The following is a 93,598-nucleotide window of genomic DNA, read 5'->3' as shown; positions in this document are numbered from 1 at the left end:
GCCCCGGACGGTGTCGACGTCTACTTCGACAACGTCGGCGGCGATCACCTGGAGGCGGCGATCTCGGCCATGAACCTGCACGGCCGGGCCGCGATCTGCGGCATGATCTCGCAGTACAACGCCACCGAGCCGTCGCCCGCACCTCGCAACCTGGCGCTGGTCATCGGCAAGCGGCTCACCCTGCGCGGTTTCCTGGTCAACGACCACAACGACGTGCGGGGGGCGTTCGTCAGCGACGTCGCCGGCTGGCTGCGCGAGGGCACGCTGTCCTACGACGAGACGATCGTGGACGGCATCGAGAACGCCCCGGAGGCGTTCATCGGCGTGCTGCGCGGCGACAACCTCGGCAAGATGCTCGTCAAGGTGTGACCCAGGCCTCGTTCACGGCGGTCGACCCGATCGGGTCGACCGCCGTGCCGCGGGCGGAGGATAGGCTCGCGGCATGACGGTGGCGGTACGGGTGATCCCCTGTCTGGACGTGGACGCCGGGCGGGTGGTCAAGGGGGTCAACTTCCTCGACCTGCGCGACGCCGGCGACCCGGTGGAGTTGGCCGCCGCCTACGACCGGGCCGGCGCGGACGAGCTGACCTTCCTCGACGTCACGGCGTCCTCCAGCGACCGGGGCACCATGCTCGACGTGGTGCGCCGCACCGCCGAGTCGGTGTTCATCCCGCTGACCGTCGGCGGTGGGGTCCGGCAGGTCGCCGACGTGGACACGCTGCTGCGTGCCGGCGCGGACAAGGTCGGCGTGAACACCGCCGCCATCGCCCGTCCGGAACTGATCGCCGAGATCGCCGACCGGTTCGGCCGGCAGGTGCTCGTGCTCTCCCTCGACGTGCGGCGCTCGCCGAACGGCGGCACGCCCAGTGGCTTCGAGGTCACCACCCACGGGGGTCGACGTGGCACCGGCATCGACGCGGTGTGGTGGGCGCACCGGGGCGCCGAATTGGGCGCGGGGGAGATCCTGCTCAACTCGATGGACGCCGACGGCACCAAGGCGGGCTTCGACCTGGAGTTGATCGCCGCCGTGCGAGCGGTGGTGGACGTGCCGGTGGTGGCCAGCGGTGGTGCCGGCGAGGTGGCCCACTTCCCACCCGCGATCGGCGCCGGCGCGGACGCGGTGCTCGCCGCCAGCGTCTTCCACTTCGGCGAGCTGACCGTCGCCGAGGTCAAGGACGCGCTGCGCCTCGGCGGCCATCCGGTGCGCTGAACCCTCAGCGCTCGCCGGAGTGCCCCTCCGGTGACCGGCGCGGGCTGGGGATCGAACGGACCGCGTACTCCTGAACGGCGGCCGCGTGGTCGGCCTCGTCCAGGATCCAGTCGGCGCTGCCAGGCGCGTGCCGGCGGGTCAACACTCCCTGCACGGTGTCCACCATCGTCGCCACACCCGCGCGCGGGCGGGTCCGCCACAGTTGCTCGCCCTCGGCGGTGATCCGGAACCAGCCGTCGGCGACGCTGACCAGCCCGGCGCCGACCAACCGCTGGACCGCGGCCTCCACCTCGTGTCGCTGCGGAATCGCGTGGTTGAGGTGGTCGGCGGTGGAGAGCACGTCGGTCAGGCGGACGCCCTCCGGCCGCCGGCTCGTCGCCGACCGACGGTGCCGTCCGGCCCCACTCGCGATGACGAGCGACACGAAGATCCAGGCGTCGTTCCAGCGCCAACCGTTCTCCCCCATGCAGAGATGATGACGGCGCGCGTCGCGGAAGGGAACACCCACCCGCCAACCGGTGCGCGGCACCACCGCCACGTACCGGTTCGCAAACGGTCGGTGAGGGTTCAGCCGGCCGGGGTGGCCGGCGCGGGGTTACCCGGCGGGGTCGCGGCGCCGTCGGGTGCGGTGCCCTCCGGCACGGCGCTGTCGGGTGCGGTGCCCTCCGGCACGGCGAACAGCGGGATGAAGAACTGGGCCAACGGACCGATGGCCAGCGCGTACGCGACGGTGCCCACGCCGACCGTGCCGCCGAGCAGCCAGCCCAGCGCCAGCACGGTGACCTCGATGACGGTGCGCACCAGCCGGACCGACCGGCCGGGTCGGCGGGCCACGTACCCGGTCATCAGACCGTCACGGGGGCCGGGCCCCAACCGGGCGCCGAGGTAGAGAGCGGTGGCGGCACCGTTGGCGACGATCCCGGTGACCAGCATCGCGATCCGGACGCTGAGTGGGCCACCCGCGGGCAGCAGGGCCACCGTGGCGTCCACGACCAGGCCGATCACCACGACGTTGCTGACCGTGCCGAGGCCGGGCCGCTGCCGCAGCGGGATCCAGAGCAGCAGGACCAGCGCGCCGACGCCGATGGTGACAGTGCCGAAGGAGAGGTCGGTCAGCTCGGAGAGCCCCTGGTGGAACACGTCCCACGGGTCGAGGCCCAGGTGGGAGCGGATCATCAGGGCCATGCTGACGCCGTAGAGCGCGAGCCCGAGGTAGAGCTGGACCAGCCGTCGAACCGGCCGGTGCCGCAGATTGCCAAGCAGTGCCATGCATGCCACCCTAGGTGCCAATCCTCGTTGAGGAAGAAGCCAATATCCGAGGAGTGGCTATGACTGGGCAGGTGCGCGGCGTCCAATTGGCCCGTCTGCTCGGGCAGTGGCACGCCCTGCCGGGCCGCCGACGCAGCCCCGACTACGCCGCGCTGGCCGGCTCGGTGCGTGGGCTGCTCGCCGACGGCCGGCTGCCATTGGGCGTCCGCCTCCCGGCGGAACGGGAGCTGGCCGAGGCGCTGCGGATCAGCCGGACCACTGTCACCGCCGCCTACCGGGAGCTACGCGAGACCGGGCACCTGGCCAGCCGTCGGGGCGCCGGCAGCTGGACCATGCTGCCCGGCAACCACCGGGTGGCCAGCACCGGCCTGTGGACCCCGCTGGACGACCGGGAGATGCTCGACCTCGGCGTCGCCGCGCTGGCCGCCCCGCCGCAACTGCTGTCGGCCGCACGGGCGGCCACCGAGGACCTGCCCCGCTACCTGAGCGGGGCCGGTTACCACCCGACCGGCATCATCGAGCTGCGCGAGGCGGTGGCCGAGGCGTACACCGCCCGGGGTCTGCCCACCTCGGCCGACCAGATCATGGTCACCAGCGGCACCCAGCACGCACTGGATCTGGTGCTGCGGCTCGCCCTGGCACCGGGTGGCACCGTGCTGGTCGAGTCCCCGACCTACCCCAACGCCCTCGCCGCGCTGGCCGGCCGGCGGGCCCGGATCAGCACCCACGGTCTGGCCGCCGACGCCGGCTGGGAGCCCGACCTGCTGCTGGGCAGTCTCCGACAGACCCGGCCCAACCTGGCCTACCTGATTCCGGAGTTTCAGAACCCGACGGGGCACCTGATGCCCGCCTCGCTGCGCGAGCGCGTGGTGGCCGCCGCGCACGCGGTCGGCACCGATCTGATCATCGACGAGTCCTTCGTGGACCTGTCGATGGACGGCACCGAGGTGCCACCCCCGGTCGCCACGTACGACCGGCACAGCCGGGTGGTCAGCATCGGCGGAATGAGCAAGCCCTACTGGGGTGGCCTGCGGATCGGTTGGGTGCGGGCGTCCGCGCCGCAGGTGCAGCGGCTGGCCGCCGTGCGGGTCGGGGTCGACATGGCCAGCCCGGTGCTGGACCAACTGGTCGCGGTGCACCTGCTCGCCGACGCCGAGGCCATCGTCGCCGACCGCCGCGTGCAGTTGTCCGTCCAGCGGGACGCCCTGCTCGGCGCGCTGGCGCACCAACTGCCGGAGTGGCGGGTCACAGTGCCACGCGGCGGCGTGACGCTCTGGGCCGAGTTGGACGGCCCGGTCTCGAGCGCGCTGGCCCGGGCCGCGGAGGAGGTCGGCGTACGCCTGGCCCCCGGCCCCCGGTTCGGCCTGGACGGCACCCTGGAGCGCTTCCTGCGGCTGCCGTTCACCCTGCCCGCGGCGGACCTCGTGGAGGCCGTCGGGCGGATCGCGGCGATCCGCTACGACCTGGACCGGGCCGGCCGCCAACGGTGGCGGGAGCCCGCCGTCATCGCCTGAGCCAGCGCCGAACCAACCACCGGCATCCGCCGGCACCATTATGCCGGGAATATGTCATTCGCCCCAGCTCGGCTGCCAGACTCTCCTGGTGGACCAGGGTGGCGGGACACGCGGGGTCCGCCGCAGTGCGCCGGGCTCGCGGGCGACCCCGCTCGAACTCTTCTACGACCTGGTCTTCGTGTTCGCCTTCCTGCACGTCACCACGGCCACCGCGGGCAATTTGACTGTCCGGGGCCTGGCCCAGTGCCTGGTGCTGCTGGCCCTGCTCTGGTGGTGCTGGTCGGGGTTCGCCGTGCTGGGCAACCTGATCCGTACCGACCAGGGGATCGTCCCGGCGGTCGGCTTCGTCACCATCGCCGCCGCCTTCGTGCTGGCGCTGAGTCTGCCGAAGGCGTTCGTCGACCGTCCCGGTGGGCTGTTCGGTCCGCTGGTCTTCGCGACCTGCTACTTCCTGGTCCGGGTGAGCGAGAGTGTGATCTTCCTGTGGATCGGCCGACGGAACCGCGACGTGCGTCGACGCTGGCAACTGCTCGCCCTGCCGGCGTTCGTGGCCACGAGCCTCATCGTGGTTGCCGGGTTGCTGCCGCAGCGACTCTTCGACGGTACGGCCGAGTCGGTGGCCCGCCTGCTGTGCTGGCTCGCGGCCCTCGGCGTGGAGTACGGGGCCGGACTGGCGCTGCGGGGCACCGGGTGGACGGTGCTCTCCGCCGGGCACTGGGCGGAGCGGCACGGCCAGATCGTCCTGGTCGCCCTCGGCGAGGCGATCATCGCGCTCGGGTTCAGCCCCAGCGCCACCGCCAATCTGCCGCTGACCTGGCCGGTGCTCTTCGCCGCGGTTCTCGGCATCGCGGTGGCCGCCGCGATGTGGTGGGCGTACTTCGACACACTGGCGCTCGGCATGGAGCAGACCCTGCACCGCACCCGCGACCCGGACGCGCGCGCCACCCTGGCCCGGAACGCCTACAGCTACCTGCACCTGCCGGTCATCGCCGGCGTCATCCTGTTCGCGCTCGGACTCAAGGGGTTGATCCACGAAGGCGCCGATCCCAACACACCGAGCTGGGGCGTTCCGCTGCCGAGCTTCGACCTGCTGGCGCTCTACGGTGGGGTCGCGCTCTACCTGCTCGCGCTCATCGTGCTCGGCCGGCTGATGCTCGGCGCCCCCCGCTGGCCCACCATCGGCGGGATCCTGCTGCTGGCCGCGCTGGTGCCGGTTGCCGGGTCGCTGCCGGAGCTGATCGCGTTGGGCATGTTGGCAGTGGCCACGATGCTGGCCGTGGCCGCGCAGACGGTCGTCGACTCGCGGCGCCGGGCCGGGGTCCGGCAGATGGCGTTCGAGGAGCAACTCGCCGCGGAAGAGGAACACACGAGGTGGCGGGGTCACCACCTGTGAGGGCCCCGTGCCGGCCTCCTCGCCGGCACGGGACCCTCGGTCGGCTCAGAGTTCGGCGAGGGTGCCGGCGTACATCTTGTCGATCTCGGCGGCGAAGTTGCTCTCCACACCACGCCGCTTGATCTTCAACGACGGGGTGATCTCGCCGTCCTCGATCGTCAGGTCGCGCGGCAGGATGGCCACCTTCTTGATCGTCTCCCAGCGGTTGAGCTTGGCGTTGAGCTGGGCGACGTACTCCTCGACCATCGTCTGGGCCTCAGCCGACGCGACGATCTCGGTGTAGCTGCGCCCTTCGAGGGGGCCGCCGGCGACCCAGCCCCGGATCGCGTCCGGGTCGAGGGTGACCAGCATCGTGCAGAAGTTGCGCGCCTGGCCGACGACGACCGCCTGCGAGGTGTACGGGCAGATGGCCTTGAACATGCCCTCGATGTGCGACGGCGCGATGTACTTGCCGCCCGAGGTCTTGACCAGGTCCTTCTTGCGGTCGGTGATGCGCAGGTAGCCCTGCCCGTCGAGGGTGCCGATGTCACCGGTACGGAAGAAGCCGTCCTCGGTGAACGAGGCGGCGGTCTCCTCCGGCAGGTTGTGGTAGCCACGCATCACCGGCCGACCCCGCACCAGGATCTCCCCGTCGGTGTCGATCTTGCACTCCAGGTCGCCCATCGCCCGGCCCACGGTGCCGATCCGCAGACCGGCCGGGGGGTTGACGAAGTTGCCGGCGCTGGTCTCGGTCAGGCCGTAGCCCTCGGAGATCGGCAGGTTCGCGGCGGCGAAGAAGGTGGCGATCTCCGGGCTGAGCGGTGCCGCGCCGGACACCAGCACCCGCATCCGACCGCCCAGCCGGGCCTGGAGCTTGCTGAACACCAGCTTCTCGGCCAGCCCGTAGCGCAGCTTCAGCCCGGCCGGCACCGGCTTGCCGGCCTGCTCCAGGGTGACCTTCTCCTTGCCGACGCCGACGGCCCAGCCGAAGATCTTCGCCTTCGCGCCCCCAGCGCCCTGCGCGGTGGTCACGGCCTTGTTGTAGACCTTCTCGAAGACGCGGGGGGCGCCGCACATCAGGGTCGGACGGATGACCGAGAGGAGGTCGACCAGCTTGTCCACCCGCCCGTCGACGTAGGTGGGCAGGCCGACGTGGATGGCGCCGCACAGCAGGGTCTTGCCGAACGAGTGGGCCAGCGGCAGCCACAGGTACTGCAGGTCGTCGTCGCGCAGCAGCCCGACCTCCGCCTGCGCCACGGCCTCCCAGCACCAGCCGCCGTGCAGCAGCTCGACGCCCTTGGGTTGGCCGGTGGTGCCGGAGGTGTAGATAAGGGTGGCCAGGTGGTCCGGGCCGATGCCCGCCACCAGCATGTCGATCAGCTCCGGCTCGGCGGCCAGCGCCTGGACGCCGCGCTCCTCCAGGTCGGCGAGCGTCAACTGCGTGATCGCGGCGGTCGGGTCGACCGCGCCGTCGAGGAGCACCACATGGGTGAGCGCGGGCACTGTCGCCCCGGCGATCTTCGCCGCCTGGGCCGGGTTCTCCGCGAACAGCACCTTCGACCCGGAGTCGGCGATGATGTACGTCGCGTCCGCCGGCTCGGTGGTCGGGTAGACGGTGGTGGTCGCGCCGCCGGCGCACATGATGCCGAGGTCGGCGATCACCCACTCCAGCCGGGTGTTGGCGAGGATCGCGACCGGGTCCTCCTGGCCGACGCCCAGGCCGTGCAGGCCGGCGGCGACCGCCTTGGCGCGCTGGCCGACCTGCGCCCAGGTCAGCCAGACGGGCCCCGAGTCGTCAGGGTTCGGGGACGCGAACGCGTTCCGGTCGGGGGTGGCCGCCACGCGCTTGAGGAACATGTCCGGGATGGAGCGGTACGGTACATCGAGAGCCATCGCTGTAGCCGCCTTCGGGGGTGGTGGCGTGACGGTCGTCACGTCATGATGGTTACCGAAGAGTATTGCGTGGCACCGTGCATCGGCTAGTCCTGGTGATCGTCCGGCCGTCCCATCCCATCAACCGGTACGGCCGATCAGGCGTACCGGGCGGCCACCACCGACCAGTCGTAGGTGGCCCGGACCCAGTTGCGCCGAGTGGCCAACACGTCGCGCATCCCGTCGTCGCCGGCGGCGCGGAGCACCTCCTCCGCGTCCAGGTACGTCGCCAGCCCCTGGTTGAACCGGTGCGCCGCACTCCGGAGCGCGGTCGCCTCGTCGGCGTTGCTGGCCTGGGCGATCACAGTGACCAGGTTGTGCGCGTCCGGGTCGGCCTGGCTCTCCTTGCCGTAGGAGAAGAGGTCGTTGCACCAGCAGACCAGGTCCACCGCCAGCAGGTCCAGGGCGACCAGCCCGGGGTCGGCCCGCTGGACTGGCCCCGAGGGCCGCGTCGACGCCAGGTCGGTCAGGGTGAGGCAGGGGTGCACCCCGCCGATGTGCCGGCGCAGCTGCACGTACTCCGCCACCTCGGGCACGCGCCGACGCTCCCGGTTGGCCGCCTCCCAGAGCAGCGCCAACAGGTACTCCCGCATCTGGCTGACGAACCGCAGCAGCAGTCCGGCGTGAGCGTGCAGTCGGGTCCGGCGGCAGAGGTCGTGCAACGCGTCGCCCAGTGGCCCGACGGCGGGCGGTGCGGCGTCCGGGTCACCGCACCGGTCCAGCACGTCGAGCAGGGTGCTGATCGCCGGGCCCAGTCGGGTCGGGTCGGCGCCGAGGCCGTCCTCGTCGCAGGCGTCGTCCATCACGAAGAGCCAGCTGATCAGGTCGGTGAGCAGACGCAGGCCCTCCACCGAGCCGTCCGGGCAGGCGCGGCCGGCCAGCCCGGCGGCGTCAGCCCGTTCCAGCCGACGCACACGTTGGCTGGAATCGACCAGCCCGAACGTGCCGGCCCAGTCGATGCTCTCACTCGCCACCTGGTCCGTGGCCCCATGGCGCCCGGTGGGAAACGGGGGTTCCCGCAGCGCCGAAATCGCGAAGTCCCGCACAATGTGCCCCCACTCCGTGCCGCTCGGCGCGGAGCGGCGCGGTGAAGCGTACGGGAGGAAGTATCAATGTGTGTCGCTGGGTGTGGAATTTCTACAGTTATCCCGTGACCGTTTATGCACAAACAGTCACATGCCCAGGTTGGCGGCGCGCAGTCGCCGAGCCGCCTCCGCCGAACCGTTGAGTTGGACCCGGGCGACCCGTTGCCGGCCGGAGAAGAACAGCACCAACTCCGCCGGGGCGCCGACCAGGCGCAGCGGCTCACCACCGCGACCGACGGAGACCTCACCATGGCCGGGCGCCTGCACGTAGAGGTCCGCCGGAAAGCGGCGCAGTGCCAGCCGGGCCATCGGAGCGGCCCGCTTCCAGAGCGCGCTCTGCAGGCCGACGGGCAGATCGCGCGGCTGCCACCCGGAGCCGGCCCGCCGGACGTCCTCGTGGTGGATGAAGAACTCCATCGTGTTGGCCAACTCGTCGGTCACCGGGTTGCTGATCGGGCTCCACAGCGGCGGTCGCCGCACCTGCGCCACCAGGTCGGGATAGGGCCCTGCGGCGAGTCGCCGACGGACCCGCTCGGCGTAGCCGCGCAGCGGCGGCAGCACGATCCCGCCCGCCGCGTCCGGACGGCGCTCCCGCAGCACCAGATGCGCGGCCAGGTCACGGGTCGCCCAGCCTTCGTTGATCGTCGGGGCGGACGGCCCGAGGGCCAGGAGAAGATCGGCCAGCGCCTCGCGCTCGGCTCGGGCGTACCGCGGCATGGCCCGATCGTAGGCCCGGTGGCCCGTCGGCGCGCGACAGCGGACGCCGGTCGGCGCCGACGGTACGCCGACGTCCGGTACGTGACGGTCGACATATCCGGTCAGGGTCGGCGGTGCTGGCCCTGACCGGTAAGGATGAGGGAGATAATTGCGGCTTACGGCGGGGGAGAGCGTGGCGAGCAAGACAAGTCGGGACGTTCTCAGTCGAGGGCTGGGCGTCCTGCGACAGGCGATCCGTGAGCAGCCACGGATCTTCTCGGTGGCGGTCGTCGGCAGCGTGCTCTTCGGCGGGATGATCATTGTCAGCGCCCGGGTCGTCGGGTCGGTCATCGGTGAGGTGGCGCTTCCGGCCATCGAACGCGGCGAGGTGGGCGCCGGCACCCTGGCACTGGCCGCTACCGCGTTGTTCGGGATCAGCGTGCTGCGGGTGGCGGGCATCTTCGGCCGCCGGCTCGGCGCCGGCTACATGCAGTACCGACTCCAGGCCTCCTACCGCCGCAGGGTCACCCGCCGGTACCTGGAGCTGCCGCTGTCCTGGCACCACCGCAACTCCACCGGCACCCTGCTGTCCAACGCCAACTCCGACGTGGAGGCGGCCTGGTATCCGATCGCGCCGCTGCCGTTCGCCGTCGGCACGTTGGTGATGCTGGTCGGCGCGATCGTGTCGCTCTTCGCCACCGACTGGGCGCTCGCCCTGGTCGGCCTCGCGGTCTTCCCCGCGCTGTTCGCGCTCAACGTCGTCTACTCCCGCCGGATGGCCCCCCGGCAGGCCCGGGCGCAGCGCCTGCGCGCCGAGGTCAGCGGGATCGCCCACGAGAGCTTCGACGGCGCCCTAGTGGTCAAGACGATGGGCCGCGAGGCCCAGGAGACCGCCCGGTTCGCGGGCCGCGCCGGTGAGTTGCGCGACTCGCTGATCGCTGTCGGCCGGCTGCGCGGCATCTTCGACCCGCTGCTGGAGACGCTGCCCAGCCTCGGCACCCTCGCCGTACTGGTGGTCGGGGCGTTCCGGCTGCGCCAGGGCGCGATCAGCGTGACCGAACTGGTCAGCGTGGCCTTCCTCTTCACAGTGCTGGCCTTTCCGGTGCGGGCCATCGGCTGGGTGCTGGCCGAGCTGCCACGCAGCGTCGCCGGCTGGGACCGGGTGCGCCGGGTGCTCGACGCCACCGGCGAGATGCCGTACGGGCAGCGGGTGCTCGATAGGGCCGGCGCCGGTCCGGCCACCCTCACCTTCGACGACGTGCACTACTCCTACCCGCCGGCCGAAGCACACCCGCCCGGCGCGCAGGTCCTCGGCGAGGTCGGCTTCACGGTGCCCGCCGGTCGGACGGTGGCCCTGGTGGGGCCCACCGGCGCCGGCAAGTCCACCATCGCGTCGCTGGCGGTGCGCCTCGTCGACCCGGACTCCGGCACCGTGTGCCTGGACGGCGTGGACGTGCGCGAGCTGACCTCCGCGTCGCTGGCCGGCACTGTGGCCCTGGTCGCCCAGGTGCCCTTCATCTTCGACGACACGGTCCGCGCCAACATCGCCCTCGACCGGCCCGGTGTCGACGACGAGGTGGTCTGGGCGGCGCTGCGGCTGGCCGAGGCGGACGGTTTCGTCGCCGCGCTGCCCGACGGCTTGGACACCATGGTCGGCGAGCGGGGCACCTCGCTCTCCGGCGGTCAGCGCCAGCGGCTCACCCTGGCCCGCGCGCTGGCCGGTCGACCGCGCCTGCTGGTGCTCGACGACGCGACCAGCGCTGTCGATCCTCGAGTGGAGGCGGCCATCCTGGCGGGGCTGCGGTCGTCGACCGCGGCGGCGGGGGTTCCGGCCGCGTCGATCCTGGTGGTGGCGTACCGCCGGGCCACCATCGCGCTCGCCGACGAGGTCATCTACGTGGAGCAGGGCCGGGTGGTCGCCCGGGGCACCCACAGCGAGTTGTTGGCCACCGTGCCCGGCTACGTCGACCTGGTCACCGCCTACGAGCAGGCCGAGGTCGAGCGTGCGCAGGAGAGTTCGTACGGCGACGACGTGGCGCCGCTGCCGTCGGGCCTGGAAATCGAGGTGGATCGGTGAGCGCGAGGAGTGCAGCGCAGCGGAGCCCCGCAGTCGCGAACGAAAGGCGGGCCCGGTGAGCGCGGCTACGGAAACGAGTGACACGCAGGAGGCGCGGGAGGAGACCACCTGGCAGACCCTGCGTCGGGGCCTGGCGCTCTCGCCGGAGCTACGGATCGGCCTGGTCGGCACGCTGGGCCTGGCGTTGGTCTACATGGTCGGTCGGGTCGCCGTGCCGGTCGCCGTGCAGCAGGGCATCGACAGGGGCCTCGTCGGCGGTCTGAATCTGAACGTGGTCTGGACGGTGGTGGCGATCACCGCGGCGATCCTGACGATCACCACGCTCTGCGGCTACCTGATGATGCGCCGGCTGTTCACGGTCAGCGAGACGGCGCTGGCCAACGTCCGGACCCGGGCCTTCCGGCACGTGCACGACCTGTCGATGTTGCACCAGCAGTCGGAGCGGCGGGGTTCGCTGGTCTCGCGGGTGACCAGCGACGTGGACCAGATCACCCAGTTCCTCCAGTGGGGCGGGGTGATCCTGCTGGTCAACCTCGGTCAGCTGGTGGTCACCACCGCCGTCATGCTGGCGTACTCCTGGCAGTTGACAGTTGTGGTGTTGGCCGCGTTCCTGCCGGCGGTGTTCGTCATCCGGCAGTTGCAGCGCCGCCTCGGCAGCGCGTACGCGACGGTGCGCCAACGCACCGGCACGTTGCTGGGCGCGATCGGCGAGAGTGTGGTGGGCGCGCCGGTGATCAGGGCGTACGGCATCGCCGGGCGCACCGAGCGGCGGCTGGACGAGGCGATCGACAGGCAGCGGCTGGCGCAGCAGCGGGCGATCCGGATCAGCATCGTGGGCAGCTCGGTCGGGGAGCTGGCGGCGGGGGTGGCGCTGGCCGGCGTGGTGGTCCTCGGCGTGCTGTTGGGGGTGGACGGCACGCTGTCGATCGGCCAGTTGACCGCGTTCCTCTTCCTGGTGACGCTCTTCATCCAGCCGGTGCAGATCGCCACCGAGGTGCTCAACGAGGCGCAGAACGCGATCGCCGGCTGGCGTCGGGTGCTGGACGTGCTGGACGTCGCTCCGGACGTGGCCGACCCGGGGGAGCAGGGGCGGGAGTTGCCGGGTGGGCCGCTGGACATCCGGTTCGCCGGGGTGCGGTTCGCCTATCCGGGTGGTCCGCCGGTGCTGCACGACATCGACCTGGAGATCCCGGCGAAGAGCCGGGTGGCGGTGGTCGGCGAGACCGGCAGCGGCAAGACCACCTTCGCCAAGTTGCTGACCCGGCTGATGGACCCGTCGGACGGGGCGGTGCTGCTGTCCGGGGTGCCGCTGACGGATGTCCGGTTCGGCTCGCTGCGCTCCCGCGTGGTGATGGTGCCGCAGGACGGGTTCCTCTTCGACGCCACAGTGGGAGACAACGTCCGGTTCGCCCGGCCGGAGTTGACCGACGAGCAGCTGAGGGCCGCCTTCACCGAGCTGGGCCTGTCGGACTGGCTGGAGGGTCTGCCGGCGGGTCTGGACACCCCGGTCGGGGAGCGCGGCGAGGCGCTCAGCGTCGGGGAGCGACAGCTCGTCGCGTTGGCCCGCGCGTACGTGGCCGACCCGGACCTGCTTGTGCTCGACGAGGCGACCAGCGCGGTGGACCCGGCGACGGAGGTGCGGCTGCAACGCACGCTGGACGCGGTCACCCGGGGTCGGACCACCCTCGCGATCGCGCACCGGCTCTCCACGGCGCAGGCCGCCGACGAGGTGATCGTGGTGGACCGGGGTCGGGTGGTGCAGCGCGGCCCGCACGACGAGTTGGTCCGCGACGCCGACTCGGTGTACGGCCTGCTCTACGCCTCCTGGCTGGAGCAGACCCGGTGAGGTGCGGCGATGTGGTGGACGCCGACGGGTGGGTGCTCTAGGCTCCGGGTTAGGTAAGCCTAACCTTCTGAAGGAGGTCGCGCCCATGCGGCCCAACTCCGCCGAGATCGTCCGTACCCTCGTCGCCGGCCGCCTGCCCGGCCTCGTGCACCTGGCCCACCGGCCGGGCCCGCACCACGCCCGGCACGTCACCGACTCGGACGGGCGGGTGCTGCTGCTGGTGCCGGTGGCCAGCCACCTGGCCGCCGCCCTGCAACCGGCCGCCGGGGGCAGCGACGTCGCGGTGGTCCTCGACGTGCTCGACCTGCCGCCCGCCGCAGGCGCGCCCGGCCTGGGTCGCGCCTGGGTGTCCGGCTGGGCGGCCGAGCTGCGCGGCGACGAGGCCCGCCAGGCGGCTGTCGACTTCGCCGCGGTGGAGCCGACCGGCGACCTGCTCGACCTGGGCACCCGGTTCCGGTTGGTCCGCTTCGAGGTGGTCGAGGTCCGCTGGGAGCGGGCCGGCGTCGTGCACCGGATCGACCCGGTGGAGTACGCCGAGGCCGAGCCGGACCCGGTGCACCCGGTCGAGGCCCGCCTGCTCGCCGACCTCGCCGAGTGCCACGGCGCCCAGGTGGCCGATTACCTGCGCCGGCAACTCGGGCTGACCGAGCAGGCGCCGGACGGGCCGCCCCGGGTGGTGCGCATCGACCGCTACGGGCTGGTGGTGGCCCTCGGCCGACCCGGCGCCCGGCGTCGGGTCCGGCTGGCCTTCCCCGGCCCGGTAACGGACCCGGCCGACCTGCCCCGGCTGCTGCCGCCGCTGCGCCTCACGGCCGACGCCCGCCCGCCGCGCTGACCCCTCCCCGCCCCGTCGAGAGTGCACTCGGACATGAGACTGTCAGTCGAGTTGGGCCACGATCTGGCCAGTGGTGTCGCGGCCGACAACGGCGGTGATATCGGTGAGGTTCATCCCGTCGGGCTCGGCGTCGCCGCGGGGAAGCCAGACCGCATACGCGCCGACCTGGCGACCGCCGGTCGCGGGCAGCGGATGGACAGCGGCCGTGGCAGTCTGGTCGAACATGGTCACGGAGACGCTGGTGACAGCACCGCGCACGGCCCCAACCAGAATGATCTCCCGCGATTGTGGGTCCAACGGCGCGGGGTAGGGCAGCGGTTTGGCAGGCAGCAGCGGTGGACCGATGGTGTCCAGAGCCGAGGGCGCGGGGTCGCAGAAGACGCTCTCGTTCTCCTTGCCTTTTTCGTGCTTCCCTCCGGCGCGGGCCGCGCGTACACAGAACGCGCCCTCGGCCAACCAGGCGGAGGTCTCCCAGCCGGGTATACGCGCGTCCAACAATACGGGGCGGCCTGTGGTCGGCGGATGCCCGGCGGAGGCGGGATGCCCGGCAGCACAACCCTGCACGGCGAGCAGTCCGGCTACGACGATCGCGATGATGCGAGTGCGCATGTCTTGAGTATTCCGGCTAGATGTCCCCGCGGCGACCAATAGCCCGCCGCGGGGACGAAGTTGTCACGTCAGCAGAAGCAGGCGTATTGCCAGCCGATGCGGTAGTTCATGTACACGGTGGGAGTGCTCCACGGCAGCCTTACCGTGCTGGCACCCGACGCGCTGCGGCTGTCGTTGGAACCGCCTGCGCTACCGCCGTGCCATTCCACCTTGTGGACCGTCTGGTTCCAGGTCACGTTCCAGCCGTCGTTGCAGAGCGGCACCTGGTACGAGAGTTCGACGACCTGGCTCAGACCGACGGTGAACTGGCCGCAGTTGATCCCGTTCTGGTTGGCAGACGGTGATGCCTCGATAATCTCGGCGCCGGAACCGGACCAGGTGATCTCGGTGAATCCCTTCGATAGTTCCTTGCCGCCGCCGAGCACGCCGGTGCCCCAGCCGTGCGCTGTCCCGGAGCCCGCCCCGTACCAAGCTGAGGCGTCTGCATCATCCACGTTGTACAGCTTGTAGCAGCCGGACCACTCGAATTCGGGGTCCGGGTAGTTGGTCTCGCTGTAGACACAGCCGGAGGCCGCAATCGGTGGCTCATCCAGGAGTGCGACGCCCTGTGGTTGTGCCTCCCGCCACGCCTCGGCAGGGCTGAATCCCGCAGCGAGTGCGTCGGCGTAGACGCTGCGGCCCGCAGCCGAGTATGCGGCGGCCTCGGCCGAGGACTGGCCTACGCCCTGTGGGTCAACGATCTGCACCTCGCGGTCGTAAACGCGCCGACCGTCCTGCGTGGTGGTCGGAGACAGGGAACCCGTGAAGATCACCTTCGCGCCGGCGGACGCGACGACGGTGATCCCTTCGGTGTAGCGCAGGCGAACGGCCGAGCCGCTGTACAGAGGCTCGGCGGACAGCAGGGCCGGGCTCCAGGCCTTCTCTTCGCCTGCCGGCGCGGCTTGCGCCGCTACCGCCATCAGCATCGGACCGGCCACTAGTGCGGCGGTCACGGTGGCGAGTGTGCGATGCAACTTCATTGACTGGCTCCTCCGTTAACCATTGATGCACGCTGCTACTTACACGCGAGGTCGGGCGGCGCATGCTGCACGCGGCGGCGGTCGACTTCCTAGATCGCGACGCAGTGCCTCGAGCGCTCGCGCGGTCTGGCTGGTCACCGTTCCCGTCGTGCACCCGAGCGCCTGTGCTGTCTGCGTGACGCTGAGGTCGCAGAAGAAGCGCAAGGTGAGGACGGCCCGCTGACGCGGACCTAGCCGTTGCAGCATGGGCAACAGGGATAAACGATCATCGACGGCAGTATGCGACGCAGGAGCCAGCACGATATCCGTTGCGGTGATGGGCATTGTGGTGCTCTCGTGTCGCCAGCGCGGCCGACGACGTTCTGTCAGAAAGTTGCGGACCACGACACGGTGGGCGTAGGCGCCGAGTCCTGTCCGCCGATCCAACCGGTTCCAGCGCTGGTACACCTTGAGTAGCGCCGCCTGAACAAGATCCTCCGCCTCGTACCAGTCGCCGCAGATGTAATAAGCCTCACGCCGTAGCCAATGTTGAATTGAGCGGACAAATCTTTCGAACTCCACCTTGTCTACTTCGTTCGTCATTGGCAGCGTCGCCTCCCCCGCAACTCTGGCTATGCAGCAAGCGAGGGTCAGCGCTGCGTGTACGCCTGAGAACCCCGTGCTACTCAGGTAGGCCAACATATCGACATAAGTCGATTAAGTCCAGTATTGATCTGCTATGTAACGTTTAGTTCGTAATCGTTGTGGCCTGTGGCCTGTGGCCTGTGGCCTGTGGCCTGTGGCCTGTGGCCTGCGGCCTCGCGTCCCAGTCAAGATCAAACATGAATGCGGTCCGCCGCTACCAACTCGGCGTTGACCAGCCAATCCAGCGCCCGCTAGTGCTCGCGTCCCACGTACCGGGATCACGGGAAGCGAGGTGACTGTCCGGCGACCGTCAGCTGGAGGAAGTCACCAAGGTTAGCGCCTAGATCAACTGCTTACCGTTGTTGTGGTCTGGAAACCACGGGCGGGCCCTTGGGTCGGGACAGAAAGTGCAAGATCGCGAGGGGTGGGCGGGGTTGGGGTCAGCCCGGCAGCGGACCGGCGAGGTAACGCTGAATGGTCGGACCGACCGCGGCGGCCAGCACTTCCGGGTCCGCTGAGGCGACCGGCTCCAGGCGCACCACGTGCCGCATCATGGCCAGGCCGATCATCTGGGTGGCCACCAGGGAGCCCCGCAGCGGTAGTTCGGCCGGGTCGACGTCGAAGTTTTCGAGCACCCGGCGCAGCACCTGCGTGGTGATGAACTCGCGGAGCAGCCGCGCGGTCCACTCGTTGCTGACCGCCGAGCGCAGCAGGGCCACCCCGGCGCTGCCGGCCGGAGAGTCCCAGACGCCGAGGAAGATCCGCACCATGCGTTCACCGACGGCGTCCCGGTCACCGGCGAGCACCTGCGGCACCAGCTGACCGGGGTCGACCGGGAAGTTCATCGCGGCCAGGAAGAGCTGGTCCTTGCTGCCGAAGTAGTGGTGCACCAGCGCCGGGTCGACCTGCGCCGTGCCGGCGATGGCCCGGATCGACGCAGCGTCGAAGCCACGTTCGGCGAACGCCGTCCGCGCCGCGTCGAGAATCGCCTCCCGGGTGCCCGGATTGCCGGGTCGCCGGCCGGTTCGCCGCGTCATCGCCGCCCTTCGTTCGTCCGCCTGGCCCGTCGTGGCCCGGCCCGCCCCGCGCCGGGGTCGGCTGCCGCACTGGCGGCCGGCCCCGGCACGGACGTCAGCCGCTGCGTCGGCGCAGGGTGGCCGCCGCGAGCACCAGCGCCAGCACCACCGCACCGAACACCACAGCGACGTCGCGCCACATCCGGCCGGTCGGTTCGGCGTGGGCGCCGACCTCCTGCAACGCCTCGATGGCGTACGACAGGGGGAAGGCGTCACTGAGCGCCTGGAGCCAGCCGGCCATCTGGTCGCGGGCCACGAACAGCCCGCAGAGCAGCAGTTGGGGGATCACCACGACTGGCAGGAACTGTACTGCCTGGAACTCGGTGCGCGCGAAAGCACTGCACAGCAGCCCGAGGGCGACGCCGAGCACGGCGTCGAGCACGGCGATCCCGAGCACCAGCCCGATGCTGCCGGCGGTGTCCAGATCGAAGATCCAGTACGCCACGGCGGCGGCGACGGCGGCCTGCACGGCGGCGGCCAACCCGAACGCGATGCCGTACCCGAAGAGCAGATCGAGCTTGCCCAGCGGGGTGGTGAGCAGCCGCTCCAGCGTGCCCGAGGTGCGTTCCCGCAGCATGGCGATGCTGGTCACCAGAAACATGATCACGAAGGGGAAGATGCCGAGCATCACCAGCGCGATCCGGTCGAAGGTGCTCGGCTGCCCGGGTGGGGTCGGCTGGTCGGCGTACATGAAGTAGACCAGGGTGAGCAGGACGGCCGGCACCACCACGAGCAGCGCGATGGTCCGCCGGTCGTGCCGGAGCTGACGCAGGATGCGGCCGGTGGTGGCGGCGAGGATTCGCGGGTTCATGCTGTCTCCCGTGCGGCTGTCGCGTCGGTGCTGGTGGCGGCGGCCTCGCCGGCCCGGATGAGCCGCAGGAACGCCTCGTCGAGGTCGTCCACTCCGGCTGCGGCGCGGACCGCGGCCGGGCTGTCGTCGGCGATCAGCCGCCCCTGGCGGATCAGCAGCAGTTGGTCGCAGCGCGCCGCCTCGTCCATCACGTGGCTGGAGACCAGCAGGGTGGTGCCGGCCGCGGCCATCGCGTGGAACCGCGCCCACAGGTCGGCCCGCAGCACCGGGTCCTGGCCGACGGTCGGCTCGTCGAGGATGACCAGCTCGGGCTCCCCGACCAGGGCGCACGCCAGCGAGGCTCGGCTGCGTTGACCGCCGGACAGGGTGCCGACCAGCTGCCCGGCGGCCTCGGCCAGCCCGACGTCGCTGATCGCCCGGTCGGCCTCGACGCGCCCTCGCCCGTACAGGGCCGCGAAGTAGCGGGCGTTCTCCCGGACGGTCAGGTCGGCATAGACGCTCGGTGCCTGGGTCAGGTAGCCCACCCGGTGCCGCAGCGCGGGGGTGCCCGCCGGTTGACCGAGCACGGTGACCGTCCCGCCACCGACCAGCTGCACCCCCACCACCGCGCGCATGAACGTGGTCTTGCCGCTGCCGCTGGGGCCGAGCAGCCCGGTCACCGCGCCGCGCGGGACCCGGCAGCTGATGCCGTCCAGCACCCGCCGCCCACCCCGGTCGACGACCAGGTCTCGGACGGCTATCGCATCGTCCATCACGCACCTCCACGGAAACTCATCATCTGTTGAACTCAACGCTAGATGAAATACCGCGTACCGCGCAACGTCCGCGCCGGTGGCCGACTGTCGGCCGTTGCGCGCAGCGCGAGAACGGGCAGTAGGCTCCGGACCGGACACGAAGTCCGCCAACGGGCATTGCGCGCTGATCGGACGTGCGGCACGATGGCGCGGTGGGTCACGCTCCGTTACCGGATAGCGGTTTTCTTGAGGACTGGGCCGCGCGGTTGCGGCAGGCCGCCGAGCGGCCGGTCGTCGGCATCCTGTTGCGCGGCAGCCACGCCCGCCGTGCCGCCACCGCGCACAGCGACGTCGACCTCGACGTGTTGGTCGGCGGCGCCCCGTACGCGGCCCGGCGGGCCTACCTGGCGGAGTCCGCAGGCCAGGTCACCCACGTCTCGGTGGCCGCCCGCGACGTCCGGTCCTGGGTGCACCACCTCGGCGAACCGGCCGACTGGGCCTTCGGGCTGCCGGTGACCGCGCCGGCACGGCTGCTCTGGGCCGACCCGCACTGGCGGCCCCGGATCGACCTGCCGGTGCTCTGTCAGCCCGCCGAGCCACCCCGCCTGGAAGAGCTGATCGCCACGCTGGGTAAGGCCGCCGCCGCCCGCGCCGCCAGCGACCGCCTCGGTGTCCGGCTCGCCGTCGCCGACCTGGCGCGGCTCTGCCCCTCGGTGCTGCGCCCGGCCAACCCGTCCGTGCGGGTCCACTCCCGCCGGGAGGCCTTCGCCGCGGCCCTGGAACTGCCGGTGGCCCCACCCGGCTACCGGACGGACATGCTGCTGTGCCTCGGGCTGCGTCCGGGCGCCACCGGGCAGCTCTGGGCCGCCGCCGTACGGCTGGTCGCCGGCACGCTCCCGTTGATCCGGCCGTACGCCGAAGAGATCGCCGACACGGCCGGCGCGGACCTTGCCGCCGCCCTGGTCGACGGTCGGCTGGACCGCTACGTCGCCCAGCTGGCCCGGCCGGCCGGGCCCCCGCCGCAGCCCTGCCGGGAGCGGTCGGCGGTGCCCGCGCCGCGTGCGGGAGAATTGGTGACTGTGCCCGTACCTGACCCGCCGGTGACCGGCGTCCCCAGCGATCCGAACGAGCTGGCCGCGCCCGCGCCGGCGCGCCCGTCCCGGCTCGACCCGGCCATCGCGGCCCAGCTGCGCCGCACCGCCGACGGTCTGGTCGCCGCCGTGGTGCGTGCACACGACTCCGGTGAGGTGCTGATGGTCGCCTGGATGGACGACGAGGCGTTGCACCGCACCCTCACCACCGGCCGGGCCACCTACTGGTCGCGCAGCCGACGCGAATACTGGGTCAAGGGCGCCACCTCCGGGCACCACCAGTACGTGCGGTCGGTCGCCCTGGACTGCGACGGGGACGCGTTGCTGGTGAGCGTGGACCAGGTCGGCGCGGCCTGCCACACCGGCCACCGGACGTGCTTCTTCACCGAACTGCCCGTCACCGGGACGGAGGCACACCGATGACCGACGGCACGCTCAGCCCCGACCTGGGCACCTTCACCGAGCTGGCCGCCGAGTGGCGGGTCGTGCCGGTCACCCGGCGGCTGCTGGCCGACGCGGAGACCCCGGTCGGGGTCTACCGGAAGCTGGCCGGTGGGCCGGGCACGTTCCTGTTGGAATCGGCCGAGCAGGGCGTCGGCTCGGCCGGCATGGCCTGGTCGCGGTACTCGTTCATCGGCGTACGCAGCAGCGCCACCCTGATCGAACGCGACGGCGTGGCGACCTGGCTCGGTCAGCCGCCGGCCGGGCTGAGCACCGAGGGTGACCCGGTGCGGATGCTGCGGGAGACGGTGGCGGCGCTGGCCGGCCCGGTCGGCGACCCGTCCAACGGCCTGCCGCCGCTGACCGGGGGCATGGTCGGCTACCTCGGCTACGACCTGATCCGGCGCTTCGAGCGGTTGCCCGAGCTGACCGAGGACGACCTGGGCGTCCCGGAGCTGGGTATGATGCTCGCCACCGACCTGGTGGTGCTGGACCACTACGACGGCTCGGCGATCCTGGTCGCCAACGCGGTGCTGCCGCCGTTGGACGCCCCGGACCGCGCCCCGCAGGTCGCCGCCGCCTACCACCACGCGGTGGGCCGGTTGGACGCGATGACCACGGCGCTGTCCCGGCCCATCCCGCCGATGATCTCCACCGTCGAGCGTCCGCCGGCCGGCGAGGTGCTCTGCCGTACGCCCGACGGCGGTTACCCGAAGGCGGTGGAGGCGGCCAAGGAGGCGATCCGGGCCGGTGAGTGCTTCCAGATCGTGCTGTCCCAGCGTTTCGAGCGGACCACCCACGCCGACCCGCTGGACGTCTACCGGGTGCTGCGCACCAGCAATCCCAGCCCGTACATGTACCTGCTGCGCTTCGACGGGTTCGACATCGTCGGCTCGTCCCCGGAGGCGCACCTGAAGGTCACCGGGGCCGCGGACGGGCGGCGCCGGGCGTTGCTGCACCCGATCGCCGGCACCCGGCCGCGGGGCGGCACCCCCGCCGCCGACGCCGCGCTCGCCGCCGAGCTGCTCGCCGACCCGAAGGAACGGGCCGAGCACGTGATGCTTGTCGACCTCGGCCGCAACGACCTGGGTCGGGTCTGTCAGCCCGGCAGCGTGGAGGTGCCCGAGTTCGCCACCATCGAGCGGTACAGCCACGTCATGCACATCGTCTCCACAGTCACCGGCACGCTGCGTGACGACCAGAGCGCCTTCGACGCGCTGGCCGCGACCTTCCCGGCCGGCACGCTCTCCGGGGCACCAAAGGTGCGCGCCATGGAGATCATCGAGGAGTTGGAGCCGGTCCGTCGTGGCCTCTACGGCGGCACCGTCGGCTACTTCGGCTTCGGCGGCGACCTGGACATGGCGATCGCCATCCGGACCGCGCTCATCCGGGACGGCCGCGCCTACGTGCAGGCCGGGGCGGGGGTGGTCGCCGACTCGGACCCGGCCGCCGAGGACCAGGAGACGCGCAACAAGGCTGCGGCCGTGCTGGCCGCGATCGCGGCGGCCGAAACCCTCCGGCCGGCCCGATGAGTGGCGGGGAGCCCTCCGTCGTGGGCCGGCGCGCGTTGACGTACGCCGTGCTGCTCTGCCTGGCCGGCGCGGGCCTGGCGCTCTGGGCCGCGACGCGTAGCTGGTCGGTCGAGCTGACGGTACGTCCGGCGCCGCTGCCACCGGTGCGTGAGGCCCGCAGCGGTGCGAGCCTGCTGCCCTGGCTGCCGGCGTTGGCCCTGGTGACCTTGGCCGGGGGTGGTGCGGTGCTGGCCACCCGGGGCCGCCCGCGGCGGGTCCTCGGTGTGCTGCTCGGCGTGCTCGGTCTGGCCGTGGCGGCCGGAGGTGGGTACGGGCTGGTAGCCGACGTGGGCGGCGCGGTGAGCCGGCAGTGGCCGGCGCTCTGCCTGCTCGGCGGCCTGCTGGCCGCGGTGGGCGGCTGGTGGACGGCGTTACGTGGCGGTGACTGGCCGGCGATGGGCGCGCGGTACGAACGTCCGGCGCGGACCGCTCCGGAGGCCGCGTCGACGCAAAGTGACCCGGCTGGGCCGCCGACGCCGCTGGCGGGGCGGCGGACCACCGAGGCGTGGGACGCGCTGGACCGGGGCGAGGACCCCACGACCGACTGAGGTGGTGGCCGCGACGGCCGACCGACGTGGGTGGCCGTCGGTTGTCAGCCGACCGGCTGGCGCTCCCACTGGGTACGGCTACTGGCGGCGCGGGCGGCGGTCAGTTCGGCGACCAGGCGGTTCAGCTCGGCGCGTTGGTCGGCGCGGGCCCGGTCGGCGCAGACCGCCTCCCAGGCGTTGCCCCGTGCCGTCCGCATCCGTCCTTCGCCCACCACGGCCCGCTCCACGGTGTGCACCACTCCGACGGCGAGCGACGCCACCGTCCGCGAGATGGTGGTCAGTCCGATGGTCGGGTGCGGCTCGGAAATGCTCATGGTCACCTCGCACGAGGAGTTGCTGCGGTCGGGGCAGGCGCGCCATCGAGTCTGCCCGAGGACGATGCTGGCCCGTCGACGTTTCGCCGCGGTGACCGCCCGGTCAACTGTCCCGCCTCGGCCGTGACCAGGGACCGTCCGTTCGGCCTTGAGCTTGCTCACAGCATCGATCGGCGTCGTTGTCGTGGGGCGCGGAACAGAAACTGGTGGCATGATCGATGGATCGGCCCGGTCTGACTGCGGCCGCCAGGCTCCCTACCGCGTGACGGTGGTCGATACCGGAGGTGGCGCTGCGTGACAACCCGTTCACGGCAAGTCGGCCATTATGCCGCAGCCCTTTTCGTGAGCAGCGCCATACCCCCGGCGTCCGGCGTCGGTCGGCTGCCCCTAGCATCGGCCCATGACGCCCGGAGAGGGGAGTCCATTCGTGACTGCTGAGCATGCGCACGCGGAGGGGGACGAGGCCGGCCAGGCAGCGTCCGTAAGCGTGCTCGACGAGATCCTGGCTGGCGTACGTGAAGACGTCGCCCGCCGTCAGGAGCAGGTTCCGCTGGAGCGGATCCGTGAACTGGCAGCGGCTGCGCCGCCGCCCATGGACGCGTACGCGGCGCTGCGCAAGCCCGGCGTGGCCGTGATCGCCGAGGTGAAGCGCTCGTCGCCGTCCAAGGGCCGGCTGGCCGAGATCGCCGATCCGGCCGACCTCGCGGTCGACTACGCGGCCGGTGGGGCGCGGGCGATCAGCGTGCTGACCGAGGGGCGCTGGTTCGGCGGGTCGCTGGACGACCTGGCGGCCGTCCGTGCCGCGGTCACCGTGCCGGTGCTGCGCAAGGACTTCGTGGTCTCCAGCTACCAGATCCACGAGGCGCGCGCACACGGCGCCGACCTGGTCCTGCTGATCGTCGCCGCCCTCGAGCAGAACGTCCTGATGGGTCTGCTGGAGCGAATCGAGTCGTTGGGCATGACCGCCCTGGTCGAGGTGCACGACGAGGAAGAGGCCGACCGCGCGCTGGAGGCCGGCGCGCAGGTGATCGGGGTCAACGCCCGTGACCTGCGTACCCTTGAGGTCGACCGGTCGGTGTTCGAGCGGATCGCGCCCGGCCTGCCCAGCAGCGTCGTCAAGATCGCCGAGTCCGGCGTTCGTGGCCCGCACGACCTGATCCGATACGCCTCCGCGGGCGCCGACGCGGTCCTCGTGGGCGAGGGCCTGGTCACCCAGAAGAGCCCCCGCGAGGCGGTCGCCGAGTTGGTCAACGCCGGCAACCACCCGGCAACGCCCCGGCCGGTGCGCTGACCCCGCGCCGGTCTGACGTCCCAGCAGCGAGAGGATTCCCGATGAGCGCCGACGCGCTGGCCCCGGTGGCCGGCCCGCAGCCCGACTCCGCCGGCCACTTCGGCCGCTTCGGCGGTCGGTTCGTTCCCGAGGCCCTGGTGGCCGCGCTGGACGAGCTCGACGGGGCGTGGCGTACGGCGATGGCGGACGAGTCCTTCCGGGCGGAGTTCGGCGCGCTGCTGCGCGACTACGCCGGCACGCCGTCGCTGCTCTACGAGGCCCGGCGGTTCTCCGCGAAGGTCGGCGCGCGGGTGCTGCTCAAGCGGGAGGACCTCAACCACACCGGTGCGCACAAGGTGCGCAACGTGCTCGGCCAGGCGCTGCTCACCAAGCGGATGGGCAAGACCCGGGTGATCGCGGAGACCGGTGCCGGCCAGCACGGTGTCGCCACCGCGACCGCCGCCGCCCTGTTCGACCTGGAGTGCGTGGTCTACATGGGCCAGGTCGACACCGAGCGGCAGGCGCTCAACGTGGCCCGGATGCGGATGCTCGGCGCGACGGTCGTCCCGGTCACCAACGGCTCGCGCACCCTCAAGGACGCGATGAACGAGGCGATGCGCGACTGGGTGGCCAACGTCGACGAGACGCACTACCTGATCGGCACCGCCGCGGGCCCGCACCCGTTCCCGGCGATGGTGCGCGACTTCGTCCGGGGCATCGGTGACGAGGCCCGCCAGCAGTGCCTGGACCTCACCGGCGCGCTGCCGGACGCCGTCACCGCCTGCGTCGGCGGCGGTTCCAACGCGCTCGGCATCTTCCACGCGTTCGTGGGCGACGAGGCCGTGCGGCTGTACGGCTTCGAAGCCGGTGGCGACGGGGTGGCCACCGGCCGGCACGCGGCGAGCATCACCGGCGGGTCCGCCGGGGTGCTGCACGGCACCCGCACGTTCGTGCTCCAGGACGCTGACGGGCAGACCCTGGAGTCGCACTCGATCTCCGCCGGCCTGGACTACCCCGGCGTCGGCCCCGAGCACGCGTGGCTGCACGACACCGGCCGGGCGAACTACCTGCCGGTCACCGACGACGAGGCGATGGCCGCCTTCGAGCTGCTCTGCCGCACCGAGGGGATCATCCCGGCGATCGAGAGCGCGCACGCGCTCGCCGGCACCGTCGCGCTGGCCCCGAAGCTCGCCGCGGAGCTGGGCCGGGAGCCCACCATCGTGGTCAACCTCTCCGGGCGGGGCGACAAGGACGTGCACACCGCCGGTGACTACTTCGGCATCCTCGACAAGGAGCGGTGAGATGAGCCGGATCGGGGTGGCCTTCGACAAGGCCCGCGCCGACGGACGGGCACTGCTGGTCGGCTGCATGCCGGCTGGTTTCCCCACCGTCGAGGGCAGCATCGCCGCGATGACCGCCATGGTCGAGGCCGGCGTCGACGTCATCGAGGTGGAGATCCCCTACTCCGACCCGGTGATGGACGGGCCGGTGATCCAGCGGGCCAGTGACATCGCGCTGGCCGGGGGCGTACGCACCGCGGACACGATGCGCATCATCGAGGCGGTGGCGGCGACGGGCGCTCCGGTGGTCACCATGACCTACTGGAACCCGGTCGAGCGCTACGGCGTGGACGTCTTCGCCCGTGACCTCGCCTCCGCCGGCGGCACCGGCCTGATCACTCCGGACCTCATCCCGGACGAGGCCGACGAGTGGCTGGCCGCCTCGGACGCGCACGGGCTGGACCGCACGTTCCTGGTCTCGCCGTCGTCCACCGACGCCCGGCTGGCGATGACGGTGCGGCACTGCCGTGGCTTCGTCTACGCGACCGCCGTGATGGGGGTGACCGGCGCCCGGGCGCGTACCTCCGACGCCGCCCCGACGCTGGTCTCCCGGGCCCGCGCGGTCACCGACCTGCCGATCGGTGTCGGCCTGGGGGTGGGCACCGGCGCGCAGGCCGGCACCGTCGCCGGTTACGCCGACGGTGTGATCGTGGGTAGCGCGCTGGTCCGGTGTGTGCTGGACGCGCCCACCGAGGCCGACGGGCTGGCCGCACTGCGCACCCTCAGCGCCGAACTCGCCGAGGGCGTCCGCAACCCCACCCGCTGAGCCGGCCCTCACTGAGCCGGCCCTCACTGAGCCGGCCCTCACTGAGCCGGCCCTCACTGAGCCGGCCCTCACTGAGCCGGCCCTCACTGAGCCGGCCCTAGCTGAGTCCGGCCGGACCGCGCAGCGCGGGGGCATGTCTTGTCTGTTGAGCCTGATGCCTGTGAGTCATATTGATGACTCACAGGCATCACGCTCAATCGAATGTGGCCTGGCAGGCGAGGCTGTCCGCGACCACGCGGCGAACCTCGGAACGGTTGCGGCTTGTCAGGGGTGCAGGGACCGTGCCGGACGGCCGTCCTCGGCTGGGCGGGCCGCCGGCAGCGGCGCGGAGGCGACGGTTCCTGGCGCGCAGCCGACGTCGCGGAGCACGCCGGAGCGGCCGGCGGTCGCGTCGGTGACGGCGGCCCGGGTGAGTGGGGTGACCACCTCGGGCAGCGCCTCGGGGAAGTGCCAGGACAACCGGCAACCCGGCGGTGGGTCCGTGGCGGGTCGGATCCCCGCCGCGCGGGCCCGGAACACGTGCACGAGGACGTCGGGCAGTGGCCCGGCGCGTCCGGCCGCGGCCTCCCTGGGAGGGCCGGTCAGCTGGTAGACGCCGACCAGGTCGATCAGCTCGATGTCCCAGCCGGTCTCCGCCCGGATGTCCCGTAGGGCAGCCCGCACCGGGCCCTCGGCCGGGCGCAGCCGTCCGCCGGGCAACGCGTAGCGGCGCGCACCCCGGCCCTGCTGGCAGAGCAGCACCCGCCCGGTGTCGTCGGTGACGACCGCGGCGACCGCCCAGGTGAGCGCGCTCATGGACAAAGAGCCTACGGCGGTGCAAACCAGAAGTCACCGGGATGCGCGCTCCAGCGGCCCGGGGTGCCGCTGCGGGGGTGTGCAGCGGTAGCGTGTGCACCCGTGACCCTCGCCTCGCTCTCCCCCCAGGCGGCCCTGCCCAGCCCCAGCACCGCGGTCTGGCAGCTCGGGCCGGTGCCGATCCGGGCCTACGCGCTCTGCATCATCGCCGGCATCGTGCTGGCCTGCTGGGTGACGGAGCGCCGGCTGCGGCAGCGCGGTGTCGCGCCCGGCGCGGTGCTCGACATCGCCGTCTGGGCGGTGCCCGCGGGCATCATCGGCGCCCGGATCTACCACGTGGTCACCTCACCGGAGAAGTACTTCGGCGCCGGTGGGGACCCGATGAAGGCGTTCGCCATCTGGGAGGGCGGTCTCGGCATCTGGGGCGCGGTCGCCGGTGGCGCGCTCGGTGCCTGGATCGCGGCCCGACAGCTCGGCATTCCGTTCGGCGTGGTGGCCGACGCGCTGGCCCCCGGGCTGCCGCTGGCCCAGGCGGTCGGCCGGATCGGCAACTGGTTCAACAACGAACTCTTCGGTGGCCGGACGACGCTGCCGTGGGGCCTGGAGATCCATCGGATGGACCCGGACAACCCCGGGCACGCGCTCCGGGACGACGCCGGGCAGCCGATCCTCGAACCGGGCCTCTACCAGCCCACCTTCCTCTACGAGGCGCTGTGGAACCTCGGCGTCGTGGCCCTGGTCCTCATCCTCGACCGCCGGCTCAAGCTGGGCCGGGGCCGGGCGTTCGCGCTCTACGTGATGGGTTACACCGCCGGCCGGTTCTGGATCGAGCTGATGCGCACCGACGAGGCCAACCAGATCCTCGGCGTCCGGCTCAACGTCTGGACCGCCGCCCTGGTCTTCCTCGGCGCCCTGATCTACTTCGTCCGGGTGCGCGGCCCCCGGGACTACCTGATCCCGCTCGGTCCGGCGGCGACGACGACCCCGCCCCCCGCGTCCGACCTGTCCCAGGTCGACCTCTCCGAGCGGGAGACCCCGTCGCGGGCCGCCGCGCCGGAGGGCTACCGGGTGGTGAGCGAGGAGCAGTACGCCACCTGGCAGGACACCGGCGTCGTACCGCCGACGACCGACGACGACTCCCGGCCGGACGACGGCGAGCCGTCCGACGACGCCGCCGCGACTGACCTCGCGTCGAGCGACGACGAGCCGGCGGACGATCCGTCCGCCGCTCGCACCGACCGGGCCGACGCCACTGGCGCGCGTCCCGCCGACCGGGACAGCTGAGCGGGGGCGGCACCGATGCGAAGCGCGGTGGTGGTCGGCGCGGGGGTCGGTGGCCTCGCGGTGGCCGGCGCGCTGGCCCGTTCCGGCTGGCAGGTCACAGTGCTGGAACGCGCCGAACGGGTCCGACCCGAGCCGACCGCCGTCGTGCTCTGGCCCAACGGCGTCCGCGCGCTCCAGGCCCTCGGCCTCGGCGCCGGCCTGGCCGCCATCGCCACCCCGTTGCCCGACGGCGGGGTTCGTCGCCCGGACGGGCACTGGCTCGTGCAGCCCCGGCCCATCCCGGCCGACCGGATGCCGGTGGTGGTGCACCGGGAGGATCTGCACGACGCGCTGATCGCCGGCCTCGGCGAGCGGGTCGAACTGCGGACCGGGGTGACAGTGCGCCACGTCCGCGTCGAGCCGGGCGAGCGACCGGGAGTCAACGACGGTCGGCACACCATCGAAGCCGATCTGGTGGTTGCCGCCGACGGCACGGACAGCGGCATCCGCCGCCAACTCGCGCCCGAGTCCCGGGTGGTCAGCTCCGGGTGCGCCGCCTGGCGGGCCGTCATCCCCTGGTACCAGGCACCTCGACTCCCCGACGATCAGCCACTGGCCGGCGAGATTCTCGGCGCGGGTTACCGGTTCGTGGCCGCGTCGCTGGGCGAGCGCGGCTCCTCGGGCGGGTCCACCCGGGGCGGCATCTACTGGGTGGCCACCGCCGCCGGCGCGCCCCGCCCGGAGCCGCCGGAGACCCAACTCGCCCTCCTGCGCCGCTGGTACGCGGGCTGGCCCGCGCCGGTCGGCGCGCTGCTCGACGCCACCGACCCGGCAGACCTGGTCCAACAGGAGGTTCGCGAGCTGCGTCCGCTGCCCCGGGCGTACGGCTTTCCGGTCGGGCCCGGTGGGGTGGTGCTGCTCGGCGACGCGGCGCACGCCATGCCGCCGCACCTCGGGCAGGGCGCCTGCCTCGCGTTCGAGGACGCCGCCACGCTCGCGTCGCTGCTGCGGGAGGCTCGACTGCCCGACGCCGTCCAGGCGTACGACCGGGTGCGTCGCCCCCGGGCCGCGACGGTGGTCCGGCAGACCCGGCGGATGTCGGCGGTGCTCCAGACCCGGGGCCGGTTGGCGCTGCGCGCCCGGGACGCCGCGCTGGGCACGATCAACTCACGGCTGCTCTCCAGCGCCGTCGCCACCGCCGCCCAGTGGCGCCCCCCGACCTGAGCCGGGTCGCCGGGCAGGTCAGGGGATGAGGGCGGCGGGTTCGGCGATGCAGGCGGTGCCGATCCGGCGGAAGCCGACCCGCAGGTAGACCCGCGCGATCTCCTCGCTGCCCGCGGAGAGAAAGACCAGCTCGGCGCCGGCCGCCAGCAGTTCCCGGGCCAGGGTGGCAGTGAGCGCCGCGCCCAGCCCGCGTCGCCGGGCGGACGGCAGGGTGGCCACGCCGGCGATCTCCGCGACGTCGTCCACCCGCATCGCCATGCCGCTGGCCAGCGCCCCCTCGGTCGGCGTGACGGCCAGCGCGGAGATCCGTCGGCCGTCGGCGATCCGGGCGCGTTCCTCGTCGAGCGCGGCCAGTTCGAGTTCGGTGACGGCGGCGTCGCGTTCGGCCGGGCCGGCCTCACCGGGGGCGGTGCCGGCGGCGGCGAACGACACCGCTGCCACCGCACGCCGGGCGGCGACGTCGGCGGCGAAGCCGGGGGAGTCCGCTGCCAGCACCCGCACCGCCGCGTCGGACAGCGTCGCCGGGTCGGGCAGCGCGCTCGGGTCGAGCACCATCAGCGGCGCCTCCAGCACGCTGAGCCCCGCCGAGCGGGCCACCGCCAGCAGTTCGGGGGTCGTCTCGTGCACCCACTCGAAGGCTTCCGGCAGGCCAAGCTTCCGCTGGCGCTCGCGGACCGCTGTCACGTCGGCCAGCGACGGCGGCTCGGTGGCGTCGATCCGGGGGCGGGCGTAGAACGGCCACCCGGTGCCTTCGCGGACGAACAGCACCAGCCCGCCATGATCCTCCGCACCGGCGACGTCGCGGGGCACCGCGTCGTAGAACTGTTCCAACCGGTCGAAGACGTGCTTGTGTCGCGGATCCACCGCGCGAGACTACACGTCCCAGCCAGTGGACGGTGTGATCAATCTCGGGTGGCCGTGCGACCCCGGCCCTAACGTAGACTCAATAGACCCACGGGCCGACGTCGTCCCCACCATGATCCAACCTGAGTGACGACAGGAGGCCCGGTGGCTCAGCCGTACGCGGACACAGAACAGCCGCACCCGCACAGCCCGCAGGCGTCCCCGACGCCCCACCCCCGTCCGTCCGCCCAGGGCCTCTACGACCCAGCCCAGGAGCACGATGCCTGCGGCGTGGCCTTCGTGGCGGACCTGCACGGCCGGCGTTCACACTCGGTCGTCGCCAACGGGCTCGGCGCGCTCTGTCGGCTGGACCACCGGGGCGCCCGCGGCGCGGAGCCGAACACCGGCGACGGCGCGGGCATCATGATCCAGGTGCCGGACGCGTTCCTCCGCGCGGTGGCTGACGTCGCGCTTCCCCCGGCGGGCGAGTACGCCACGGGGCTGGTCTTCCTTCCCGACGACGATGTCGCCGAGGCGCGTGCCCGTCGGGTGGTCGAGAAGTACGCGCTGGTCGAGGGCGCCGACGTGCTCGGTTGGCGGGACGTGCCGATCGACCCGAGTGACCTGGGCGAGACGGCCCTGGCGGCGATGCCCCGGGTCCGGCAGCTCTTCCTGGCCGCGCACCGCCTGACCGACGCGCCCGACGGGCCGGCCGGTTCCCCGCTGCGCGGCATCGAGCTGGACCGGGTGGCGTTCTGCCTGCGTAAGCAGGCCGAACGGGAGACCGCCGAGCGGGGCGTCCCGGCGTACTTCCCGTCGCTGTCCAGCCGCACCATGGTCTACAAGGGCATGCTCACGCCCGACCAGTTGCCGGCGTTCTACCCGGACCTGCGCGACGAGCGGGTGGACAGCGCCATCGCGCTGGTGCACTCCCGCTTCTCCACAAACACCTTCCCGTCCTGGCCGCTGGCGCACCCGTACCGGTTCATCGCCCACAACGGCGAGATCAACACGATCCGGGGCAACCGCAACTGGATGCAGGCCCGCGAGGCGCTGCTGCGCTCGCCGAACGTGCCGGGCAACATCCGGCGGGTCTTCCCGGTCTGCACCCCGGCCGCCTCGGACTCGGCGAACTTCGACGAGGTCCTGGAGTTGCTGCACCTGGCCGGGCGGAGCCTGCCGCACGCGGTGCTCATGATGATCCCCGAGGCCTGGGAGAACGACCCGGGGATGGATCCGGCCAAGCGTGCCTTCTACCGCTTCCACGCCAGCCTCATGGAGCCGTGGGACGGTCCGGCGTCGGTGGCCTTCACCGACGGCGAGATCGTCGGCGCGGTGCTGGACCGCAACGGGCTGCGTCCGGGGCGCTGGTGGCAGACCGACGACGGGCTCGTGGTGCTCGGCTCCGAGGCGGGCGTGCTCGACCTCGACCCGGCCCACGTTGTCGCCAAGGGGCGCCTCCAGCCGGGCCGGATGTTCCTGGTCGACACCGTGGCCGGGCGGATCGTGCACGACGAGGAGATCAAGTCCGAGTTGGCCGCCGCCCAGCCGTACGGCGAGTGGCTGCACGCCGGGCTGATCGAGCTGAACGACCTGCCGGCCCGCGAGCACACCGTCTACACGCACGACTCGGTACGCCGCCGGCAGCAGACCTTCGGCTACACCGAGGAGGAGCTGAAGATCCTGCTCGGGCCGATGGCCCGCACCGGCGCCGAGCCGCTCGGCTCGATGGGCACGGACACCCCGATCTCGCCGCTGTCCACCCGGCCGCGGCTGCTCTACGACTACTTCCACCAGCTCTTCGCCCAGGTCACCAACCCCCCGCTGGACGCCATCCGCGAGGAGCTGGTGACCAGCCTGGCGTCGACGATCGGGCCGGAGGGCAACCTGCTCGACCCGGGTGCGGCGAGCTGCCGGCAGATCGTGCTCCCACACCCGATCCTCGACAACGACGAGCTGGCGAAGATCCTCTCCATCGACGAGGACGGCGACCTGCCCGGCTTCAAGGCGGTCCGGGTCTCCGGGCTGTACCGGATCCGGGAGGGCGCCGCCGGGATCAAGGCACGGCTGACCGAGATCTGCCGGCACGTCTCCGAGGCGATCGAGGACGGCGTGCGCATCCTGGTGCTCTCCGACCGGGACTCCAACGCCGACCTGGCGCCGATCCCGTCGCTGCTGCTCACCGCCGCCGTGCACCAGCACCTGGTTCGTGAGCAGACGCGTACGCAGGCGGCGCTGATCGTCGAGTCCGGCGACTGCCGGGAGGTGCACCACGCGGCGGTGCTGATCGGCTACGGCGCGGCGGCGGTCAACCCGTACCTGGCATTCGAGTCGGTGGAGGACATGATCGCCACCGGCACGCTGGCCGGGGTGGAGCCCGCCGCGGCGGTGCGCAACTACGCGAAGGCGCTCGGCAAGGGCGTCCTGAAGATCATGTCCAAGATGGGCATCTCGACTGTCTCCTCGTACTGCGGTGCGCAGGTCTTCGAGGCGGTCGGCCTGGACAGCCGGCTGGTCGAGCGCTACTTCCGGGGCACCCCCAGCCGTATCGGCGGGGTGGGTCTCGCGGGCGTGCACACCGAGGTGGCCGCCCGGCACGCGCTGGCCTGGCCCCCGGCCGGCACCGCCACCTCCGACCGGTTGGAGGTCGGTGGCGAGTACCAGTGGCGCCGCGAGGGTGAGCTGCACCTGTTCAACCCGGAGACGGTCTTCCTGCTGCAACACGCGACCCGCAGCCGGCAGTACGACGTCTTCCGGCAGTACACCGCCAAGGTCGACGCGCTCGCCGCGCAGGCCGGCTCGCTGCGCGGGCTGTTCACACTGCGCACGGGGGTCCGGCCGGCGGTGCCGATCGAGGAGGTCGAGCCGGCCACCGAGATCGTCAAGCGGTTCGCCACCGGCGCCATGTCGTACGGGTCGATCTCCGCGGAGGCGCACGAGACGCTCGCCATCGCCATGAACCGGCTCGGCGGCAAGTCCAACACCGGTGAGGGCGGCGAGGACGTCGAGCGGTTGCACGACCCGGCGCGTCGTTCGGCGGTCAAGCAGATCGCCAGCGGCCGGTTCGGTGTGACAAGCGAATATCTGGTCAACGCCGACGACCTCCAGATCAAGATGGCCCAGGGCGCCAAGCCGGGCGAGGGCGGTCAGCTGCCCGGCAACAAGGTCTGGCCGTGGATCGCCCGGACCCGGCACGCCACTCCCGGCGTGGGTCTGATCTCCCCGCCGCCGCACCACGACATCTACTCCATCGAGGACCTCGCCCAGCTCGTCCACGACCTGAAGTGCGTCAACCCGGCTGCCCGGGTGCACGTCAAGCTGGTCAGCGAGGTCGGCGTCGGCACCGTCGCCGCCGGTGTGGCGAAGCTCAAGGCGGACGTCATCCTGATCTCCGGCCACGACGGCGGCACTGGTGCCTCCCCGATGAACTCGCTCAAGCACGCCGGCACCCCCTGGGAGCTGGGGCTGGCCGAGGCGCAGCAGACGCTGTTGCTCAACAAGCTGCGCGACCGGGTCACGGTGCAGGTCGACGGCCAGCTCAAGACCGGCCGGGACGTGCTGATCGCGGCGCTGCTCGGCGCGGAGGAGTTCGGCTTCGCGACCGCGCCGCTGATCGTCGAGGGCTGCGTGATGATGCGGGTCTGCCACCTGGACACCTGCCCGGTCGGCATCGCCACCCAGAACCCGGTGCTGCGGGAACGCTTCACCGGCAAGCCGGAGTTCGTGGAGAACTTCTTCCTCTTCCTCGCCGAGGAGGTCCGGGGTTACCTGGCCGAGTTGGGCTTCCGGTCGATCGAGGAGGCGATCGGGCAGTCCGAGGTGCTCGACGTGGTCCCGGCGGTGACGCACTGGAAGGCGCACGGGTTGGACCTGGCGCCCGTCCTGCACCTGCCGGAGCTGCCCGCGGGTGCGGCCCGACGCGGGGTCCGCGCGCAGGATCACGGCCTGGAACAGGCGCTCGACAACGAGCTGATCGCGCTGGCCCGTCCGGCCCTGGAGGAGGGGGCGCCGGTGCGGGTCGAGGTGGCGGTGCGCAACGAGCACCGCAGCGTCGGCGCGATGCTCGGCGGTGAGGTGACCCGTCGCTTCGGTGGCGCCGGCCTTCCCGAGGACACCATCGAGTTCGTGCTGCACGGCACGGCTGGGCAGTCGTTCGGGGCGTTCCTGCCGCGCGGGGTGACCCTGCGCCTGCACGGCGACGCCAACGACTACGTGGGCAAGGGCCTCTCCGGGGGCCGGCTCATCGTCCGTCCCGACGCTGCGGCCCCGTTCCTCGACCCGGACGCCGAGCCGGGCCAGCGGGCCGAGGATCAGATCATCGCCGGCAACACCATCCTGTACGGGGCCACGGCGGGCGAGGTCTTCCTGCGCGGCCGGGTGGGGGAGCGGTTCGCGGTCCGCAACTCGGGCGCGATCGCCGTGGTCGAGGGCGTCGGCGACCATGGCTGCGAGTACATGACCGGCGGCACGGTGGTGGTGCTCGGCGCGACCGGCCGGAACTTCGCGGCCGGCATGTCCGGCGGCACGGCGTTCGTGCACCACCTGGACCGGGCCCGGGTCAACGCGGAGCTGGTCGACCTGATGCCGCTGGGCGAGCAGGAGCAGTCGCTCCTGCACGAGCTGGTCCAGCGGCACGTGGCCGAGACCGGGTCGGCGGTCGCCGAGGAGCTGCTCAAGCGGTGGCCGGAGGCGGTCGCCGAGTTCACGGCGGTGGTACCCCGCGACTACCGCCGGGTGCTGGAGATCATGCGGGCCGCCGAAGCCGCCGGCCGCGACGTCGACGACGCGGTCATGACAGAACTGACCGCACCCGCTGTGCCGGCGATGCCGGTGCCGCCCGCCCCGCGGGTGGCTGCCCAGGAGGTGGCACGTGCCTGACCCGAACGGTTTCCTGCGCTACGACCGGCGGCTGCCGGCCCGCCGCCCGGTGCCGGTGCGGATCAGCGACTGGCGGGAGGTGTACCCGCCGGCCGGTGAGGAACTGGTCCGTGAGCAGGCCACCCGATGCATGGACTGCGGCATCCCGTTCTGCCACGACGGCTGCCCGCTGGGCAACCGCATCCCGGACTGGAACGACCTCGTGCGTACCGGCAACTGGGACGCCGCGGTGGAGTCGCTGCACGCCACCAACAACTTCCCGGAGTTCACCGGCCGGCTCTGCCCGGCGCCCTGCGAGGCGGCGTGCGTGCTCGGCATCTCCGGTGGTCAACCGGTGACCATCAAGCAGGTCGAGGTGGAGATCGCCGACGCCGCCGCGGCGCGGGGGTTCACCCCCCGCCCGGTGCCGGCGCCGTCGGGCCGGTCGGTCGCCGTCGTCGGTTCCGGGCCCGCCGGCCTCGCCGCCGCCCAGCAGCTGGCCCGCGCCGGTCACGCGGTGACTGTGTACGAACGCGACGACGCGATCGGTGGCCTGCTCCGGTACGGCATCCCCGACTTCAAGTTGGAGAAGCGGCACATCGATGCCCGGTTGGCCCAGCTCACCGCCGAGGGGGTGCGCTTCCGCACCGGCGTGAACGTCGGGGTGGACGTCACCGCCGAGCAGTTGCGCGCCGAGCACGACGCGGTGTTGCTGGCGGCTGGGGCGTTGCAGGGCCGGGACACCCCGGAGACCCCGGGGCGGGCGCTTCGGGGCGTACACCAGGCGATGGCGCACCTGGTCGCGGCGAATCGCGCGGTCGCCACCGCGGCCACCGACCAGGCCGGCGTGGTGGCCACCGGTGAGCGTCGGCTGGCGCCGGCGGTGTTGCCGGACGGCACCCCGATCGACGCGGCCGGCAAGCACGTGGTGATCATCGGCGGCGGTGACACGGCGGCCGACTGTCTCGGTGTCGCGCACCGCCAGGGCGCCGCAGGCGTGCACCAGCTCGACCTGTACCCGCAGCCGCCGCAGGAACGCGACGAGGCACGCGACCCCTGGCCGACCTGGCCGTGGGTGTTGCGCAGCTACCCGGCGCACGAGGAGGGTGGCGAGCGGGTCTTCGCAGTGGCGGTGCAGGAGTTCGTGGACGACGGCACCGGTCAGGTGCGGGCGGTGCGGATCGCCGAGGTGACAGTGGAGAAGCGCGACGGCCGCCGGGTCGTCACAGTGGTGCCGGGTTCCGAGCGGGAGCTGCCGGCCGATCTGGTGCTGCTGGCGATCGGCTTCGAGGGCACCGAGCAGCAGCCGCTGCTGGCCCAGTTCGGCGTGGCCCGCAACCCTCGGGGCGCCATCGACGCCAACGAGGGCTGGCAGACCGAGGCCGACGGGGTGTTCGTGGCCGGTGACATGCACCGGGGAGCCTCGCTGATCGTCTGGGCCATCGCCGAGGGGCGGGCCGCCGCCGCCGCCATCCACGGCTATCTGGGCGGTGTTGGCGCGTTGCCGGCCCCGGTCGGCCCGACCGCGCAGGCCCTCGCCGCTCGCTGAGTCGCGGGCGTCCGGTCGGTGCGGCAGCTACCGCTGCCGCGCCGACCGGGCATTCCCGCTGGTGAAGCCGCTCACAAAAGTGGGCAAAGAGGTTTAAGTCGGCAAGACTGGCTGACTGCCGAACCGCGCCGCGATCGGTGTGAATGATCATGCTGCCGATCGTTGGAGGGTCGTCGTGGCCAGAGGTGCCACCTTCGCCGCGTTGCGCCACCGCAACTACCGGATCTGGGCGCTCGCCGGCTTCGTCTCCGTCATCGGCACCTGGATGCAGGTCCTCGGGGTCAACTGGTACGTCCTGAAGGAGACCGGCTCGGCGACCTCCATGGGCTTCGCCGTGCTGCTCCAGGCGGCGCCCACGTTGCTGCTCAGCGTCTGGGGCGGTGTGCTGGCCGACCGACTGCCGGCCCGCCCGCTGCTGATCGCCGCCCAGGTCGCCCACGCGGCGCTCGCCGCCGGACTGGCGGCGGTCGCCCTGACCGGGGTCGGCGGCCTGCCGCTGATCTTCGCGATCTCCCTGGCCACCGGTGCCGTCTCGGCGATCGAAGGCCCGGTGATGGGCCGCTGGGCCGCCAGCCTCGTCGACCGGGAGACGCTGGGCAACGCCCTGGCGCTCGGCTCGCTCACCAACTCCGCCGGCCGCATCCTCGGCATGAGCCTCGGTGCCGTGGTGGTGGCCGCCGTCGGCCCCGCCCTGCTCTTCGGCATCAACGCGGCCAGCTTCGCCGCCGTGGTGGTGGCGCTGTTCGCCGTACGCCCGGGAGTCGTGCCCGGTCTTCCGGTCCCGGACGGCGGACCGAACCGGGGCGGTGTCCGGGCCGGGTTCGCCTACCTGCGCGGGCAGCCGGTGCTGCTCCTCGCGCTCGCCCTGTCGTTCGTGCTCGGCAGCCTGGGCCGCAACTACCAGGTGACCATGGCCGCGATGAGCGACGGTCCACTGCACGGCGGCGCCTCCGGGTACGGCTTGCTCTCGACAGTGTTCGCTGTCGGAACGGTGGTGGGTGCGCTCGTCGCAGCCCGGCGGCGATCCCTGGGCTACCGGACGCTTGTCGTCGCGGGCCTGCTCGCCAGCGGGTTGCAGATCGTCGCCGGCCTCGCACCGGGCACCTGGAGCTTCGCCGCGGTGATCCTGCCGATCGCCGCCGCCGCAGTGGTGATCGACACCACGGTCGGCACCCGCGCCCAGCTCGACACCGACGGCGCGATGCGAGGCCGGGTGCTCGCCGCCCTGGCGGTCACCGGCTCGGTCTCCGCCGCGGTCGGCGCCCCGCTGCTCGGCTGGCTCGCCGAACACGCCGGCCCCCGGCAGACGCTCGTCCTCGCCGGAGCCGCCGCGGCGATCGCCACGACGGCGGCCGGCGTCGCCCTGGACCGGCAGCGTGACCGCGTGGCGACCCTCGCGCTGGTCGTGCCGCGACCCCGTCATCCGGTACGACGGGCGGCGTTCCGGGCCGCCCGCATCGTCCGGCCCACCGGCGCGGTCTGTGTCATCGCGCCCGCCCACGCCGGTGCGGCTCGCCCGGGACCGGTCCGGCTCAGGGAGTTGGCCACCGCCGGGCCGACGGCGAACCGCTGAGACAGCTGTCACCCCTCGGCGGCCCGCTTGCGGGACAGGGCGACACGAAGATCATCGTTACGCTGCGATCATGGAGATCGAGGAACGCCTACGGCGAACCCGCCGATGGCTGTGGATCGTGCTGATCGGGCTCTTCCTGAGCGGTGTCACAGCGTTTCCGCTGGAGATCGAGGTGCGCTGGCTGCTGCGCGCACTGGACCCGCTCGCCGGCCAGCTGCCCGCGCTGGTCGCCTGGATCGAGCGGGTGCACACCGGGCTCGTGACGGCCGGCGAGGACTACCCGTTCCTGCTCTACGGCACCGACTGGCTGGCCTTCGCCCACCTGGTGCTGGCGGTGGCGTTCTGGGGGCCGCTGCGTGACCCGGTACGCAACGTCTGGGTGGTGCAGGTCGGCATGATCGCCTGCGCGGGCATCGTCCCGCTGGCGCTGATCTGCGGCCCGATCCGGGACATCCCCTGGTTCTGGACGCTCGTCGACCTGTCCTTCGCGGTCGGGGCGTTCCCGCCGCTCTGGTTCGCGTACCGGCACATCCGCGCCATCGAGGCGAGCACGGCCGATGCGGCGACGCCGACGTCCTGAGCCATCCGACCTCTGCCCGATCTGCGCACGCTGTTCCGCGCTGGCACCGCCCCCGCTGCTGGCGACGGCCCCGTCGGTAGGCCAGCGACCGCTGTACGTCCTCACGTCCTTTGCTCTGCTTCAACCCAGGCAACGCCGCACGTCCGATATTCGGACAACCGATGTTGCGTCCGTTGAAGCAGAGCAAAGGACGTGCAAGGGCGGGACCCCCCCGGGTCGCAGTGATGATGGCGGCTGAGTTTGCTCCGGCAAGACCAGCGAGCACCGACGGAAGGGGCCGCCGCGTCAGCGACGGCCCCTCGTCGGTGCTGGCCTGCCTCTAGTGCGACATCAGGTGGTGGGCCTCGCGGATCTTCGCCCAGGACTTGGGCTCGGTCGGCGGGGCGGCCTTGCGGGCGGTGGTGGCCACGTCGGGCCGACCGGCGGTGAACAGCCAGGTGGTGAAGAGCTCGTCCAGGTCCAGTCCGGAGATCCGCTCGGCCAGGGCCTGGAACTGCTCGATGGTGCCGTTGCCGTACCGGCGCTCGGCGGTCCAGGTCGGCAGGATCTCGAAGAACGCGTCGTCGCCGACGGCCAGCCGCAGCTGGTGCAGGGTCATCGCGCCCCGGTCGTAGACGGCGTTGTCGAAGACCCGAGCGGCGCCCGGGTCACCGGGCAGCACCTGCCAGAACTCGTCGTCGGCCGGGTAGCTGGCGTAGGTGAAGTCGAAGACCTCCTGGGCGGTGCCCTCGCCCTGCTCCTCCGACCAGAGCCACTCGGCGTACGAGGCGAAGCCCTCGTTGAGCCAGATGTTGCGCCAGTCGGCCACCGAGACCGAGTCGCCGAACCACTGGTGGGCCAGCTCGTGCGTCACCACGTAGGTGTTGGCGCCGCGTCGCCAGAAGCCCGGCCCGTACACCGGTCGGGTCTGCGTCTCCAGGGCGAAGCTGATGCCGTCGACCGGCCCGGCCACGCCGCCCTGCGCCTCGAACGGGTACGGGCCGAAGATCCCGCTCTCCCAGTCGACGATCTCGGCGGTCCGTTCGATGCTGGCCCGCGCGGCCGGCCCGAGGGCGCCCAGCGAGGTGCTGTACGCGTTGATCACCGGCTGGCCGCTCGGGCTGGTGTCGGTGACGATGTCGTACTGGCCGATGGCCATGAAGGCCAGGTAGGTGGCGGTGGGGGAGGTGGTCCGCCAGATCCACCGGGTGCGGTTGCCGGCCTCGGCCAGCGGCGGTCTCGGCTGCACGCCGTTGCTGATCACCTCGACGCCGGTGGGCACCGACACCGAGATGTCGTAGGTGGCCTTGTCCAGCGGGTGGTCGTTGCTCGGGAACCACCACCACGCCGACTCGGGCTCGTTGACGGCGAGGGCGCCGTCGTCGGTACGCGTCCAGCCGGTGTAACCGTTGACCAGGGCTTCCGACGGGACACCGGAGTAGCGCACGACGATGGTGAGCTGTTGACCACGGGTCACCGTGCGGGCCGGAGTGACCACCAGCTCGTGCGCCCCGGCGGTGCTGGTGCTCGCCGCCCAGCCGTTGACCCGCACCGACTCCACGTCGAGCAGGAAGTCCAGATTGAACGTCGAGAGGTCCTGGGTGGCGGTGGCGAGGATGGTGGTGGTGCCGGTGAGCAGATCGGTGGCCGGCTCGTAGCGCAGCCGGACGTCGTAGTGCTCGACGTCGTACCCGCCGTTGCCGTAGTCGGGGAAGTAGCTGTCGCCCAGTCCGGGCGCGCCGGGTTGCGGCGCGGCGGAGACGACCGGACGGCCCCAGGCCGTCGGGGCGGCCTGGCCGGGGGTGCCGGCGAGCATGGTGCCGGCGGTGGTGAGGGTCAGGGCGGTGGTGGCCGCCGTGAGGACTCGTCGCACGGGGTGGACTCCCTCCATCGGGTGTTCGCCACGCCAACCTAATCGACAACTGTGAACGTCGCCGGCCCGCCACACCCATCGCCGATCGTCAGCCTCTGGCGTGCCTTGCACCGCAAGGTCACACTGTGTTGATCGGAGGTGACACGTGCGGCGCTCGGAGTTACCCAAGCGGGAGTTGATCGGCCAACGGCAGTCGACAGCGGGCCGGGAGCGGCTGCCAGCCGGCGGTTTGGAGTTGTTCGCGCTGCTCGCCCGGCTGCTGCGGCGACCCCATCGCGGTGACCGCCGGCTGCCACTGCTGTGGCTGGTCCGCTCCGACACCGCGGATCTGATGGTGCCGCTGCGCCGGTTCCTCGGCCAGGGCCCCCGGCGGCGGGTCCCGCACGCCGTGCTGGACGCCGACGTGCCGCCCGGCGCCGGGGACGTGCCGGCGCTGCTGCGCGAACTGCACCGGCAACTCTCCCTGGAGGCCTTCGGCGCGGCCCGACTGCGCTTCCGGCACTACCCGCTCGCCGACTGGCTGATGCAGCAGAGCCTCAGCCTGAGCATCGACGCCGACGACAGCCGCGCCGCGCTGGTCCGCCGGCTGCGCGACCGCAGGGGCCCGCGTACGCCGGAGGCGTTGCCCTCCGGCGGCGACGCCGTCAGCATCGTCTCGCAGGTGCTGCTCTGGCTGGTCCGACGGGCCGTGCCGGGGGTGGTCTTCCGGGCTGCCGTCTCCGGGCGGGTGCCGGTGCTCGGGCGGCACTACAACTGGTTCATGCGCCAGCAGTACCTGGCGCACCGGCAGTCGGTCACCTTCCTCGGCTTCGCCGAGCGCCTCACCGCGGGCTGGCGCGACGGGGAACAACCCGACCAGGTCAACAAGCTGCTGCTGCACGCGTTCCTGGAGGACCTGCGGCAGGCGTACCGGCGTCGGCCGTGGCGTCCGTCGGACTGGCGGCGCACCGCGTACCCGGCGCTGCTGATCGACAACGTCGCCCCCGGCAACGTCGGTGGGGAACTGGTCCGCCTGATCGGCGACGTCCGCACCGAGACCGGCCGCAACGACCCGCTGCTGATCGTCGCGTCCGGTGGGCAACCCCCTCCGGACCTGCCCGAGCCGCACCCGTTGACGGAGGCCGACGAGGCGTACGACGAGTGGGCCGGTGCGCTGCCGGAGATGCGGCGGCTGCGCCGCCCGGCCACCTGGCTGGTGGCGTTGCGTCCGGACGAGACCGACGCCGGCCCACCGTCCCGTGGCGGGCTGCGGCCCTTCTCCGCGCCGGATCCGCCGTGGTGGTCGCGGCGTTTCCTGCCGGCGGCGCTGTGCCTGGTGCTGGTGGCGGCGCTCGGTCTGTGGGTGGCCAGCCGGTGGGGGCCGGGGTGTCACCCCACCCTCACCGGCCAGGTGTCGGTCGAGGTGGTCGGCAGCGGTGAGTGTGTCGGCTACAGCGACAGCGCCGCGCAGGTGTTCAACAACGACCCCGGCCAGGATCGGCTGCGCACCGTCCAGGAGCGCATCTTCGCGCAGAACCGCGCCGCCGAGGAGGTCTGGCAGCGCAGCGACCGACGACGGCCCTTCCTCACCCTGGTCTACCTCGGCACCCTCACCGGCAACCGGACCCGCGCGGACGAGGAGTCGTACGTCTCCGAGCGCGAGGAGCTCGAGGGGATGGCCACCGCCCAGTACGCGTTGCTGAAGGAGTCGGCCGGCGCGGACGGCGCGGCGCTGTTGCGCATCGTGGTTGCCAACGGTGGCCGGCAGATGATCTACGCCGACCGGGCCGTGGCGATGCTCGCCGAACTGGCCCGGGACGACCCCACTGTGCTCGGGGTGGTCGGGCTGGTGGAGAGCCGCAGCAGCACCGCCCGCGCGCTGCGCGAGCTGAACCAGGTCGGGCTGCCGGTGCTGGCGCCCACCCTCTCCGCGGACAAGATGGACGCCAACTCCCGCCTCTACCTGCAGATCTCCGCGCCGAACAAGGACCAGGTGAAGCTTGTCGACGCGTACGCCAAGCAGGTGCTGAAGGTCAACGAGGCGCACGTTTTCTACACCACACTGGAGGGCAGCTCCCTCACCGAAGATCTCTACGTGGGCACCCTCGTCGACGGGCTCCGACAACAGTTCGGCCCCCGGATCACCCGCCTCGACGAGTGGCGCACCGGGCAGCGGCTGACCGACGAGTGCGGCTACCCGGGGCTGCTCTTCTACGCGGGTCGATGGTCCGAGTTCGACGGTTTCCTGCGGGCGCTGCGCGAGTGCGGCGGCAACCCGCCCCGACATCTCGTCGCCGATGACTCGGCCAACCGGTACATGGCCAACCCGGGGCTGCGCGCCGCCGCGCCCGGCAACCTGCCTGTCACGTACGTCTCCAAGGCGTCCCTGGCCACCTGCGCGGTGCTGCGGGCCGCCCAGGACCGGCGCGACGACGACGCCCGGGCCAGCTTCCTGTCCTGGATCCAGGCCGACGACCTGCTCGACCCGCCGCGCTGCCGGCCGGGCTCGGAGGAGCAGGTCGGCGAGCGGGTCAGTCTCTCCTACGACGCGTCGATGATGCTGGTCCGGGCTGTGGAGAGCCTCGCCGCCCGGCTGCACCACGCCAACCCCCGGCAACGATGGGAGCCGGATTCGGTCAACCCGGTGGGCGTGCACGCCGAGGTGCTCCGGCAGAACGCCGGGCAGGGCTACCCGGGGGTGGCCGGGCTGATCCGGTTCACGCCCGACTCGGGGGAGCCGGTCGACAAGCGGCTGGCCCTGATGCGGGTGGAGCAGGTGCCCGACGTGGCGAGGGCGCCGGTGGAGGTGTTCCGCTGCGGGGCGGCCGACGCGTCCGGTCCGGCGGCGTGCGGCCCCGCCTGACCCGTCCGGCGTGACACGTCCTCGCAGGACTGTCCGGGTGCCGCCGGTGTCCGTTAGGGTTCCTGGGACCAGGCGGCCGTGGCGTTGGGGGCAGAGGGTGGGCAGGCTCGCGTCGGCGTACGGGCAGGCGGTCAGCTCCCACCGGGCGGCTCGGGCGCATCTGGACACTGCCCGCAACGCACTGGGGGCGGCACCGACCGCCGCCGCGCCGGTCGGCGACGACCTGGTGACCGGCCTCGCCCGCCTCGGCGCTGCCCTGGCCACCCCCGCCCCGGGCGTCACACCGCTGACCGACGAGCCGACAGCGGTGCGGATCGGCGAGGCGTCCACAGCGGACGGCGCCTTTCCGGTGCTGGTCCCGCTCGGCGGCGGCCACCACCTGGCAGTGGACACCGACGCCCGCGACCCGCAGGTCGCCGGGCTGCTGCGGGCGCTGGTGCTGCGGCTGGTCGCCACCGCGCCGCCCGGTCAGGTCCGCGTCGCCGGCATCGACACCGCCGCGCTCGGCGCCACCTTCGGCCCGCTGCGCCCACTGCTCGACGCCGGGGTGCTCGACCCGCCGGCCACCAGCGACGCCGAGGTGGCCGCGCTGCTGGACGCCGCCGAGCAGCACGCCCGCGCCGCGCAACACGGTCAGCCCGCCGCCCGTCGCCTGTTGGTGGTGGTCGCCACCGCCGCGCCGCCGCCGCGCGAGCTGGCCCGGCTCGCCGCGCTCACCCACGCCGGCCCGGCCGCCGCCGTGTGCGTGCTGCTCGCCGGCCACCCGTCCCGGCTGCCCGGCGAGACCGCGCCGCCGCTGGGCGGCACCACAGCGGTGCGGCTCAACCAGGGGTACGCGCACGTCGGCGACCCGCCCGGCACCCCGTTCAGCGCCGACGGCAGCGGGCTCGCCGCGCCCGTCCTGCTCGACGGCGACCCGCCGCCCGCCTCGGTACGCGCGCTCGCCGAGCACCTCGGCACCGCCACCCGTCGCGCCGACGCGTTGCCCTTCACCGACCTGCTGCCCGAACGGCGCTGGGCCGAGTCCGCCGGCAACGGCCTGCGGACGGTGATCGGCCGGGCCGACGGCGCCGCGCTGACGCTCGCCTTCGACGACGCCACCCCGCACTGGCTGGTCGGCGGGCGCACCGGCGCCGGCAAGACCGTCTTCCTGCTCGACGTCCTCTACGGGCTGGCCGCCCGCTACTCGCCGGCCGAGTTGCAGCTCTACCTGCTCGACTTCAAGGAGGGCGTGAGCTTCACCGAGTTCGTGCCCACCGGCCGGGACCCGTCCTGGCTGCCGCACGCCCGTGCCGTCGGCATCGAGTCCGACCGCGAGTACGGTCTCGCCGTGCTGCGCGAGCTGCGTCGGGAGGCGCAACGCCGGGCCACCGCACTCAAACGGCACGGCGTCACCAAGCTCGCCGACCTGCCCCCTGACAATCCGCTGCCGCGCATCGTGACAGTCATCGACGAGTTCCACGTGCTGCTCGCCGGCAACGACACGCTGGCCCGCGAGTCCGTCGACCTGCTGGAGGAGTTGGCCCGCAAGGGCCGCTCGTACGGCATCCACCTGGTGCTCGCCAGCCAGAGCATGACCGGCATCGAAGCCCTCTACGGGCGGGCCGAGGCGATCTTCGGGCAGTTCGCGTTGCGGGTGGCGCTGCCCGGCGGTGGCGGAGTGCTCGACCAGCTCAACGCCGCCGCCGCGGCCCTGCCGGTCGGCTCGGCCGTGGTCAACACCGCCGCCGGCGCGGTCGGCGCCGACACCGTGCTGCGCTTCCCCGACGCGCACGCCGCCGCGGCGGACCTCGCCGCCTTACGCCACGAGCTGTGGCAGGCCCGCCCGCCGGGCTCGCAAGCACCGGCGGTCTTCAAGGGGTACGAGGCCGCACGGATCGAGGACGACCCGACCTTCGCCGGGTTGCGCCCCGGTGGCCGACGGCCGATGGCCCTGGTCGGCCGAACCGTCGACGTGCACGGCACCACCGCTCTGTTCCTGATGGACACCACGCCCGGCCGGCACCTCGCCGTGGTGGGCACCGCACCGACCGGCGCGGACGTGCTGCGCGCCGCGACGATCAGCCTGGCCCGACAGCACACCCCCGGCGACGCCCGGTTCCACATTGCCTGCCTGGTCACCGTCGCCGACCCGGTCGCCGACGACACCGAGACGCTGCTGCGGGCCGCCGGGCACCCGGTGCAGCGCCTCGACGCGGCCGGGCTGCGCGACCGGATCACCGCGCTGGCCGCCGAGCCCGCCGGCCGCGAATACCTGGTGGTGTTCGGCATGGACGCCGCCGCGCCCGTTCTCGGGGCCACCGACCCCGGCACCTTCCGCTCCGGCCTGGACGACCTACGGACCGTCCTGCGCCAGGGCCCCGGGCACGGGGTGCACCTACTCGGCTGGTGGCGGGGGCTGCGCCGGCTCGCCGACGACCTCGGCGGCACGCAGAACCGCGACGACGTCGCCTGCCTGGTCGCGCTCAACGTGCCCGGCGCCGAGCTGGCCCTGCACCTCGGAGCGCACGACCTGACCTACACGCCCCGCCCCGACCGGGCGCTGCTGATCGACCGGCACGACCAGCGCACCCGGCTGATCGTCCCGTTCGTCGGCGACGGGCCCGAGCCGGACGGGGAGCGGTGACGGTGTCCTTCGAGGAGTACGCGGCGCTGGCCCGACAACTCTCCGCGCAGCACCGCGCCGGGGAACAGCACGCCGCCGCCGAGTCCGCGCGCCGCCGCGACCTGCACGCCGCCGTCGACTACCTCCAGCAGCGGCTGAGCGCCCAGGGGCAGCGCCTCGACCAGCTCGGCCGAGCCATCGGCATCGACCAACCACCTCCTGCCCCGGCCCCTCCTCCCACCCCACCCGGATCCGGGGACGGCGGACCCGCCGGCGCAGCCGGCGCGCCGGGGCGGGCGGACGTCGGGGCGTACCCCCAGCTGCCGGCGGGGGAGGCGCGGCTGGCGCTGCCGACGGCGGTGAGCCCGGCGGGCGGCGGGGTGCCCGCGCAGCGCTCGGCGGCGGCCGACCCGGCGGTGGAGTTGGAGCTGGCCCGGCGGATGGCCGACGAGGCCGACCGGCACGGCCAGCAGGCGGAGTTGCTGGCCCAGCGGCCCGCGCTGCTCCCGACGTGGTCGCCGCTGGCCCGCGCGGTAGCCGTCTACGCCGGGTGCGGGGCCGCCGCCGGGGTGCTCGTGCTGATCCTGGTGCTCGCTTCCGGGGTCGGCCTGGTGGACGGGTTCACCCTCGGCGCGTGGATCTGCGCGGGGTTGCCGGCCGTGGCGTTCTTCGGTGGGTACCTGGTGCTGGGCCGGTGGGGGCGGCCCGCGATGGTCGCCGGCACCCCGCCGCGATACCTGCCGCTCGGGTTCCTGATCTGCTTCCTGCTGGTGCCGATGGCCTACTGCGCGTACCTGCTGATGGTGCGCGGCCTGCGCTGACGGTGCGGCTGGCCGGCTCGGGCCGACCGGCTAGTCCAGGTGGTAGGTGATGCTGCCGGCGTCGCTGAACCTCTGCTCGGCGCCGCTGTTCGAAGGGCTGAAGACGCGGCAGGCGCAGCCGTCGACGGGCCGCCCCGCCGACGCTTCGGCGTAGTACCAGACCTGACCCAGCTGGGCCTTGAACGTCCGACTGGTCCGTGCTGGCACCTCGACCGCCCGGTGCGGTTCGCACTGAGCGTCGAAGAGCCACAGCACGTACGGCTCACTGGCCGCCGAGGCGGTGCCGCGCACCGGTTCACCCCACCGGCCCTCGGGGATGTCCCGTTGGAAGTACGCCACCGCTTCCTGGCCCTTGGTCCTGGCGATGCACGCCCGGTCGAGAGGTGCCCGAGATTCCAGGGTCGGGTTGGGCGCGCCCGGCGCCGATGACGATGACTGGAGGCTGCTGAGGATGCTCTGCCCGTCACCGGTCGCGACGGAGACGACGAGCAGGAGGGCGAGCAGCCCGATGAGACCGCCGGACAGGCCAATGGCGGGAGCCCGGCGACCACTGCCAGCCGATGTCGTGTCTGTCCTCTGAGCCGTCACGCCACGTCACCCCCGTTGCCAGCGGCCACCGAGTCTATGAGGCTTCGCGCTCCGGCATGGTCCCGAGCCTCGGCAACACGGTCTGTCGTCCGTTGCTCCACTGTGTTCGCTTGCCTCGCAGTCTGCGGCGCTGGGCACCACACCTCCCGGCCGTCCACCGTGTTCGGTCCCGTGCCGTAGTCTCGCGCCCCGAGCGCAGTCGGTGCGCAGTCCGCCTGCCGAGGTCTGGATCATCACGCCTCGACGTCTCGCGAGCGGTAGGTCGAAAGGTTGGTCAGGGAATTGCAGGGACAGACGTCCACCCAGGTTGAGCCGATGCCGGCAGGCGGCGGGATTGCCGTTTCGCCGGTCAACGCCGATGCTGCCGCAGGCACGACGCCTCGCTCCGAGCCAGGGCTGTCGGTCGTCGCCGCATCGCAGCAGGCCGGCCCGGGCGCTGTGGTCGCGGGCTTCGGGCTGATCGCCGTCGGCGCCGTCGGCGGCTGGATGATCTGGCGCAGCGGCGCCTCCGCGGCGAAGATCCAGCCCGAGGACACCACTGGCGTCTTCCTCACCCTGTTGGTCTTCGCCGCAGCTGTCGAGCGGATCCTCGAACCGTTCTCGCGGTGGCTGCCGGGGCGCGCCGCCGAGGCTGCGCTGTCCCGGACGGTGGCCGACGTGACCGGTCGGGTCGACGGCCTCACCGAGGCCGACCGCGAGGCGGTCGCCGTGGCCACCGCCAAGGTCGCGCGGGCAAAGGCCAACCGCACCATCGTCGCGTGGGGTCTCGCCAGCGGGTTGGCGACCGTGGCGTCCAGCGCCGGCGGGTTCTACGTTCTGCACGCGGTCGCCGGCGGCGACTGGAACGGGGTGGCGGTCTGGGTCGACGCCGTCGTGACCGGCGTGATGGTCGGCAGCGGCACCAAGCCGTTGCACGATCTGATCACCCGGGCACAGAACGGCCCGCCGTCGGCGTAGTTGGGCTGTTGTGGCCTGTCCCGGCCGCCGCCGGGCGTGATCCACTCGGTTTCATTGAAGTCGGGGTATCCGCGCCAGTGGGATACCCCGACTTCAGCTATCCCGTGTCGATCTTCGACCCGGTTGCGCTCACTGCCGCGCCGGTTCGCCTACCTGCTGGGGATCCGCATCGTGCGCCGTGTCATCGGCAGCGAGTGCGGCGGCCACGAGAACGTCGTCGAGTTCGCGGTCGGTGAGACCTTCGTCTTCGAGCAGGCCGAGCAGCAGCACCGTCCGCGCGACGATCGCCGCCACGTCGTGGGGCACCGGCGGACGCTCGCCGAGCGCCGCCCACACCAGCGCCTCGGCGAGCACCGGGTCGACGTCGCGCCCGGTCGCGTCGTAGCGTTCCCGAGCGGACGCCACGAAGCGGATCACCGGCGCGCGATCCTGCCCCGCGACGAACCGCCGCCGTACCGCCACCAACAACGCACCGGCGAGCAGGTCCGCGTACCGCCGCCAGTCCGACTCGGCAAACCGACCCAGCCGGCGTTCGTGGCCGCGCAGCCGCCCGGTCAGCAGGCCGCGTAACGCCGCGTGCGGGTCGGTCACCATCGTCGCCTCCTGATCATCGTGAGTGCTCTCCGGTGTGCGCGTGACCTGGTCAGACGATGCCGCCGGGTCACCAGCGCGCTCGCCGCCCGGCAGCCGCGAGCGATCACTTCGGCGCTGCCGGCGTCGCTGGCCCTGCCGTTGTCGCTGTCGTGATCGGCGTCGCTGTCTTGGTCGGCGGCGTTGTCGCGGCTGGTGGGCTGGGGCAGCGCGGGCGGTGCCGCCACCGAATGGCCGGTCAGTGCCGCCACCGAACGCTCGATCCGGCGACCGCCGACCGCGAGCCGGGCAACGACCAGGTCCAACCGGGTGATCGCCGCCGCGAGGTGCCGGGCCGCGACCACGTCCGCCACTTCCCGGGTACGCCGCAGCCGGTCCTCGGTCGCGCCTAGCCGCCAGCGGACCCGAGCGGCCAGAGTGGCGGCCCGGTCCGCGTCGAACCGAGCGGCGTGCAAACCGGCGAGCAGGTCCCCGACCGAGCCTCCCGGTGACTGCCGATCGGCGGCCAAGCCGGCGTAGACCAGACTCAACGCCCGCCAGCACTCCGTGACCGCGTCCTGCCAGGGCAACGGCCGACCGGGCGGCCCCGCCCCGTGCAACTGCGCGCCCGCCCGATCGGCAGCGGAGATGGTCGCCAGCCAGGCGGTCCGCAGGTCGTCCACGGCATCGGTGCTCATTCGCCCGCCTCGGCACTGGACTTGACCAGCAGGGCGAAGCGCACATCGGCACAGGGGTAGTCGACGCCGCACTCGCACAACCAGCGACGGACCACGCGGGGCGGATGGGCAAAGAGGACGTCGTCGGCGTCCTCGACGTCCTGATCGGACACGAGGCGATGGCGTTGCTCGGGTAAAGCTTGGGCTGGTGGGTCGGCGGGGCATTCGTCGGGTCGATCGGGCATCGGGGGCTCCCGTCTGGTCGTCTCCTAGCTGCTCACGGCTCTTGCGTCGGGGCGGCGTGCGGGCACGCCCCGGCACGCCCGGCCGAACGGGGGGACCGACGACCGGGCGCTTCCTGCGCGGTGGGAACGAACCAGCTCCGGGTTTGCAGACCAGGGAGCCGGTCGATTCGAACTTTGTCACACTAGTCTGTACAAGTCAACGACAGACTAGTCCGTTCTTGTACTGAGTAGTTGGGTGTGATCAAATGGCGGTGCAGACCAGGGAGACGACATGCCCGCCAAGCCCAAATGGGCGCAGCTCGCGGACCATATCCGAGAGCAGATCGCGTCCGGTGAACTCGCCCCAGGTGACAAGCTGCCATCCACCTCCCAGCTTCGTGTTGAGCACAACGTCTCGGCTGGCGTGGTGCGGCAGGCGATTCTCGTCCTACAGACCCAAGGCCTTGTCGAAGGCGTTCACGGGCTGGGTGTCTTTGTCGCTGAGCATTGAGCAGTTGCGGTCCCCTAAGTGGCTTGAGTTTGAGGGATCTGCTGCTCTCGTCGTGACGAGAGAGCGATCACGCGGTCGCGCTGGGTGCGCGAATCTCGTACGCTCCCATGTGGTCTCCGCTGTGGTGGAGGCGATGGTCGATCACGGGGAGGTGCGCGTGAGCGCAGCACAGATCATCGCGAGGTTGGCGGCGGCGTCGCAGAAGCTGGACGAGGCGAAGGCCAAGACCGCAGCGGCAGCACAGGACGCGGCCGAGGCGCGGGCACTCGTTGCGGGCGCGCTGGAAGGCGTAGCCGCTGGTCCGCTGGTCGGCATGATCGACTCTTACCGTCAGGCGCTCGCGCAGGCGTCCCAGGGTGGCGACCCGGCCAAGCAGCATGTGCAGGAGACGATCGCCAAGGTCCGAGCGCTGGGAAACTGACCACGGGTGGTGGCAGCGCAATCCACCAACCACCCTTGACGGTGAAACCAGTCATCAGGTCTGCGGTCCCTCGACGGCTCCATAGAACGAACCGAAACCAGGCAGCGCCGCCGGCACCGCGCCGCCAGCACCTCAGCAGCGAGTCGATCGGGTGGTGGACCTCGGCCACGGCTGCGGCGTACGCGAGTTTCCAGGAATTCTTGCCAACGACCGTCAAGGCGGTTGCGGGTACTCTGCTGGCTGCTGCTGCCGCAGCCGGATCTTTTAAGGCGTGGAGAGCGAAGCACCGAGACGGAGGGCCGGGCCGTGAAGATCAATGAGCAGGTAGAGGCTCAGGTCAGAGCTGTCCTGGATGCTGCTGTTCACCGTGACTCCGACAGATTCGACAGCGCCTTGGACGCCTTGAGTGTCAGTCAGGAGACGTTGACCAAGGCGGTCGAGCTGACGCTGGCCGTGAACGCCGCTGTTCTGTTCGAGGTCCACGATGGCCTGCCTTCAACCCACGAGATCAACGAGATCTCTCGCAACATCGGTCAGCAGGAACGATGGGCCGAGGTCTCCGCACAGGACGTACATGCCGTCCTGTCCGCGGTGACGACGGGCAAGCTGCCACGACTTGCGAACACTGCGAGCGGCGTGAGTGTCGTATTCGTTGTCGCAGCCAATCTCCTCGCCACAGCCTCTCAGCCCGATGAGGGGGAGTGGTGGTTCAACTACCTGGACAAGGTGGAGGCCGCGATTGAGGCGGCCGGCTGACAGGCGTGCCTGATCCGATCACCGCGGCCAGGTTCGGCTGTTCGCTCCGGAGGCAGTGATCAGGTGATGAAAAGTAGGTTTCGGAAGTGGGTCTGACCTACTTCTCATCACTTGATCATCGGATTCCCCCGTCGGCGGTCAGCGGCAATGGGTCGGCCGCTCTCAGCGGGTGATGCGGAACGTCTGCTCGAAGGTCGGGTAGTCGCAGACGTCCTGGTTGCACAGTTCGAATCCGCCGCTGATCAGTGCGACACCCTTGTGCAGGACCAGCCCGCCGCCCTCCACCCATGCTCGCCCGGTCACGGCCTGCGGCTCGCCGGTGCAGCTGTTGAGGGGCGCCCAACCGCCCGCGTAGGCGACCCTGTCGCCCGACCGCTGCCGGACGATCAGCTCCGTCGCGCCGGACAGGCCGGCTGGGCAGGTCACGGTGAGGGTGATGTCCACGGCGACGCCGCGCGCGACAAGGGTCGCTGAGGTGACTTCTACGCTGCTAGCCGCGCTGGCCGGCGTCGGTGCCAGTACGACGGAGAGTGACAGCCCGAGCAGTGCGATGGTGGTGATGATGCGGCGCACGACGGTCCTCCTTGCCGGAGTGGGGTGCTTACCTGCCGTCACCCTAGCCCTCAGCAGCCATGAGGGACATCAATCGCCTTCGATGACGACGACCGGGATCTCGCGGTCGGTCTCCTTCGCGTAACGGGCGTACGTTGGGAAGACCTTCGTCATCACCGGCCACAGCCGGGCGCGCTCCTCGCCGGTCGCGGTCCGGGCCTGACCCGTGATCCGCTCCGCGCCGACCTGGATCTCCACCGTCGGGTCGGCGTTCAGGTTCAGGTACCAGGCGGGGTGTTTGGCCGCGCCGCCGTTGGATGCCACCAGCAGGTAGTTGTCGCCGTCGCGCCCGTACATCAGGGCCGTGCGGCGCAGCGTGCCCGATCGGCGTCCGCGGGTGGTGAGCAGCAGCGAGGGTACGCCGTGGAAGGTGCCCCCGTCGGCGCCGTCGGTCCGCACGTAGCGCCGGATGTGGCTGGCGACCCAGCCGACCGGGCTGTCCTCGACCGTCTCGTGCTGCTCGTGTGTGGTCACGCCATCGCCTCCATCGTCGAGCCCGGACGGTCGAACGGGGTGTCGATCATACGCGGGCCTTATGCGCCGGCCGGCGCTCAAGAGGGTGCTGGCGGTTGTGGTCGAACGTGATGCCTGTGAGTCATCTTGATGACTCACAGGCATCAGGCTCTCCAGGGACATGGCCTCCCGGGGCCGCAGGGACCGAGCCGGCGGGGGAGGGTCAGCCGCGCGAGCGGGGTAGGCAGCACTTCTTGTACTTGGCGCCGGATCCGCACCAGCAGGTGTCGTTGCGGCCGGGCGGCCAGGCGGTCACGCCGGCCTCGTCGAGGCTGTCGGCGTACTCGTCGAGGGTTTCCTCGCTGGTGGGGTCACCTCCGGTGCGTTCGGCGAAGGCCGCCAGGTCGGCGACCGTGCCGACGACCACCCCCAGGTCGGCGCCGCCGATCCCGGAAGCCTCGACGAGGGCGCGTTCGAGCTGGGTGCGGTGCTCGTCCCAGGTGGCGGGGTAGCTGTCGACGAGAGCGGGCCAGCGCAGCAGCAGGGCGGTGAACTCCGCCTGCGGCCAGAACAGCAGCGTCGCCGGGCCGTCGTCGAGGGCGTCGAGCGCGTGGGTGCTCGCGGCGCGCAGCCGGTCGGCGAGGTTGTCGTATTCGTCGTGGGGGAGGCCCTGCTCTTCGCGCAGGTCGTGCCGCTGCTGGGCCAGGCCGTAGATCATGGCGGCGGCCTCGTCCTGGGCGTCCTCGGACGCGTGCTGCTGGGTCCGGGTCCGTTCCAGGATGGCGTCCAGTGCCCCGGTGAGCCACTCCAGCGCCGTGTCGGTGCGGCCGGACTCGGCCAGCTCGTCGATCACGTACGTGGCCGCTGGGTCGGTCTCCAGCAGCGGACGCAGTGCGGTCAGCTCGGCCATGCCCTCGTCGGAGCGGCCGAGGCGCAGCAGCAGACCGCCGCGCACCGCGCGGGCGTACGCGTTGTCGTCCGGCTGCTCGGCGATGGCGCGGGTGGCCAGGGCGAGCGCGTCGGCCAGGTCGCCGGCCTGCTCCAGGATGTCCACGGCGACCAGCAGGGCGTACCCGGTGTCGTCGGGGTCCGCGACCCGCCCCTCGTCGACGGCGCCCACCAGTTCGGCGACGAGCGCGGCCGGGTCGGGGCTCTTGAGGCCCAGGGAGCCGATCTCTTCGATGCGGTCGGCGGTCAGCAACTCGGACATGGGCGCATCCTGAAAGACGACGGACGGTGGGTGGGGGAGCGGCCAGCGTACTCCTGGACATGCCGCAGCCCGGGCGGTGAACCGCCCGGGCTGCGACACGTTCCCTCAGCGGGTCGCTGGCATGGTGGCGAACTCGCCGGCTAGCTCCGACTCGACGATCGTCGTGGCGGACGGCCGGCGACCGGCCGACGCCCGCCGGGTGGACGGGACGGCGAGGGCCGCGAGCGCGGCGGCCAGGGCGATCGCCGTGAGGACGAGAAACCCCATGGTGAAGCCGGCCTCCCGGGGCAGGCCGTTGGCCTGCGGGTGCGCGGTGATCACGCCGCTGACCACGGCGGCGCCGATCGCGCCGCCGATGGTGCGGATGTTGGCGTTCATGCCGGTCGCCACGCCGGTCTGGCTGGCGGGCACGCTGGCGACGATCAGGTTGGCCATCGACGCGAAGGCCAGGCCGATGCCGAGGCCGACCAGGCCACCGGCGATGGCGACCTCCCAACGGGTGTCGTGCGCGGTGGCGAGCATCGCGGAGGCGGCCACGTTGAACGTGGCGCCGGTGGCGAGCTGCGCCTTGGCGCTGAAGACCGCCTGGAGCCGCCCGGCGACGAGGCCGGCGACGAACATCGCGACGAGCATCGGCAGCATGAGCAGACCGGCCTGGCTGATGCTGGCGCCGAAGCCGTAGCCGGCGATGGTCGGGGTCTGCAGGAACTGGGGAAGGAACGCGTACACGGAGAACATCGACGCGCCGTAGAGCAGGGCGACCAGGTTGGTGGTCCAGACGCCGGGCAGGCGCATCATCCGCATGTCGATCAGCGGGTTGGCCGAGCGCACCTCGGCGACCAGCCAACCGGCCAGCAGCACCACGGCCAGCGCTAGCAGACCGAGCACCCGGGTGGAGGTCCAGCCCCAGGTGGCGCCCTGGCTGATCGGCAGCAGCAGCGCGACCAGCCAACCGGAGAGCAGCAGTGTGGCGCGCCAGTCGATCCGACCGGGGGTACGGACCGGCGACTCGGGCACGAACAGGTGCGCGGCCACGGCGGTCAGCCCGACCACGACCATCGGGATCCAGAACAGCCAGCGGTAGTCCAGCGTGCTGACGATCGGGCCGGCCAGCACGATGCCCAGGCCACCGCCGACGGCGACGATGGCCGAGATGGCGGCCACCGCGGTGGAGACCCGTGCGGCCGGGAACTCGTCGCGGATGATGCCGAACGACAGCGGGAAGACCGCTCCGCCGATGCCCTGGACGACCCGGGCGAGGATGAGGACGCCGATGTTCGGCGCGATGGCGGCCAGCAGGCAGCCGAGGGCGAGGGCGGCGAGCGAGACGACGAGCATCCGCTCCTTGCCGACCATGTCGCCGACGCGTCCGAGGATCGGGGTGAAGATCGACGCGCTGAGCAGGTAGGCGGTCAGGACCCAGGTCACTGTGTTCTGGGAGGTGTGCAGGTCCTGCTGGATGGTCGGCAGCACTGGGGTGATCAGCGACTGGAGCATCGCGAAGAACCCGGCGCCGGCCGCGAGCACGGTGAAGGTGAGCCGACGCGAGCCGCGTCGGGAGGTCACTGCCACGAGAGAAAACTCCCTGATTACGTACGGGAATGAAGGCTTGTCGCCCGTCGTCTGCGACGGGTGGTTTGTCGGGCCCGGGCGATCGGGGTGGCCAGGCGGCGATCGGGCGGGGTCCCGAGGTAAGCTAACCGGAGGCAGGCCTCCGGGATTCCGGAGGGGTGCCTCCACTAAGCTAGCGGAGGGGTGCCTCCGGATGCAACCAGGGTGAGGTGACGCACGTCATGACCAGCGCGGGGCAGGCGCCCGAGGTCTTCGCCCAGCGGCCCAAGCGGGCCGACGCGCGGCGTAACTACGACGCCCTGATCACGGCGGCGCGCGAGGCGTTCGCCGAGAACGGGGCTGCCGCCTCCCTGGAGGACGTGGCCCGTCGGGCCGGCGTGGGCATCGGCACGCTCTACCGCAACTTCCCGACCCGGCGGCACCTGTTCGAGGCCGTCTACGTCGAGGAGGTCCGGGAGCTGTGCCACTCCGCCGAAGGTCTGGCCGAGCTGCCACCGTGGGACGCGCTCGTCGCCTGGCTGCACCGCTTCGTCGCGTACGTCGCCACCAAGCGGGCGCTCGCCGAGCAGTTGCTGCGAGACTCCGAGATCTTCACCAGCTGCCGCACGGAGATCTTCTCGGCCGGTGAGCCGCTGATGCGTCGCGCGCAGTCCGCCGGTGTGGTCCGTGACGACATCGGCTTCGACGACGTGGTGCGGCTGATCAGTGGCCTCACCATGGCCCAGTTCCCATCACCCGAGCAGCGTGACCGGGTGCTCGGCGTGGCCCTGGACGGCCTGCGCCCGCCAGCCGCGTCGCGCTGACGCCCCAACCTGCCGCGTCGCGCTGACGCCTGTTCGGCCGGTCAGCAGTCGACCAGCAGCAGCCACTCGTCGTCGAGGGGTTCTGCCGTCGTGCCCGCCGGCCAACGGTGACCGGGATCGGTCACCGCCCGGGCCTGCTCGACCTGGGGTGGCCGGCTGAACTGTGTGTCGCGGAAGCTGGCCATGCCGTGGAACCGGGCCCGGCCGAAGTTCGCGGCGTCGACGAAGCGGGCCCTGTCGAATAGCGCCTCCGCGCCGAACACCGTCCAGCGGAACAGTGCCATGTTCGTGAAACGGACGGAGTGGAAGCCGGCCGACCGGCCGAACTCGGTGTGCTCCATCGACAGGGCGCCGTCGAAGACGGCCTCCCGGAACGTGGTGGTGTCCTCGAAGCGGGTCGCGTCGAAGCTGGTCGGCTGACCGAAGGTCACCCGGCGGAATGAGGTCGGGCCGGCGAAGCTGGCACGCCGACAGGACAGGCCGTCGGAGAACGCGGCGTCGTCGAAGCTGGCCGTACCGCCGACGCGAACGCCGTCGAGAATGACCTCGCCGTCGGCCGCGAGCCCCTCGAAGACCACGTCGCCGAAGGTCGCCGCCCCGAGCAGCAGACGCCCGCGCGCCGTCGCGCCCGCGAAGGTGGTCGTACCGGTGAACGCCGTCTCGGTGAAGTTCGCGTCGACCAGCGTGCAGCCCGTGGCGTCGAAGTCGACGAGCGCGGCACCGGTCAGGTCCAGCACTACCTCCGGCCAGTGGGCCGCGTCGTCCGCGCGCAGGTGCCGGGTGAGCACGCGCTGCGCGCTGCGCCGGACCTCCGTCTCGCGCGGATCGCCGTCGGGCGCCGGCATTCGGAGGTACGCGCAGAGCACCGCCGCAATCGTCGGGCGCTGCCCCGGATTGTCCTGGCCGAGGCGCTCCAACGCGTGCAGGCCGCCGAGGCGTACCGCCGCGCTGTCGTTGCCGAGCAGCTCGACCGCCCGGGTGTAGAGCTCGGTCAGCCGACGCTCCGCCGCGTCGTGTTCGGCGGCCCCGGACTGCCGGTCCTGGTGGCGCTGCGCGGCCTCGGCCACCGTCTCGGCGTGCGCCTGCACCCGGTCGCGGTGTACCTGGTCCCGGGCGGCGACGCTCTCCTGGTGCCGCTGCGCGCGTTCGGCGATCCACTGGCGGCGGGCGGCGAGCAGCAGCGCGAGCCCTCCGCCGGTGCCGGCGACGACGGTCAGTCCGGTGCGGATCGCGTCGATGCGCAAAGTGGCGCGGGTGTCCGGTTGGCTCGCCCGGTCGGCCTCGGTGAGCAGCAGATCCAGCACCAGCCAGCCCAGGGCGACGGCGACCAGCAGGCCGACCAGGACCAGCCACCACGGCATCACCCGCAGCTCGCGCTCGGTGGGTTCGTCGACAGCCACGGCCACAGCATGCCAGCCACCGTCGGTGTCCGATATGGAGCGTGGCGGTATGACCGTTTACGCCCCCGCCGGAACAACGGGTTACCGGCGCGTAACAAGTCATTGACGTTTCTAAATTGTTGCGGGGATGATCGTCGCACGGTCGACCGGAACCCCCACCCACCTGCCCGGTTCGCCGGGTGCCTCCCCCCGGAGGTGCAGCCATGCTGCTCCGAAAGACCGCCCTCGTCCTGGCCCTCGCCACCGCCGCGCTGCTCGCGTCCGCCGCCACGGCGACCGCCGCCCCCGCCTCTCCCGTCCCGGCCACCGCCGCCCCCACGGCACCCTTGGCCGCCGCGGCGGCCAACCCCGTCATCGTGGTCGGCGGGCTCAGCGGCATCGCCGTCGCGTACGAGCCGATCGCCGCCCGCCTACGCGCCGACGGCTACCGCACCTTCATCTACCAACTGCCCGGGCTGGGCCTCGGCGACATCCCCACCTCGGCCCGCGCGTTCGCCGGCTACGTCAACCAGGTACGCGCCAGCACCGGCGCGGCGACAGTGGACGTCGTCGCCCACTCCGAAGGGGGCCTGGTCAGCCGGTACTACCTCAAGCGGCTCGGCGGCACCGCCACCGTCGGCCGGTACGTCAGCCTGGGCACACCGCAGTACGGCACGTACGTCGCCAACATTGTGGCGTTCCTGGGCCTGGGCAGCTGCGCCGGCGTCGTGGCCTGCCAGCAGATGACCATCGGCTCGGCGTTCCTCGCCGACCTCAACGCCGGCGACGACACCCCGGGCGCCGTGCGCTACACCACCATCCGCACCTTGCAGGACGAGCTGGTCCGGCCGACCGGAAACGCCGCCGTCAACGACGGTGCGACGAACGTGCTGATCCAGGCGTACTGCCCGCTTCGGGTGGTGGGGCACCTCGGTCTGGTGCTCGACGGCACGGCGTACACCATCGTGCGGGGCGCCCTGGTCGACGGCCCGGTGCGACCCAACTGCCTAGCGCTCTGACCAGCTCCGGTGCGGCGGTCCCGGAGGGGACCGCCGCACCGGACCCGCGACGCTGAGTGTCGGGTGCGCGACGATCCTCCCGAACGGTGTGGCAGACATCAGATGTCCTCGATAGCCTGCTCCGGCTGTCCATTCCCGACAGTGGACGCCATCCTCCGAGAAGGAGCAGCGCTCATGACCGAGCCGCCCACAGTGCCGCCGGAGAACACCCCGCCGACCGTGCCGCAGCTCGACGTCCGGGCCGCCCAACCGCCGTCGGCCGACACCCCGCCGCCCACCGGCGGGTTCGCCGACCGCCCACCGGGCTACCCCAGCGCGCTGGTCTGGCTGCGCGCCGGAATCCTGCGGGACTGGCGCGGCGTGCTCGGCGCGTTCGTCGCCACCTGGTTCTACCTGCCGGTCGCGCTGCTCCTGGCGTTCTGGGGCGGTCTCCTGTTCGGCATCGTCGGGCTCTTCGCCGTCGGGACCGGCGCCGACGACCAGGTGCCCCAGGTGCTGCGCGACGCCCCGCTGATCGGCTCCCTGGTCGAGGCGTTCCTGACCCGCTCCGGCGGGCTGCTCGGCGGCGTGGCCGGCTTCGCCATCGGCTTCCTGGTCGGCTTCCTCGCCGTGCTGGCCCTGCCCTGGATGGGCGTCGCCGACGAACCCTTCGCGCTGCTCACCGGCCTGATCGGCACTGTCATCGCGGCGGCGCTGATCGGGGTCCTCTACACGCTCTACCGGGTGCTGCTCGAACCACGCCTGCTGGTCGTCTCGGGTGCGCGCCAGCCCAGCCGCCGCGAGTACGCGCGCCTGCGCCCCATGCTCGACGACTGCGCCCGACGGCTCGGCCTGCCCAGCGTGCCCCGACTGCTCATGGAGGACGACCCGGTAGTGAGCAACGCCCGGACGTACGCCCGGCACGTGGTGGTCACCACCGCCGTGCTGACCGAACCGGACGACGAGGTGGCCGCGCTGCTCAGCCACGAACTGGTGCACTGGCGCACCGGGGACGAGATCACCAGCGCCTTCGTCCGCGGCGTCGGCCTGCCGCTGACCCTCGCGCACGCCCTGCCGACCTGGCTGATGCGGACGTTCCCGCACCCGGGCACCAACTTCGTGGTCTTCGTGTTCTTCTGGCCGATCCTGCTCACCATGCGGTACGTGGTGCTGCCACTGCACGCCCGCGACGTGCGGGCGGCCGAGTACCGGGCCGACCTCGGCGCGGTGCTCACCGGGCACGTCGACGGGCTGCGACGCATCCTGGAACGGCGGCTGTCCTTCGAAACCGGGCGCAGCGGCTGGGACGAGGCGGTCTGCGCCACACACCCGCCGCACGAGCTGCGGCTCGACGCTCTGGAGCGGGCGTCGCTGGCCGGCGCGCCCGACGGGGCGGCCCAGCCCGTCACCGTCGATGGGCTGTTCAACTCCGCCGGCCCGGTCGGCACCCGCCGCACCTGGCTGCTGGTCGGCGCCCTCACAGTGGTCGCCTGCCTCGGCACCAGCGGGCTCGGCGTGGTGCAGTGGGCGTTCTTCCGGCCCCAGGCGGCGATCGACGGCTACTTCTCCGCGCTCGCCGACCGGGACAGCGAGGCCGCACTCGGCTACCTGACCGGCCAGGGCAGCGACACCGACACCAAGCTGCTCGCTCAACTGTTGCGCGGCAAGGGCTACCAACCGCCGACCGACGTCGAGATCAGCTCGTTGGAGCGCGACGGCGACAGCGCCACCGCCACTGTGGCGTACCGGCTGGGTGACGTGCGGGAGACCACCACCCTCACCCTGTTCCGCACTGGCGAGACCACTGCCGGGTTGTTCCACGGCTGGCGGGTGAGGGGTGGGCCGATCCCGCTCAACACCGTGATCGCCGACCCCGGGGTACGGCTCAACGGTGTGGAGTTGCCGGTCGCCACCGAGGGTCCGCGACTGGTGCTGCTGCCCGGCGGCTACACCGCGACCGGCCCGTCCAGTGCGCTCAGCGAGACGCCGAGCGCGACAGTGCTGGTCGGCCCGGGGGAGACCGCCGCCGTCCTGCAACTGGCCCCGGTGCTCAAGCCGGCGGCGATCGAGGCCGTCGAGGCCCGCGTACGCGTCTGGTTGGACGAGTGCGCCAAGCAGACGGTCGCCGCCCCGCCGGGCTGCCCGTTCCGCTACTACGGCGGCTCCACGCAGAAGGTCACCTGGAAGATCCTGGAGTACCCGAAGCTCGCCGTCGAACTCACCGGCCCGAACAGTGCGCAGGTCTCCACCCCGTACGAGACCCAGGGCAAGGTGCAGGTCAGCGGCACCACCACCTACTTCGGCGGCAGCTCACCGTTCAAGGACGAGGACGGGTTGAGAGTGACCGGCGTCGCCACCGCCGACGGGGACACCGTGACCTTCCGACCTGCCGCCGACTCATCGGGAGACTGACAGTGACCGACAGCGATACCGCAGCCCGGCTGCCCGTCCGGCTGACCATCAACCCCCGGCAGCGTCAGCCGTCGTCGGTCGACCTGCTGACCTGGATCCACCGCCACCCCGAGTACCGGCCGGTGGTCCGGGCGTCCGGTGGCGGCGGGGGCCGGCCGGGGTTCAGCGACGCGGTGATCATCGCGGTGCTGGCCCAGGGACTGCTTCCGGGACTGTTCAACCTGTTGCAGTCCTGGGTCGACCAGCAGCGCACCGAGGCCAGCATCCGGATCCAGACCGGGGATGCCGAGGTGGAGTTGCAGGTGAGCGGGCGGACCGACTCCGCTCGCCTGCTGGCCCAGGCGACGGAGGCGCTGCGCGCCGCCCGGGAGCCCGGTCCGGAGCCTGGTTCCGCGCCCGGTCCGGACGCCGCCGGCTGAACCGACGGCGTCCGGGATCTCCGGGTTCAGGCACCGCCGGGTGACCCGACGGCGTCCGGAGCGGCGGGTCAGCTCGCCTTGGCGAGCGCCTCGAACTCGTCGTCGGTGAGCCGCACGTCGGCGGCGCCCACGTTCTCCTCCAGGTGCGCTACCGAGGACGTACCGGGAATCGGCAGCATCACCGGCGAGCGGCGCAGCAGCCAGGCCAGCGCGAGCTGCGCGGGCGACGCGCCGTGCGCGTTGGAGATGGCGTCCAGCGGGCCGCCCGGGCGGGCCAGCTCACCGGTCGCGATCGGGAACCACGGGATGAACGCGAGGTCGTTGCGCTCGCAGAACTCCAGCACGTCCTCGGCGCTGCGGTTGGCGAGGTTGTACAGGTTCTGCACCGACGCGATCGTGGTGATCGCCCGGGACTCCTCGATCTGCGCGACGCTCACCTCGGACAGCCCGATGTGCTGGATCTTGCCTTCCTCGCGCAGCAGGGCCAGCTCACCCAGCTGGTCGGCGAGCGGCACCTTCGGGTCGATCCGGTGCAACTGGTACAGCGGGATGCTGTCCAGGCCGAGGTGACGCAGGCTCAGCTCGCACTGCTGGCGCAGGTACTCCGGGCGGCCCAGCGCCCGCCAGTCGCCGGGGCCGGAGCGGCTCAGCCCGGCCTTGGTCGCGATCACCAGGTCGTCGGCGTACGGGTGCAGAGCCTCCCGGATCAGCAACTCCGACACGAACGGCCCGTACGAGTCGGCCGTGTCGATGAACGTCACGCCCAGCTCGACCGCGCGGCGCAGCACGCGAACCGCCTCGGCCGGGTCCTTCGGGTCACCCCAGACACCCGGGCCGGTGATCTGCATGGCCCCGTAGCCGAGCCGGTTGACGGTGACGTCGCCACCGATCCGGTACGTGCCGGACGCCTTCGCGGGCTGCTCACTGATATTTGTCGCCATTGCCCGATCCCCAATCGTCTCGTCGTGGCGGGCGTGGACAGCGCGGGCGTGAAGAGCCCACCCGCCACTGATGGATCATCCCCCGGAACCCCGCCCTCATGCCGCTGGTCGGCCGACTGTGGGCGCGGACACCCCGTCGGCGCGTCGAGCCGAGTTGCCGGGAAGCGCCCGGTACGACAGGGGTGTCCGTGCGACGCTGGCCGGAGCCGGTGCGTTCCGGCGCGACGGCGGAGGGAGCACCCATGGGAGTGCCGCAGGTCAACTTCGCGCTCGACACGTACGAGTGCATCGTGATCTACCCCGGCGCGGCCGGGCGGGCCCTGCCCGCGGAGACCGTGCAGCGGTTGCAGGCCGAGCACGCCGAACACATGCAGGCGCTGCAGCGACGCGGCATCGTCCTGGTCGCCGGCTCAGTGGACGGGCCGGCGCGCGAGCCCGATCCGCCGATCGGCTTCGGGCTGGCCCGCACCGGCAGCGTCGACGATGTGCGCAGCGTGCTGGAGGCCGACCCGGCGGTGCAGGCCGGGCTCTACCGGGTGGAGGTGCTCACCTTCCTCTGCCCGGCCGGTTCCCTGGAGTTCCCGCTGGTCAAGGCGGGCAGCTGAGCCGCCGGCCCATCGGTGGCTGTCGTGATGGTGACGGCGCTCGCCCGCCTGCCGGTGCTACGGTCGCGCCCAGCGCGGGCCGCCGCCGGGGCGTACCCGGTGTCGTGGGTCGGCCCCGGTCGAGGAGTCGCCATGCTCTCCGCCGCCACCCCCGATGTCGCGTCCGCCGCCGCCCGACTGCGTGCCCTGCTCGGCGACCGGCTGCACGAGCCGGGCGACCCCGGTTACGCCACCACCACCCGGCTCTGGAACGGCGCCGTGGCGCGCACGCCCGCGCTGGTCGCCCGGTGCCGGGACGCCGACGAGGTGGCCGGGTCGGTCCGAATCGCCGCCCGGTGTCACCTGCCCGTCTCGGTCCGCTCCGGAGGGCACGACTGGGCCGGCCGGGCGCTGCGCGACGGCGCTCTGGTGCTCGACCTGACCGGGCTGCACGCCGTCGAGGTCGACCCGGACAACGCCACGGTGACCATCGGCGGTGGCACCACGGCGGCCGAGTTGCTCGCCGCCGCCCGCCCGTACGACCTGGTGGTCCCCACCGGCGTGGTCGGCGCCGTGGGGATGGCCGGGCTCACCCTCGCCGGCGGGTACGGCCCGCTCTGCGGTCGGTTCGGTCTGGCCCTGGACAGTCTGCTCGGCGCGGAGGTGGTTCTCGCCGACGGCCGTCGGGTCACCGCCGACCCCCGCCACGACGCCGAGCTGTACTGGGCGCTGCGCGGCGGCGGTGGGAACCTCGGCATCGTCACCGAGCTGCGCTTCCGCGCGCACCGGCTGCCCGGCGTCCTGGCTGGCATGATCATGTTCGCGCTCTCCGAGGCGCCGTCCGTGCTGCGCGGCTACGGCGCGCTGGTCGCCGAGGCCCCGGACGAGCTGACAGTGATGGCCGGCTTCCTGCCCGGCCCGGCCGGCGAGCCGGTGATCTTCGTGTGTCCGTTCTACAGCGGCCCGGACCTGGCCGCCGGGGCGCCGTGGATGGACCGGCTGCGGGCGCTGGGCACCCCACTGGTCGACCAGATCGGCCCGATGCCCTACGCGGACGCGCTGCGGATGTTCGACGGCGGAATGGTCGACGGCAACCACTACCTGCTGCGGACCCGGTGGTTGCCCGCGCTCACCGACGGCACCGTTGACACGCTCGTCAACGCGGCCCGGCAGGTCACCTCGCCGTTCTCCGCGCTGGCAGTGCACCACTTCCACGGCGCGGCCAGCCGGGTCCGACCCGCCGACACGGCGTTCGGCCTGCGCACCGACCACCTGATGACCGAGGTCATCGCGGTGTGGGCGCCCGGCGACGAGGTCGGCCCGCACCGCGAGTGGGCCGAGCGGACCTCCGCGGCACTCGCCCCGCACGCCCTGCCCGGTGGTTACCCCAACCTGCTCGCCCCGGAGGAGACCGACCGGGTCCGGCTCGCCTACGGCGCGAACTGGGCGCGGCTGCGCCACGCCAAGCGCCGCTACGACCCCCGCGACCTGCTCCACGCGGTGCCCACCCTGCCGCCCTCGGTACCCCCGGAATGAGCCGCCACCGACCGCCGTCGGGCCACTCGGAGTGGGCCGCCGCCGGGAGCACCCCGACAGCGCACGCCACCGGAGGCGTACGATTCCCGGCGCGCGGTCGCTGATGCCCGTCGCCACAACGTTCCCGGTGCGGTTCCGCCCGCCGGCCCGACGCGCACCGCGCGTCGTTGGACAACTGTTCCACTGCCTGCAAGGGGTCGGCCCCGAGTCCGACCTGAAGGAGAGACTAGCCTGATGGGCGTGACACGCCGCGCGAAGATCGTCTGCACTCTTGGACCCGCCACCTCGTCCCCGGAGCGCATCCGGGGTCTTGTCGAGGCCGGCATGAACGTGGCGAGGCTCAACTTCAGCCACGGCAGCCACGCCGACCACGAGGCGGTCTATCGACTGGTCCGGGAGGCATCGGAGGCGGCGGGTAAGCCGGTCGCCGTCCTCGCCGACCTGCAAGGTCCCAAGATCCGGCTCGGTCGGTTCGCCGACGGCCCCCACGAGTGGCGCACCGGTGACTCGGTCGTCATCACTGGCGACGACGTCATCGGCACCAAGGATCGGGTCTCCTGCACCTACACGAAGCTGCCCCACGAGGTGAAGCCCGGCGACCGGCTGCTGATCGACGACGGTCGGGTCGCCGTCGAGGTCACCGACGTCACCGGCAACGACATCCGCTGCCTCGTCACCGAGGGCGGCCCGGTCTCCAACAACAAGGGCGTGTCGCTGCCCAACGTGGCGGTCAGCGTGCCCGCCATGTCGGACAAGGACGCCGAGGACCTGCGCTTCTCCCTGGGGCTCGGCGTCGACCTGGTGGCGCTGTCCTTCGTCCGCTCCGCCGAGGACATCAAGCTCGTCCACAACATCATGGCCGAGGAGGGCGTGTTCCGCCCGGTGCTCGCCAAGGTCGAGAAGCCGGAGGCGGTGGAGCACCTGGAGGCCATCGTGCTGGCCTTCGACGGTGTCATGGTCGCCCGTGGTGACCTCGGCGTCGAGATGCCGCTGGACGAGGTCCCGCTGGTGCAGAAGCGCGCCGTGCAGCTGTGCCGGGAGAACGCCAAGCCCGTCATCGTGGCCACCCAGATGCTCGACTCCATGATCGAGAACTCCCGCCCCACCCGGGCGGAGGCCTCCGACGTCGCCAACGCGGTGCTCGACGGCGCCGACGCGGTGATGCTCTCCGGCGAGACCAGCGTCGGCAAGTACCCGGTGCTCACCGTCAGCACCATGGCCAAGATCGTGACGACCACCGAGGCCGGTTCGATCGGGGTGCCGCGGTTGCAGCACGACCCGCGTACCCACGGTGGCGCCCTCACCGTCGCCGCCTCGTCGATCGCCCGGGCCATCAACGCCAAGGCACTCGTCGCCTTCTCGCAGACCGGCGACACCGTGCGACGGCTGTCCCGCCTGCACTGCGACCTGCCGCTGCTGGCCTTCACGCCGGTCCCCGAGGTGCGCGACCAGCTCGCCCTCACCTGGGGCGTGGAGACCTTCCTGATGCCGTTCGTGCAGCACACCGACGACATGTTCCGCCAGGTCGACCAGGCGCTGCTCGGCCTCGACCGGGCCAACCCCGGTGACTACGTGGTGATCGTGGCGGGTAGCCCGCCCGGCACCCCCGGCTCGACCAACACGCTGCGCGTACACCAGCTCGGCTCGCTGGTCGACGCCGCGTCGGCGCGGGCGCTGCAGTGAGCGACGGTCGGGTCGCGGTCGGCCAGGCGGCGGTGGACCAGCTGCTGGAAGTCCTGGACCTCGACCCGACCGGCGAGATGACCTTCCGGGGGATGAGCCCCCCGGTCGGCCCACAACGGGTGTACGGCGGCCAGGTCGCCGGTCAGGCCCTGGTCGCCGCCGGCCGCACCGTCGACCCGGAGCGGTTCGTGCACTCCCTGCACGGCTACTTCGTCCGCCCCGGCGACCCGGTCGAACCGATCGCGTACGAGGTGGAGAACATCCGCGACGGCCGGTCCTTCTCGGTCCGCCGCGCCGTCGCCCTCCAGCACGGGAAGCCGATCTTCTTCATGTCGGCGTCGTTCCAGCGGGCCGAGGAGGGCCTGGACCACCAGGCTCCGGCCCCGCTGGACGTACCCCCGCCGCAGGACGTGCCGACGATGACCGACAGGCTCTCCCGCTACCCGGAGCGGCTGGGCATCTGGGGTCAGATCCCGCGACCGATCGACGTGCGCTACGTGGGTGAGCCCGGCTGGGTCCGCCCCGGCGACCGGCCCGCCGACCCGCACCAGCGCGTCTGGATGCGCATCGACGGCAAACTGCCCGACGACCCCCTGCTGCACGCCTGTGCGCTCACCTACGCCTCGGACCTCACCCTGCTGGACTCGGTGCTCTCCGCACACGGCGAGGTGTGGGGGCCGGGCGGGTTGGTCGGCGCGAGCCTGGACCACGCGCTCTGGTTCCACAGGCCGTTCCGGGCCGACGAGTGGTTCCTCTACGACTGCCTGAGCCCGTCGGCGTCCGGCGCGCGTGGGCTGGCCACCGGCCGGATGTTCACCACCGACGGCCGGCAGATCGCCAGCGCCGTCCAGGAGGGTCTGCTGCGCCGCGTCGGCGCCTGACGCTCTCGTCCATCCCGCCAGTCAGCTGTCACTCATCCCCGCCAGGCCTCTGGCGGGGATGAGGCGCGTCAGGCCTGGTGGATGGCCTCCCCGGCGATCTCGATCTGCACCGTCTTGCCGACCAGCACCCCGCCGCTCTCCAGGACGACATTCCAGAGCAGGCCGTAGTCCTCACGGTTCATCTCGGCCGTCGCGCTGAAACCGAAGATGTTCTGCCCGTACGGATCCTGACGGGCACCACCGAAATTCACCGCCAGGTCGACGGCCCGGGTGATTCCCTTCACCGTCAGCTCACCGGTGAGGACGAATCGTCCGGGAATACCGTCGGACTGCGGCGGAACAATGTGACTCCGGCCTCGTCCGCCCAGCCGATGGTTGCGCAGACGCGCCCACTGGAATATGGGGTCCTCGTTGCCCTGCCATTTGATGCCGGTGCTTCGATATTCAAGGGTGGGAAAACGCTCCACGTCGAGGAAGTCGGCACTCTTCAGATGCGTGTCCCGGTCGACGCTTCCGGTGGTGATGCTCGCCGACATGATGGTGGCCGTCACCGAGGAGAGCAGCGGGTCCTCCGCCACGTAGATCTGGGCGGTGGCCTCGGCGAACTCGCCGCGTACCGGGCTCACCATCATGTGCCGGGACAGGAAACCGATCCGCTTGTGCGCCTGATCGAGAAGATAGGTGCCGGCCACCGGGATGGTCATGCCGTCCCAGGTGCGGGTGGCGATATCGGTCATCGTGTTGCCTTCCCCCCGAGCACAACCCGGGTGTTTATCAATATGTTGCTGGCGGCCGGGCAAATGGCCAGACATTCGTTCTCACGCCCAGCATAGGGACGCTCCGGACCGGCATTTCGGCCGCCACCGTGCCGTGGATCATGAGCTACTTCACCGGCCCTGCCGGCGGCCGTTCACCGGCCCTGCCGGCGGCCCGGACGGGCGCCGGCAGGGCCACTTTCCATCGATGCGTGGCCGATCGGCCGAGGGTCGGCCGCCCGCCCGGTTGACCAGGGACTAACCTTGCCGACATGCGCCTCTCCGCCCGGGTCGACTATGCCCTCCGCGCGGCCGCCGAGCTTGCCGCGACGGCCAGCGGCCCCGGGCGCGGCCGGCCGGTCACGGCCGATCAGATCGCCCGCGCCCAGGAGATCCCGCCGAAGTTCCTGGAGAGCATCCTTCTCCAGCTGCGCCGGGGCGGCATCGTGCACGCCCAGCGCGGCCCGGAGGGCGGCTACTGGCTGGCCCGCCCGGCCGAGGAGATCTCCCTCGCCGAGGTCATCCGGGTGATCGACGGGCCTCTCGCCCACGTACGCGGGCAGCGCCCCGAGCAGCTCGGATACCACGGCCCGGCGCACGCCCTCCAGGAGGTCTGGATCGCGCTGCGAGCAAGCGAGCGGGAGATCCTGGAACTGGTCAGCGTCGCCGACGTGGCCGCCGGCACCCTGCCCGCGCGTGTCACCGAGCTGGCCGCCGACCCACGCGCCTGGATCTGATCGCCGGCTCGCTCGCTGGCCCCACGGCACCTGGTCGCTGACCTCGCGCACCGCCCCGCCGCGTCCCATCCACCGATCGGGGGCTTGACCCTGACTGCCCCATCCCGCATTGTCGACCAAGTCGATAGGAGATGCCGAAAAGTCAGGGGGCGCTCGTGCGCAAGCTGTTGGTCCTCGCTCTGGTCGGGCTCGTCGCGCAACTGATCGATGGTTCGCTCGGCATGGCGTACGGCTTGACCTCCTCCACCCTGCTGCTGGTCGCCGGGGTCGCCCCGGCCGCCGCCTCGGCCTCGGTGCACCTGGCCGAGATCGGCACCACGCTCGCCGCCGGGTTCGCGCACTGGCGGTTCGGCAACGTCGACTGGCGGGTGGTCACCCGCATCGCCCTGCCCGGCGCGATCGGCGCCTTCGCCGGCGCGACAGTGCTCAGCTCCATCTCCACCGAGGCCGCCGCACCGTGGATGGCCGGCATTCTCTTCACGCTCGGCGCGTACCTCCTGGTCCGCTTCGCCCGACCACTGCGCACCGACCGGGCCGGCGGGCGGCTACGCGGTCGTTTCCTCAGCCCTCTGGGCCTGGTCGCCGGCTTCGTCGACGCGACCGGCGGCGGCGGGTGGGGCCCGGTGGCCACCCCGGCGTTGCTGGTGTCCGGCCGCATGGAACCCCGTAAGGTGATCGGCTCGGTGGACACCGCCGAGTTCGTCGTGGCCGGCGCGGCCAGCGTCGGCTTCCTGATCGGGCTGGGCACGGAGGGGTTCCTGCTCCCCACTGTCGCCGCGCTGCTCATCGGCGGGCTCATCGCCGCCCCGCTGGCCGCCTGGCTGGTGCGAATCGTGCCCGCCCAACTGCTCGGCGCGGCAATCGGCGGCGTGATCGTGCTGACCAACGCCCGCACCCTGATCCGTTCGGCCGAACTGGACGGTCCGGTCCGCCCCGCCCTGTACGTCCTCCTCGCCGCCGGCTGGCTGGCCGCCCTGGTGTTCGCCGTGCGCGCTCTACGCCGTACCCGCCGCGCCCGCGCCGAAGCCGCGAACGCTTCCGCCTCCGCCGCCGCCGCCTCCGCCGCCGCTGCCGGCCCGTCCGCCGAAGAAGAGGTCCCGGCCGATCTCGCCGCAATGGGTACGTCCGCCCCCCGCTGAATCCCGTTCCGCCCGCCCGCGTTCGTCGTCAAGATCCGCGCAATATCAGGGATGTTGGTGTCTCCCGCGCGTCGGAGGCGGCAACATCCGGGAAGTTGCGGAGATCTTGGCGCGGGGCGCGGGGCGCGGGGCGCGGGGCGCGGGGCGCGGGGCGCGGGGCGCGGGGCGCGTGGCGCGTGGCGCGTGGCGCGTGCGGGGCGAACGGGGGGGGTTAGGGAGTGAGCAGGGTGTTGGCCGCTTCGGAGAGCAGGGTCCAGGCTTCGTCGATGTGCGCTTCGGCGGTCCGGGGTGAGCCGACCGCCAGCCGCAGCGTGTAGCGGCCGGCGACGCGGGTGTGCGTCAGGTGTACCCGCCCGGTGGCGTTCGCCGAGGCCAGCAATGCCGCGTTGGTGTCGTCGTCGGCGCGTAGTCGGAAGCAGACCAGTGAGAACGGGTGCGCCGCGGCCAACTCGAACCGGTCGTCGGCGCGGACCCGCTCGGCGAAGCGTTCGGCCAGTGCCACCCCGGAGCGGATGTGCGCCCGCAGCCCTTCGGCGCCGTACCAGCGCAGCACGAACCACAGTTTGAGGGACCGGAACCGCCGGCCCAGCGGCACCTGCCAGTCCCGGTAGTCGATCACCGCACCGGATTCGGAGGCCGCGTTGCGCAGGAACTCCGGCAGTACGGTCAGCGCCTCGATCAGTTCGGCGCGGTCGGCCACCCAGAACGCGTCGCAGTCGAAGCCGGTGAGCAACCACTTGTGCGGGTCGAAGCAGTAGGAGTCGGCGTACTCCAGGCCGGCGTGCGTCCACCGCAGTTCGGGGCAGACGGCGGCGGCGCCCGCGTACGCGGCGTCCACGTGCAGCCAGATCCCGTGTTCGGCGCAGATGGCCCCGATCTCGGGCAGCGGGTCGACTGCGGTGGTGGAGGTGGTGCCGATGGTCGCCACCACGACGGCCGGCACGTCACCGGTGGCCAGGTCGGCCTCGATGGCGGCCCGCAGCGCGCCTGGCAGCATCGCCTGGGTGTCCGGGTCCACAGCGATCGACCGGATTCCGTCGCTGCCCAGCCCGGCGATCCGTACCGCCTTTTCGATGGACGAGTGCCCGTGGAGGGAGGTGTAGGCGCGGTAGCGCCGGTCGATGCCGGTGTGCCGCCAGCGGCCGCCGCTGGCCCGGTGCAGCGCGGCCAGGGTGGCCACCAGCGTCGCCGAGGAGGCCGAGTCCTGGATGACTCCACCACCGGTGCCTGTGGAGCGGAACCGCTGTGGCAGGTCCAGCAGGTGGGCCAGCCAGTCCATCATCACCGTCTCCACCTCGGTGCAGGCCGGGCTGGAGGCCCAGAGCATCCCCTGGACTCCGAGCCCGGAGCTGACCAGGTCGCCGAGCACGCTCGGGCCGGAGGTGTTGCCGGGGAAGTAGCCGTAGAAGCCCGGGTGCTGCCAGTGGGTCAGCCCCGGCACGACGATCGAGTCCAGGTCGGCGAGGATCGCCTCGACCGGTTCGCCGCCGGTGGTGGGCGGCTCACTGGGCAGTGCGGCGGCCACCGTGCCCGGGGGGTCGGCCGGGGCGACAGGTCGTTGCTCCACTGTCGCCCAGTAGTCGGCGATCCAGTCGACGACGGCGTGACCGGCGCGACGGAATTCGGCGGGGTCCATGTGGTGAGCGCTCACCCGGACGAGTTGATCAGGCAGGGATCGCGGAGGCAAGACCCACGGCAAGCGACAATCATCGATGTTGCGTGTCGGAAAGCGCTTGCCTTACGATGCGCGGTGAGTCGGATCCGTGAGTTCCAGGGCGTTTCACCCCCGATCAGAACGCCGTCCACCGCCGTCGCGGTGGGGTCGGTCCACTGTGCTTCCCGGGCAGGGCCGGTGGGTCATGGCGATCACCACCGGATCCCCGGAGGCAGTGCATGCACCCGTCCAGACCTCGGCTGATCCTGCTCGCCGTCACGACGGCGGCCACCGTCGTGGCCGGCACCCTCGGCACGGTCGCCGCCTCGGCCGCCGCCGTCGGCTGCCGGGTCGACTATCAGATCACCAACCAGTGGCAGGGCGGCTTCGGCGCCAACGTCACCGTCACCAACCTCGGCGACCCAGTCAACGGGTGGGCCCTCACCTGGTCGTACGCCGCGGGCCAGCAGGTCACCCAGGCGTGGAACACCGCCGTCACCCAGTCCGGCGCCCAGGTGACCGCGCGTAACGTCGATCACAACGTCGCCATCGCGACGAACGGCAACGCCTCGTTCGGCTTCAACGGTTCGTGGACCGGCAGCAACCCGGTGCCGAGCAGCTTCGCGCTCAACGGCACCACCTGCACGGGCGCCCCACCCACCGACGAGCCGACCACCCCGCCACCCACCACCCCGCCGCCCACCACGCCACCCCCGACCACGCCGCCACCGTCGGCCGGGGTGGTGCAGATGGAGAACCTGGACCGAGGGTTGGTCAGCGTCCGCTCCGGCAGCGGCAACCTGGTCTCCTGGCGGCTGCTCGGCACCGAGACCTCCGGGGTGGCGTTCAACCTCTACCGGGGATCCACCAGGGTCAACGCCAGCCCGATCACCGGCGCCACCAACTACCTCGACAGCGGCGCGGCGGCCGGCTCGGCGTACACCGTGCGGGCCGTGGTGGGCGGCGCCGAGCAGGCGGCGTCGGCGCCGGCGTTGCAGTTCGGCGCGGGCTACCTGGACGTGCCGTTGCAGGTCCCGGCCGGGGGCAGCACCCCGAGCGGCGAGAGCTACAGCTACAGCGCCAGCGACGCCTCCGTCGGTGACCTCAACGGCGACGACAGCTACGAGATCGTGCTCAAGTGGGAACCGTCGAACGCCAAGGACAACTCCCAGTCCGGCTACACCGGCAACGTCTACGTCGACGCGTACACACTCACCGGCACCCGGTTGTGGCGGATCGACCTGGGCCGCAACATCCGGGCCGGCGCCCACTACACCCAGTTCCAGGTGTACGACTACGACGGCGACGGCCGCGCCGAGGTGGCCATGAAGACCGCCGACGGCACCCGCTCCGGCACCGGTCAGCTCATCGGCTCGTCGTCGGCCGACCACCGCAACTCCAGCGGCTACGTGCTCGCCGGCCCGGAGTACCTGACCATGTTCAACGGTCAGACCGGTGCGATCGCCTCCACCGTCAGCTACGACCCACCGCGCGGCACCGTGTCGTCCTGGGGCGACTCGTACGGCAACCGGGTGGACCGGTTCCTCGCCGGCACCGCGTACCTGGACGGGCAGCGCCCCTCGCTGATCATGGCGCGGGGTTACTACACCCGCGCGGTGATCGCGGCCTGGGACTTCCGCAACGGCACGCTGACGAAGCGCTGGACGTTCGACTCGAACTCCTCCGGCAACGGCGCCGCCGCCGGTCAGGGCAACCACCAGCTCTCGGTGGCCGACGTCGACGCCGACGGCCGCCAGGAGATCGTGTACGGGGCCGCCACCATCGACGACAACGGCCGGCTGCTGCACTCGACGGGCAACGGTCACGGCGACGCCCTGCACGTCGGTGACCTGGACCCGGGCCGCGCCGGCCTGGAGGTGTTCAAGGTCGACGAGGACGCCAGTAAGCCCAGCTCCTACTTCGCCGACGCCCGTACCGGTCAGGTCCTCTGGTCCACGCCGGCGTCCGGGGACAACGGCCGGGGTGTCTCCGCTGACATCTGGGCGGGCAGCCCCGGCGCGGAGTCGTGGTCGTCAGCGGTCTCCGGACTGGCCAACACCCGGGGGCAGAACGTGGGCCGCAAGCCGTCCTCGGCCAACTTCCTGGCCTGGTGGGACGGCGACCCGGTGCGGGAACTGCTCGACGGCACGAAGATCGACAAGTACGGCACCGGCGGCGAGACCCGGCTGCTCGACGGCAGCGGGGTGGCGTCCAACAACGGCACCAAGTCCACGCCGGCGCTCTCCGGCGACATCCTGGGCGACTGGCGCGAGGAGGTGATCTGGCGGACCACCGACAGCCGGGCGTTGCGCATCTACAGCACACCCACGCCGACCAGCACCCGGATCTACACACTGATGCACGACCCGCAGTATCGGGTGGCTATCGCGTGGCAGAACACGGCCTACAACCAACCGCCGCACCCGGGGTTCTTCATCGGCAACGGAATGGGCGCTCCGCCCACGCCGGATATCCACCTACGTTGATGAAACCCCTGGCGGTCCCGAGCGGGGTCGCCTAGGGTGGCAGGCACCGGGCCGCAGCCGCGGAATCCGCTCAGCTCCGGCCCGGTGCGCCACACCGCGGCATTCCCAACCCGTCCCGACCGGGAATGCCGTACCACCACCGGAACCAACATTAGGCACCGTCCGGGTCGGCGGGGTGACGCTGACGTGAAGATCGTGTTTCACGCCGTCCGGCGTAGACCGCCCGCCACCTGCTCGGCGATCAATTCGTACGACCGCACCCGGTCCTTCACGTCGTACACCAGCGTGGTCAGCATCAGCTCGTCCGCACCGGTGCGCTCCACCAACTCGGTCAGCTGTCGACGCACCGTCTCCGGCGAGCCCATCGCCTGACCGTCACGGCGCGCCACGACGAACTCCCGCTCGACCTCCGAGTACGGGTACGCCGCCGCCTCGTCCGGCGTCGACAGCGGCTCCGGCCGCCCGGAGCGCAACTTCAGGAACGACAGGGCGCTCGGCCCGGCCAACCATTCGGCCCGCTCGTCGGTCTCCGCGCACACCGCGTTGACCGCCACCATCGCGTACGGCTTGTCCAGCCACTGCGACGGCCGGAAGTTCTGCCGGTACAGGGCCAGCGCCGGCAGGGTGTTCTGCGAGCTGAAGTGGTGCGCGAAGGAGAACGGCAGACCGAGCAGGCCGGCGAGCTGGGCGCTGAAACCGCTGGAGCCCAACAGCCACACGGCCGGCTGCTCACCGCGACCCGGCGTGGCGATGATCTGCCCCGGCTTCTCCCCGCTGAAGTAGTTCATCAGGTCCGTCAGCTCGCGCGGGAAACCCTCCGCCGACAGGCCCTCCATGGTGCGCCGCAACGCCAGCGCGGTCACCTGGTCGGTGCCCGGCGCCCGCCCGATGCCCAGGTCGATCCGACCGGGGTGCAGCGCCTCCAGGGTGCCGAACTGCTCGGCCACCACCAGCGGCGCGTGGTTGGGCAACATCACCCCTCCCGACCCCAACCGGATCGTCGAGGTGTTCGCCGCAAGGTGCGCCAGCAGCACCGCGGGGGCGGAGCTGGCGATCGCCGGCATGTTGTGGTGCTCGGCCACCCAGAACCGGTGGTAGCCGAACTCCTCGGTGCGGCGGGCCAGCTCGGTGGTGGCCTGCAACGCCGCGCCAGCGGTGGTGCCCTTGGCGACCGGAGCAAGATCAAGAACAGACAACGGTACGGTGATCACACGGTCAGCCAACCCGTCGCCGGCCGGTTTTGTTCCGGCATACGGGTTTTCGTCTGCCACCTCACCCGCCGCTCAACCCATCCCGCGCGCCTGCTCGAAGATCAGACTGGTCTGCGTGTGCTGCACCACCGGGTCCACCGCCAGGTGGTCCAGCACGAAGTCCCGCAACGCGTCACCGGACGCCGCCCGCACATGCAGCACGTAGTCCTCCGCGCCGGCCACGTGGAACACCGACACCACCCCCGGCAGCCGCACCGACCGGGCCCGGAACGCGTCCACCGCCGCCCGCTCGTGCGCTGTCAACCGCACCGACACCAACGCCTGCAACGGCAGGCCGAGCGCCGCCGGATCCACCTCGGCGTGGAAACCACGGATCGCACCACGCTCGCGCAGCGCCCGGGTGCGCGTCAGGCACGTCGACGGCGCCACGCCCACCCGCTCGGCGAGGGCGTTGTTCGGCAGCCGGCCGTCCGCCGCCAGCTCGGTCAGGATCGCGCGGTCCACCTCGTCCAGGGCCGGATACGGCCGCACATCATTCGACTCAGGGGGCATTGCGCCATCCTCACCCGAACCGAACACGGAAACCAACCCGACTCACAGAATGATCTGCCGAACCATTGCCCACCGGCGGCCGGATGTTCGACGCTACCGCCATGACAACGATGGACACCCGGGCCGTACACGCCGGCCGCGACGACCTCCGCACCCTCGGCGTGCACGTACCACCCATCGACCTGTCGACCACCAACCCACTGCCCTCCGTCGACGACGGCGGCGCCGCGTACGAGCAACTCGCCACCGGCGGCACCCTCCCCACCGACGGCGGCGCCGTCTACCAACGGCTCTGGAACCCCACCGTCGCCCGCTTCGAAACCGCCCTCGCCGAACTGGAAGGCACCACCCAGGCCGTCGCCTTCGCCAGCGGAATGGCCGCCCTCACCGCCACACTGCTCGCCGCCGCCCGCGACGACCGCCGACACGTCGTCGCCGTCCGCCCCCTCTACGGCGGCACCGACCACATCCTCGCCACCGGCCTGCTCGGCACCACAGTCACCTGGACGCGCCCCGACGAGGTCGCCACCGCCATCCGCCCCGACACCGCACTGGTCATCGTCGAGACACCCGCCAACCCCACAGTCGACCTGGTCGACATCGCCGCCCTCGCCGCCGCGGCCGGCGACATCCCACTGCTCGTCGACAACACCGTCGCCACCCCCGTACTGCAACAACCCGCCCGGCACGGCGCCACCCTCGTCCTGCACAGCGCCACCAAGAGCATCGGCGGGCACGGCGACGTCCTCGCCGGTGTCGTCGCCTGCGACGACACCTGGGCCGTACGACTACGCCAGGTCCGCGCCGTCACCGGCGCGATCCTGCACCCCCTCGGCGGCTACCTGCTGCACCGCGGCCTGCAAACCCTGCCGCTGCGAGTCCGCGCCCAACAGGCCACCGCCGAGAAACTCGCCGGCTGGCTCGCCGACCACCCCGCCGTACACCGGGTGCACCACCCCTCGGTGCACGACCCGGCGGCGCTGGTCGGGCGGCAGATGTCCGGACCCGGCAGCCTGCTCGCCTTCGAGGTACACGGCGGCGCGCCCGCTGCGGCCGCCGTCGCCGGCGCCTGCCGCCTCATCACCCACGCGGTCTCCCTCGGCGGCGTCGACACCCTCATCCAGCACCCCGCCTCACTCACCCACCGGCCGGTCGAAGGCGACGCCAAACCCGCCGCCGCCCTGCTGCGCCTCGCCGTCGGCCTCGAAGACCCCGAGGACCTGCGCGCCGACCTCGCCCACGCCCTCGACACGATCGCCTGACCCTCAGCGCAGCTCGCGATTGCCCAACACCCGCACGGGCGAACCCTCCCGGGCCACCCGCAACATCGCCCTACCGATCCCATCGGTGGTGGTGACCTGGTTCGGCAGCAACCGACGCAGCACCGGAAACAGCGGACGGGTGACCGCGTACCCGAACCGGTACCACCCCGTCTTCGACACCGCCCCGTATGTCGGCTGGATGAACCCCGGCCGCGCCGCGTAACCGTTGGGCAGTAGATCCATGACCGCGTTCTCGGCACGCCCCTTGACCCGCGCCCACATCACCCGACCCTGACCCGACGAATCGGTCCCCTGACCCGAGACGTAGACGAACGTGACCTGCGGGCTCACCTCCGCGAACAACCGCGCCGCCGCCATCGGGTAGTCGTAGCTGACCCGCGTGTACGCCGCCTCGTCCAGACCCAACGAGGACACCCCCAGGCAGTAGAAACACGCATCGACCCCGGTCAACTCGGCGCGCACCGCGTCCAACTCGCCGACGTCCGCGACCGTCAACTCCCGCAGCTTCGGATCCTGCCGGCCGGTCGGCCGCCGACCGACAGTCAGCACCTCCCGCACGTCATCGGCGAGCAGGCACTCGCGCAACACGCCCTGACCGACCATCCCTGTCGCACCGAAGACAACCACCCTCATCAGATTCCACCCCTGTCGTCACCCTCGCCACTCGCGTCCTCGCAGGCTCCCACGATCGGCATGACCGCCGACGGCTGGGGAAAGCCCCGCCGACCGACACCACCAAACCGGCAGGGAGAGACGAACGTGCCGTTCATCACCGTGGGCACCGAGAACAACACCGCCATCGACATCTACTACGAGGACCACGGCTCCGGTCAGCCGGTCGTGCTCATCCACGGCTTCCCGTTCAACGGCGCCACGATGGAGAAGCTGGCCAACCCGCTGCTCAACGCCGGCTACCGCGTGATCACCTACGATCGCCGAGGATTCGGCGCCTCCAGCCAACCGGACACCGGGTACGACTACGACACCTTCACCGCCGACCTCGACACCCTGATGACCGAGCTGGACCTGCGCGACACCATCCTCGTCGGTCACTCGATGGGCACCGGTGAGGTGACCCGCTACCTCAGCAGGTACGGCTCGGACCGGGTCAGTCGTGGAGTGCTGCTCAGCCCCCTGGCCCCGTTCCTGCGCAAGACCTCGGACAACCCCGAAGGGGTCGACGGAAGCGTCTTCGACGGCTTCAAGCAGGCCGTCCTCGCGGACCGGTTCGCCTACCTCACCGCCTTCTGCACCAGCTTCTTCAACTACGACAAGACCAAGGGCAAGCAGGTCAGCGAGGAAGCGTTCCGGGCGCACTGGGCCATCGGCCGGCTCGCCTCCGCGAGCGCCACGTACCAGTGCATCGACGCCATCTCCACCGACTTTCGCCCCGACGTGCCCCGTATCGACGTGCCGATCCTCATCGTCCAAGGTGACCAGGACGCGGTACTGCCCTACCCGGTCACCGGCCAGCGGCTCGCCCCGATGCTGCCCAACGGCAAGCTCGTCACCCTCAAGGGCGCCCCGCACGGCATCCCGTGGACGCACGCCGACGAGGTCAACAAGGCGATCATGGACTTCATCGGCGCGCCAGCCATGGCCCGCGCCTGAGCGTCAGGTCAGGACTTGGGGCCGACGTGCCGGTCCACCGTGGCGACCGCGTCGCGTCGCGCCACCGACAGCGCGTTGCGTCGGCTCATCCGCCAGTCGACGCCGAGCAGATCGAGGCTCCACTGGCAGAGCCCCATGATGTCGGCCGACTCGTTGACGAACATGTAGCGCGGGTAGACGTACGCCCTGCCGCGCACGGTCACCCGGTTGGCGAACCGGCAGCCGTCGGAGTGGAACAGCCCGCGCAGGAAGTCGCCCGGGTGTGCCGTCACGAGATCGCGCTGCCAGTCGGCCAAGATGATTGGGCGTTCGTGTTTCTTGCCAGGGCCGTGCTGGGGGAGCAGACACGGCCAGTGCTTGCCGGAACTTTGCACGCTGACGCAGCCGACCTGCCGGACGCGCTGCACCCTCGCGGCTAGCACCGCTCGCATAGCGGCGTCACAGGCGTCGATCAGGCCTGGCCAGCTGTCGCTGCAGGCGATGCGAAGCACCGGGACCCGGGCGGACGTGACGAGATGACCGTCGCCCAGGTAGAGGCCGAGCAGGTATAGGTATGAAGACGGATCTGTCTGAATGTTGACGTTGGGCCGGCAGCGGAAGCAACGGGACTCGGTGCCCTGCTGTTGTGGCTCAGCCTGCCCCCTGCACCAGCCGCGGACGGTCGGATAGGGAAGTCTCAGTCGTCGGGCGACCTCAGCGACCGTGCTGCCGGCGAGGTGCTGCTGCCGTGCTCGTAGGCGCAGTTCAGGTGGGTGCACAGCACGATTTTGGAACAGCCGTACGACAAGTTTGGTGCCCCCGGTGGGATTCGAACCCACACTGTCGGAGGTTTGAGCTCCGCTTCTCTGCCGGTTGGAATACGGGGACGCTTGGCCGAATGCTCTGGTGGCCTCCCATAGGTTACCTACTACGCTGAGGGCGGTGACACCCGGCTGGGCGGGTGTTGGGTTCCGACTGGTGGGGGTAGGGCTGGTGGCTGAGATGCCGACGGATGCCGAGCGCAGGCGCGTACTGATCGCCGAGGACGAGGCGCTGATCCGGCTGGACCTCGCCGAGATGCTTGTCGAAGAGGGTTACGAGGTGGTGGGGGAGGCCGGTGACGGCGAGACAGCCGTGCGCCTCGCCGAGGAGTTGAAGCCCGATCTCGTCATCCTCGACATCAAGATGCCGATCATGGACGGGCTGGCCGCCGCCGAGCGCATCGCCGGTGCCCGGATCGCCCCGGTGATCATTCTGACCGCGTTCAGCCAGCGTGACCTTGTGGAGCGGGCGCGGGCGGCGGGCGCGATGGCGTACCTGGTGAAGCCTTTCCAGAAGAGCGACCTGGTCCCGGCGGTGGAGATCGCGTTGTCGCGCTACTCGGAGGTCGCGGCGCTGGAGGCGGAGGTCGCGAGCCTGACCGACCGCCTGGAGATCCGTAAGTCGGTGGAGCGCGCCAAGGGCGCGCTGATGACCACGTACGGGATGACCGAGCCGCAGGCGTTCAAGTGGATCCAGCGCACGGCGATGGATCACCGGATGACCATGAAAGAGGTCGCCGAGCGGATCCTCGCGGAGACCGCCGGCGGCGAGGTGTCGCAGCAGCCGACGGTCTGAGCGCTCCTGGTGACAACGGGCTGCGCGGGGCCACCGTGCGCGGGGTGTGGTGGTTAGCATCGACGGGTGTCCGTCCGACGGGTGATCGCGGTGTTCGGCCTCTTCGTGCTGCTGCTTGCCGGGTGCGACGGGCCGGCCGCGCCGAGCGACGCGGGGTCGACGACCGCCGCCGCGCCACCGCTGCGGCCGGGTTGGCAGCCGCTGACGTTGCCGGCGCCGCCGGGTGGCCCGGGCCGTCCGCTGGTGCGGGACGCGGCGTCGTGCGCGGGTCGGTGGTTCGTGGTCGGTGGCGTCCTGGACGCCGAGGGCGGCACCCGTCCGGCGGCCTGGACCAGCGTGGACGGTACGACGTGGACGGTGTTGCCGGTGCGTCCGGATTCCTTCTACGGACGGCAGAACGTGTTCCTGTCGGCGGCCTGCCGCGATGGTCGGGTGGCGTTGATCGGCGCGAAGGTCGGTGGTGCGCACGGTTATCCGCGGGTGAGCACGTGGCGGCAGGTGGCCGATGGCGCGCTTGTCGAGGTGCAGGCGTCGTTCGAGACGTATGGCGGGCCGACGGCGGTGAACGTGTCCCGGCTGGCGGCCGGTCCACAGGGTTGGTTGATAGTCGGTAACCGGTCGGCGGGTGCCGCGTCCTGGGTGGGTTCGCCGGACGCGGCGGAGTTCGCGCTGGTCGAGGGGGCGCCGGAGCTTGCCAGTGACGCGGTGGGGGTGACCTGGGCGTTCGACGCGGTGGCGACGTCGTCGGGGTGGCTGACGGTGGGTGGTCTGTTGCCGGCTGGCCGGATCGACCGGGACCCGGCAGCGTGGTCGTCGCCGGACGGGCGGTCGTGGCGGCGCACGGTGTTGCCGGGCGGGTCGGAGTACGAGGAGATGCAGCGGGTGGTGCTGGCCGACGGCGTGCCGGTGGCGGTCGGGCTGCGTGGGGGGACGTTCGGCGCGTGGCGGCAGGAGACGTCGGGTTGGCTGGCTGTCGGGGCGTTCGGGCGGCGGGCTGGGGCCGGGGTGCCGGGGGTGGGGTCGCTGGTGTCGTCCGGGGGCAGTCTGTTCGCCGCGGTGATGGATGGGGCGCGGCATTCGGTGTGGGTGTCGACCGATCGGGGTGGGTCGTGGCGGGAGGCGACGATGCCACTCGATGTGCCGGCGGGTGTTGATCGGGATGTGACGCTGGTGGCGGTGGGTGACCGGTGGTGGTTGGCGGCGGACGACGGCACGCGCGCCGGGTTGTGGTGGGCGGCCGGCCCGGGCGCCTGAACGTCGACGGTGCTGTGGCGCTGCACCCCCGGTGTGTGACCCGCGCGGGCGTTTCCGCAGGTCAGTCGGCATTTTGTCAGGGTGCAGGCGGTCCGGGTTGGTGCGGGCGGACTTCGACCGGGCGTGGATTTAAGGACCGTCTGGCGGATTCACCTGTTACGGACATCGACATGATTGCCCACGTCTTCGTAACGGTTTCGCAGACCCAGCCTTCAGGCCTTCCGGGACGGTATGTCGTGTCGGTACGCTCCGCCATCACGAGCCGTAACGCAGGGGGAGTCCCTGCGGGGTGGGTGGAATTGCGGGTTTGCTGCTGTCGCCGTCTCTTCGGGTCAGTCGCGTCCGCATCTCGAGGAGGTCAGGAAGCCGTGAGGCGAAGCTATGTACGGGCGCTGGGCACCGTGGCGCTCGCCGCGACCCTGGTGGTTGCGGCTGGTTGCCAGGATTCCGGTGGCGGCGACGGTGGGACCGCGTCGGGTGACTGCGGTGGCAAGATTGCGATCTTCGGCGCGTTCACGGGTGACAACGCGGGTCTGGTGATCCCGTCGCTGAACGGCGCGAAGCTGGCCGTGAAGCAGTTCAACGCGGCGAACCCGAACTGCAAGGTCACCATGCAGGAGTTCGACACCCAGGGTGACCCTGCGGTGGCGACCCCGTTCGCGAACCAGATCGCGGGGGACAATTCGTTCCTCGGTGTCATCGGTGGTCACTTCTCCGGTGAGTCGGACGCGACGATGCCGATCTACCAGGCTGCCGGCCTGGCGATGGTCAGCCCGTCGGCGACCCGCACGGACCTGACCCAGAAGGGCAACACGTCCTTCTACCGGGTCGTCGGTCACGACGGCACGCAGGCCGGTGCCGTGGCCAGCTACATGAAGACCCAGAACGCGAAGAAGGTCTTCATGATCGATGACGCCAGCGCGTACGGCGCGGGCATCACCGAGGAGCTGGGCAAGCAGCTCGGCCCGCTGGTCGTGAACAAGGACAAGATCCAGGAGCGGCAGGCGCAGTTCGACGCCACCATCTCCAAGATCAAGTCCGCGCAGGCCGACTTCGTCTTCTACGGCGGTTACACCCGTGAGGCCGCTCCGCTGGTGAAGCAGATGCGTGCCGCTGGTGTCCAGGCCAAGTTCGTCGGCCCGGACGGTCTCTACGACACCGCGTTCCCGAAGGGTGCCTCCGGCGGCGCCGAGGGTGCCATCATCACCTGCCCGTGCCTCCCGGCCGACAAGGCCGGCGGCACCTTCTCCGCCGACTTCCAGAAGGAGTACGGCATCCCGCCGGGCTCCTACGGCGCTGAGGGCTTCGACGGCGCGACGATCTACCTGGACGCCTTCAAGGCTGGCAAGAAGAGCCGCGCGGACATCCTGGCGTTCGTGAAGTCGTACGACAAGCAGGGTGTGTCGAAGTACATCAAGTTCGACTCCAAGGGCGACGTCGACCCGTCGAAGGTCGTCATCTGGGCGTACCAGATCAAGGGCGAGGCTATCGAGGCGCTGCAGGAGCTCAAGCTCAGCTGACGCCCACGAAATGGAGTGCGGCCGGGGTGTTTCACCCCGGCCGCACTCGATTCAAGGAGACCCCCGGTGCATTTCGATGAACTGATCGGTCATCTCGGCCAGCACACGGTCGATGGCCTTTCCAAGGGCGCCATCTACGCCCTGATCGCCCTTGGCTACACACTCGTCTATGGCGTCCTTCGTCTGATCAACTTCGCACACTCCGAGGTCTTCATGGTCGGCACCTTCTCGGTGCTGATCCTGTGGAACCAGCTCGGTGTGAAAAATAACCCCCCCATCGGCCAGGCGATCCTGTTCCTGGTGCTCGGCCTCATCGTCGCGGCGGTCGCCTCGGGCGGTACGGCGCTGGCGCTCGAGCGGGTCGCGTACCGGCCGCTGCGGCGCAAGAACGCTCCGCCGCTGATCTTCCTGATCACCGCGATCGGTCTGTCGCTGGTCTTCGTGGAGCTCTTCGGGCAGGTGCTGCCCAAGCTGCTCGGTGGCGCGCTGCCGGATGTGTTCGGCCGGCCCCGGCAGATCGTCGGCATGCCGACGATCATCCAGCAGGAGACCCTGTTCACCATCGGCAACACCGCGATCACGAACATTCAAGTGATCGTCTTCGTCGCGGCCGTGGTGATGATGGCGCTGCTGGACTGGTTCATCAACCGCACCCGGTACGGCCGGGGTGTGCGGGCGGTGGCCCAGAACCCGGAGACCGCTGCGCTGATGGGTGTCAACCAGGAGCGCGTGATCATGCTGATCTTCGTGCTCGGTGGCATCATGGCCGGCGCCGCCGCGCTGTTGTGGAGCATGCGGTTCGGCTTCACCCAGAACAGCATCGGCTTCGTGCTCGGCCTGAAGGCGTTCACCGCCGCCGTGCTCGGTGGCATCGGCAACCTGCGCGGTGCGCTGCTGGGTGGTCTCTTCCTCGGCATCGTCGAGGTCTACGGCGCCACGCTTTTCGCCTCCAACTGGGAGGACGTCATCGCCTTCGTGGTGCTGATCGTGGTGCTGATGTTCCGGCCCACCGGCCTGTTGGGTGAGTCGCTCGGGAGGGCCCGCGCATGATCGACAAGATTCGCTCCGCAGACCGCCGTCGGGTCGGCATGCTGACCTCCATCGGCGACCGCTGGCGGGCGCTGACGAAGTGGCAGCAGGCCCTCGGGCTCGCCGCCTTCGTGGCGATCCTCTACTACCTTCCACTGCTTGGCGTTCCGGGCCTGACCTGGTTGCGTACCGACTCGATCGAGGGCGGTAACAACTGGGCGGGTGTGCTCTTCGTCTGTGCCATCTACGTGCTGGTCGCCATCGGCCTGAACGTGGTGGTGGGTCTCGCCGGCCTGCTCGACCTGGGCTACATCGGCTTCTTCGCCATCGGGGCGTACAGCGTGGCGCTGTTCGGCTCGGTGAACTCGCCGGTGGTGAAGTGGATCCAGCAGGAGTTCAACCTGCCGCCGACCTGGGCGGTGACCTGGGCGATCTGCCTGTTCATCGCGATCGTGCTGACGATGATCTCCGGGGTGCTGCTGGGCTGGCCGACGCTGCGGCTGCGCGGTGACTACCTGGCCATCGTGACACTGGGCTTCGGCGAGATCATCCGCATCGTGGCCCGTAACGCCACCGGCCTGACCAACGGCCCGGTCGGCATCTCGGCCATCCCCGGTCCCGAGGGTGCGCCGTCGCCGGACAACAAGGTCTTCGGTCTGATCGACGCGAAGCCCTGGTACTGGCTGGCGATCACGTTCGTACTGATCATGGTGTTCCTGGTCCGTCGGCTGGAGCACAGCCGGGTCGGCCGGGCGTGGTTGGCAGTGCGGGAGGACGAGGACGCCGCAGCGGTGATGGGCGTGTACCCGTTCAAGTTCAAGCTCTGGGCGTTCGCCATCGGTGCGGCGCTCGGTGGCCTGTCGGGCTTCCTCTTCGGCAGCCGGAACGCGTTCATCGACCCGACCCAGTTCAACGCGAACCTGTCCATCCTGTTCGTGGCCATGGTGGTGGTCGGTGGCTCCGGCAACATGATCGGAGTCTCGCTCGGCGCGGTGCTGCTGGCGTACCTGCCGGAGCGGTTCCGCGACTTCGCCGACTACCGGTGGTTGGTCTTCGGTCTGGCCATGGTGCTGGTGATGATCCTGCGTCCGCAGGGCCTGGTCCCGAGCCGGCGGCGTGCCCGCGAGTTGAAGGACCGCGCGGCAGAGGCAGAGGAGGCGCCCGCTCATGTCTGACCAGTCCACCAGCACCACCACGCCGAAGATCCCGACGCAGGCGGGTCCCCGGACGGTACTGCTCGAAGTCGACGACGTCACGCTCCGCTTCGGCGGTGTGGTCGCCCTCGACAAGATCAATTTCCAGATCTACGAGGGCGAGATCCTCGGCCTCATCGGGCCGAACGGTGCCGGCAAGACCACCAGCTTCAACGTGATGACCGGGGTCTACAAGCCGACCTCCGGCGCGGTCCGGTTCCGCGGCCAGAAGGTGACCGGTCGCAAGCCGCACCAGATCAGCCAGCTGGGCATCTCCCGGACGTTCCAGAACATCCGGCTCTTCCCGGAGATGACGGCGCTCGAGAACGTCATGGTCGGGACGGACTCCCGGCACAAGACGAGCGTGCCCGGTGCGCTGTTCCGGCTCTACCGGGTGCGGCCCAAGCCGGAGGAGCTGCCGCAGGTCACCGCCGCGTCCGGGATCGTCCGGACCTGGCAGCAGGTGCGCCTGTCGGCCGCCAAGATCTTCGGCCTGTCCCGGCACATCCTGGAGGAGCGGGCGGCCGAGAGCAAGGCGCTCGAGCTGCTCCGCTTCGTCGGGATCGCCGACCGGGCCAACGACGAGGCGCGCAACCTGCCGTACGGCTACCAGCGTCGGTTGGAGATCGCCCGCGCGTTGGCCACCGAGCCGAAGCTGATCTGCCTGGACGAGCCGGCCGCCGGCTTCAACCCGGCGGAGAAGGAGGAGCTCCTCACCCTGATCCGCAAGATCCGTGACATGGGCCTGACCGTCCTGCTCATCGAGCACGACATGCGCCTGGTCATGGGAGTCACCGACCGGATCGTGGTGCTGGAGTTCGGCCGCAAGATCGCCGAGGGTGCGCCCGCGGAGGTCAGCCGCGATCCGAAGGTGATCGCCGCGTACCTGGGGGAGCCCGCCGATGACGCTGCTTGAGCTGGAGAACGTCGCCGTCGCGTACGGCCGGATCGAGGCGCTGCACGGGATCAGCCTCACCGTCAACGAGGGTGAGGTGGTGGCCCTGATCGGCGCGAACGGCGCCGGTAAGACCACCACCATGCGGGCCATCTCCGGGACCCGGTCACTGGCCGAAGGCAAGATCACGTTCAACGGCGAGGACATCAGCAAGCTCCGGGCCGACCTGCGGGTGGTCCGGGGGCTGTGTCAGTCGCCCGAGGGACGGCAGATCTTCCCGGGTATGACGGTCATGGAGAACCTGGACATGGGGGCGTACACCCGGCGGGATTCCGCCGGCATCGCCTCCGACCTGGAGCGGGTGCTGACCCTCTTCCCGCGGCTGGCCGAGCGGCGCAAGCAGGCCGGTGGCACCCTCTCCGGCGGCGAGCAGCAGATGCTCGCGGTCGGTCGGGCGCTGATGAGCCGACCGAAGCTGCTGCTGCTCGACGAGCCGTCGATGGGCCTGGCCCCGCTGGTGATCCGGCAGATCTTCGACATCATCACCGAGATCAACCAGCAGGGCACGACGATCCTGCTGGTGGAGCAGAACGCCCAGCAGGCGCTGTCGCGGGCACACCGCGGCTACGTGCTGGAGACCGGTCAGATCGTGAAGGAGGGGTCCGGTCAGGACCTGCTGCACGATCCGTCGGTCAAGGAGGCGTACCTCGGCGTGGCCTGAGCCACCCGAATCGGCGGCCGGTCATCCCCTCGCGGGGGTGGCCGGCCGTCGGCGTTCGGCTCGGCGTCGCGGCACCCCGTGCCGAGGGCCAGGGATGTCGGTGCGACGGACTAGAGTCGCTGCCGTGACAGCTACGACACCGCGCCTGCTTCTCGTCGACGGACATTCCATGGCATACCGGGCTTTCTTTGCCCTGCCTGTGGAAAACTTCTCCACCACGACGGGTCAGCCGACCAACGCGGTGTACGGCTTCACCTCAATGCTGATCAACGTGCTCCGCGACGAGCAGCCCACCCACATCGTGGTGGCCTTCGACGTCTCCCGCCACTCCTTCCGCACCGACAAGTACGCGGAGTACAAGGCCGGCCGCAGCGAGACCCCGACCGACTTCAAGGGCCAGGTGAGCCTGGTCAAGGAGGTCCTGGCCGCGCTGCAGATCCCGGTGGTGGAGAAAGAGGGCTTCGAGGCCGACGACGTGATCGCCACGCTCGCCTCCCAGGCCCGCGACCAGGGCATGTCGGTGCTGATCAGCAGCGGCGACCGCGACGCGTTCCAGCTGGTCGACGACCAGATCACCGTCCTCTACCCGCGCAAGGGCGTCTCCGACCTGGCCCGGATGGACCCGGCGGCGATCGAGGCGAAGTACGGCGTCCCGCCCCAGCAGTACCGGGACCTCGCCGCACTGGTCGGCGAGACCAGTGACAACCTGCCCGGCATCCCGGGCGTCGGCCCGAAGACCGCCGCCAAGTGGATCACCACGTACGGCGGGGTGGAGGGCGTGATCGCCCGGGCCGACGAGATCAAGGGCAAGGCCGGCGACAGCCTGCGGGAGCGGCTCGCCGACGTGATCCGCAACTACGAGATCAACTGCCTCGTCTCCGACCTGGAGCTGCCGCTGCGCCCGGAGGACACCCGCTGGACGGGGTGGGACCGGGAGGCCGTGCACCAGGTCTTCGACACCCTGGAGTTCCGCATCCTGCGCGACCGTCTCTACCAGTACCTGGAGGCGGTTGAGCCGGAGGCCGAGTCCGGCTTCGACCTCACCGGCGAGGTGCTCACCGAGCCCGGCGCGCTGGCCGGCTGGCTGACCACGCACGTCCCGACCGGCACCCCGGTCGGGTTGGCGGTCAAGCTCGACACCGGCCCCAACCGCCGGCACACCGCCTCGATCACCGGTCTCGCGCTGGCCACCGCCGGCGGCGCGGCGGCCTGGGTCGACCCGGCGCAGCTCGACCCGACCGACGAGAGCGCCCTGGCCAGCTGGTTGGCCGACGAGCAGCGCCCCAAGGTGCTGCACGACAGCAAACCGGCCGTGCTGGCCTGCGCCGCGCACGGCTGGCAGCTCGCCGGCATCGTCCGCGACACCCAGATCGCCGCCTACCTGGCCCGCCCCGACCAGCGGTCCTACGACCTCACCGACCTGGCGCTGCGCTACCTGCACCGGGAGTTGCGGGTCGACGTCCCGGAGTCCGGCCAGCTCACCCTCGACGGCCTCGGCGACGAGGGGGTGGTCGAGCAGAACCTGATGCTCCAGGCCCGGGCCACCCTCGACCTGGCCGACGCGATCGACGCCGAACTGTCCCGCGACGGCGAGCAGTCCGCCCGGCTGATGGCCGGCGTGGAGCTGCCGTTGATGCGGGTGCTGGCCACCATGGAGAGCACCGGCATCGCCGCCGACACCCACTATCTGTCCGAGCTGGAGGCCCACTTCGCCGCCGAGGTGAAGGCCGCCGCGCAGGGCGCGTACGAGGCGGTGGGCCGGGAGTTCAACCTCGGCTCGCCCAAGCAGTTGCAGGAGATCCTCTTCACCGAGCTGGGTCTGCCGAAGACCAAGAAGATCAAGACGGGTTACACCACCGACGCCGACGCCCTGCAGTGGCTCTACGCGCAGCAGCCGCACCCGGTGCTGGCCCACCTGCTGCGCCACCGGGACGTGGCCAAGCTCAAGTCGACGGTCGACGGGCTGCTCAAGTCGGTCTCCGACGACGGCCGGATCCACACCACGTTCAACCAGACGGTGGCCGCCACCGGCCGGCTCTCCTCCACCGAGCCCAACCTGCAGAACATCCCGATCCGCACCGAGGAGGGTCGTCGGATCCGGCGGGCCTTCGTGGTGGGGGAGGGCTACGAGAGTCTGCTCACCGCCGACTACAGCCAGATCGAGATGCGCATCATGGCGCACCTCAGCTCGGACGACGCGCTGATCGACGCGTTCAACTCCGGCGCCGACTTCCACGCCGCCACCGCCTCGTCGGTCTTCGGGGTGCCGCTCGACGAGGTCACCCCCGACCAGCGCCGCAAGATCAAGGCCATGAACTACGGCCTGGCGTACGGGCTCAGCGCCTTCGGCCTGTCCCAACAGCTCAGCATCAGCACCGAAGAGGCGCGCGGGCTGATGGAGAACTACTTCGCCGGCTTCGGCGGGGTGCGCGACTACCTCCAGCAGGTGGTCGCCCGGGCCCGCCAGGACGGCTACACCTCCACCATCCTGGGTCGACGCCGCTACCTGCCCGACCTGGTCAGCGACAACCGGCAACGCCGCGACATCGCCGAGCGGATGGCGCTCAACGCCCCCATCCAGGGCTCCGCCGCCGACATCATCAAGGTGGCGATGCTGCACGTCGACACCGCGCTCGGCGAGGCCGGGCTGCGTTCACGGATGCTGTTGCAGGTGCACGACGAGCTGGTCTTCGAGGTCGCTCCGGGTGAGCGGGAGGCGTTGGAGGCGCTGGTCCGGCGGGAGATGGGCGGGGCGTACCCGCTGTCGGTGCCGCTGGAGGTGTCCGTCGGTCTGGGCCGGGACTGGAACAGCGCTGATCACTGATCGTTTCTTGGTTGCGGTGGGGGGTTTCGGGGCAGCCCGACCCACTCCGGGCGGTCAGGCTTGATCCCTGCGTGGGTCGGGCTGCCCCGAAACCCTGACCGGGTTGCCCTGGTCGCGACCGTTGGCGTTGGCGTTGTGGATCAGGGCCGTCGCCCTTGGTCTGATCTGTGGTGTGGTTATTTCAGGGGGTCGTGGCCCCAGTTCATGAGGGACCAGCGCCACTTGGTGTCCCGGACGTCGCCCGAGGGGCGCTGCGCCATGTGCCGGCGTACGTAGCCGACCACCTTGCGCATGTGCTTGTAGTCGCCCTCGGACAGGTCGCCGCGCTTACGACGGAGCAGATTGATGATCTTCCGACCGGACTCGTGCCCGACCGACTCGCCACCACCGGCCTGACCGCCCTTGTGCCAGCCGACCTGCTTCGACTCGTCGGTCTCCAACCACGTGGACAGCTCACCGGGCTTCATGTTCACCGCTTCGGTGAACTCCCGGTAGGTGTCCCGGCCGTCGTCACTTCTGCTCATGACGCAACGCCTCGGGGCGGTGGGCCACGTCGCGGCCCGTGCCGTCACTGCGGACCCGGTACTGCGGGTCGTCGGGGGCCGCGTTCACGGCCCGCCCGCGGATCCGCGTCCGCTCGGTGATCGTCCCCCGCACCACGCCGTACGCGCGGCTGCCGTGGGCCGACCAGGAGACCTGGTCGCCCTTGCGGAATCTCTGTTCGGCCATGGTCGTCGGCTACCCGAGGCGGCCAGGGCGAAACGACTACGGGGTGATCTCGGCGACCGGCAGCTTGATGTCGAACGGCTCGGTCAGCTCGATCACGTCGGCGCCGTCGGCGACCAGCTCGTACTGCCGCTCACCGCCCGGCCCCACCCGGTCGCCGATCCGGTACGCGTACACGTGCACCGGGTCCTGCTCGATGCGCCAGTAGAATTGGATGCCGGCGGCGGCGTACTCGCCCGGCTTCGCGAACCGGTCGATCCGTCGCGTGCCGGGCGAGACGATCTCCACCGCGAGCACGACGTCGTGTGGTCGTAGCGAGGACCGGTCGGACAGCCGTCGCACTGTGCGTGCGGCGCTCAGGCGGCGGGCTTCTCGGTGACGAAGATGGCGGTGCCGGGAAAGAGCCGGCCCCGCAGCGGGCTCCACTGCCCCCAGATCCCCTCGTGTCCCTCCGGCCACTCCGGTTCCACCAGGTCCAGCAGCCGGAAGCCGGTGCCGACCAGTTCGCGGATCCGGTCGCCGAGGGTGCGGTGCTGCTCGACGTAGGTGGCCACGCCGGTCTCGTCCTGCTCCACGTAGGGGGAGCGGTCGAAGTACGAGTGCACGGCCGTCAGGCCGCCCTCACCGGGGTCGTCGAGGAAGATCCACCGCATCGGGTGGGTCACCGAGAACACCCACCGGCCGCCAGGGCGCAGCACCCGGTGCACTTCGGCGAGCAGTGCCGCCGAGTCGTCCACGAACGGGATCGCGCCGAACGCGGTGCAGGCGACGTCGAACGACCGGTCGGCGAACGGCAGGGCGAGCGCGTCGGCCTGCACCAGCGGCACGCGTACCCCGGTGCGGTCGGCGGCCTTGGCGGCGTGCCGCAACATGCCGGCGGACAGGTCGAAGGCGACCGGCCGGGCGCCCTGGGTGGCGAGCCAGCGGGCGGCGGCCGCGGCGCCGGCGCCCACCTCCAGCACCCGTCGCCCCGACACGTCGCCGAGCAGCCGGGCGTCGGCCTCGCGCAGGCCCTCGGGGCACCACACGAAGTCCACGTCGCCGAGGAACGCGCCGTGTTCGGCCTGGTAGTCGTCGGCGTCGGTGTCCCACCAGCCGCGGTTGGCGCGCCGGGCCTCGGCGTCACCCACCCGGCGCCGGGTAACCCGGCTGTCGTCATCCACGCGCTCACGCTAGGCCCCACCAACCCCGGTGGGTACGGCGACGCGTCCACGATCTGCCCGACTCCTCGCGCGGGGGCCTTGATCGTCTCGTCTTCGGTGAAGTTCGCGGTGTCCGGGCGGGCCGGACACGCCGGACACGCCGGGGACACCGGGTCGAGCAAGCGTGGCGCGCGGGGCTGCTGTGACGCAGGAGACAGCAGGGGTCATTTCCGGGCGATTGTTCGGCTTTCGCAGGTCATCGCACGAAGAGAACCCGGGAGGGCTTGCACGCTGTGGTAATGCGCACGGTAGGCTAGACGATGCGCTCGCGGATCGCGTTGCCTCGGCAGGGAGCAGGTGCGCGGTCGACGGAGCCACATCATGATCTCACTAGGCGATCGTTCGGTGTGCCCGGCGACGGATCCGCTGGCGCGAACAGGTCACTGCGACACACCAGCCTGCTGTGACAACCCACCGACCGGAGCAACCGCCCACATGACGAGCAGCATCGAGGCCCCCTCGAGCGCCACCCGGGTCACCCACGACGATCTCGGTTCCGAGGAGGCATTCCTCGCCGCGATCGACGAGACCATCAAGTACTTCAACGACGGCGACATTGTCGAAGGCACCGTCGTCAAGGTCGATCGGGACGAGGTCCTGCTCGACATCGGCTACAAGACCGAGGGTGTCATCCCCTCTCGGGAGTTGTCGATCAAGCACGACGTGGACCCCGCCGAGGTTGTGACGGTTGGCGACCACATCGAGGCCCTGGTCCTCCAGAAGGAGGACAAGGAGGGTCGTCTGATCCTCTCCAAGAAGCGGGCACAGTACGAGCGGGCCTGGGGCACGATCGAGAAGATCAAGGACGAGGACGGCGTCGTCCGCGGTTCGGTCATCGAGGTGGTCAAGGGCGGCCTCATCCTCGACATCGGGCTGCGCGGCTTCCTGCCCGCGTCCCTGGTCGAGATGCGTCGTGTGCGCGACCTGCAGCCGTACGTCGGGCGGGAGCTCGAAGCCAAGATCATCGAGCTGGACAAGAACCGCAACAACGTGGTCCTGTCCCGCCGGGCCTGGCTGGAGCAGACGCAGTCCGAGGTGCGCACCGAGTTCCTCAACAAGCTGCAGAAGGGCCAGGTCCGCAAGGGCGTCGTGTCCTCGATCGTCAACTTCGGCGCCTTCGTGGACCTGGGCGGCGTCGACGGTCTGGTGCACGTCTCCGAGCTGTCCTGGAAGCACATCGACCACCCGTCCGAGGTCGTCGAGGTGGGCCAGGAGGTCGAGGTCGAGGTCCTGGACGTCGACCTGGACCGCGAGCGGGTCTCGCTGTCGCTGAAGGCGACCCAGGAAGACCCGTGGCGGCAGTTCGCCCGCACCCACGCGATCCAGCAGATCGTGCCGGGTAAGGTCACCAAGCTGGTGCCGTTCGGTGCGTTCGTGCGCGTGGACGACGGCATCGAGGGCCTGGTCCACATCTCCGAGCTGGCCGAGCGCCACGTGGAGATCCCGGAGCAGGTCGTCCAGGTCGGCTCCGAGGTCATGGTCAAGGTCATCGACATCGACCTGGAGCGTCGCCGGATCTCGCTGTCGCTCAAGCAGGCCAACGAGGGCTTCGTCGAGGGCGAGGAGCACTTCGACCCGACCCTCTACGGCATGGCCGCGACGTACGACACCGAGGGCAACTACATCTACCCCGAGGGCTTCGACCCGGAGACGGGCGAGTGGCTCGAGGGGTACGACAAGCAGCGCGAGACCTGGGAGAACCAGTACGCCGAGGCTCGTCTGCGCTGGGAGGCCCACACCAAGCAGGTGCAGACCTCTCGGGCCGCCGACGCCGAGGCTGCCGCCAACCCGACTCCGGCCGTTCCGGCCGCTGCCGGTGGCGGTGGCGGTGGCACCACCTCCTCGTCCAGCCCGGCCCCGAGCCGGCAGGCCGAGGAGCCGGCCGGCACGCTGGCCACCGACGAGGCGCTCGCCGCACTGCGGGAGAAGCTCGCCGGCGGTAAGTGACCCGCTGAACGACGACGGGCCCCGTCCCCGCGATCTCCGGATCGCTGGGGGCGGGGCCCTCGCCGTACCCGCCGTGCCCCGCGCGAGCTGCGGGCGGGGAGTTGCCCGGGCGAGTTGCGGCCTCGGGTGCCCCAGGCGAGTTGTGGGCGCGGCGCTCCCGCGGGCCGGGGCGCCGCCGTGGGCGCGGCATGCGCGGCTGACGCCGACCGCCCAAGATCGCGC

The 93,598-nt window shown here is 71.5% G+C and carries 82 protein-coding genes, 1 tRNA gene and 2 pseudogenes; 49 read left to right on the top strand and 36 right to left on the bottom strand.

Annotated features, from left to right (window positions below; genetic code table 11):
* The coding region (locus IW249_RS34055) for a zinc-binding dehydrogenase (RefSeq protein WP_196924559.1) at positions 1-369 on the top strand (369 nt) is incomplete at its 5' end.
* A gap of 73 nt (positions 370-442) precedes the next feature.
* Positions 443-1,210, top strand: coding sequence for an imidazole glycerol phosphate synthase subunit HisF (gene hisF / locus IW249_RS34050; protein ID WP_112582731.1), 768 nt, complete (start codon positions 443-445; stop codon positions 1,208-1,210).
* A gap of 4 nt (positions 1,211-1,214) precedes the next feature.
* Here hisF and IW249_RS34045 read toward each other — a convergent pair whose 3' ends face one another.
* Both IW249_RS34045 and yczE read right to left on the bottom strand, forming a co-directional pair.
* Complete coding sequence (locus IW249_RS34045) at positions 1,215-1,676, bottom strand: hypothetical protein (protein ID WP_196924558.1); 462 nt, start codon at positions 1,674-1,676, stop codon at positions 1,215-1,217.
* 101 nt (positions 1,677-1,777) lie between these two features.
* Entirely contained in the window at positions 1,778-2,479 is a 702-nt protein-coding gene (gene yczE / locus IW249_RS34040; protein WP_196924557.1) for a membrane protein YczE, read from the bottom strand.
* 59 nt (positions 2,480-2,538) lie between these two features.
* On the opposite strand from yczE, the gene yczR reads away from it, so the two are divergent.
* Together yczR and IW249_RS34030 are read left to right on the top strand one after the other, a co-directional pair.
* The gene (yczR, locus tag IW249_RS34035; protein ID WP_196924556.1) at positions 2,539-3,993 is read left to right on the top strand and encodes a MocR-like transcription factor YczR; all 1,455 of its coding nucleotides are present in this window, start codon (positions 2,539-2,541) and stop codon (positions 3,991-3,993) included.
* Positions 3,994-4,081: 88 nt separating this feature from the next.
* The gene (locus IW249_RS34030) at positions 4,082-5,386 is read left to right on the top strand and encodes a low temperature requirement protein A (protein ID WP_307788803.1); all 1,305 of its coding nucleotides are present in this window, start codon (positions 4,082-4,084) and stop codon (positions 5,384-5,386) included.
* A gap of 45 nt (positions 5,387-5,431) precedes the next feature.
* Here IW249_RS34030 and IW249_RS34025 read toward each other — a convergent pair whose 3' ends face one another.
* The 3 genes from IW249_RS34025 to IW249_RS34015 all read right to left on the bottom strand — a co-directional run bounded on the left by IW249_RS34025 (position 5,432) and on the right by IW249_RS34015 (position 9,099).
* A complete protein-coding gene (locus IW249_RS34025) occupies positions 5,432-7,258 on the bottom strand; it encodes an AMP-dependent synthetase/ligase (RefSeq protein WP_196924554.1) in 1,827 nt (608 codons plus the stop codon).
* A gap of 137 nt (positions 7,259-7,395) precedes the next feature.
* The gene (locus IW249_RS34020; RefSeq protein WP_307788802.1) at positions 7,396-8,271 is read right to left on the bottom strand and encodes a terpene synthase family protein; all 876 of its coding nucleotides are present in this window, start codon (positions 8,269-8,271) and stop codon (positions 7,396-7,398) included.
* Between the two features lie 198 nt (positions 8,272-8,469).
* Entirely contained in the window at positions 8,470-9,099 is a 630-nt protein-coding gene (locus IW249_RS34015) for a TIGR03085 family metal-binding protein (protein WP_196924552.1), read from the bottom strand.
* A 172-nt stretch (positions 9,100-9,271) separates the two neighbouring features.
* On the opposite strand from IW249_RS34015, the gene IW249_RS34010 reads away from it, so the two are divergent.
* The 3 genes from IW249_RS34010 (at position 9,272) to IW249_RS34000 (ending at position 13,836) form a co-directional block, all read left to right on the top strand.
* Positions 9,272-11,155: an ABC transporter ATP-binding protein gene (locus IW249_RS34010; protein ID WP_196924551.1), complete on the top strand. Its 1,884-nt coding sequence runs from the start codon at positions 9,272-9,274 to the stop codon at positions 11,153-11,155.
* Between the two features lie 55 nt (positions 11,156-11,210).
* A complete protein-coding gene (locus IW249_RS34005) occupies positions 11,211-13,001 on the top strand; it encodes an ABC transporter ATP-binding protein (protein ID WP_196924550.1) in 1,791 nt (596 codons plus the stop codon).
* An 85-nt stretch (positions 13,002-13,086) separates the two neighbouring features.
* The gene (locus IW249_RS34000) at positions 13,087-13,836 is read left to right on the top strand and encodes a DUF2470 domain-containing protein (RefSeq protein ID WP_196924549.1); all 750 of its coding nucleotides are present in this window, start codon (positions 13,087-13,089) and stop codon (positions 13,834-13,836) included.
* A gap of 42 nt (positions 13,837-13,878) precedes the next feature.
* Here the strand turns inward: IW249_RS34000 and IW249_RS34685 are convergent, their stop codons facing one another.
* From IW249_RS34685 to IW249_RS33970, 6 genes are all read right to left on the bottom strand, one after another.
* Positions 13,879-14,445, bottom strand: coding sequence for a hypothetical protein (locus IW249_RS34685; protein WP_231392769.1), 567 nt, complete (start codon positions 14,443-14,445; stop codon positions 13,879-13,881).
* A gap of 68 nt (positions 14,446-14,513) precedes the next feature.
* Positions 14,514-15,437, bottom strand: coding sequence for a hypothetical protein (locus tag IW249_RS33990; protein WP_196924548.1), 924 nt, complete (start codon positions 15,435-15,437; stop codon positions 14,514-14,516).
* 66 nt (positions 15,438-15,503) lie between these two features.
* Positions 15,504-16,046 (bottom strand): SigE family RNA polymerase sigma factor, encoded by a 543-nt coding sequence (locus IW249_RS33985; RefSeq protein ID WP_196924547.1) that lies wholly within the window; start codon positions 16,044-16,046, stop codon positions 15,504-15,506.
* Between the two features lie 482 nt (positions 16,047-16,528).
* The gene (locus IW249_RS33980; RefSeq protein ID WP_196924545.1) at positions 16,529-17,125 is read right to left on the bottom strand and encodes a TetR/AcrR family transcriptional regulator; all 597 of its coding nucleotides are present in this window, start codon (positions 17,123-17,125) and stop codon (positions 16,529-16,531) included.
* Positions 17,126-17,219: 94 nt separating this feature from the next.
* Positions 17,220-17,975: an ABC transporter permease gene (locus IW249_RS33975; protein WP_196924543.1), complete on the bottom strand. Its 756-nt coding sequence runs from the start codon at positions 17,973-17,975 to the stop codon at positions 17,220-17,222.
* A complete protein-coding gene (locus IW249_RS33970; protein ID WP_196924542.1) occupies positions 17,972-18,727 on the bottom strand; it encodes an ABC transporter ATP-binding protein in 756 nt (251 codons plus the stop codon). Before IW249_RS33970 ends, IW249_RS33975 begins: the two co-directional genes overlap by 4 nt.
* A gap of 176 nt (positions 18,728-18,903) precedes the next feature.
* Here IW249_RS33970 and IW249_RS34680 point away from each other — a divergent pair.
* From IW249_RS34680 to IW249_RS33955, 4 genes and pseudogenes are all read left to right on the top strand, one after another.
* Positions 18,904-19,602: pseudogene (locus IW249_RS34680) on the top strand (nucleotidyltransferase domain-containing protein); the annotation flags it as partial.
* Positions 19,603-19,788: 186 nt separating this feature from the next.
* A complete protein-coding gene (gene hisI / locus IW249_RS34675) occupies positions 19,789-20,223 on the top strand; it encodes a phosphoribosyl-AMP cyclohydrolase (protein WP_307788846.1) in 435 nt (144 codons plus the stop codon).
* Positions 20,220-21,773: an anthranilate synthase component I gene (locus tag IW249_RS33960; protein WP_196924540.1), complete on the top strand. Its 1,554-nt coding sequence runs from the start codon at positions 20,220-20,222 to the stop codon at positions 21,771-21,773. Before hisI ends, IW249_RS33960 begins: the two co-directional genes overlap by 4 nt.
* The gene (locus IW249_RS33955) at positions 21,770-22,360 is read left to right on the top strand and encodes a Trp biosynthesis-associated membrane protein (RefSeq protein ID WP_196924539.1); all 591 of its coding nucleotides are present in this window, start codon (positions 21,770-21,772) and stop codon (positions 22,358-22,360) included. The genes IW249_RS33960 and IW249_RS33955 overlap by 4 nt, the downstream gene beginning before the upstream one ends.
* Positions 22,361-22,404: 44 nt before the next feature.
* On the opposite strand, the gene IW249_RS33950 is transcribed toward IW249_RS33955, so the two are convergent.
* On the bottom strand, positions 22,405-22,674 hold the full coding sequence (locus tag IW249_RS33950) for a hypothetical protein (protein WP_196924537.1): 270 nt from the start codon (positions 22,672-22,674) through the stop codon (positions 22,405-22,407).
* Positions 22,675-23,161: 487 nt separating this feature from the next.
* On the opposite strand from IW249_RS33950, the gene trpC reads away from it, so the two are divergent.
* Genes trpC through trpA form a run of 3 tightly spaced genes read left to right on the top strand, consistent with a single transcriptional unit; the run spans position 23,162 to position 26,050 of the window.
* The gene (gene trpC / locus IW249_RS33945) at positions 23,162-23,965 is read left to right on the top strand and encodes an indole-3-glycerol phosphate synthase TrpC (protein ID WP_030334428.1); all 804 of its coding nucleotides are present in this window, start codon (positions 23,162-23,164) and stop codon (positions 23,963-23,965) included.
* A 41-nt stretch (positions 23,966-24,006) separates the two neighbouring features.
* Positions 24,007-25,245, top strand: coding sequence for a tryptophan synthase subunit beta (trpB, locus tag IW249_RS33940; RefSeq protein WP_196924535.1), 1,239 nt, complete (start codon positions 24,007-24,009; stop codon positions 25,243-25,245).
* A gap of 1 nt (position 25,246) precedes the next feature.
* On the top strand, positions 25,247-26,050 hold the full coding sequence (trpA, locus tag IW249_RS33935; RefSeq protein WP_196924533.1) for a tryptophan synthase subunit alpha: 804 nt from the start codon (positions 25,247-25,249) through the stop codon (positions 26,048-26,050).
* Positions 26,051-26,314: 264 nt separating this feature from the next.
* On the opposite strand, the gene IW249_RS33930 is transcribed toward trpA, so the two are convergent.
* On the bottom strand, positions 26,315-26,845 hold the full coding sequence (locus tag IW249_RS33930; RefSeq protein WP_196924531.1) for an NUDIX hydrolase: 531 nt from the start codon (positions 26,843-26,845) through the stop codon (positions 26,315-26,317).
* Between the two features lie 102 nt (positions 26,846-26,947).
* Between IW249_RS33930 and lgt the strand changes: the two genes are divergently transcribed.
* Together lgt and IW249_RS33920 are read left to right on the top strand one after the other, a co-directional pair.
* Positions 26,948-28,129, top strand: a complete 1,182-nt coding sequence (lgt, locus tag IW249_RS33925) for a prolipoprotein diacylglyceryl transferase (protein WP_196924529.1) — start codon at positions 26,948-26,950, stop codon at positions 28,127-28,129.
* Positions 28,130-28,144: 15 nt separating this feature from the next.
* A complete protein-coding gene (locus tag IW249_RS33920) occupies positions 28,145-29,332 on the top strand; it encodes an FAD-dependent oxidoreductase (protein ID WP_196924527.1) in 1,188 nt (395 codons plus the stop codon).
* An 18-nt stretch (positions 29,333-29,350) separates the two neighbouring features.
* Here IW249_RS33920 and IW249_RS33915 read toward each other — a convergent pair whose 3' ends face one another.
* The gene (locus IW249_RS33915; protein ID WP_307788801.1) at positions 29,351-30,196 is read right to left on the bottom strand and encodes a GNAT family N-acetyltransferase; all 846 of its coding nucleotides are present in this window, start codon (positions 30,194-30,196) and stop codon (positions 29,351-29,353) included.
* 144 nt (positions 30,197-30,340) lie between these two features.
* On the opposite strand from IW249_RS33915, the gene gltB reads away from it, so the two are divergent.
* From gltB to IW249_RS33895, 4 genes are all read left to right on the top strand, one after another.
* Positions 30,341-35,053, top strand: coding sequence for a glutamate synthase large subunit (gene gltB, locus IW249_RS33910; protein WP_196924525.1), 4,713 nt, complete (start codon positions 30,341-30,343; stop codon positions 35,051-35,053).
* On the top strand, positions 35,046-36,581 hold the full coding sequence (locus IW249_RS33905) for a glutamate synthase subunit beta (protein WP_196924522.1): 1,536 nt from the start codon (positions 35,046-35,048) through the stop codon (positions 36,579-36,581). The genes gltB and IW249_RS33905 overlap by 8 nt, the downstream gene beginning before the upstream one ends.
* A 175-nt stretch (positions 36,582-36,756) precedes the next feature.
* Positions 36,757-38,154 carry an MFS transporter gene (locus tag IW249_RS33900; RefSeq protein ID WP_196924520.1) on the top strand — a complete coding sequence of 466 codons (1,398 nt, stop codon included), beginning with the start codon at positions 36,757-36,759 and terminating at the stop codon, positions 38,152-38,154.
* Positions 38,155-38,224: 70 nt separating this feature from the next.
* Positions 38,225-38,734 (top strand): hypothetical protein, encoded by a 510-nt coding sequence (locus tag IW249_RS33895; protein ID WP_196924518.1) that lies wholly within the window; start codon positions 38,225-38,227, stop codon positions 38,732-38,734.
* Between the two features lie 319 nt (positions 38,735-39,053).
* Here the strand turns inward: IW249_RS33895 and IW249_RS33890 are convergent, their stop codons facing one another.
* Complete coding sequence (locus tag IW249_RS33890; protein WP_196924515.1) at positions 39,054-40,586, bottom strand: M1 family metallopeptidase; 1,533 nt, start codon at positions 40,584-40,586, stop codon at positions 39,054-39,056.
* Between the two features lie 145 nt (positions 40,587-40,731).
* Here IW249_RS33890 and IW249_RS33885 point away from each other — a divergent pair, with 145 nt between their 5' ends.
* The 3 genes from IW249_RS33885 (at position 40,732) to IW249_RS34670 (ending at position 46,854) form a co-directional block, all read left to right on the top strand.
* Positions 40,732-43,428 carry a hypothetical protein gene (locus tag IW249_RS33885; protein WP_307788800.1) on the top strand — a complete coding sequence of 899 codons (2,697 nt, stop codon included), beginning with the start codon at positions 40,732-40,734 and terminating at the stop codon, positions 43,426-43,428.
* Between the two features lie 97 nt (positions 43,429-43,525).
* Positions 43,526-46,054, top strand: coding sequence for an FtsK/SpoIIIE domain-containing protein (locus IW249_RS33880; RefSeq protein ID WP_196924513.1), 2,529 nt, complete (start codon positions 43,526-43,528; stop codon positions 46,052-46,054).
* A 2-nt stretch (positions 46,055-46,056) separates the two neighbouring features.
* Entirely contained in the window at positions 46,057-46,854 is a 798-nt protein-coding gene (locus IW249_RS34670; protein WP_307788799.1) for a hypothetical protein, read from the top strand.
* A 30-nt stretch (positions 46,855-46,884) separates the two neighbouring features.
* Here the strand turns inward: IW249_RS34670 and IW249_RS33870 are convergent, their stop codons facing one another.
* Positions 46,885-47,442 carry a hypothetical protein gene (locus tag IW249_RS33870; protein WP_196924511.1) on the bottom strand — a complete coding sequence of 186 codons (558 nt, stop codon included), beginning with the start codon at positions 47,440-47,442 and terminating at the stop codon, positions 46,885-46,887.
* A 315-nt stretch (positions 47,443-47,757) separates the two neighbouring features.
* Between IW249_RS33870 and IW249_RS33865 the strand changes: the two genes are divergently transcribed.
* Positions 47,758-48,399, top strand: a complete 642-nt coding sequence (locus IW249_RS33865) for a hypothetical protein (protein ID WP_196924509.1) — start codon at positions 47,758-47,760, stop codon at positions 48,397-48,399.
* Between the two features lie 129 nt (positions 48,400-48,528).
* On the opposite strand, the gene IW249_RS33860 is transcribed toward IW249_RS33865, so the two are convergent.
* The 3 genes from IW249_RS33860 to IW249_RS33850 are packed head-to-tail and all read right to left on the bottom strand — an operon-like array spanning position 48,529 to position 49,891.
* Positions 48,529-48,993, bottom strand: a complete 465-nt coding sequence (locus tag IW249_RS33860; protein ID WP_196924507.1) for a hypothetical protein — start codon at positions 48,991-48,993, stop codon at positions 48,529-48,531.
* On the bottom strand, positions 48,987-49,667 hold the full coding sequence (locus IW249_RS33855; RefSeq protein ID WP_196924505.1) for a hypothetical protein: 681 nt from the start codon (positions 49,665-49,667) through the stop codon (positions 48,987-48,989). Before IW249_RS33855 ends, IW249_RS33860 begins: the two co-directional genes overlap by 7 nt.
* On the bottom strand, positions 49,664-49,891 hold the full coding sequence (locus tag IW249_RS33850) for a hypothetical protein (protein ID WP_196924503.1): 228 nt from the start codon (positions 49,889-49,891) through the stop codon (positions 49,664-49,666). Before IW249_RS33850 ends, IW249_RS33855 begins: the two co-directional genes overlap by 4 nt.
* Positions 49,892-50,162: 271 nt before the next feature.
* On the opposite strand from IW249_RS33850, the gene IW249_RS33845 reads away from it, so the two are divergent.
* The 3 genes from IW249_RS33845 to IW249_RS33835 all read left to right on the top strand — a co-directional run bounded on the left by IW249_RS33845 (position 50,163) and on the right by IW249_RS33835 (position 51,558).
* Positions 50,163-50,381, top strand: a complete 219-nt coding sequence (locus IW249_RS33845; protein ID WP_196924501.1) for a winged helix-turn-helix domain-containing protein — start codon at positions 50,163-50,165, stop codon at positions 50,379-50,381.
* A gap of 109 nt (positions 50,382-50,490) precedes the next feature.
* Positions 50,491-50,802 carry a DUF6244 family protein gene (locus IW249_RS33840; RefSeq protein WP_307788798.1) on the top strand — a complete coding sequence of 104 codons (312 nt, stop codon included), beginning with the start codon at positions 50,491-50,493 and terminating at the stop codon, positions 50,800-50,802.
* Between the two features lie 306 nt (positions 50,803-51,108).
* Positions 51,109-51,558, top strand: a complete 450-nt coding sequence (locus IW249_RS33835; RefSeq protein WP_196924499.1) for a hypothetical protein — start codon at positions 51,109-51,111, stop codon at positions 51,556-51,558.
* A 162-nt stretch (positions 51,559-51,720) separates the two neighbouring features.
* On the opposite strand, the gene IW249_RS33830 is transcribed toward IW249_RS33835, so the two are convergent.
* The 4 genes from IW249_RS33830 to IW249_RS33815 all read right to left on the bottom strand — a co-directional run bounded on the left by IW249_RS33830 (position 51,721) and on the right by IW249_RS33815 (position 55,405).
* On the bottom strand, positions 51,721-52,131 hold the full coding sequence (locus IW249_RS33830; RefSeq protein ID WP_196924498.1) for a hypothetical protein: 411 nt from the start codon (positions 52,129-52,131) through the stop codon (positions 51,721-51,723).
* Between the two features lie 69 nt (positions 52,132-52,200).
* Positions 52,201-52,644 (bottom strand): nitroreductase family deazaflavin-dependent oxidoreductase, encoded by a 444-nt coding sequence (locus IW249_RS33825; RefSeq protein WP_307788797.1) that lies wholly within the window; start codon positions 52,642-52,644, stop codon positions 52,201-52,203.
* A 202-nt stretch (positions 52,645-52,846) separates the two neighbouring features.
* On the bottom strand, positions 52,847-53,833 hold the full coding sequence (locus IW249_RS33820) for an SEC-C domain-containing protein (protein WP_196924496.1): 987 nt from the start codon (positions 53,831-53,833) through the stop codon (positions 52,847-52,849).
* A 105-nt stretch (positions 53,834-53,938) separates the two neighbouring features.
* The gene (locus tag IW249_RS33815; RefSeq protein WP_196924494.1) at positions 53,939-55,405 is read right to left on the bottom strand and encodes an MFS transporter; all 1,467 of its coding nucleotides are present in this window, start codon (positions 55,403-55,405) and stop codon (positions 53,939-53,941) included.
* Positions 55,406-55,626: 221 nt separating this feature from the next.
* Between IW249_RS33815 and IW249_RS33810 the strand changes: the two genes are divergently transcribed.
* Entirely contained in the window at positions 55,627-56,208 is a 582-nt protein-coding gene (locus IW249_RS33810) for a TetR/AcrR family transcriptional regulator (RefSeq protein ID WP_196924492.1), read from the top strand.
* 41 nt (positions 56,209-56,249) lie between these two features.
* Here IW249_RS33810 and IW249_RS35130 read toward each other — a convergent pair whose 3' ends face one another.
* Positions 56,250-57,608: a pentapeptide repeat-containing protein gene (locus IW249_RS35130; protein WP_196924491.1), complete on the bottom strand. Its 1,359-nt coding sequence runs from the start codon at positions 57,606-57,608 to the stop codon at positions 56,250-56,252.
* A gap of 203 nt (positions 57,609-57,811) precedes the next feature.
* Here IW249_RS35130 and IW249_RS33800 point away from each other — a divergent pair, with 203 nt between their 5' ends.
* The 3 genes from IW249_RS33800 to IW249_RS33790 all read left to right on the top strand — a co-directional run bounded on the left by IW249_RS33800 (position 57,812) and on the right by IW249_RS33790 (position 61,416).
* Positions 57,812-58,606 (top strand): lipase family alpha/beta hydrolase, encoded by a 795-nt coding sequence (locus tag IW249_RS33800; protein WP_196924489.1) that lies wholly within the window; start codon positions 57,812-57,814, stop codon positions 58,604-58,606.
* Positions 58,607-58,780: 174 nt separating this feature from the next.
* Positions 58,781-60,997 (top strand): M48 family metalloprotease, encoded by a 2,217-nt coding sequence (locus tag IW249_RS33795; protein ID WP_196924488.1) that lies wholly within the window; start codon positions 58,781-58,783, stop codon positions 60,995-60,997.
* Between the two features lie 2 nt (positions 60,998-60,999).
* Complete coding sequence (locus IW249_RS33790; protein WP_196924486.1) at positions 61,000-61,416, top strand: effector-associated constant component EACC1; 417 nt, start codon at positions 61,000-61,002, stop codon at positions 61,414-61,416.
* Between the two features lie 68 nt (positions 61,417-61,484).
* Here IW249_RS33790 and IW249_RS33785 read toward each other — a convergent pair whose 3' ends face one another.
* Positions 61,485-62,357 carry an aldo/keto reductase gene (locus tag IW249_RS33785; protein WP_196924484.1) on the bottom strand — a complete coding sequence of 291 codons (873 nt, stop codon included), beginning with the start codon at positions 62,355-62,357 and terminating at the stop codon, positions 61,485-61,487.
* A gap of 242 nt (positions 62,358-62,599) precedes the next feature.
* Between IW249_RS33785 and IW249_RS33780 the strand changes: the two genes are divergently transcribed.
* From IW249_RS33780 to IW249_RS33765, 4 genes are all read left to right on the top strand, one after another.
* The gene (locus tag IW249_RS33780) at positions 62,600-62,962 is read left to right on the top strand and encodes a YciI family protein (RefSeq protein WP_091407872.1); all 363 of its coding nucleotides are present in this window, start codon (positions 62,600-62,602) and stop codon (positions 62,960-62,962) included.
* Positions 62,963-63,094: 132 nt separating this feature from the next.
* Complete coding sequence (locus tag IW249_RS33775; RefSeq protein ID WP_196924482.1) at positions 63,095-64,477, top strand: FAD-binding oxidoreductase; 1,383 nt, start codon at positions 63,095-63,097, stop codon at positions 64,475-64,477.
* Positions 64,478-64,711: 234 nt separating this feature from the next.
* Positions 64,712-66,160 (top strand): pyruvate kinase, encoded by a 1,449-nt coding sequence (pyk, locus tag IW249_RS33770; RefSeq protein ID WP_196924481.1) that lies wholly within the window; start codon positions 64,712-64,714, stop codon positions 66,158-66,160.
* Positions 66,157-67,041: an acyl-CoA thioesterase gene (locus IW249_RS33765; RefSeq protein ID WP_196924479.1), complete on the top strand. Its 885-nt coding sequence runs from the start codon at positions 66,157-66,159 to the stop codon at positions 67,039-67,041. Before pyk ends, IW249_RS33765 begins: the two co-directional genes overlap by 4 nt.
* A gap of 68 nt (positions 67,042-67,109) precedes the next feature.
* On the opposite strand, the gene IW249_RS33760 is transcribed toward IW249_RS33765, so the two are convergent.
* Positions 67,110-67,778 (bottom strand): YceI family protein, encoded by a 669-nt coding sequence (locus IW249_RS33760; RefSeq protein ID WP_196925096.1) that lies wholly within the window; start codon positions 67,776-67,778, stop codon positions 67,110-67,112.
* Between the two features lie 290 nt (positions 67,779-68,068).
* Here IW249_RS33760 and IW249_RS33755 point away from each other — a divergent pair, with 290 nt between their 5' ends.
* Both IW249_RS33755 and IW249_RS33750 read left to right on the top strand, forming a co-directional pair.
* Positions 68,069-68,533, top strand: coding sequence for an RrF2 family transcriptional regulator (locus tag IW249_RS33755; protein WP_091407884.1), 465 nt, complete (start codon positions 68,069-68,071; stop codon positions 68,531-68,533).
* Positions 68,534-68,688: 155 nt separating this feature from the next.
* Entirely contained in the window at positions 68,689-69,672 is a 984-nt protein-coding gene (locus IW249_RS33750) for a sulfite exporter TauE/SafE family protein (protein WP_196924477.1), read from the top strand.
* A gap of 211 nt (positions 69,673-69,883) precedes the next feature.
* Here the strand turns inward: IW249_RS33750 and IW249_RS33745 are convergent, their stop codons facing one another.
* Positions 69,884-71,323: a pyridoxal-dependent decarboxylase gene (locus IW249_RS33745; protein ID WP_307788796.1), complete on the bottom strand. Its 1,440-nt coding sequence runs from the start codon at positions 71,321-71,323 to the stop codon at positions 69,884-69,886.
* 242 nt (positions 71,324-71,565) lie between these two features.
* Here IW249_RS33745 and IW249_RS33740 point away from each other — a divergent pair, with 242 nt between their 5' ends.
* Positions 71,566-73,812 (top strand): rhamnogalacturonan lyase family protein, encoded by a 2,247-nt coding sequence (locus IW249_RS33740; protein ID WP_196924476.1) that lies wholly within the window; start codon positions 71,566-71,568, stop codon positions 73,810-73,812.
* 200 nt (positions 73,813-74,012) lie between these two features.
* On the opposite strand, the gene IW249_RS33735 is transcribed toward IW249_RS33740, so the two are convergent.
* Both IW249_RS33735 and IW249_RS33730 read right to left on the bottom strand, forming a co-directional pair.
* Positions 74,013-75,023, bottom strand: a complete 1,011-nt coding sequence (locus tag IW249_RS33735) for an LLM class flavin-dependent oxidoreductase (protein WP_307788795.1) — start codon at positions 75,021-75,023, stop codon at positions 74,013-74,015.
* 72 nt (positions 75,024-75,095) lie between these two features.
* Complete coding sequence (locus tag IW249_RS33730; protein ID WP_196924474.1) at positions 75,096-75,575, bottom strand: Lrp/AsnC family transcriptional regulator; 480 nt, start codon at positions 75,573-75,575, stop codon at positions 75,096-75,098.
* 83 nt (positions 75,576-75,658) lie between these two features.
* Here IW249_RS33730 and IW249_RS33725 point away from each other — a divergent pair, with 83 nt between their 5' ends.
* Complete coding sequence (locus tag IW249_RS33725; RefSeq protein ID WP_196924472.1) at positions 75,659-76,837, top strand: trans-sulfuration enzyme family protein; 1,179 nt, start codon at positions 75,659-75,661, stop codon at positions 76,835-76,837.
* A gap of 3 nt (positions 76,838-76,840) precedes the next feature.
* On the opposite strand, the gene IW249_RS33720 is transcribed toward IW249_RS33725, so the two are convergent.
* Positions 76,841-77,491, bottom strand: a complete 651-nt coding sequence (locus IW249_RS33720) for an NAD-dependent epimerase/dehydratase family protein (protein WP_196924470.1) — start codon at positions 77,489-77,491, stop codon at positions 76,841-76,843.
* A gap of 126 nt (positions 77,492-77,617) precedes the next feature.
* Between IW249_RS33720 and IW249_RS33715 the strand changes: the two genes are divergently transcribed.
* Positions 77,618-78,469, top strand: coding sequence for an alpha/beta fold hydrolase (locus IW249_RS33715; protein WP_196924468.1), 852 nt, complete (start codon positions 77,618-77,620; stop codon positions 78,467-78,469).
* 8 nt (positions 78,470-78,477) lie between these two features.
* On the opposite strand, the gene IW249_RS34660 is transcribed toward IW249_RS33715, so the two are convergent.
* Both IW249_RS34660 and IW249_RS33705 read right to left on the bottom strand, forming a co-directional pair.
* A complete protein-coding gene (locus IW249_RS34660; protein WP_231392766.1) occupies positions 78,478-78,741 on the bottom strand; it encodes a hypothetical protein in 264 nt (87 codons plus the stop codon).
* A gap of 518 nt (positions 78,742-79,259) precedes the next feature.
* A tRNA-Leu gene (locus IW249_RS33705) sits at positions 79,260-79,336 on the bottom strand.
* Positions 79,337-79,441: 105 nt separating this feature from the next.
* Here IW249_RS33705 and IW249_RS33700 point away from each other — a divergent pair.
* The 8 genes from IW249_RS33700 (at position 79,442) to polA (ending at position 89,501) form a co-directional block, all read left to right on the top strand.
* A complete protein-coding gene (locus IW249_RS33700; RefSeq protein WP_130402813.1) occupies positions 79,442-80,065 on the top strand; it encodes an ANTAR domain-containing response regulator in 624 nt (207 codons plus the stop codon).
* 66 nt (positions 80,066-80,131) lie between these two features.
* Positions 80,132-81,319 carry a hypothetical protein gene (locus IW249_RS33695; protein ID WP_196924466.1) on the top strand — a complete coding sequence of 396 codons (1,188 nt, stop codon included), beginning with the start codon at positions 80,132-80,134 and terminating at the stop codon, positions 81,317-81,319.
* A gap of 368 nt (positions 81,320-81,687) precedes the next feature.
* Positions 81,688-82,839, top strand: a complete 1,152-nt coding sequence (locus IW249_RS33690; RefSeq protein WP_196924464.1) for a branched-chain amino acid ABC transporter substrate-binding protein — start codon at positions 81,688-81,690, stop codon at positions 82,837-82,839.
* A gap of 66 nt (positions 82,840-82,905) precedes the next feature.
* Positions 82,906-83,889, top strand: coding sequence for a branched-chain amino acid ABC transporter permease (locus IW249_RS33685; protein ID WP_196924463.1), 984 nt, complete (start codon positions 82,906-82,908; stop codon positions 83,887-83,889).
* On the top strand, positions 83,886-85,043 hold the full coding sequence (locus IW249_RS33680; protein ID WP_196924461.1) for a branched-chain amino acid ABC transporter permease: 1,158 nt from the start codon (positions 83,886-83,888) through the stop codon (positions 85,041-85,043). Before IW249_RS33685 ends, IW249_RS33680 begins: the two co-directional genes overlap by 4 nt.
* Positions 85,036-85,977: an ABC transporter ATP-binding protein gene (locus IW249_RS33675; RefSeq protein WP_231392765.1), complete on the top strand. Its 942-nt coding sequence runs from the start codon at positions 85,036-85,038 to the stop codon at positions 85,975-85,977. The genes IW249_RS33680 and IW249_RS33675 overlap by 8 nt, the downstream gene beginning before the upstream one ends.
* Positions 85,964-86,677 carry an ABC transporter ATP-binding protein gene (locus tag IW249_RS33670; protein ID WP_196924460.1) on the top strand — a complete coding sequence of 238 codons (714 nt, stop codon included), beginning with the start codon at positions 85,964-85,966 and terminating at the stop codon, positions 86,675-86,677. The genes IW249_RS33675 and IW249_RS33670 overlap by 14 nt, the downstream gene beginning before the upstream one ends.
* Before the next feature lie 124 nt (positions 86,678-86,801).
* Positions 86,802-89,501 carry a DNA polymerase I gene (gene polA / locus IW249_RS33665; RefSeq protein WP_196924459.1) on the top strand — a complete coding sequence of 900 codons (2,700 nt, stop codon included), beginning with the start codon at positions 86,802-86,804 and terminating at the stop codon, positions 89,499-89,501.
* A gap of 179 nt (positions 89,502-89,680) precedes the next feature.
* Here polA and IW249_RS33660 read toward each other — a convergent pair.
* From IW249_RS33660 to IW249_RS33645, 4 genes and pseudogenes are all read right to left on the bottom strand, one after another.
* Positions 89,681-90,025: pseudogene (locus IW249_RS33660) on the bottom strand (DUF3140 domain-containing protein); the annotation flags it as partial.
* Positions 90,012-90,230, bottom strand: coding sequence for a hypervirulence associated TUDOR domain-containing protein (locus IW249_RS33655; RefSeq protein ID WP_196924457.1), 219 nt, complete (start codon positions 90,228-90,230; stop codon positions 90,012-90,014). The gene IW249_RS33655 and the pseudogene IW249_RS33660, both read right to left, overlap by 14 nt.
* A gap of 36 nt (positions 90,231-90,266) precedes the next feature.
* Positions 90,267-90,524 (bottom strand): Uma2 family endonuclease, encoded by a 258-nt coding sequence (locus IW249_RS33650; RefSeq protein ID WP_372433020.1) that lies wholly within the window; start codon positions 90,522-90,524, stop codon positions 90,267-90,269.
* A gap of 59 nt (positions 90,525-90,583) precedes the next feature.
* Positions 90,584-91,390, bottom strand: coding sequence for a class I SAM-dependent methyltransferase (locus IW249_RS33645; RefSeq protein ID WP_196924456.1), 807 nt, complete (start codon positions 91,388-91,390; stop codon positions 90,584-90,586).
* A 474-nt stretch (positions 91,391-91,864) separates the two neighbouring features.
* Here IW249_RS33645 and rpsA point away from each other — a divergent pair, with 474 nt between their 5' ends.
* Positions 91,865-93,376 carry a 30S ribosomal protein S1 gene (rpsA, locus tag IW249_RS33640; protein WP_091407939.1) on the top strand — a complete coding sequence of 504 codons (1,512 nt, stop codon included), beginning with the start codon at positions 91,865-91,867 and terminating at the stop codon, positions 93,374-93,376.
* Positions 93,377-93,598 lie beyond the last annotated feature (222 nt).

The sequence above is a fragment of the Micromonospora vinacea genome (assembly GCF_015751785.1).
Lineage (GTDB): Bacteria > Actinomycetota > Actinomycetes > Mycobacteriales > Micromonosporaceae > Micromonospora > Micromonospora vinacea.
The sequence above is the reverse complement of the archived record's forward strand: the minus strand, read 5'-3'. Positions and strand labels throughout refer to the sequence as shown.

Coding starts and splice junctions, on each gene's coding strand:
- hisF (WP_112582731.1), top strand. CDS start 443: ATGACGGTGGCGGTACGGGTGATCCCCTGTCTGGACGTGGACGCCGGG.
- IW249_RS34045 (WP_196924558.1), bottom strand. CDS start 1,676: ATGGGGGAGAACGGTTGGCGCTGGAACGACGCCTGGATCTTCGTGTCG.
- yczE (WP_196924557.1), bottom strand. CDS start 2,479: ATGGCACTGCTTGGCAATCTGCGGCACCGGCCGGTTCGACGGCTGGTC.
- yczR (WP_196924556.1), top strand. CDS start 2,539: ATGACTGGGCAGGTGCGCGGCGTCCAATTGGCCCGTCTGCTCGGGCAG.
- IW249_RS34025 (WP_196924554.1), bottom strand. CDS start 7,258: ATGGCTCTCGATGTACCGTACCGCTCCATCCCGGACATGTTCCTCAAG.
- IW249_RS34015 (WP_196924552.1), bottom strand. CDS start 9,099: ATGCCGCGGTACGCCCGAGCCGAGCGCGAGGCGCTGGCCGATCTTCTC.
- IW249_RS34000 (WP_196924549.1), top strand. CDS start 13,087: ATGCGGCCCAACTCCGCCGAGATCGTCCGTACCCTCGTCGCCGGCCGC.
- IW249_RS34685 (WP_231392769.1), bottom strand. CDS start 14,445: ATGCGCACTCGCATCATCGCGATCGTCGTAGCCGGACTGCTCGCCGTG.
- IW249_RS33985 (WP_196924547.1), bottom strand. CDS start 16,046: ATGACGAACGAAGTAGACAAGGTGGAGTTCGAAAGATTTGTCCGCTCA.
- IW249_RS33980 (WP_196924545.1), bottom strand. CDS start 17,125: ATGACGCGGCGAACCGGCCGGCGACCCGGCAATCCGGGCACCCGGGAG.
- IW249_RS33975 (WP_196924543.1), bottom strand. CDS start 17,975: ATGAACCCGCGAATCCTCGCCGCCACCACCGGCCGCATCCTGCGTCAG.
- IW249_RS33970 (WP_196924542.1), bottom strand. CDS start 18,727: ATGGACGATGCGATAGCCGTCCGAGACCTGGTCGTCGACCGGGGTGGG.
- IW249_RS33960 (WP_196924540.1), top strand. CDS start 20,220: ATGACCGACGGCACGCTCAGCCCCGACCTGGGCACCTTCACCGAGCTG.
- IW249_RS33955 (WP_196924539.1), top strand. CDS start 21,770: ATGAGTGGCGGGGAGCCCTCCGTCGTGGGCCGGCGCGCGTTGACGTAC.
- IW249_RS33950 (WP_196924537.1), bottom strand. CDS start 22,674: ATGAGCATTTCCGAGCCGCACCCGACCATCGGACTGACCACCATCTCG.
- trpB (WP_196924535.1), top strand. CDS start 24,007: ATGAGCGCCGACGCGCTGGCCCCGGTGGCCGGCCCGCAGCCCGACTCC.
- trpA (WP_196924533.1), top strand. CDS start 25,247: ATGAGCCGGATCGGGGTGGCCTTCGACAAGGCCCGCGCCGACGGACGG.
- IW249_RS33930 (WP_196924531.1), bottom strand. CDS start 26,845: ATGAGCGCGCTCACCTGGGCGGTCGCCGCGGTCGTCACCGACGACACC.
- IW249_RS33920 (WP_196924527.1), top strand. CDS start 28,145: ATGCGAAGCGCGGTGGTGGTCGGCGCGGGGGTCGGTGGCCTCGCGGTG.
- IW249_RS33895 (WP_196924518.1), top strand. CDS start 38,225: ATGGAGATCGAGGAACGCCTACGGCGAACCCGCCGATGGCTGTGGATC.
- IW249_RS33865 (WP_196924509.1), top strand. CDS start 47,758: ATGCCGGCAGGCGGCGGGATTGCCGTTTCGCCGGTCAACGCCGATGCT.
- IW249_RS33860 (WP_196924507.1), bottom strand. CDS start 48,993: ATGGTGACCGACCCGCACGCGGCGTTACGCGGCCTGCTGACCGGGCGG.
- IW249_RS33855 (WP_196924505.1), bottom strand. CDS start 49,667: ATGAGCACCGATGCCGTGGACGACCTGCGGACCGCCTGGCTGGCGACC.
- IW249_RS33850 (WP_196924503.1), bottom strand. CDS start 49,891: ATGCCCGATCGACCCGACGAATGCCCCGCCGACCCACCAGCCCAAGCT.
- IW249_RS33845 (WP_196924501.1), top strand. CDS start 50,163: ATGCCCGCCAAGCCCAAATGGGCGCAGCTCGCGGACCATATCCGAGAG.
- IW249_RS33820 (WP_196924496.1), bottom strand. CDS start 53,833: ATGTCCGAGTTGCTGACCGCCGACCGCATCGAAGAGATCGGCTCCCTG.
- IW249_RS33810 (WP_196924492.1), top strand. CDS start 55,627: ATGACCAGCGCGGGGCAGGCGCCCGAGGTCTTCGCCCAGCGGCCCAAG.
- IW249_RS33800 (WP_196924489.1), top strand. CDS start 57,812: ATGCTGCTCCGAAAGACCGCCCTCGTCCTGGCCCTCGCCACCGCCGCG.
- IW249_RS33795 (WP_196924488.1), top strand. CDS start 58,781: ATGACCGAGCCGCCCACAGTGCCGCCGGAGAACACCCCGCCGACCGTG.
- IW249_RS33785 (WP_196924484.1), bottom strand. CDS start 62,357: ATGGCGACAAATATCAGTGAGCAGCCCGCGAAGGCGTCCGGCACGTAC.
- IW249_RS33780 (WP_091407872.1), top strand. CDS start 62,600: ATGGGAGTGCCGCAGGTCAACTTCGCGCTCGACACGTACGAGTGCATC.
- IW249_RS33775 (WP_196924482.1), top strand. CDS start 63,095: ATGCTCTCCGCCGCCACCCCCGATGTCGCGTCCGCCGCCGCCCGACTG.
- pyk (WP_196924481.1), top strand. CDS start 64,712: ATGGGCGTGACACGCCGCGCGAAGATCGTCTGCACTCTTGGACCCGCC.
- IW249_RS33760 (WP_196925096.1), bottom strand. CDS start 67,778: ATGACCGATATCGCCACCCGCACCTGGGACGGCATGACCATCCCGGTG.
- IW249_RS33755 (WP_091407884.1), top strand. CDS start 68,069: ATGCGCCTCTCCGCCCGGGTCGACTATGCCCTCCGCGCGGCCGCCGAG.
- IW249_RS33740 (WP_196924476.1), top strand. CDS start 71,566: ATGCACCCGTCCAGACCTCGGCTGATCCTGCTCGCCGTCACGACGGCG.
- IW249_RS33730 (WP_196924474.1), bottom strand. CDS start 75,575: ATGCCCCCTGAGTCGAATGATGTGCGGCCGTATCCGGCCCTGGACGAG.
- IW249_RS33725 (WP_196924472.1), top strand. CDS start 75,659: ATGTTCGACGCTACCGCCATGACAACGATGGACACCCGGGCCGTACAC.
- IW249_RS33720 (WP_196924470.1), bottom strand. CDS start 77,491: ATGAGGGTGGTTGTCTTCGGTGCGACAGGGATGGTCGGTCAGGGCGTG.
- IW249_RS33680 (WP_196924461.1), top strand. CDS start 83,886: ATGATCGACAAGATTCGCTCCGCAGACCGCCGTCGGGTCGGCATGCTG.
- IW249_RS33675 (WP_231392765.1), top strand. CDS start 85,036: ATGTCTGACCAGTCCACCAGCACCACCACGCCGAAGATCCCGACGCAG.
- IW249_RS33670 (WP_196924460.1), top strand. CDS start 85,964: ATGACGCTGCTTGAGCTGGAGAACGTCGCCGTCGCGTACGGCCGGATC.
- IW249_RS33655 (WP_196924457.1), bottom strand. CDS start 90,230: ATGGCCGAACAGAGATTCCGCAAGGGCGACCAGGTCTCCTGGTCGGCC.
- rpsA (WP_091407939.1), top strand. CDS start 91,865: ATGACGAGCAGCATCGAGGCCCCCTCGAGCGCCACCCGGGTCACCCAC.